Annotated in this window: 96 protein-coding genes and 1 pseudogene (2 of these 97 running past the window's edge); 76 read left to right on the top strand and 21 right to left on the bottom strand. The window is 65.8% G+C overall.

Annotated features, from left to right (window positions below; all coding sequences use genetic code 11):
• Together RDU24_RS03230 and RDU24_RS03225 are read left to right on the top strand one after the other, a co-directional pair.
• Window positions 1-946 carry the 3' portion of a DEAD/DEAH box helicase gene (locus RDU24_RS03230; RefSeq protein WP_308734298.1) on the top strand. The gene continues 1991 nt to the left of window position 1, outside the view, so only the last 946 of its 2937 coding nucleotides appear in the window; its start codon lies off the left edge, out of view; its stop codon occupies window positions 944-946.
• A gap of 220 nt (window positions 947-1166) precedes the next feature.
• Window positions 1167-2060 (top strand): DMT family transporter, encoded by an 894-nt coding sequence (locus RDU24_RS03225; RefSeq protein ID WP_308734297.1) that lies wholly within the window; start codon window positions 1167-1169, stop codon window positions 2058-2060.
• 10 nt (window positions 2061-2070) lie between these two features.
• Here the strand turns inward: RDU24_RS03225 and RDU24_RS03220 are convergent, their stop codons facing one another.
• On the bottom strand, window positions 2071-2379 hold the full coding sequence (locus RDU24_RS03220) for a hypothetical protein (RefSeq protein ID WP_308734296.1): 309 nt from the start codon (window positions 2377-2379) through the stop codon (window positions 2071-2073).
• Between the two features lie 200 nt (window positions 2380-2579).
• On the opposite strand from RDU24_RS03220, the gene dapF reads away from it, so the two are divergent.
• Complete coding sequence (dapF, locus tag RDU24_RS03215) at window positions 2580-3437, top strand: diaminopimelate epimerase (RefSeq protein WP_308734295.1); 858 nt, start codon at window positions 2580-2582, stop codon at window positions 3435-3437.
• Between the two features lie 10 nt (window positions 3438-3447).
• Here the strand turns inward: dapF and RDU24_RS03210 are convergent, their stop codons facing one another.
• Window positions 3448-7239: a PAS domain S-box protein gene (locus tag RDU24_RS03210; RefSeq protein ID WP_308734294.1), complete on the bottom strand. Its 3792-nt coding sequence runs from the start codon at window positions 7237-7239 to the stop codon at window positions 3448-3450.
• 101 nt (window positions 7240-7340) lie between these two features.
• Between RDU24_RS03210 and RDU24_RS03205 the strand changes: the two genes are divergently transcribed.
• From RDU24_RS03205 to RDU24_RS03115, 19 genes are all read left to right on the top strand, one after another.
• Window positions 7341-8243: a glycosyltransferase family 2 protein gene (locus RDU24_RS03205; RefSeq protein ID WP_308734293.1), complete on the top strand. Its 903-nt coding sequence runs from the start codon at window positions 7341-7343 to the stop codon at window positions 8241-8243.
• A gap of 27 nt (window positions 8244-8270) precedes the next feature.
• Window positions 8271-8813 carry a hypothetical protein gene (locus RDU24_RS03200; RefSeq protein WP_308734292.1) on the top strand — a complete coding sequence of 181 codons (543 nt, stop codon included), beginning with the start codon at window positions 8271-8273 and terminating at the stop codon, window positions 8811-8813.
• On the top strand, window positions 8810-9304 hold the full coding sequence (locus RDU24_RS03195; protein WP_308734291.1) for a hypothetical protein: 495 nt from the start codon (window positions 8810-8812) through the stop codon (window positions 9302-9304). The genes RDU24_RS03200 and RDU24_RS03195 overlap by 4 nt, the downstream gene beginning before the upstream one ends.
• A gap of 12 nt (window positions 9305-9316) precedes the next feature.
• On the top strand, window positions 9317-10135 hold the full coding sequence (locus tag RDU24_RS03190; RefSeq protein ID WP_308734290.1) for a hypothetical protein: 819 nt from the start codon (window positions 9317-9319) through the stop codon (window positions 10133-10135).
• 98 nt (window positions 10136-10233) lie between these two features.
• Window positions 10234-11901 carry a secretin N-terminal domain-containing protein gene (locus RDU24_RS03185; RefSeq protein ID WP_308734289.1) on the top strand — a complete coding sequence of 556 codons (1668 nt, stop codon included), beginning with the start codon at window positions 10234-10236 and terminating at the stop codon, window positions 11899-11901.
• A gap of 16 nt (window positions 11902-11917) precedes the next feature.
• Window positions 11918-14191, top strand: coding sequence for an STT3 domain-containing protein (locus RDU24_RS03180; protein WP_308734288.1), 2274 nt, complete (start codon window positions 11918-11920; stop codon window positions 14189-14191).
• Complete coding sequence (locus RDU24_RS03175; RefSeq protein WP_308734287.1) at window positions 14188-15372, top strand: DegT/DnrJ/EryC1/StrS family aminotransferase; 1185 nt, start codon at window positions 14188-14190, stop codon at window positions 15370-15372. The genes RDU24_RS03180 and RDU24_RS03175 overlap by 4 nt, the downstream gene beginning before the upstream one ends.
• Before the next feature lie 19 nt (window positions 15373-15391).
• On the top strand, window positions 15392-16273 hold the full coding sequence (locus RDU24_RS03170; protein ID WP_308734286.1) for a type II secretion system protein N: 882 nt from the start codon (window positions 15392-15394) through the stop codon (window positions 16271-16273).
• A gap of 123 nt (window positions 16274-16396) precedes the next feature.
• Window positions 16397-17239, top strand: coding sequence for a glycosyltransferase family 2 protein (locus RDU24_RS03165; protein ID WP_308734285.1), 843 nt, complete (start codon window positions 16397-16399; stop codon window positions 17237-17239).
• 14 nt (window positions 17240-17253) lie between these two features.
• The gene (gene galE, locus RDU24_RS03160; RefSeq protein WP_308734284.1) at window positions 17254-18267 is read left to right on the top strand and encodes a UDP-glucose 4-epimerase GalE; all 1014 of its coding nucleotides are present in this window, start codon (window positions 17254-17256) and stop codon (window positions 18265-18267) included.
• A gap of 84 nt (window positions 18268-18351) precedes the next feature.
• Window positions 18352-19440 carry a GDP-mannose 4,6-dehydratase gene (gmd, locus tag RDU24_RS03155; protein ID WP_308734283.1) on the top strand — a complete coding sequence of 363 codons (1089 nt, stop codon included), beginning with the start codon at window positions 18352-18354 and terminating at the stop codon, window positions 19438-19440.
• Between the two features lie 9 nt (window positions 19441-19449).
• Entirely contained in the window at window positions 19450-20412 is a 963-nt protein-coding gene (locus RDU24_RS03150; RefSeq protein WP_308734282.1) for a GDP-L-fucose synthase family protein, read from the top strand.
• The gene (locus tag RDU24_RS03145; protein ID WP_308734281.1) at window positions 20409-22235 is read left to right on the top strand and encodes a radical SAM protein; all 1827 of its coding nucleotides are present in this window, start codon (window positions 20409-20411) and stop codon (window positions 22233-22235) included. Before RDU24_RS03150 ends, RDU24_RS03145 begins: the two co-directional genes overlap by 4 nt.
• A complete protein-coding gene (locus tag RDU24_RS03140) occupies window positions 22232-22978 on the top strand; it encodes a hypothetical protein (protein WP_308734280.1) in 747 nt (248 codons plus the stop codon). Before RDU24_RS03145 ends, RDU24_RS03140 begins: the two co-directional genes overlap by 4 nt.
• A 1-nt stretch (window position 22979) precedes the next feature.
• Window positions 22980-23981 (top strand): hypothetical protein, encoded by a 1002-nt coding sequence (locus tag RDU24_RS03135; RefSeq protein WP_308734279.1) that lies wholly within the window; start codon window positions 22980-22982, stop codon window positions 23979-23981.
• A complete protein-coding gene (locus tag RDU24_RS03130) occupies window positions 23978-25201 on the top strand; it encodes a CDP-glycerol glycerophosphotransferase family protein (protein WP_308734278.1) in 1224 nt (407 codons plus the stop codon). Before RDU24_RS03135 ends, RDU24_RS03130 begins: the two co-directional genes overlap by 4 nt.
• Before the next feature lie 3 nt (window positions 25202-25204).
• Window positions 25205-28036, top strand: a complete 2832-nt coding sequence (locus tag RDU24_RS03125) for a PEP-utilizing enzyme (RefSeq protein WP_308734277.1) — start codon at window positions 25205-25207, stop codon at window positions 28034-28036.
• A gap of 25 nt (window positions 28037-28061) precedes the next feature.
• A complete protein-coding gene (locus RDU24_RS03120) occupies window positions 28062-28712 on the top strand; it encodes a gamma-glutamyl-gamma-aminobutyrate hydrolase family protein (RefSeq protein ID WP_308734276.1) in 651 nt (216 codons plus the stop codon).
• A complete protein-coding gene (locus tag RDU24_RS03115; protein WP_308734275.1) occupies window positions 28709-29494 on the top strand; it encodes a phosphocholine cytidylyltransferase family protein in 786 nt (261 codons plus the stop codon). Before RDU24_RS03120 ends, RDU24_RS03115 begins: the two co-directional genes overlap by 4 nt.
• 22 nt (window positions 29495-29516) lie before the next feature.
• Here RDU24_RS03115 and RDU24_RS03110 read toward each other — a convergent pair whose 3' ends face one another.
• Window positions 29517-31550, bottom strand: a complete 2034-nt coding sequence (locus RDU24_RS03110; RefSeq protein ID WP_308734274.1) for a tetratricopeptide repeat protein — start codon at window positions 31548-31550, stop codon at window positions 29517-29519.
• A gap of 266 nt (window positions 31551-31816) precedes the next feature.
• On the opposite strand from RDU24_RS03110, the gene RDU24_RS03105 reads away from it, so the two are divergent.
• The 24 genes and pseudogenes from RDU24_RS03105 to RDU24_RS02995 all read left to right on the top strand — a co-directional run bounded on the left by RDU24_RS03105 (window position 31817) and on the right by RDU24_RS02995 (window position 56108).
• Window positions 31817-32797, top strand: coding sequence for a glycosyltransferase family 2 protein (locus tag RDU24_RS03105; protein ID WP_308734273.1), 981 nt, complete (start codon window positions 31817-31819; stop codon window positions 32795-32797).
• Window positions 32798-32800: 3 nt separating this feature from the next.
• Window positions 32801-33628 (top strand): methyltransferase domain-containing protein, encoded by an 828-nt coding sequence (locus RDU24_RS03100; protein WP_308734272.1) that lies wholly within the window; start codon window positions 32801-32803, stop codon window positions 33626-33628.
• 2 nt (window positions 33629-33630) lie between these two features.
• Complete coding sequence (locus RDU24_RS03095; RefSeq protein WP_308734271.1) at window positions 33631-35202, top strand: B12-binding domain-containing radical SAM protein; 1572 nt, start codon at window positions 33631-33633, stop codon at window positions 35200-35202.
• A 90-nt stretch (window positions 35203-35292) separates the two neighbouring features.
• A complete protein-coding gene (locus RDU24_RS03090; RefSeq protein ID WP_308734270.1) occupies window positions 35293-35985 on the top strand; it encodes a PIG-L deacetylase family protein in 693 nt (230 codons plus the stop codon).
• A gap of 370 nt (window positions 35986-36355) precedes the next feature.
• Entirely contained in the window at window positions 36356-37345 is a 990-nt protein-coding gene (gene pseB, locus RDU24_RS03085; RefSeq protein WP_308734269.1) for a UDP-N-acetylglucosamine 4,6-dehydratase (inverting), read from the top strand.
• A 62-nt stretch (window positions 37346-37407) separates the two neighbouring features.
• Window positions 37408-38568, top strand: a complete 1161-nt coding sequence (locus RDU24_RS03080) for a DegT/DnrJ/EryC1/StrS family aminotransferase (RefSeq protein WP_308734268.1) — start codon at window positions 37408-37410, stop codon at window positions 38566-38568.
• A 66-nt stretch (window positions 38569-38634) separates the two neighbouring features.
• A pseudogene (locus RDU24_RS15940) lies at window positions 38635-38856 on the top strand (class I SAM-dependent methyltransferase); the annotation flags it as partial.
• Between the two features lie 247 nt (window positions 38857-39103).
• A complete protein-coding gene (locus tag RDU24_RS03075; RefSeq protein ID WP_308734267.1) occupies window positions 39104-39418 on the top strand; it encodes a hypothetical protein in 315 nt (104 codons plus the stop codon).
• An 85-nt stretch (window positions 39419-39503) separates the two neighbouring features.
• The gene (locus tag RDU24_RS03070) at window positions 39504-40415 is read left to right on the top strand and encodes a hypothetical protein (RefSeq protein WP_308734266.1); all 912 of its coding nucleotides are present in this window, start codon (window positions 39504-39506) and stop codon (window positions 40413-40415) included.
• Between the two features lie 7 nt (window positions 40416-40422).
• Window positions 40423-41376: an NAD-dependent epimerase/dehydratase family protein gene (locus RDU24_RS03065; protein WP_308734265.1), complete on the top strand. Its 954-nt coding sequence runs from the start codon at window positions 40423-40425 to the stop codon at window positions 41374-41376.
• 9 nt (window positions 41377-41385) lie between these two features.
• Window positions 41386-42138 (top strand): class I SAM-dependent DNA methyltransferase, encoded by a 753-nt coding sequence (locus RDU24_RS03060; protein WP_308734264.1) that lies wholly within the window; start codon window positions 41386-41388, stop codon window positions 42136-42138.
• The gene (locus RDU24_RS03055) at window positions 42135-43328 is read left to right on the top strand and encodes a glycosyltransferase (RefSeq protein ID WP_308734263.1); all 1194 of its coding nucleotides are present in this window, start codon (window positions 42135-42137) and stop codon (window positions 43326-43328) included. The genes RDU24_RS03060 and RDU24_RS03055 overlap by 4 nt, the downstream gene beginning before the upstream one ends.
• A complete protein-coding gene (locus RDU24_RS03050) occupies window positions 43325-43750 on the top strand; it encodes a hypothetical protein (RefSeq protein ID WP_308734262.1) in 426 nt (141 codons plus the stop codon). The genes RDU24_RS03055 and RDU24_RS03050 overlap by 4 nt, the downstream gene beginning before the upstream one ends.
• Entirely contained in the window at window positions 43743-44867 is a 1125-nt protein-coding gene (locus RDU24_RS03045) for a DegT/DnrJ/EryC1/StrS family aminotransferase (RefSeq protein ID WP_308734261.1), read from the top strand. The genes RDU24_RS03050 and RDU24_RS03045 overlap by 8 nt, the downstream gene beginning before the upstream one ends.
• 31 nt (window positions 44868-44898) lie before the next feature.
• Window positions 44899-45540, top strand: coding sequence for a formyltransferase family protein (locus RDU24_RS03040; RefSeq protein WP_308734260.1), 642 nt, complete (start codon window positions 44899-44901; stop codon window positions 45538-45540).
• Between the two features lie 28 nt (window positions 45541-45568).
• Window positions 45569-46996 carry a B12-binding domain-containing radical SAM protein gene (locus tag RDU24_RS03035; RefSeq protein ID WP_308734259.1) on the top strand — a complete coding sequence of 476 codons (1428 nt, stop codon included), beginning with the start codon at window positions 45569-45571 and terminating at the stop codon, window positions 46994-46996.
• A 53-nt stretch (window positions 46997-47049) separates the two neighbouring features.
• A complete protein-coding gene (locus RDU24_RS03030; protein ID WP_308734258.1) occupies window positions 47050-48366 on the top strand; it encodes an aminotransferase class III-fold pyridoxal phosphate-dependent enzyme in 1317 nt (438 codons plus the stop codon).
• A gap of 50 nt (window positions 48367-48416) precedes the next feature.
• Entirely contained in the window at window positions 48417-50093 is a 1677-nt protein-coding gene (locus tag RDU24_RS03025; RefSeq protein ID WP_308734257.1) for a B12-binding domain-containing radical SAM protein, read from the top strand.
• 23 nt (window positions 50094-50116) lie between these two features.
• Entirely contained in the window at window positions 50117-51211 is a 1095-nt protein-coding gene (locus RDU24_RS03020) for a PseG/SpsG family protein (RefSeq protein WP_308734256.1), read from the top strand.
• A complete protein-coding gene (locus RDU24_RS03015; RefSeq protein WP_308734255.1) occupies window positions 51189-52196 on the top strand; it encodes a GNAT family N-acetyltransferase in 1008 nt (335 codons plus the stop codon). Before RDU24_RS03020 ends, RDU24_RS03015 begins: the two co-directional genes overlap by 23 nt.
• 11 nt (window positions 52197-52207) lie before the next feature.
• Window positions 52208-52621, top strand: a complete 414-nt coding sequence (locus tag RDU24_RS03010; RefSeq protein ID WP_308734254.1) for a VOC family protein — start codon at window positions 52208-52210, stop codon at window positions 52619-52621.
• The gene (locus RDU24_RS03005) at window positions 52614-54215 is read left to right on the top strand and encodes a class I adenylate-forming enzyme family protein (protein ID WP_308734253.1); all 1602 of its coding nucleotides are present in this window, start codon (window positions 52614-52616) and stop codon (window positions 54213-54215) included. The genes RDU24_RS03010 and RDU24_RS03005 overlap by 8 nt, the downstream gene beginning before the upstream one ends.
• A 12-nt stretch (window positions 54216-54227) precedes the next feature.
• Window positions 54228-55310, top strand: coding sequence for a hypothetical protein (locus RDU24_RS03000; RefSeq protein ID WP_308734252.1), 1083 nt, complete (start codon window positions 54228-54230; stop codon window positions 55308-55310).
• A gap of 9 nt (window positions 55311-55319) precedes the next feature.
• Window positions 55320-56108: an inositol monophosphatase family protein gene (locus RDU24_RS02995; protein WP_308734251.1), complete on the top strand. Its 789-nt coding sequence runs from the start codon at window positions 55320-55322 to the stop codon at window positions 56106-56108.
• 25 nt (window positions 56109-56133) lie between these two features.
• Here RDU24_RS02995 and RDU24_RS02990 read toward each other — a convergent pair whose 3' ends face one another.
• Genes RDU24_RS02990 through RDU24_RS02975 form a run of 4 tightly spaced genes read right to left on the bottom strand, consistent with a single transcriptional unit; the run spans window position 56134 to window position 59864 of the window.
• Window positions 56134-57354: a class I SAM-dependent methyltransferase gene (locus tag RDU24_RS02990; protein ID WP_308734250.1), complete on the bottom strand. Its 1221-nt coding sequence runs from the start codon at window positions 57352-57354 to the stop codon at window positions 56134-56136.
• Window positions 57355-57383: 29 nt separating this feature from the next.
• Window positions 57384-58439 carry an N-acetylneuraminate synthase family protein gene (locus RDU24_RS02985; protein WP_308734249.1) on the bottom strand — a complete coding sequence of 352 codons (1056 nt, stop codon included), beginning with the start codon at window positions 58437-58439 and terminating at the stop codon, window positions 57384-57386.
• On the bottom strand, window positions 58436-58678 hold the full coding sequence (locus RDU24_RS02980) for an acyl carrier protein (RefSeq protein WP_308734248.1): 243 nt from the start codon (window positions 58676-58678) through the stop codon (window positions 58436-58438). The genes RDU24_RS02985 and RDU24_RS02980 overlap by 4 nt, the downstream gene beginning before the upstream one ends.
• On the bottom strand, window positions 58662-59864 hold the full coding sequence (locus RDU24_RS02975) for a class I SAM-dependent methyltransferase (protein ID WP_308734247.1): 1203 nt from the start codon (window positions 59862-59864) through the stop codon (window positions 58662-58664). The genes RDU24_RS02980 and RDU24_RS02975 overlap by 17 nt, the downstream gene beginning before the upstream one ends.
• Window positions 59865-60104: 240 nt before the next feature.
• Between RDU24_RS02975 and RDU24_RS02970 the strand changes: the two genes are divergently transcribed.
• Together RDU24_RS02970 and RDU24_RS02965 are read left to right on the top strand one after the other, a co-directional pair.
• Window positions 60105-61517, top strand: coding sequence for a B12-binding domain-containing radical SAM protein (locus RDU24_RS02970; RefSeq protein ID WP_308734246.1), 1413 nt, complete (start codon window positions 60105-60107; stop codon window positions 61515-61517).
• Between the two features lie 3 nt (window positions 61518-61520).
• Window positions 61521-63461: a hypothetical protein gene (locus tag RDU24_RS02965; protein WP_308734245.1), complete on the top strand. Its 1941-nt coding sequence runs from the start codon at window positions 61521-61523 to the stop codon at window positions 63459-63461.
• Here the strand turns inward: RDU24_RS02965 and pseF are convergent.
• Window positions 63442-64137, bottom strand: coding sequence for a pseudaminic acid cytidylyltransferase (gene pseF / locus RDU24_RS02960; RefSeq protein ID WP_308734244.1), 696 nt, complete (start codon window positions 64135-64137; stop codon window positions 63442-63444). The genes RDU24_RS02965 and pseF overlap by 20 nt on opposite strands.
• Before the next feature lie 346 nt (window positions 64138-64483).
• Between pseF and RDU24_RS02955 the strand changes: the two genes are divergently transcribed.
• The 17 genes from RDU24_RS02955 to RDU24_RS02875 all read left to right on the top strand — a co-directional run bounded on the left by RDU24_RS02955 (window position 64484) and on the right by RDU24_RS02875 (window position 85704).
• Window positions 64484-65095: a pseudaminic acid biosynthesis-associated methylase gene (locus tag RDU24_RS02955; protein ID WP_308734243.1), complete on the top strand. Its 612-nt coding sequence runs from the start codon at window positions 64484-64486 to the stop codon at window positions 65093-65095.
• Window positions 65096-65248: 153 nt separating this feature from the next.
• The gene (locus RDU24_RS02950; protein ID WP_308734242.1) at window positions 65249-65947 is read left to right on the top strand and encodes an acylneuraminate cytidylyltransferase family protein; all 699 of its coding nucleotides are present in this window, start codon (window positions 65249-65251) and stop codon (window positions 65945-65947) included.
• A gap of 260 nt (window positions 65948-66207) precedes the next feature.
• Window positions 66208-68499 (top strand): hypothetical protein, encoded by a 2292-nt coding sequence (locus RDU24_RS02945; protein ID WP_308734241.1) that lies wholly within the window; start codon window positions 66208-66210, stop codon window positions 68497-68499.
• A gap of 53 nt (window positions 68500-68552) precedes the next feature.
• The gene (locus RDU24_RS02940) at window positions 68553-69326 is read left to right on the top strand and encodes a transketolase (protein WP_308734240.1); all 774 of its coding nucleotides are present in this window, start codon (window positions 68553-68555) and stop codon (window positions 69324-69326) included.
• The gene (locus RDU24_RS02935) at window positions 69323-70213 is read left to right on the top strand and encodes a transketolase family protein (RefSeq protein WP_308734239.1); all 891 of its coding nucleotides are present in this window, start codon (window positions 69323-69325) and stop codon (window positions 70211-70213) included. Before RDU24_RS02940 ends, RDU24_RS02935 begins: the two co-directional genes overlap by 4 nt.
• Window positions 70203-71252 (top strand): NAD-dependent epimerase/dehydratase family protein, encoded by a 1050-nt coding sequence (locus RDU24_RS02930; RefSeq protein ID WP_308734238.1) that lies wholly within the window; start codon window positions 70203-70205, stop codon window positions 71250-71252. The genes RDU24_RS02935 and RDU24_RS02930 overlap by 11 nt, the downstream gene beginning before the upstream one ends.
• Window positions 71249-72175, top strand: coding sequence for a GDP-L-fucose synthase family protein (locus RDU24_RS02925; protein ID WP_308734237.1), 927 nt, complete (start codon window positions 71249-71251; stop codon window positions 72173-72175). Before RDU24_RS02930 ends, RDU24_RS02925 begins: the two co-directional genes overlap by 4 nt.
• Window positions 72176-72189: 14 nt before the next feature.
• Window positions 72190-73134 (top strand): hypothetical protein, encoded by a 945-nt coding sequence (locus tag RDU24_RS02920; protein WP_308734236.1) that lies wholly within the window; start codon window positions 72190-72192, stop codon window positions 73132-73134.
• Between the two features lie 5 nt (window positions 73135-73139).
• Window positions 73140-74954 (top strand): hypothetical protein, encoded by a 1815-nt coding sequence (locus RDU24_RS02915; protein ID WP_308734235.1) that lies wholly within the window; start codon window positions 73140-73142, stop codon window positions 74952-74954.
• Entirely contained in the window at window positions 74951-76330 is a 1380-nt protein-coding gene (locus tag RDU24_RS02910; protein WP_308734234.1) for a radical SAM protein, read from the top strand. The genes RDU24_RS02915 and RDU24_RS02910 overlap by 4 nt, the downstream gene beginning before the upstream one ends.
• Window positions 76331-76427: 97 nt before the next feature.
• Window positions 76428-77324, top strand: coding sequence for a radical SAM protein (locus RDU24_RS02905; protein WP_308734233.1), 897 nt, complete (start codon window positions 76428-76430; stop codon window positions 77322-77324).
• Window positions 77321-78526, top strand: coding sequence for a radical SAM protein (locus tag RDU24_RS02900; RefSeq protein WP_308734232.1), 1206 nt, complete (start codon window positions 77321-77323; stop codon window positions 78524-78526). The genes RDU24_RS02905 and RDU24_RS02900 overlap by 4 nt, the downstream gene beginning before the upstream one ends.
• Window positions 78527-78549: 23 nt before the next feature.
• Window positions 78550-79680: a glycosyltransferase family 2 protein gene (locus RDU24_RS02895; protein ID WP_308734231.1), complete on the top strand. Its 1131-nt coding sequence runs from the start codon at window positions 78550-78552 to the stop codon at window positions 79678-79680.
• Window positions 79680-80735, top strand: coding sequence for a class I SAM-dependent methyltransferase (locus RDU24_RS02890; protein WP_308734230.1), 1056 nt, complete (start codon window positions 79680-79682; stop codon window positions 80733-80735). The genes RDU24_RS02895 and RDU24_RS02890 overlap by 1 nt, the downstream gene beginning before the upstream one ends.
• 85 nt (window positions 80736-80820) lie before the next feature.
• Window positions 80821-82710 (top strand): B12-binding domain-containing radical SAM protein, encoded by a 1890-nt coding sequence (locus RDU24_RS02885; protein WP_308734229.1) that lies wholly within the window; start codon window positions 80821-80823, stop codon window positions 82708-82710.
• Window positions 82707-84503 carry a 6-hydroxymethylpterin diphosphokinase MptE-like protein gene (locus RDU24_RS02880; protein WP_308734228.1) on the top strand — a complete coding sequence of 599 codons (1797 nt, stop codon included), beginning with the start codon at window positions 82707-82709 and terminating at the stop codon, window positions 84501-84503. The genes RDU24_RS02885 and RDU24_RS02880 overlap by 4 nt, the downstream gene beginning before the upstream one ends.
• A gap of 76 nt (window positions 84504-84579) precedes the next feature.
• Entirely contained in the window at window positions 84580-85704 is a 1125-nt protein-coding gene (locus RDU24_RS02875) for a methyltransferase domain-containing protein (protein WP_308734227.1), read from the top strand.
• 87 nt (window positions 85705-85791) lie between these two features.
• Here RDU24_RS02875 and RDU24_RS02870 read toward each other — a convergent pair whose 3' ends face one another.
• The 3 genes from RDU24_RS02870 to RDU24_RS02860 form a co-directional block, all read right to left on the bottom strand.
• Window positions 85792-88059, bottom strand: a complete 2268-nt coding sequence (locus tag RDU24_RS02870; protein WP_308734226.1) for a sensor histidine kinase — start codon at window positions 88057-88059, stop codon at window positions 85792-85794.
• Window positions 88060-88083: 24 nt separating this feature from the next.
• The gene (locus RDU24_RS02865; protein WP_308734225.1) at window positions 88084-88662 is read right to left on the bottom strand and encodes a DUF4390 domain-containing protein; all 579 of its coding nucleotides are present in this window, start codon (window positions 88660-88662) and stop codon (window positions 88084-88086) included.
• Window positions 88663-88824: 162 nt separating this feature from the next.
• Window positions 88825-89562: a YggS family pyridoxal phosphate-dependent enzyme gene (locus RDU24_RS02860; RefSeq protein ID WP_308734224.1), complete on the bottom strand. Its 738-nt coding sequence runs from the start codon at window positions 89560-89562 to the stop codon at window positions 88825-88827.
• A 102-nt stretch (window positions 89563-89664) separates the two neighbouring features.
• Here RDU24_RS02860 and rlmN point away from each other — a divergent pair, with 102 nt between their 5' ends.
• The 5 genes from rlmN (at window position 89665) to RDU24_RS02835 (ending at window position 94144) form a co-directional block, all read left to right on the top strand.
• Window positions 89665-90777 carry a 23S rRNA (adenine(2503)-C(2))-methyltransferase RlmN gene (rlmN, locus tag RDU24_RS02855; protein ID WP_308734223.1) on the top strand — a complete coding sequence of 371 codons (1113 nt, stop codon included), beginning with the start codon at window positions 89665-89667 and terminating at the stop codon, window positions 90775-90777.
• Window positions 90778-90890: 113 nt separating this feature from the next.
• Entirely contained in the window at window positions 90891-91445 is a 555-nt protein-coding gene (locus tag RDU24_RS02850) for a pyruvoyl-dependent arginine decarboxylase (protein WP_308734222.1), read from the top strand.
• Between the two features lie 85 nt (window positions 91446-91530).
• Window positions 91531-92661, top strand: a complete 1131-nt coding sequence (locus tag RDU24_RS02845; protein ID WP_308734221.1) for a deoxyhypusine synthase family protein — start codon at window positions 91531-91533, stop codon at window positions 92659-92661.
• Window positions 92662-92668: 7 nt separating this feature from the next.
• A complete protein-coding gene (locus tag RDU24_RS02840; protein ID WP_308734220.1) occupies window positions 92669-93736 on the top strand; it encodes an agmatine deiminase family protein in 1068 nt (355 codons plus the stop codon).
• Between the two features lie 24 nt (window positions 93737-93760).
• Window positions 93761-94144, top strand: a complete 384-nt coding sequence (locus tag RDU24_RS02835; protein ID WP_308734219.1) for a nuclear transport factor 2 family protein — start codon at window positions 93761-93763, stop codon at window positions 94142-94144.
• 18 nt (window positions 94145-94162) lie between these two features.
• Here the strand turns inward: RDU24_RS02835 and RDU24_RS02830 are convergent, their stop codons facing one another.
• The 8 genes from RDU24_RS02830 to RDU24_RS02795 all read right to left on the bottom strand — a co-directional run bounded on the left by RDU24_RS02830 (window position 94163) and on the right by RDU24_RS02795 (window position 104955).
• Window positions 94163-95581 carry a sensor histidine kinase gene (locus tag RDU24_RS02830; protein WP_308734218.1) on the bottom strand — a complete coding sequence of 473 codons (1419 nt, stop codon included), beginning with the start codon at window positions 95579-95581 and terminating at the stop codon, window positions 94163-94165.
• Between the two features lie 12 nt (window positions 95582-95593).
• Entirely contained in the window at window positions 95594-96385 is a 792-nt protein-coding gene (locus RDU24_RS02825; RefSeq protein ID WP_308734217.1) for a hypothetical protein, read from the bottom strand.
• A 6-nt stretch (window positions 96386-96391) separates the two neighbouring features.
• Window positions 96392-96895: a rubredoxin-like domain-containing protein gene (locus tag RDU24_RS02820; RefSeq protein ID WP_308734216.1), complete on the bottom strand. Its 504-nt coding sequence runs from the start codon at window positions 96893-96895 to the stop codon at window positions 96392-96394.
• Window positions 96880-97293 carry a response regulator gene (locus tag RDU24_RS02815; protein ID WP_308734215.1) on the bottom strand — a complete coding sequence of 138 codons (414 nt, stop codon included), beginning with the start codon at window positions 97291-97293 and terminating at the stop codon, window positions 96880-96882. The genes RDU24_RS02820 and RDU24_RS02815 overlap by 16 nt, the downstream gene beginning before the upstream one ends.
• The gene (locus tag RDU24_RS02810) at window positions 97283-101479 is read right to left on the bottom strand and encodes a PAS domain S-box protein (RefSeq protein WP_308734214.1); all 4197 of its coding nucleotides are present in this window, start codon (window positions 101477-101479) and stop codon (window positions 97283-97285) included. Before RDU24_RS02810 ends, RDU24_RS02815 begins: the two co-directional genes overlap by 11 nt.
• A gap of 28 nt (window positions 101480-101507) precedes the next feature.
• Window positions 101508-101873, bottom strand: coding sequence for a response regulator (locus tag RDU24_RS02805; protein WP_308734213.1), 366 nt, complete (start codon window positions 101871-101873; stop codon window positions 101508-101510).
• A 139-nt stretch (window positions 101874-102012) separates the two neighbouring features.
• Complete coding sequence (locus tag RDU24_RS02800; protein ID WP_308734212.1) at window positions 102013-103461, bottom strand: sigma-54-dependent transcriptional regulator; 1449 nt, start codon at window positions 103459-103461, stop codon at window positions 102013-102015.
• Between the two features lie 300 nt (window positions 103462-103761).
• The gene (locus RDU24_RS02795; protein ID WP_308734211.1) at window positions 103762-104955 is read right to left on the bottom strand and encodes a glycosyltransferase family 9 protein; all 1194 of its coding nucleotides are present in this window, start codon (window positions 104953-104955) and stop codon (window positions 103762-103764) included.
• A gap of 35 nt (window positions 104956-104990) precedes the next feature.
• Here RDU24_RS02795 and RDU24_RS02790 point away from each other — a divergent pair, with 35 nt between their 5' ends.
• From RDU24_RS02790 to RDU24_RS02765, 6 genes are all read left to right on the top strand, one after another.
• Window positions 104991-106409, top strand: coding sequence for a B12-binding domain-containing radical SAM protein (locus RDU24_RS02790; RefSeq protein WP_308734210.1), 1419 nt, complete (start codon window positions 104991-104993; stop codon window positions 106407-106409).
• On the top strand, window positions 106409-107704 hold the full coding sequence (locus RDU24_RS02785) for a hypothetical protein (RefSeq protein WP_308734209.1): 1296 nt from the start codon (window positions 106409-106411) through the stop codon (window positions 107702-107704). Before RDU24_RS02790 ends, RDU24_RS02785 begins: the two co-directional genes overlap by 1 nt.
• Window positions 107705-107714: 10 nt before the next feature.
• Window positions 107715-109136, top strand: a complete 1422-nt coding sequence (locus RDU24_RS02780) for a B12-binding domain-containing radical SAM protein (protein WP_308734208.1) — start codon at window positions 107715-107717, stop codon at window positions 109134-109136.
• 37 nt (window positions 109137-109173) lie between these two features.
• The gene (locus RDU24_RS02775; protein ID WP_308734207.1) at window positions 109174-110037 is read left to right on the top strand and encodes a class I SAM-dependent methyltransferase; all 864 of its coding nucleotides are present in this window, start codon (window positions 109174-109176) and stop codon (window positions 110035-110037) included.
• Between the two features lie 269 nt (window positions 110038-110306).
• The gene (locus tag RDU24_RS02770) at window positions 110307-111404 is read left to right on the top strand and encodes an NAD-dependent epimerase/dehydratase family protein (RefSeq protein WP_308734206.1); all 1098 of its coding nucleotides are present in this window, start codon (window positions 110307-110309) and stop codon (window positions 111402-111404) included.
• An 86-nt stretch (window positions 111405-111490) separates the two neighbouring features.
• Window positions 111491-113023 carry a B12-binding domain-containing radical SAM protein gene (locus RDU24_RS02765; RefSeq protein WP_308734205.1) on the top strand — a complete coding sequence of 511 codons (1533 nt, stop codon included), beginning with the start codon at window positions 111491-111493 and terminating at the stop codon, window positions 113021-113023.
• Here the strand turns inward: RDU24_RS02765 and RDU24_RS02760 are convergent.
• Together RDU24_RS02760 and RDU24_RS02755 are read right to left on the bottom strand one after the other, a co-directional pair.
• Complete coding sequence (locus RDU24_RS02760; RefSeq protein WP_308734204.1) at window positions 113020-114105, bottom strand: hypothetical protein; 1086 nt, start codon at window positions 114103-114105, stop codon at window positions 113020-113022. The genes RDU24_RS02765 and RDU24_RS02760 overlap by 4 nt on opposite strands.
• A gap of 30 nt (window positions 114106-114135) precedes the next feature.
• Window positions 114136-114549, bottom strand: the final stretch of a protein-coding gene (locus RDU24_RS02755; protein ID WP_308734203.1) for an MBOAT family O-acyltransferase. The gene runs 945 nt beyond the window's last position; 414 of the gene's 1359 nt are visible here — the last part of the coding sequence; the start codon falls outside the window, past its right edge; its stop codon occupies window positions 114136-114138.

The raw sequence follows: 114549 nt of genomic DNA, 5'->3' as shown, positions 1-114549 counted from the left end.
CATGACCGACCGCAACGACCTGGGCGGCATCAGTACGCCCCTGCACCCGCAGACCGGCGGCGCGGCGGTGTTCATCTACGACGGCATGCCCGGCGGCGCGGGCCTGACGCGGGAGGCCTTCGGCCGGGCCGAGGAGCTGCTGGCGCGCACGCTCGACGTGGTGCGCACCTGCCCCTGCGAGCTGGGCTGCCCGTCCTGCGTGCACTCGCCCAAGTGCGGCTCCGGCAACCGGCCCATCGACAAGGCCGCCGCCGCGTTCCTGCTGCGCGAGCTGTCCAACGGCGCGCCCGGGCCAGACATCGCGCCCGACATCGCGCCCGAAATTTCCGGACCATCAGCCCAGGAGGCCACCATGCCCAAGGAAGGAGCCCTGCCGGGCATCGAGCTTAAAGGCGCGCCCGCCGTCATCATTCCCAAGCGCTTCGCCGTGGTGGACGTGGAGACGCGCCGCAGCGCGGCCGAGGTGGGCGGCTGGACCCGGCCCGACCTCATGGGCGTGTCCATCGCCGTGCTCTACGATTCCGGCTCGGATGAGTTCGTGGACTACCAGGAGCACGAAATCGCGCAGCTGGCCGAGCGCCTGAGGTCCTTCGACCTCGTGGTGGGGTTCAACATCCTTCGGTTTGACTACGCGGTGCTCGCCGGGATACACCCCTTCGCCTACGCGAGCCTGCCCACGCTGGACATGCTGGCCCACGTGCACCAGCGCCTGGGCTACCGGCTCAAGCTGGACAACCTGGCCCAGGCCACCCTGAACGTGGGCAAGAGCGCGGACGGCCTGCAGGCCCTGAAGTGGTGGGCCGAGGGCCGCCTGGACGAGATCGCCAAGTACTGCCGCCAGGACGTGGCCGTGACGCGCGACCTGTACCTCTACGGCCGCGAGAACAAGCACGTGCTGTTCTCCAATAAGGCCGGGCAGAAGGCGCGCCTGCCGGTCGGTTGGTAACGGAAAGAGTAGAGAGAATATGCTCCGCAGGCCAAAGGGCCTGAGGCCCTTTGGAATCCCCGTTCTGCGGCGTTGCCTGGATGGCTTTGCTCCCTGGCAACGCCGCAGGGCCGGGTTTCCAGGGTAACCCATTTCAGGATTCCAAAGGGGCTTGCCCCTTTGGTGGAGTGGGTTCGGGGGAGGCGGAGCCTCACCCGGACGCTCCGCACAAGGAAACGCAATGCAAGCACGAATGTTCAAGGCTGACGCCCTGCTCATGCTCACCGCCATCATCTGGGGCGCGGCCTTTGTGGCCCAGCGCCTGGGCATGGAGCACATCGGCCCGTTCACCTTCAACGGCATCCGGTTCGCCCTGGGCGCGCTGGCGCTCCAGCCGCTCATCTGGCGCATGCAGGCCACGCGCAGGCGGGAAGGAGGCGCTGGCGGCCAGGGGCTGGATTCGGCGCGGCTGATCCGCTTCGGCCTCTTGGCGGGCAGCGTGCTGTTCGCGGGCGCCGCGCTGCAGCAGGTGGGCATCGTGTACACCACGGCGGGCAAGGCCGGGTTCATCACGGGCCTGTACGTGGTCATGGTGCCGCTGTTCGGGCTGTTCTTGCGGCAGCGGTCCGGGGCGGGCACGTGGATCGGCGCGCTGGCGGCGGCGGTGGGGCTGTACCTGCTCTCGGTGAACGAGGACTTCACCATCGCCTACGGCGACGTGTTGGAGCTCATCGGCGCGGTGTTCTGGGCCGGGCATGTGCTGCTCATCGGGCGGCTCTCGCCGGGCATGGACGCCACCGACGCGGTGAAGCTGGCCTCGGCGCAGTTCGCGGTGTGCTCGCTCTTGAGCCTGGGCGTGGCCGCGGCCACAGAGCCCATGGCCCTGGCCGGGATCGGCGCGGCGGCGGTGCCGATCCTTTACGGCGGACTCATGAGCGTGGGCGTGGCCTACACGCTGCAGGTGGTGGCCCAGCGCGACGCCAACCCGGCCCACGCGGCCATCATCCTGAGCCTGGAGGCCGTGTTCGCGGCGGTGGCCGGGTATTTCGTCCTGGACGAGGTGCTTGCGCTGCGCGCGCTTGTCGGCTGCGGCCTGATGCTCGGCGGCATGCTCGTCTCGCAGCTCAGGCCGTAGGCGGCGCGCCCTAGTACAAGCCGGCGTTCTCCGGCCCGTCGATCTTGGCGCAGGTCTCGTCCATGTAGCGCACCATGTCCTCGTAGACCTTCTCGGTGGCGGCCTTGAACTTGTGCCAGCCGTCGTCCGGCGTGGCCTCTGCGGACATGATCTGGTCGCGCAGCTCGTCACGCTTGGCCTTCAGGAAATAGTACGTCTTTTCGAGCTCCATCCTGGCCTTTTCGCTCTTGGGCCTGGGCCGCGACGCGAGCTTTTCCATCTTCTCGTCGAAGTCCTTCAGCCTGATTTCCATCTCGCTCATGAACTGCTGCTTGACCATGGCCCACCCTCCGGCGGTTGCGGTGTTGTGGCGAAGTCGAACACGGGTTTCTGATGCATAAAAGATACGACAGATTTGTCGTCATGTCCATGCGCCGGAGAGAATCGTCGGGCTCTTGGCCGCAGGATCGTCTGGGGTCTTGACGAAGGGGGGGCGAATGCTTTCTATTCCGGGCACCACACAAGCTGGAGGATCCCCCGATGAGCATCATGTTCGGCGCGCGCGCGCCTTTTTACAAGCTACAGGGTTGCGGCAACGATTTCGTGGCCCTGGACAACCGCGTGCTGCGGCTGCCGGAATCCCTCATGGCCGAGTGGGCGCAGCGGATCTGTCCGCGGGCCTTCGGCGTGGGCGCGGACGGGCTGTTCTTTCTTGATCGCCCCGCAGCGGGCTCGGACGCGGACTACCGCTGGCATTTCTTCAACGCCGACGGCTCCCGCGCGGAAATGTGCGGCAACGCCAGCCGCTGCGCCGGTCGCCTGGCCTTTGCCCTGGGTCTGGCCGGGGAGCGCCAGCGCCTGGCCACGGACGCGGGCGTCGTCGCCATCCAGGTGCTGCCAGAGTCCGGTCAGGTGAAGGTGCAGCTGACCCGGCCCGAGGGCCTGGCCCTTGGCGCGCGCCTGAGCGTGCTGGACCGCGAGACCGAGGTGCACTTCGTGAACACGGGCGTGCCCCACGCGGTGATCTTCGTCGGCGACGTGCGCGAGGCGGACGTCGCGGCCCAGGGCCGCGCGGTGCGCTACCACGAGCACTTCGCCCCGGCAGGCGCCAACGTCAACTTCGCCCAGGTGCTCGACTCCGGCCGCGCCCTGGTGCGCACCTACGAGCGCGGCGTGGAGGGCGAGACCCTGGCCTGCGGCACGGGCGTGTCGGCGGTGCTGGTGGTGGCCAACGCCCTGGGCAAGACCGGCGCGCGCGTGGAGAACACCACCAGCGGCGGCGAGGTGTTGGTGACGAGTCTGGAGGATGGCAGCGTGTTCCTGCAGGGCGCCGCGGAGCTGACCTTCACCGGCGAGCTGAACATCCCGGCCCTGGGGCTGCCCCTGCCCGGCGCGTAGGGCGCACGGCCTATTTTTCGCCGAGGTTCTTGCGGGCCTCCCCGAGGGCCTCGCGGGTGGCCTCCAGCAGGCTGTCCAGAGTCTCCCGCAGGCCCGGCAGCAGCGCGGTCAGGCCGTCCTTGACGGCATCCTCCAGATTCTCGGCGGCGCGGCTGGCCGGGCCGGCCCCCACGCTGGCGCAGGAACTCTTGAGGGAGTGGGCGGTCAGGCGCAGGGCGGTCAGGTCGCCATGCTCCAGCGCCAGGGCGAGCTCCTGCCGCTTGGCGGGCAGCTCGGCCTGGAAAATGTCCAGCACCTCGTCAAAGAGCTCGCGGTGGCCGTTCAGCAGGTGCAGGGCGGCGGGCAGGTCCAGCAGCTCCAGCCTCGCCGCTGCGGGCTTTTCCGCTGGCTGCGCCTCGCCGCTGCCGCTCTGCCCCGCCAGGATGGCGGCCAGATCGCGAAAGCTCACGGGCTTGGGCACAAAGCCGTTCATGCCCGCCTCGGCGCACTGGTCGCGGAACGTGGCCAGGGCGTGGGCGGTCATGGCCAGCACGGGCGTGGCGCGATTCTTCTCCCCGGCCTCGCCGCTGCGCAATCTGCGCGTGGCCTCCAGGCCGTCCATCACGGGCATCTCCACGTCCATGAGCACCAGGTCGAACGCTTCCTCGCCGAGCGCCTGAAGGGCCAGCTGGCCGTTGGCGACGTGGCGGCTGGTGTGTCCAAGCCGCTTCAGGAAGGCGGTGGCGATGATCGTGTTGGCTGGGGTGTCCTCCACGAGGAGCACGTGCAGGGGCCGGGCCTGCGGCGTCTGCGGGCCCTTGGCCGGCGCCTGTGGCTCCGCCGGAGCGCTGCCCGGGGCAAAGGGCAGGGTGACGAAGAAGGTGCTGCCCTCGCCGGGTTCGCTCACCAGCCAGATGTCGCCGCCCATGAAGCGGACCAGCTGCCTGCAGATGGCCAGGCCGAGCCCGGTGCCGCCATACTTGCGCGAGGTGGAGCTGTCGGCCTGGGTGAAGTTTTCGAACACCAGGTGCTGCACCTCGGGGGGGATGCCGATGCCGGTGTCCCTGACGCGCAGCAGCAGCTGCACCCCGCCCATGAGCGCGCCGGAAGGGCTCTTGGCCCGGGGCGGAGAGTTCGGCCCGACCTTCTCCACGCGGATGTCGACCTCGCCCTCCTGGGTGAACTTGACGGCGTTGGCCGTCAGGTTGACGAGGATTTGGCGCAGGCGCTGCGGGTCGCCGCTGACATAGTCGGGCACGTCGCTTCCGATGGTGGCCGTGAGGGTGAGGCCCTTGCGCCCGGCCTCTACGGCCAGGTGCTCCACGGAGCTTTCCACGAGCTGGCGCAGGTCGAAGGGGACGCGCTCCAGGCTCAGGCTGCCGCTCTCCACGCGGGAGAGGTCGAGGATGTCGTTGACCAGGGCCAGCAGGGTGCGCCCGGACTCGCGCAGGGAGTTGAGGGCGCGGTTGCGATCCAGAGGCGAGTCGGCCATTTCGGCCAGCTCGGAGAAGCCCAGCACGGCGTTCAGCGGCGTGCGTATCTCGTGGCTCATCTTTGCCAGGAAGTCGCTCTTGGCGCGATTGGCCTTCTCGGCGGCCTCCTTGGCGGCGCGCAGCTCGCGCTCAAGCCGCACGCGCTCGGTGATGTCCGTGGCGATGGTGCAGATCTTGTCGGGCTCGCCGTTCTGGTCGCGCAGGGGGAACTTGGTGATGAGCAGGGTGACGACGCGCCCGCCGTTCATGGGAATGTCCGCGATCTTGGTCAGCGGCAGCCCGGCGGCCAGGATGTCCTTGTCCTCCTTGCGGGCGGTGGCCGAGAGCTCCGGCGGATAGACTTCCTCGAGGGTCTTGCCGAGGGCCTCGCTGGCCGGGCGGCCCCAGATTTCCTCAAGGCGCCTGCTGGCGACCAGGAAGCGGCCCTCGCGGTCGCGTATGGTGATGAGCGCCGGGGTGGTCTCGAGGATGCCGCGCAGATGCTCGCTGGTGATGCGCAGCTCTTCCTGGGCGCGCTTGATGGCGGTGATGTCGGTGAGGGTTTCCAGGCGCACCAGGCGTCCGTCGACCCAGCGGATGGCCTGCACGCGCACCAGCGTCCAGGTGTCGGTCGCTTCGTCGTGCTCCTCCCGCGTGTGCACGCCCAGGGGTTCGCCGTGCTCGTCCAGAAGCCGCTTGCGCGGGCATTTCTTGCACTGGGCCTCGCCGCCGCGCACGACCTCCCAGCAGCACCGCCCGACGATGTCGTGGTCTGCAAAGCTGTGGGCCGCCTTGTTGGCGAAAAGCACCACGTCGGTTTCGGCGTCGGCCACGAAGATGGCGTCGGCCTGGTTTTGCAGCACGCGCAGGAAGCGTTCGTTGGAGCGTTGCAGCATCAGCTCCATCTCGCGGCGCTTGGTGATGTCCGTGGAGAAGCCCTGCATGCCGATGATGTTGCCCGCTTCGTCGTAGAGCGCGCGCGCGGTGAGTTCGGTCCAGACGGTGGAACCGTCCCGGCGGAAGGCTTCATGCTCGAAGCGTGTGACGCGGCCTTCGGCGCGCAACAGGCGCAGCAACTCATCCCGTCGCCCCGGGTCGACATAGAGCTGGCGCCCGATGTCGCTGACCTCGGCCTGCATCTGCTCCAGCGAGTCGTAGCCGAACATCTTAAAGTGGGCGGCGTTGGCCTCCACGAAACGTCCCTCAACGGAACTTGAGAAGTACCCCTCGGCCGAATCCTCCAGGAACTGGCGCAGGCGCTGCTCCGAAGCGCGCAGCTTGGCGTCGGAGGCCTGCACGGCGTCGGCCATGGCGTTCACGGCGTCGGCCACCTGGTCCAGTTCGCCGCTGGCCTGGCTGTGGACGCGGGCCGACAGGTCGCCAGCCTCAAGCTCCCGGACGGTCTTGAGGATGCCGCCCACAGGCTTGAGGATGGACCTGGTGATGAGCGCCGCGGCCAGCAGGCTCAAGCTCGCAGCGGCCAGCAGCGCCAGGACGTTGCGCCGGGCGTTGGCGTCGGCCGGGGCGAAAGTGTTCGCCACCGGGATGCCCACGCGGACGAACAGCTCGCGTCCAGGCTGGGAGGAAAGGGGGCTGTAGGCGTAGATGCGCTCCACTCCGTCCTGGTCCACCTCCTTGAGGATTGTTTCGCCCTGGCGCACCCGGTTCAAAACTCCTCGCGAATCGGGAATATATTTTGCAAGGTCAGAGTTGTGCGCTGGGTAGTGGGCACGGATTTCCCCGGCTGCGTCCACGATGCACACGGCGGAATCCGGCGGCAGCGCAAGGGTCGCTGCCAGCCTGTGGAACCAGTCGAAGCTGGTGCTGATGCTCATGACGGCGACCAGCTTCCCGGCCTGGTCCAGCACCGGGCAGCCGAGCACCATGACCGGAAGCCCGGAGGCGCGGCCCAGGACGTACTCGGCCTGGGTGCAGCCGAGGGTGGTCAGCACGCTCTGGAACCAGAGCCTGTCCGCGGCGCTGAAGGGCTTGGCTCCCGGCACGGAGCTGGCGACCATGAGTCCCGTGGTGGTGTACAGGTTGCACACCGGATAGTCCGGGGAAGGGCTGACGATCGACTGCAGGAGCGAAGACATGGACGCATCGGCGGGGCGCTGCATTGCCGGAAGGCGGGACAACCCGTCGAGCATTTGGCGCCCCCCGGCGAGGATGAGTCGGCCCTGTCCGGCCAACTGGTCGGCGCGGGTTTGCACTTTTTGCACGGCCTCGGCGTGCAGATGTTCGCGGTAGTCGCTGTTTTGAAAAACCGCGGCGACGATGGCGGGCGCAAGACACAGCAGGACCAAAAGGACCAGGCGGAAGGTGAGGTTGTGATAGAAGGACGATCGCAAGTGAGCGCACCTCTGGGCGGAGCGCGTGCTCGCGCCCCTGGGGCGACGCATATCATTCTTGGCGCGGCGGCACAATGCCCCGCGGCGCCTGGAGCACGGTCATGAGCGCCGTTCTGCGCACGGCGCGCGCGCCGCGTCCGCTGGTGAGCGTCATCATTCCCTGCCATGACTACGCCCGTTTCCTGCCGCGTTGCCTGGACTCCCTGCTGGCCCAGCAGGTCGACCCGGCGGCGCTGGAAGTCATTTTTGTGGACGACGAAAGCAGCGACGGATCTCTCGACGTGGCGCGCACGCTTCTGGGCTGCATGCCCTTCGGTTCCTGGCAGGCCATCGCCCTCTCTCGGGTTGGGCGGCCCGGTCCGGTGCGCAACGCGGGCCTGGAGCTGGCCGGTGGCGAGCACCTGCTCTGCCTGGACCCGGACGACCAGCTCCTGCCGGGCTTCCTGTCGGGCTGCCTGGACGCCCTGGGCACGGCACAGGCGGAGGTCGCCTACACCGGCTATATCGAGGACAACGGCGTCGAGCGCCGCGAGGTGGAGCCGCCTGATTTCAGCCCTCTGCTGCTGTCCAACCAGAACTTTCTGCACACGGCCTCGCTCATGCGCCGCACCGTGTACGAACGGGGCGCCCGTTACCGCAGCGCAACCGGCTACGAGGATTGGGACTTCTGGGTTCAGGCGGCCCTGGCCGGGGCGCGCTTCACGCGGGTCAAGGGCCCGCGGTTGATTTACAACCTGCACCGGCAGGGCTATTTCCAGTCCGCGCTCAAGCACGACGGCGCGTCCAAGGCGCGGATTGTGCTGGACAACCCGGCCTTTTTCTCCCCCTGGACCCGGGCCTGGGCTCGGGGGCTCTTGCGCGGCGAGCGCTGGGCCGAGCCTTTCGGGCGCGGGCTCATCCCCATCCTGCGCGAGCAGACCGGCCTGCCCGGCCAGCCCGGGAGCTCAGCCGCCCCTGGACCGGCCAGCGGGAATCCTCTACCCTGTGTGTCCGCGCGCTCCTGATGCGCGCCAACCTTTTGACGAGATGAAATGAAGACCCAGGGCGCAACCAGCAACGGGCATCAATGCCTGCCGGAGACCGAGCACCGCCGCTACGGGCGCATCCTCATGGCCGTCACCCTGGCCGGGACGCTCTTCTGCGCCGGACAAGCCGTGCGTTGGTGGCAGGAGTACTCCCGGGCCGAGCGCATGGAGCGCGCCGTGCACGAGGTCTACGTGCGCGCCCTGGGCGCCGATCCTGGCAAGTCGCCCTACGGGCGGCTGCAGTTCGAGCTGGGCAAGCTCAGGGCCGAGGCCTCGCAGCGCCTGGACCTGGTGGAGCTTTTGGCGGCGCTCTCGCGGCGCGCGCCGGAGGGGGTGCGCATCCTCTCCGTGTCCATGGCCGGGCAGACCGGAGTGGTCGGCGGCACGGCCTCAAGCGTTCAGGACCTTGAGCGCTACCAGTCGGCCCTGGCCACCGAGGGCCTGTTCAACTTCTCCCTGAGTTCCAGCGAGGCAGCCCAGATCCCGGTGCGTTTTGAATTCTCCGTGAAGGCCCGCGACCGCGCGGCGCCGCCGAAGGTGGACCAATGACCTGGCAGCGGATGGCGCGCCTGACGCACCTCACGGCCTCGGCCCAGCGGCGCCTGTGGCGGATATTGGTGCTGGCCTGGGGCGTCGGCCTCATCGCGGCCTGGGCGGTGCTTTCGGCCTTTACCCGCGTGGCCGAGAAGGCGTATGAGGACGCGGGCCAGACCTACGTCGCCGTGGCCCCCCTGGCCGCGGAGATCATGGACCTGCGCAAGCGCCACATGGCCCTGGGCAACGCCGCCCCGCTGCAGGCCGCCGAGCAGGTGGCCCAGTCCGCGGGCATCGGGCCGGAGCGGCTGCGCATCCTGCCTCTGCCGGGCATCCAGGGGCCGGAACGGCTGAGCATGACCGCGCGGGGCTTGAACCTGCGCGAGCTGGTGGATGTTCTGCGCGACCTGCGCCTGCAGGCCGGGCTCTCCACAGAGTCTGGGCACATCTTTCTTCGGTCGAGCACGGACAAGCGCGTGGACCTGGAACTGGTCCTGGCGCACTAGGGCATGGCGCATATGAGCACTCAAGAAACACCGCCGGCCAACGCCGAAGCGTCTGTCCATGCGGGGCAGGAATGCCCGGAAGAGGGCGGCTCGCTCGCGCGGCGCATCCTGCGCGGGGCCGGTTTCGTGGCGCTGTGCGCGGGGTTTCTGGCCGGGCTGGTGCTCTACCTCCCCTGGGACACCATCTGGCACCTGGCGCTGAAGCGCTACGCCGCGACCCACCCGGAGCTGCGCATGACCTGGCAGAACGTGGACCGCGCGGCGATGCTCGGCTTCCGGGTCAACGGCTTGTCCGTCGAGGCGGCCGGCTGGAACGTTTCGCCCCGGATGCAGTGGGTGGACGTGCGCCTGAGCGTCACCCCGCGGCTGACCCTGCGGGTGGACAGCGGCGGGCGCGAGGCCCGGCTGGTCTATTTCGGCTCCGGGGCCTTCGACTGCCAGGGCCAGGTCAACTTGTCCTGCCTGGGCCGCCGCGACATCCAGGGCAGCGTGGACGTGCGCAGCGACGGAGTGTTCAAGCACGAGCAGCGCGTTCTGGAAAAAGGCTTCCTCGACCTGCGCGGGGTGTCGCTGACGCTGCCCGGCAGCCTGTGGCTGGGCGACGTGGCCCTGGCCCTGGAGTACCAGCCGGACAGCCTGCGCATCCGCTCCTTCACCCTGCGCGAGCCCGTGCAGGTGCGCGTCGAGGGCACCGTCGCCCTGCATCGGCAGAACCTGCTGGGCTCCCCCTACGCCGTCAGCGGCGAACTCATCCGAGGCCGCGAGGCCCTGCCCTTCACCAGCACGGGCAGCCTTGGCGATATTCTGGGCCAGGCCGCACTGCCCGAGTGAATTGCCCTTCGGCGCAAAACCGGATACTATTGAGCGTTTGACACGCACCTGAAGCCTTGGCCGCGCGGGACTGCCCGGTGGCCGCAGGGGGCAATCGCATGGCTCGCGCGCAAGCGCCTCGCACCTGTGGACTTATTGCCGCCCTTTTTTTCAGCCTTTTTTTCGGGCTGGGGCTTTCGCTCGCGCCAGAGGCCAAGGCCGAGGCCGCTGCCGGGGCCGCTGTCGGCGGCGGGGGGCTCCGGGTCGGGCTGGAGGGGGCGGCGTTCAAGGATTTTCTTTTGTTCATGGGCCAGTTTTCTGGCAAGAACCCGGTGTTCCGCCAGGACCAGCTGCCCGACGCCACGGTGACGCTCGTCTCCCGGCAGGGGGTGGACGCGGCCGAGTTGGCTGAGATGCAGGGTCTGGTGCTGGGGGTGGCGGGGCTAACGGCCATTGCGCGGGGCGAGCTGTTGTATCTGCTGCCCGAGCAGGGGCACCCGGCGCCGCCCCAGGGGCCGACGCAGATCTTGGCGCAGCGGCTCGGGCCGGGAGTGTCGCCGCGCCAGGGGGCCGGCGTGCTGGAGCGCGTGCGCTCCGACACCGGGCAGGTCGTCGCCGGGACGGGCCAGTGGCTGGTCCTGCGCGACCAGGCCGAGCGGGTGGCGCGCGCGCGCGCGGTGCTGACCGCCCTTGACGACGCGCCCGCGGGGTCCGAGCTTGAGCTGATGCCGCTGGGGCGTGTCGAGGCGCGCCTGGCCGCGCGCAAGCTGGACATGCATTTTCGGGGCTTGCCTGGCCCGGCGCCTGTCGTCCAGGCGCTGGAGTGGAGCAACTCCCTGCTCCTGGCCGGGAGCGTCGCGCAGCTCGACCAGGCCCGGCACCTGCTGGCCAGGGTGGACGCTGGCGGACGCGAGGCCCCGGGCCTCAAGGCCTTCCGCCTGCGCTACGCCAAGGCCGACAAGGTGGCCGCCGCCATCGGGGAACTGGCTGCCGCGGACAAGCGCCTGGGCGGTCTGCGCGTGAGCGTGGACGGCCAGGCTGGCGCGGTGGTGGTGCTGGCCGAACCGGAGTTCATGGCGCGGGTGGAGCGCCTGGTGGCGGACCTGGACCAGCCGAAGCCGCGTGTGTTGGTGGAGGCGCTGGTGCTGGAGCTTCCGGCGAGGTTTTCCGAGCGGGATGCGCTGCTGGCGGTGCTCCCCGCTCCTGGCGGCGGCGTTGCGGCGCTGGCCAATCCGCCCGTGGACGCGCCCGCCGGCGGGCGTGGCTTTGCCCTGGGGGCGGTGGGCGCGGGCCTGAGCCTGCGCGGGAACGCGGTGGGCAACGCCGCTTCCGGCTCGGCCTTGTTGGACGCGCTGGCCGCGCTGCTGGCGCAGGACCCCGAGGTGCGGGTGCTGGCCCGGCCCAGGGCGGCGGTGCCCGACGGAGGCGAAATGCGCCTCGGCATCACCCGGCCCGAGCCTGCGGCAGCGCCGGGCGCTGCCCAGGGGCCGGAGGCGGAACTCCAACGGCTGTCCTTTACTCCGCTGCAGGACGCCGACGGGACGCAGGTGCGCCTGCGCGTGAGCCTGGAGGAAGCGTCTTTGCCGGGGCGGCAGCAGGTGGCGGAGGTCCATCTGCCCGAGGGAGCGCTGCTGCTCCTCCAGTCCCAGGAGCTTGGCGCCGGGCAGGCGGCGGGGAAGAGCCAGGCTGGGCCAAGGCGGCTTGGCATCGTTCTTGTGACGACAGTGGTCCGTAACGCGCAGAGCGCACCCGGCGCGAGCCGGAGCTTGAGCGAATCAAAACCATAAGGCGGGCGGCAACGGCATGACGGCCTTTTCTCAGAAGTATGTCGAGGCGAGTGAATTTCTGGATGAGCGTCCAGTCTGGCGCGAGGACTGGAAATGGCTTCTGGCCGTTGCGGTTCTTGGCTACGCGGTGACGCTGGGCATCCGGTTCATGGACGCGGGCAACTGGTCGGGACCTGGCCTCTCGGCGGCCGGAGAGACCATCCTGGCCACCCACGATTCCTACGGCTGGCTGGCCGGAGCAAAGGGCGTGGGCTCCTTCGCGCCATATGGCCTGTCGTGGCTGGCGCGCAGCCTGAGCAACGTGTTCGGAACGCCGCTGTGGAAGATCGCCTTCTGGGCGCCAGCGTTTCTGGCCAGCTTCGTCGCCGTGGGCACGGCCCTTTGGGGCTGGCTCCTGGGCGGACGCCGGGCGGCCATCGCCGCCGGGCTCATCGGGGGGCTTGCTCCCGGCTTCTACTACCGCTCAAGGCTTGGCTACTTCGACACCGACCCGTTCACCCTGCTGATGCCCCTGCTGCTGGGCTTCATGCTGGCGCACCTGCTTTCGTTCTGCTGCAGGCGCAGCTGGAGAGCCACGGCTGAGGAGCGCCAGGAAGGCGAGCCGATCCCGGCAGCGCTGCCCTGGCTGGCCTTGGGGTACGGCCTGGTGGCGCGCGTGGCCCACTTCGCCCACGACGACATCCGCGCCATCGGCCTGGCGCTCTTCTGGGGGGCGGCCATCCTGGCTGCGGCCACAGGCCGCCCTGGGCGCAGGCTGGACGCGCTGAAGCTCCTGACCGTGTACGCCCTGGTGGCCTATGGCGGCATGCGTCTTTTCAGTTATAGCGTGTTTTCCTTGCCGCCGCGGGACATGCTTGTGCTGGCCGCCGCCATCGGCCTCGCCGCGGTCCTCTGGCGCAAGCCGGAACGGCTGCGGCCCCTGCTGGACCACCCTTGGGTCTGGCTGGCGCTGCTTCTTGTCGTGGCCGTGCTTGGCGGCATGTTCGAGTCTCTGGGGCCCTTCGCCGCGAAGGTCATGAACTACCTGAAGCCCGCTGCGGATGTCGGTCCCGCGGCCGCAAAGGCCGCCGGAGGGGTGGAGGCCGTGCAGGGTCCCATCTACCCCGGCATCACCCAGAGCATCCGCGAAGCCAAGAACGTGCTGGACTGGACGACCCTGTTCGCCGGGGTCTCGGTGACGCCCTGGCTGGGCGTGCTGGGCGGAATCGGGCTTCTGGCCGTCCTGGCGTTTCGCCCGGCCGCCTTGCTGCTGCTGCCGCTCACGGCCCTGGGTGTGGCCAGCCTGTTCATGGGCGTGCGCTTCGCCATGTTCGGCGGACCGTCCTTCGCTCTGGGCCTCGGGCTTGGGGTGCACTGGCTGGGCAAGGCCCTCCTGCGGCAAAGCGCCATCCGCGCGACGGCCCTGGTGCTGGTGCAGCTGCTCCTGGCCGCGGGCTGCCTCCTGGGCTATGTGGGACATTACCGCAACCTGGCGCCGACTCCGGTGCTGTCTCCCTTCCACATCGAGGGGCTGATGAAGCTGAAGACCCTGGCGCCCAAGGATGCCGCGGTCTGGACCTGGTGGGATTTCGGCTATGCCACCCAGTACTATGCCGAGCGCATGACCCCCATCGACGGCGGCCGCCACGCCGGACGCGACATTTATCCCACTGCCCTGGCCCTGATGACGTCCTCGCCACGGCAGGCGGCCCAGATCATCAACATGAGCGCCGGGCTGAACTATGACCCGGCGCGCCGCTGGGACAAGATGTCCGCTGCGGAGGTGCAGCAGACCCTGGCCGCGCTGGCGGTCTCGGACCAGCCCATGAAGCGGCCGCCCACCCAGTATCTGGTTGTCTGCTGGGAGGACATGAACCTGCTGCACTGGATGGGCTTCTATGGCACCTGGGACGTGGTTGCCGGGAAAGGCGTTCCCGCCAAGACCCAGGACGTCAGGGAAGCCTTCACCGTGGACCAGAACCGCGGCGTGATGGTCTTCCGTTCGGGCAGCATGCCCATCCCCGTCAAGAGCGTGGACCTGCTCGCGGACAATGCCAAGCGGCATGTGATCTTCCCGATCAATCCGGCAGCGCCGCATCTGATCATCAACGACGTGGCCAAGAGCGTGAAGCTCATGGACGACGTGGCCTACAACAGCATGGCCGTTCAGCTTCTCATCGGCGACCCCGGCCGGGCCGAGGTGGCGCAATACTTCAAACTCGTGCACGAGGGCTCCCCCCTGGTGCGCATCTACGAGGTCCTGCCCCCGGCCCAGGAGCCGCAGGGACAGGCGGAGGCCTTCACCCAATGAGCATCCCCTTCATCGACCTGAAGACCCAGTACCGCCGCGTGGCGGCTGAGGTGGAGAGCGGCATCCAGGCCGTGCTCCAGTCCGGCGCGTACATCAACGGGCCCGAGGTGGCCCGCCTTGAGGAGCGCCTGGCCGGGTATTGCGGCACGCGCTACGCCGTGGGCTGCGCCTCCGGCACCGACGCCCTCATGATGGCCCTCATGGCCCTGGGAGTCGGCCCCGGCGACGCGGTGTTCTGCCCGCCCTTCACCTTCATGGCCACGGCCGAGGTGGTGGCCCTTCTTGGCGCCACGCCGGTGTTCGTGGACGTGGACCCCACGACCTACAACATGGACCCGGCGCAGCTGGACAAGGCCGTGCGCGCGGTGCGCAAAGCCGACGCCTCGCTCTACCCGCTGCCCCTCCAGGCGACCGGGACCGCCGGACCGCTCACGCCCAAGGCCGTCATCCCGGTGGACCTGTTCGGCCTGCTGGCAGACTACGCCGCCATCCTGCCCGTGGCCGCAGAGCACGGGCTGTTCGTCATCGAGGACGCGGCCCAGGCCTTCGGCGCCACCAGCGAGTATTCCGGCGCCACGCGCCGGGCCTGTTCTTTCGGCCAGATCGCCTGCACCTCGTTCTTCCCGGCCAAGCCGCTGGGCTGCTACGGCGACGGCGGCATGTGCTTCACCGACGACCCCGAGCTGCTGGAACTCTTGCGGTCCATCCGCGTGCACGGCCAGGGCGCGGACAAGTACCAGAACGTGCGCCTGGGCATCACCGGGCGGCTGGACACCATGCAGGCCGCGGTGCTGCTGGCCAAGTTCGAGATCTTCGAGGACGAGGTGCGCCTGCGCCAGGAAGTGGCCGCGCGCTACGCCGAGCTGCTGGGCGGCCTGCCCGGCCTGACCCTGCCGGTGGTGCCGGGGGGCAACGTCTCGGTCTACGCCCAGTACAGCATCCAGGCGGAATCCGGCGCGCAGCGCCAGGAACTGCTGGAGCGCCTGGGCAAGGCCTCGGTGCCGTCGAGCATCTACTACCCGGTGCCGCTGCACTTGCAGCCGGCCTTCGCCAACCTGGGCTACAAGCCCGGCGCCATGCCCGTGAGCGAGGCCGTGGCCGGGCGCATCTTCAGCATCCCCATGCACCCCTACCTCACGGCGGAGGCGCAGCAAGAGATCGCCAAAGCCCTGGCAGGGTAGGGGCAGGCCCGGGGGGCTCATGCAGATCGTCTGGCGCACGCTGCCCAAGCTGGTCCTGCCCGCGGCCATCGGCCTGGGCGCGGCCTACCTGGTCACGAGCTTCGTGCCCCGGCCGGCGCCGAACCTGCGCCCGCCCGAGGAGCTGCGCGCCCAGGGCCAGGCCTACGGCGAGGAATCGCCCGTGCGCATCATCCTTGAGCGCAACGTGCTGCGGCTGGAGTCTTCGCTGTTCTACCCGTTGGGACAACCGCCCGCGCCCATCGTGGTGCCCGAGGCCGCGTCCGCGCCCGTTCCGCCGGCGAACGCCTCCGCGCCCACCCAGGCCGCCTTTGCCCAGGCCGACACCAGCGTGGCCCCGTCGTCCCTGTCCGGTTCGGTCCCGCCCGTTGCGGGCCTGCCTGCGGGGGGGGGCGCCGGGGCTCCGTTCATCAGCGCCTCCGCGCCGCTTTCGGGCGGTCCGAGCGTGCAGGGCCTGGCCGTGCGGCCTGAGTCGCCCATGCCGTCGCCAGCGCCAGGGCGCCAGGCCGAAGCTCCGGAGGCGAGCGCGGCCGCGAGCGTTCCGCCGATGGGGCCGACGGCGGCCCAGGGAGCCAAGGCCACGGCGGCCACAGCCCCGGCCCGGCCAGCGGCGAAGGCGCCTGTCGCAGCCCCTGCGGCGCGGCCCGCTCCGAGGCCGGGCCTGGACGGCTTCCGGCTTGTTGGCGTCATCGCGGGCGGCGAGCGGCCCCTGGCCATGCTGCAAGTGGACGGAGCGGCAGTGTCCCTGCGCCTGGGCCAGCAGGTTCGCGGCTGGACGCTCGTATCCGTGGAGCCCGCGCAGGTGCTGCTGCAGAACGGGGGAGACCAGCGCAGGCTGGAGCTTGGGGCTGCGGGCGCGGCGCACCGCGCCAAGGCGCCCTAAATCAAAGGCGCAGCACGGCCGATGAGGCTTGGAGGCCGGAGTTCCGCCCCGGCCCGATGCGCCCGGCCCGATACGCACGACCCCGGTCGAAACCCCTGACTGACCGCAGCCAAGGAGAGCCAAGTGTCCAGCCCCAAAGTCACCCTCCCCAAGGTAACCCTTGTCGTGCCGGTCTACAACCAGGCCCAGTACCTGCCCATCTGCCTAGATTCCATCTGGTTTCAGGATTACGACAACCTTGAGGTCATCCTGGTCAACGACGGGTCCACGGACGGCACTGCCCAGGCCATCGCCGACTTCGAGCGCGCGCTGGTGGACGACACGACCTCCTATGCCTCGTATTTCAACACCGAGACCAACGTCATCGAGCGTGTGGAACATCCGCGCTTTCCGCAGGCCGGGCGCGAGCTGCGGGTCATCCACCACGAGCGGAACAAGGGCCTGGCCCCGGCGCTGAACACCGGCTTCAGCGCGGCCACCGGCGAGTTCTGCACCTATGTTCCAGCCGACGACATCCTGCTGCCGTCCATGGTCACGGAAATGGTCGCCGCGCTCCAGGCCGGGGCGGACTTCGTCTACGCCGACATGGCCATCGTGGACGACGCGGGGCGCGTGGTGCGGCGCTTCGGCCTGCCGGACTACTCGTTCGAGCGCTGCTTCGGCGACTGGTACCTGTGCGGCGTGGCCAAGCTGTACCGCACCGAGCTGCACGCCCGCTTCGGCTATTACGACGAGGCCCTGCTGGCCCACGACCACGAACTGTTCCAGCGCTTCGCCGAGGGCGGGGCGCGTTTCACGCACATCCCCCGGGTGCTCATGAACGTGCGCGACCACGCCAAGCGCGAGGTGGACATCCACGCGCCCTCAAGCTGGAACCGCCTGCTGGAGGAGTCCAAGGTGCTGGTGCGGCGGGCGCGGGAGCATCTGGCCTCGGGCGTTCAAGTCAAGCGTCCGGCCCAACCGTGAACAGCGAGCGAGGCATGTCCGAAAACATCCTGGTTACCGGCGGCGCAGGCTACATCGGCAGCCACACCTGCAAGGTGCTGGCCCAGGCCGGATATTCGCCCGTCACCCTGGACAACCTGGTCTACGGCCATCCCTGGGCCGTGCGCTTCGGGCCGTTCGTGCAGGCCGACCTTCTGGACCGCGCAACCCTGGACCGCGCATTCGACGAGTACCGCCCCTCGGCGGTGCTGCATTTCGCGGCCTTCACCTACGTGGGCGAGTCCGTCACCGACCCCGGCAAGTATTACCGCAACAACGCCGCAGGCACCCTGACCCTGCTGGAAGCCATGCGCGACCACGGCTGCGGGCGCATGGTCTTCTCCAGTTCCTGCGCGGTGTACGGGCTGCCCCAGGCCTTGCCCTTGACAGAGGGCCACCCCCAGGCGCCCATGAATCCCTACGGAGTGAGCAAGGCCATGAGCGAGCGCATGATGGCCGACTTCGGTCTGGCCCATGGGCTCAGGTCCGTGTGCCTGCGCTATTTCAACGCCGCCGGGGCCGATCCCGAGGGCGGCCTGGGCGAGGACCACGACCCGGAGACGCACCTGATCCCGTTGGCCGTGGAGGCCGCGCTGGGCAAGCGCCCGCCGCTCCAGGTCTTCGGGTCCGACTATCACACGCCGGACGGCACGGCCGTGCGCGACTACGTGCACGTGCTGGACCTGGCCCAGGCCCATGTGGCCGCGCTGCGCTACCTGGAGTCGGGCGAGGCCAACGATGCCTCCCCGTGTTCGGCCTTCAACCTGGGGACGGGCCGGGGAGCCTCCGTGGCCGAGGTGCTGGCGGCGGTGGCGGCGGTGTCGGGCCGCGCGGTGCCGCACACCATGGGGCCGCGCCGCGCGGGCGATCCGCCCATGCTGGTGGCCCAGGCGGAGCTGGCGGAAAAGGTGCTTGGCTGGCGGCCCGCCTACACCGACGTGCTGGAGATCATCCGCACGGCCTGGGACTGGCACGCAACCGGCCGGGGAGCGGTGCTCCTTGACTCCTGACGCCATGAAACGCATGATTATGAATGCTTGGCGGCCACGCCCGGCAGCCAAACGGACGCACCGCAGCGCGGTGAGCGAGGGAATATGACGCCAAAGGTCGCACTCATCACCGGCATCACCGGCCAGGACGGGGCCTATCTGGCGGAGCTGCTGCTCTGCAAGGGCTACACCGTGCACGGCCTCAAACGGCGCAGCTCCCTGTTCAACACGGCCCGCATCGACCATCTGTACAAGGACCCGCACGAGTCCGAGCGCCGGTTCATCCTGCACCACGGCGACATGACCGACTCCATGAGCCTCTTGCGCATCATCCAGAAGGTCCAGCCTGACGAGATCTACAACCTGGCGGCCCAGAGCCATGTGGCCGTGTCCTTCGAGGAGCCGGAATACACCGCCAACTCCGACGCCCTGGGGACCCTGCGCGTGCTGGAGGCCATCCGCATCCTGGGCCTGGAGAAGAAGACCCGCTTCTACCAGGCCTCCACCAGCGAGCTCTACGGCCTGGTGCGCGAAACCCCGCAGACCGAGGCCACCCCCTTCTATCCGCGCAGCCCGTACGCCGTGGCCAAGCTTTACGCCTACTGGATCACCGTGAACTACCGCGAAGCCTACGGGTTGTATGCCTGCAACGGCATCCTCTTCAACCACGAGTCCCCGGTGCGCGGCGAGACCTTCGTCACCCGCAAGATCACCCGCGCCCTGGCCCGCATCAAGCTGGGCGTGCAGGACCGCCTGTACCTGGGCAACCTCTCGGCCAAGCGCGACTGGGGCCACGCACGCGACTACGTGGAGGCCATGTGGCTCATGCTGCAGCAGGACGCGCCGGACGATTTCGTCATCGCCTCGGGCCAGCAGCGGAGCGTGCGCGACTTCGTCGACGCGGCGGCCAAGGAGCTGGACCTGGAGCTGTCCTGGAGCGGCGAGGGGCTTGAGGAGAAGGCCCATGACGCCGCCGGGGTCTGCCGCGTGGCCGTGGACCCGCGCTACTTCCGGCCCACCGAGGTGGACTCCCTCTTGGGCGACGGCGCCAAGGCCCGCGAGCGCCTGGGCTGGACCCCGCGCACCAGCTTCGGCGAGCTTGTGGCGGAGATGGCAAGCCAGGATTTGAACGAGGCACGCCGCGACGCGCTGGTGAAGAAGCACGGGTACACCGTCTGCCAGAACAACGAGTAGGGACGGCTGATGCGCAAGGACAGCAGAATCTACGTGGCGGGACACCGGGGCCTGGCCGGCTCGGCCCTGGCGCGCGCGCTTGCGGCGGCGGGCTACGCCAATGTCCTCACCCGCACCCACGCCGAGCTTGACCTCACGGACCAGGCCGCGGTGCGCGCCTTCTTCCAGGCCGAGCGGCCGGACCACGTGTTCCTGGCCGCGGCCAGGGTCGGCGGCATCCACGCCAACAGCACCTACCCGGCCCAGTTCATCCGCGACAACCTGGCCATCCAGACCAACGTCATCCACGAGGCCTGGGCCGCCGGGGTGGACCGCCTGCTGTTCCTCGGGTCCAGCTGCATCTACCCGCGCCACTGCCCCCAGCCCATGCGCGAGGAGCATTTGCTCACCGGCCCGCTGGAGCCCACCAACCGGGCCTACGCAGTGGCCAAGATCGCGGGCATCGAGATGTGCGCCAGCTACAACCGCCAGTACGGCACGCGGTTTTTGGCGGCCATGCCGACGAACCTCTATGGCCCCGGCGACACCTACGACCTGGAGAACTCCCACGTCATCCCGGCCATCATCCGCAAGATGCACGAGGCCAAGGCGCGCGGGGATGCGGAGGTCGTGATCTGGGGCACAGGGGACGCCCGGCGCGAGTTCCTGTTCAGCGACGACATGGCCGGGGCCTGCGTCATGCTCATGGGACTCCCGCAGGAAACCTTTGGTGCGCTGCTTGGCCAGGGCGGACTGCCGTTGATCAACGTGGGCAGCGGCGAGGAGATGAGCGTTTCAGACATGGCGCGCGTGGTGGCGGAAGTCGTTGGCTTCCGGGGGGGATTTGCGTACGACTCCTCCCGGCCAGACGGCACTCCCAAGAAGGTGCTCGACGCCTCGCGCATATTCGCGCTGGGCTGGCGGCCCCGCGTGGCCCTGCGCGAGGGCATCGCCGCAGCGTATCAGGATTTTTTGAGCAGGTACGGGGCATGAGCGGCGTCCTCGGTTCCGACGCCCTCTTTCATCCCCCCGGGGAGCTCTCGCGAAGCGGCGTGCTCGACGTGGGGCTCAAGTGCGCCCACTCCTGCCGCTTCTGCTACTACAGCTTCATGGCCGAGGCGGCCTCCGGGGGCAAAGGCCAGCCCTCCGGTCAGCATGCCGCCCTGCGCCACGCCAGTTTCCGCTCCACCGAAGACAGCTTGCGCATCATCGACCTCATGGCCGGACACGGCCTCATCAATTTCGACATCACCGGCGGCGAGCCCACCATGCACAAGGGCCTGCCGGACATGGTGCGCCGCGCGCGGGAGCGAGGCATGAGCGTGCGCGTCATCACCCTGGGGCAGTTCCTGATGCAGCCCGGCGGCGGGCGGGAGCGCCTGCTGGACGCCCTGCTTGAGGCCGGGACCACGGACTTCCTGTTCTCGCTGCATTCGTCCACGGAGGAAGGCTTCCACGCGGCCACCCGGGGCTCGCTTAAGAAGGTCCTGGCGGCCATGGACGCCCTGGACGGGCTCGGGTTCCAGTACAGCGCCAACACGGTGATCCACGCGGGCAACGTGGCCGAGCTGCCGGACATCGCCAGGCTCTCCGCCGCGCGCGGGGTGTACCACCACAATTTCATCGTCTTCAACGCCTACTACCGCTGGGATTCCCCCGCGAGCATCGCCGGGCTGCAGGCCGGCTACCCGGACATCAAGGGGCCGCTTGAGCGCGCCGTGGAGATTCTTTCCGCCGCCGGGGTGGCCGTGACCATCCGCTACCTGCCCCTGTGCGCCGCGCCGGAGCTTGTGCGGCACATCGTGGGCGTGGTGGGCGTGCACCACGACCCGCATGAGTGGATGAACCGGGCGGGAAACTCTGACCGCGAGCCGGAATATTGCGCCGAGCCGTTGCCCGTGCCCGTGGACGCTCCGCGACATATTTATGCCCTGAAGCGCGGCGAGCGGCGGCTGGATTTCGGCGCCGACGGGAATGTGGACATCGTGGCCGAGCGCGGCGACGCCTTCAAGGTCTTTCCGGCGCTCTGCCGGAACTGCGCGGCCATGGACTACTGCGACGGGCTGGACCCCAAGTACATCCTGCTGCACGGCCTTTCCGGCCTGGCGCCCTTTGCGGACATGCCGGGCAGCTTGCCGCTCACGGCCTCGCGCAGGGCCTACCTGCCGGCGTTTCTGCTCAAGCGCGAGCCCCTGGCCGACATGCGGGGAGCCGTCGCGGGCGTCCTGCAGGGTTTTGCACCAGGCCAGGCGGTCTATCCTTATGCCTCCGGTCCCTTGCTGGAGAGGCCAAACACCTACCAGTTTGCCCAGTGCACCGGGCCGGGGTTTCTGGAAGCTTGGCGTGACAGCCGCCGAAGGGCCCTGGCCGCCCTGGGGCCGGAGCAGGCACCGGAGCGGGTAGCGGAAGACATATCGTCGGCCATCATCCTTCCGGGCGAGTCCGGCGTGTTGTTTGCCGCCCTGCGGCGGGGACTGGCGCGAAATGACGGATCCGAGGCCCTGGAACTGCTCGACCGGTTGGTGCAGCGCTTCGAGGTGACCAAGCGTGTCTACGGGAGCTACGCCGCCGACTGCCGCGCCGCGGACAAGGGCGACTATCTGCGCCTGGATCGTTATGTCGCGTTCGGCGTGCTGCTGCAGGAGGCCTACGTGAAGACCTCCTGCCTTAGCTATCTGAACGCGCTGCTCAAGCTGCTCGACACCGTGTGCGCGCGTGCCGCTTCCGTGCCTGAGTCGTGGCGCGGGAAGGCGGCCTGGCTCCTGGGGCGCGAAGCCGACTTCGTGGCGGCGCTTGAACACGGGGGGGATAAATGAGTGGCGTGGTGCTGTTGGCCGCGCCCAACACGCGGGCCCAGTATTATGCGCAGGCTCTGGCCGAGGCGGGTTTAAACCTGCGCGGAGCGGTGCTCATGGGTGATGCCGCGCGGCATGGTGAACCTCGTGCTGAAGGGCCGCCCCCATGGCCGGACGCGCCGCTGTTTTTTGCGGATTTGCGTATTCCCTTGGCTGCTACCTGCGCGCAGATTGCGGACGAGGTGGTGCATGCGCAGGTGACGAGCGTAAATTGCCCGGAGGTCGTGTCCGCCCTCGCCTCCCTCAACCCCGCATTGGTGGTGTACGCAGGTTACGGGGGGCAGATAGTCGGCCAGGAGGTGCTGGGGCTTGGAGTGCCTCTGTTGCACCTGCACGCGGGCAGGCTGCCGGAGTACAGGGGCAGCACCACGATCTATTACAGCATATTGCTGGAGGGGGCCTGCGCGGTGAGCGCAATCCTGCTCTCGGCAGGCATAGACTTGGGGCCGATAGTGGCCAGGCGCGATTACCCGGCGCCCCTGCCTGGGGTGGACGTGGACAAATGCTACGACAATGCCATTCGCGCTGACCTGCTTGTGCGCTGCCTGGAGCAGTGGCTGCGGACAGGGCGGTTTGACGAAGAGGCGCAGACCCCAGGCGCGGGGCGCACCTACTATATCATCCACCCCGTTCTGAAACGTGTTGCCCTGGATTCGCTCCGTGGGGATCCTCCTCGGGCGGCGAGTCCAGATGAAGGACGGTAACATGGCACGCGATGATTTTTACGGGAATCAGTGCAACCAGACGGTGTCATTCCTTGAGTTCGGCCAGATTGACCTGGGCGCGGGCAAAAAGACCATCTGGGATTTTCGCCTGCACCAGAAGGCCTACGATTGGTTCATGCTTGGCCGCTACTCCAACGACCTTTTGGCCTACCGGGCAATGAGCCGCGACTTGGGCCAGGTTCCTCTGGAGAAGATATTCGGGCATTTCGACGAGGAAGTACACCATCCCATGGATGGGGTGACCAGCGTGGCCCAGATGTGTGCTCTGGCCGCTGCCGAGGGGCGCTCTTTTCTGGAGTTCGGGCAGACGCTCTACGGCTGCATCGATGCCATGAGTTTTGTCCAAAAGCTGTGTGCCCAGTTGGGGATCAGCGGCCTGGAAGTGCCACTGGAGCAGGTCAGCTGGTTCGGGGCGGACCTCTCCGCCATGTTCAACGAGTTGGCCGAGGTTATGCATCCGGGGCTGCACGTGGAGGCAAGGGCGGATTTGGGAAAGCTGCCGGACCAGGTCGACGTTCGTTTCGCCAAAGGCATCACCTTGCATTACGCGGTGCGTGAGCCGGATGAGCTCTTCAACATCATGGGCGGCGCCAAGTGCGCGCTTTTTGATTACTCTATTTCCCTGCATGGGCGGCAGCAAGCGACAGTGGGGACGGGCAAGACACTCTGCTACCTCGGCGTGGAGGAGTTCCTGGAGGAGCGGCGGCGCCTTGGGGTACCGCTTCTGGTCAGGAGATCGTCACGCCACCAGGCGGATCTGAACCGGGTCTGGCTGGACTGCCTATACGGCGAGGCTGAGATCTGCGCGCGTTATGTGTCGCTCGAGGCCGAGGTTCGGGCGGCCCTGCGCGAGAAGCTTTCCAGTGTGGCCACGGCCAAGCGGTTTATAGGGCCGGAGGGCCGCGCGGAGTGGATGCCGGTGGAGGACTACCTCGCGGCACTGCCTAAAAACACCGGGGAGGCGGGCGGAGGCGTGAAATGAGTCAGGCTTCGGCCTTTGCCGACGAAGCGGAGCTGCTGGCTGGCATCAGGCGCGTCATGGAGCACGACCGGGCCAGCGGCCGCAAGGTCGTGGCTTTGCACCTGTGCTCCGCCGGGCAGGCGCAGTTCCATCTGCCGGTCATCGAGGAGCTTTCCCGGCGTGGACTGCCCCTGGCCCTGTACCTGGCTCTGGACTATCCCATGCCGGAGGTGGCGGAGGCTCTGGGGATCGGCCTTGAGCGCTGCTTCCCGGCCACTGCGGCGCACACGCTGTCTACCATGGATCTGTTCCTGGAAAGCGAAATCTACGGGCGTGGCCCGACCCAGGCCATCAAGGTCTTTGTCGGGCACGGTCAGCCGAACAAGTTCACCAACTGGTCCGAGGAGAATCTACAGGCTTTTGATGTGTATTTCCTGTACGGGCAGCTGGAACGCGAGATGTTCGAGGTCATCCAGCAGAGCAAGCCCGAGAGCAGCGGGCACATTCGGCTCATGGACATCGGCTATCCCAAGCTGGACGCCCAGATGCGCGGCGACTACGACAGGGTGGAGGTGTTGCGCGGCCTCGGGCTCGACCCGGAGCTCAAAACGGTCATCTACGCCCCGGCCTGGGATCCGGGCTGCTCCCTGCGCACCAGTGGGCTTGCCATTGCGCGGACGTTGCTGGACCTGGGGGATGTGAACGTCATCGTAAAACTGCACCCGGTGAGCATGGAACCGAAAAAAAGCCCATATTTCGAGTTCTACACCGGCGGCATCTGCTGGGAGGACGAGTTCAAGGTCTTCAAGGACCACCCGCGCTTCGCCTTTGCCCGGCAGCAGCTGGTAAACCCCCTGCTGGTGGCCAGCGACGCCCTGCTGACGGATTTCAGCGGTGTTGCCTTGGAGTTCATGCTGCTGGACAGGCCAGTGCTGTATATGGATTGTCCCGAGTTCTACGAAAAGACGCAAAAGGAGTGGGGCAACGACGCGGACATGGCCAAGAACGACGACAGGTTCAACGCCGGGCGAAACTACGGCACGGTGGTATCCGGAGTGGCGGAGCTGCCCGGAGCCGTGCGCCGTGCCCTGGCCCGGCCGGAGGAGCTGTCCGCCCGGCGACGGGAGTTCATCGCCCGCTTCCTGTACAATCCGGGCAACGGGGCGCAGACCTTCGTGGACGCCGTTGAGGAACTCCTCGGCCTGAATCCGTCCGTTCCAGATCCAACGGAAAAGGGCTGAACCATGCGCATCGCCTACGTCTTCGTCATCGCCGACCTGCTGCACTTCGGGCACCTCCAGCTGCTGGAGGCGGCCAAGTCCGTGGCGGACGTGCTGGTTTGCGGCGTGCTCACGGACGAGGCCGTGGCGGCGTTCCAGGCACAGCCCATCTCCAGCTATGCAGAGCGCTCGGCGGTGGTACAGGCGGTCAGGTTCGTGGATGAGGTGGTGCCACAGGACAGCCAGGACCCGGTCAACAATGTCCGCGCGCTACGTCAGCGCTTTCCCGAGGCCGAGATCGTGTTCGTGCACGGCGACCAATGGGCCCGCGTGCCCGGTGTGGACGCGCTGAAGGCCATGGGCGTGGGCGTCCTGGCCCAGAAGTTTTACGACAAGCTGAGCAATGAGCGCATTGTGCAGAAGACTGTGGAAGGCGCCCTCGGAGCAGGCTCGGCGCTGGATACCTTCACCACAGGCTTCGCCACCCGCAACTTCAAGGTCTTCCGCAAGCGCCCGCCGCAGGTGGTGCTGGCCTCCAAGGCCAAGACCCTGCAAGCCCTGAAGCCTCTGCTCTCCGCCTCACGTATCGAGAAGACGTATGTCTTCACCGTAGCCAACTGGGGCCAGTACTCGGCGGACATTCTGCGTGATATCCGGCGCGAGTTTCCGACCGGCCGCGTGGTAGTGCGCAGTTCCTGCCAAGCGGAGGACTCCAGGCTCACCTCCAATGCCGGGCGCTTCCGCTCGGTGCTTGGTGTCTCCCCGCGCAAAGCGGCCGACCTGCGCCGGGCGATCTCAAGTGTCGTCGAATCGTACGGGGAGTCTGCCTGCGCCCTGGTCCAGGACCAAGTGCTGGTGCAGCAGCAGACCGAGTCTTTACAGGTCTGCGGGGTGATTCTGACCGCCGAGCTCAAGACCAACGCGCCCTACTACATCATCAATTACGATGATACCGGCAGCGCGGACGCGGTGACCTCGGGTACCTGCGGGAAGCTGCTGAAAATTTTCCGGACCACCCCGGCCTCGGCCCTGGAGTCGCCGTGGGACAAGGTCCTCGCTGCGGTACGCGAGATCGAGGAGATCGTGACGGAGTACCACCTGGATATCGAGTTTGCGGTGGACGGGCGTGGCGAGGTGGTGGTGTTCCAGGTGCGGCCCCTGGCCGCGAACATCGGCCTGGAGATGCCCGGTGAGAAGGACGTGGAGATTCTGGTCAAGGGCGCGGAGCGGCACTATCGCAAGCTCAAGGCCAACACGAACCTGTCCCCAGGCGAGCGGCCGGTCTTCAGCGACATGCTGTTCTGGAACCCGGCGGAATTGATAGGCCACAGCCCGTCGCCACTGGCGAGTTCCCTGTTCAAGCGACTCATCATGGACAAGGCCTGGAACCAGGGGCTTCTGGCCCTCGGCTATCCCAGCGTGTTCCCGCACCCGCTCATGGAACGCTTCCTGTACAAGCCGTACATCAACGTCAACACGGCCTTTCGCGCTCTGGTGCCGACCTGTGTGCCCGAACGGTTCCGCCAGCGGCTGCAAGAGTATTTCCTTGCCAAACTCATGGCCAACCCTTCCCTGCACGACAAGGCTGAATTCGAGATCATGTTCAGCTGTCATGACTTCCAGGTGCCGAAGCGCCTGCGCGAGTTGGAGGAGCATGGCTTCATCCGCGGCGAGGTGCAGGAACTGGAGCAGGTCCTTGCGGGATTTACCGCGCGGCTTTTGCGGCGCGCGGACGATATCCGCAAGACCCTGGCCGACCAGGTGGGCGAACTGGAGCGCTTCAACGCGCTGCCCCTTGAGGCTCACCTAGAGCGGATGCGCGGCGAACGCAGCCTCTATGGGGTCAGCGAGATGCTTGAGCAGTGCGAACGGCACGGCACCGTGCCTTTCTCCACCGCCGCGCGCCTGGCCTTCATCGCCGGGGCCTTCATGCGCAGCCTCGCCACGGCGGGGGTCATCTCGCAGGAGGAGCGGGAGCTGGTCATGAATACCTTCTCCAGCGTGGCCACCCAGATGGCCGAGGATACGCAGCTGGCCGCCAGCGGGCGTATGCCCTTTGCCGACTATCTGGAAAAGTACGGGCACCTGCGCGCAGGCACCTACGACATTACGCGCAGGCGCTATGCCGAGATCGTGACCCCTGAGACCTTGGGCCAGCCTCAGGAGCCGCGTTGCGTGGAACTCCCCGCGGAGTTGCGTAGGCGCATCGACAAGGCGGCGCGTTCCTCGGCCCTTGGCCTCTCCTTCGAGGCCCTGCACTCCTTTGCGGGAACCTTTATACATGCTCGAGAATACTACAAGTTCGTGTTTACAAGAACACTGAGCAACGCCCTTGAGGTTATCAAGGCGGCAGGGGCTCTCCAAGGTTTCGCCCCGGCGGACCTTGCGCACATGGACTTGGAGACGGCCTTCACCCTGTTCAGCCAGCGCCCAGAGGTGCTGGCCCAGCGCGTGGAGGTGGCCCGTGCCAGCCAGGAACGCTACGCGGTCCTGGCCTTGCCGCCGCTCATCTTCAGCGAGGCGGATTTTCGGGTACAGCGCTTCATGGCGGCGAAGCCCAACTTCATTACCACTCGCATGGTAGCCGGACCGGTAGTAGTGCTGGAGAACGGCGCGGGGGCCATGGACTTGGCCGGGAAAATCGTCTTCATCGAGAACGCCGACCCCGGCTATCATTGGATCTTTGCGCGCGGCATCGGGGGGCTGGTGACCAAGTATGGCGGCGCGGCCTCGCACATGGCCATCTGCTGTGCCGAGTTCGACATTCCGGCGGCCATCGGATGCGGCGAGTTGTACGACAGGCTGCGGCTGCATGAAACTGTGCGGCTGAACTGCCGCAACCACACCCTGAACTGAGCCCGGATACGGCAAAGGCGCGACCATGTTGGGAGTGACGCAGCGAGTGGTCCAGGTGCCGGGAAGGGGCACGCGGGATTGCCTGAACCAGGCCTGGGGGGTGTTTTTTCGCGCCTGCAACTTGCGCTACCTGCCCCTGCCCACGCTCCTGGACGAGCCTGCGGAGTACGTCGCTCGGGCCGGAATCCGGGGCATCGTGCTGAGCGGCGGAAACGATGTGCCGGGGTGCTGCCCGCCTGGCGTTTCCGGGGATTACGCCCCGGACCGCGACCGTCTGGAGGCGGAGTTGACGGCCCTGTGTCGGGCGTCCAGGCGTCCCATTCTGGGGGTGTGCCGGGGCATGCAGATGCTGAACCTGTTCTGCGGTGGCCGGGTGCGCCTTCTGGAAGGCCACGCCGGGACAGCGCATCCGTTGCGGATGCTGCCAGGCAGTGTCGGGCTGGGTCTGCCGGACGCGCTGGAGGTTGCCTCCCACCACCGCTACGGCCTTCTTCCCGAGGACCTTGGCGAGGGGTTGCTGCCCTTGGCCCTGGCAGAGGATGGCAGCGTGGAGGCCTTTCGGCACGCCTCGCTGCCCCTGGCCGGGCTCATGTGGCACCCGGAGCGGGCCGACGAGCCGCAACCCTGGGCCGTGTCGCTGTTCCAGGCGTTTTTCGGCGTGGAGAAGCGGGCATGAGCAGCGTGGACATACGGGCCATAGTGCTGGTGGCGGGCCTGGGTACGAGGCTGCGCCCGCTCACCGACGACAGGCCCAAATGTCTGGTGGAATTGGAAGGGCGGCCCATGCTCGAGATACAACTCGACGTGCTGCGCGGCCAGGGGATCCAGGATGTGGTCCTTGCAGCAGGCTACCGCGCGGAGGCTTTGCGCCCGCTTGGCCTACCCATGTGCGTCAACTCCCGCTTCGCGGACACCAACATGGTCTGGACCCTGCTTGCCGCGCGCGAGGCGCTCGAGGGCGAGGTGCTGCTGTGCTATGGCGACATCGTGTATTCGCCTGCGGTGCTGCGGGCGGTGCTGGACTGTCCCCATGACATTTGCGTGGCGGTTGACCTCGACTGGCTCGACTATTGGAGACGGCGCGGCGAGGACCCGCTGCTCGACGCGGAGACGCTGCGCCTGGAAGCGGGGCGCATCGTGGAGATCGGGCAGAAGCCGAAAAGCGTTGACGAGATCGAGGGCCAGTTCGTGGGGCTTATGAAGTTTTCCGGCGTCGGCGTGCGCACCCTGAACGCGGTGCTGGAAAAGGCCCAGGATGCTGGCGTGGTCTTCGGCAGGCCGCTGGAAAAGGCCTATACCACGGACTTGTTGAGCGAACTCATCGCGCAGGACCATGCGGTGCACCCTGCCTTCATCCGAGGCCAGTGGGTGGAGGTAGACACCCTCGGTGACCACGGCCTAGACATCACCCGCAGCAGGGTGCGGGCCATCCTCCATGAACTGGAGAAAAGCAGCTGAACCCGCACGCGACCTCGCAAGGTCATTTCGCGGCGTCAGCTTCCTCAAGCCGCGCCAGGTGCTCCTGCGCCGCCCGCCAGTGGGGCGAGTCCTTTGGCTCGGCCAGGAAAAGCGCCAGCGCCATCTGCGCCTGTCCCAGCTGCATGTAGACTTGCCCTCGCTTGTGGCGCAGGCCGTGGTGCTCCGGCGCCCGGGCCGCCAGCGCGTCCAGCATGGCCAGGGATTCCTCGTTGCGGGCCTGATAGCGCAGCACGTCGGACAGGGTGAGGTAATAGTCCAGGCAGTCCGGGTCCCGCAGGAGGGCCTGGCGGAAGCACTCTTCCCCGGCCCGCAGCTCCTTGGCGCGCACGTACATGCCACCCAGCCACTCCCAGTCGTCCGCGCTGAAAAAGCGGAATTCTTCCAGCGCGGCCGTCCGCTTCACAAGACCCACCCTGTCCCGGTCACGGAGGGTGGCCTGGAGGCGGAACAGCGCTGCCAGCCAGGACTCCATGCGGGCCAGCGGCTCGCCGCCATCACCGGGGCAGGCGTCATGGCGGGCGGCGGCAACCACAATGCAGGTGAGGAACATCCGCTCCTCCATGAGCCCTGCCGCCCGGCAGAGTTCAAACTCTTCTGCTGCCCCCGCCACGTCGCCCACGCGCCAGCGCAGCGCCGCCCTGCGCAACGGCGGGTTGCGGTCCGGCGTCATGGCGTCCCGGCGCTCCAGCAGCTCCAGGGCCAAGTGTGGATTATCTTCGATCAGTGCTCGATCAACGGGATCCTCGTTAGTGTCCCGGACGAGCAGGGCGTTTGCGGGCAAGGGGATGCCCAGCAGGGCCTTGTCCAGGGCCGCGCACAGGGGTTCAAACCCGAAACCGGCCATGAACCGCGCGCAAGCGTCCGTGTAGGGCTTGCGTCCCTCGCGAGCCAGCAGGGCGAGCTGGGTGGCGAAGTCCGGGAAGTCGCCCACGGTAAAGGTTCGGCCCAGGGCGTTATGGTCCACGCGCCAAGCCATGAGGCCCAGGTCCGGCACCAGCACCGGCAGGCCGTACTCCGCTCCCATGAGCTGGATGCCCGACGACCCGTAGTGGTTGCTGTAGGGCAGGGCCAGGCAGGCCGTGCGCGGGCTCGCCAGCGTCGCCTCGAACAGGCTCTGGGCGACGTAGCCGAAGCGGGCGAAAAGCCGCCCCTGGACATTAAGCTCCGCCAGCAGGGCGTCGGTCTCCGGGTCTGTTTCGGGGTCCGGCACGCGTTGGCCAAGCACCACCAGGCGCAGTTCCGTATCGGTTGCTGCGGCGCGAAGTATCCAGAGGTTGTTCTTGCGTCGGTCGAACTTTCCCAGCAGCGGTAGAACGGGCCGCTGGTCCCGGTCCAAAAAGGCGCACAGGGCTTCAAGCTCGGCCTGCCCGCCGTCGGTCTGCTTCGTCGAGGTGGCCGGCTCCCGCTCCTGCAGGAACTCCCGATAGGGGTCGGGCAGCAGGTGCAGATACTGCTCTTCGGGATCGCGTGCGCGCACGTGCAACTCGTCGATGGAAAGCACCCCGCGGAAGCCCTGCCGGTGGCCGAGCAGGGCGTTCAGCCGCCGCGTGTAAAGCTCGGGCAGGCCGGTGTGCACCTCGCGGTGGCCAAAGGTCACCACAGGCCACACCGGGCCAGGTAGACTCAGCTGCGGGTCGCAGCAAGCGTCGGTCTCGAAGAAAAGGCGATCGCCGTTGAGCAGCAACACCTGCGCGCCAGGATAGCGGGAGAAGATTGCCGCCAGCAGTTCCCGCCAGTGCAGATCGAAGAGCACCAGTGCCTCTCCTGGCGTGAAGCCCGAGGCCTCGTCGAAAGCGGCCACTCCGAGTTCAGCCGGGTGCTCCAGGCGGACCCGCGGTTCCTGGGCGAAGGCGCGGGCAAAGCTCCCCTCGGGCTGGGCCAGGCCCAGATGCACCACATCAAGCCCTCGCGCCAGCGCCCAGCGGGTGAAGTTGGCGGCGTAGGAGGGGAAATGACCGTAGTTCAAAAAGTTGACGAGGACCAGAGGCCCTTGCAGAGACTGACTGCCTTGCGGGGAGCGGGTTGGGTGGTTCATGGGATGCATTCCTGTTGGTTGCCGGGGGACGGCTGACGAGTGCCGCTTCGCCTTGGGTGGAAAGTGGCATATTCGTGCCCATCGGGCAAGGCTGCACAGCTAAGCACGCATGCAATTTGAAAAACAGCTTGATAAGGCGCACAAGGCCGAATAAGCATGGTCATCCCCTGGAGCTGGCGAACAGGGCCTTGCGGCGCGAAGATTGCAATTCTGTTCTCGATGGGTCTGGACGGACCCGGATCAGCATCGGCCGGAGCGGAACGCATATGCCAGAAATCTCGGTCATCATCCCGACCTACAAGCGGCCGCAATCTCTCGTGGAAACCCTTGAGAGCCTGCGGCAACAGACGTTCGGCGACTTCGAGGTGTTGGTGGTGGACAACGCCGCCGACCCGGAGACGCAGGTCGCTGCGGAGTCCTTCGCCAAGCGTTCCCCCTTCTCCGTGCGCTGTCTGAGCCATCCGTACGGGGGCAGCAGCGGCGCGCGCAATCATGGCGTCCTGAACGCGAGGGCCGAGCTTCTTGTCTTCACGGATGACGACGTGAGCCCCGCTCCGGGATGGCTCGCCGAGTACCGGCGGCGCTTTCAGGAGAATCCGGACATGCTCGTGTCCGGCGGGCGCGTGGTGCCATTGTGGGAAGCCCCGCCAGAGCCCTGGCTTCTCGACTACATCTCCGGCACTTGGTACTTCGGGCCATACGCCCTCATGGACCAGGGGCCTGAATTCTTCACCGGGCCTGATGTGTGGTTTTTCAGTTGCAACATGGCCATCCGCTCCAAGGTGTTTTCGTGGACCGGATTCCACCCCGAAATGTACGGGGGGAAAACCGTGGGGGACGGCGAGTCCGGCCTGTTCGCGGACATCGCCACGGCTGGCGGGTGCATTGGCTACTCGCCCGAGGCAGAAGTAAACCACCGGATTCATAAGGGGCGCATGACTCCGGCCTATCTGCGCAAGTGGGCCTGGCACCTTGGCGGTTGCCTCATGTTTCAGAAATGGCGGGGCCGCCGGCGCACCCTGGGCGCGCTGTGCGCCGAGGCGCTTGGCATCGTGCGCGACTTCGGCGGGAGCTGGCTGCGGGCCGCCCTGACGCCGGAAGGTGTTGACCGCGAGCGTATCGACCTGGGCTGCCGAGCCGAAGAGGGGCGCTGCCGCGTGGCCTATGTTTATTGGATGTTACGCCGTGATCCGCAGGTGATCGAGGCTCTGGATATGGACCATTTTGCCGTACTTTCCAAGGAATAACCCATGAGCATGCCCCGCCCCTGGACCAAGGAATACATCGAACGTCGCCAGGACGTGCTGTGCCGGATCATCCGCGACCCGGCCGTGCTGGCTGATTTCGCCGTCCGGCGGCCCCTGCCTGCGGGCCATGGCGCGGGCCTGGACGAGCGCTGCATCGAATACCCCTGGATGCTCTCGCGCCTGAAGTCCGGCCCGGAGCGCCTGCTTGACGCCGGCTCGGCCCTGAACCACCCGTGGTTGCTGGAGCTTCCGGTGTTCGCAGGCAAGGGCATGCACATCCTGACCCTGGCTCCCGAGGGCCACTGCGCCTGGCAGGCTGGCATTTCCTACATCTTCGCCGACCTGCGCGACATCCCCATGCGTGACGGCTTTTACACGCGCATCGCCTGCATTTCCACCCTGGAGCATGTGGGCTTCGACAACAGCGTCTACGCGGGCGAGGCGCACCGCCAGAGCGGCTTGCGGGACGAGTATAAGCGGGCTCTGACGGAGCTGAAGCGCGTACTGGCCCCCGGCGGTGAGCTGCTGCTGACGCTGCCTTTCGGTCGCTACGAGAACTTGGTCCTGGCCCAGCAGTTCGATTCTACGCTGCTGGCGGAGCTCGTCGAGAGCTTTGGCCCGGCCGAGGTGGAGAAGACGTTCTATCGCTATGGCCTGGACGGCTGGCAACTGTCCGACGAGGCCGCCTGCGCCGAGGCGCGCTACGCCCGCTGGGCTATCGATTGTTTCCTGAACCCCGGCGGCTATGACCTGGCCGCTGCGCCCGTGGACGCGGACTTGGCCCCGGCGGCGCGGGCCGTGGCCTGCCTGCGCCTGGTGAAGGGGGCCTGAGCATGACGGGATCGGGCAAGGCCTCTGCGGGCGCAAGCGTGAAGGTCCTGTTGGCGGGAATCTACGACACCAACACCCTCTCTCTGGCGCCACAGGTGCTGAAGGCCTACGCGGAACAGTTTGACTACGCCCTCCCTGTGGCCGTCGATACCCGCGAGTATTCGCTGTTCCGCCACAGCGCGCGGGATATCGCGGCCGAGCTGAACGACCAGGGGGCGGATGTCATCGGTCTGAGCGTCTACATCTGGAATTACTCGCTCATCCTGGAACTCGTGCCTCTGCTGCAAGGCCGCGTCATGCTGGGCGGACCGCAGGTGACGAGCATTGAGCGGCAGCTTCTTGAGCGCATGCCAAATGTGGAGCTCATTGTCACCGGCGAGGGTGAGTTGGTGTTCGTAGAGTTGCTGCGAGCCTTTTGCGGCGAGATTCCGCTGCACACGGTGCCGGGCATAACCACCCCCCTGTTCCAGAACCCGCCGCCTGCGGCCCTGGACCTGTCCACTCTGCCATTGATGTACGGCGACATGCTGGACCGGCATCCCGGCTTGAGCTGGATCTCGTTCCAGGCTTCGCGCGGTTGCCCCTTCGGCTGCCGCTACTGCTGCTGGGGCGGCTCGCGCAAGCTTCGGCTATCGCCCCTGGCCAGCGTCCTGGCCGAGCTTGAGGCCATTCTCCGGCACGAGTCCATCACCTCCATCTACTTCTGCGATTCGGACATCCTGCTGGACCAGGAGCGGGCCCTGGCTATCCTGGAGTTCATTATCGCGCGCAGGCCTGGGCTGGACGTGCGCTTCGAGTTCAACGCCGAGCACCTGAGCGATCCCATCTTGGAGTGCATCGAACGTCTGCCTGCCATGGAGATCAACTTCGGCCTGCAGACCGTGAACCCCGCAGCTCTTGAGAACATCGGCCGAAAGTTCCGGCGCGGAATTTTCGAGGCCAACTTCGCCAAGGCGGCGGACCGCTTCGGCGAGCGCATCACCATGGACCTCATTTATGGACTGCCGGGTGACGACTACGCCGGATTCAAGGCCTCCATGGATTACGCGCTCTCCCTGGGGACCGTCAGGCGCATATTGACCAACCCTCTGCTTGTGTTGCCAGGCTCGGAGTTCCATAAAAACGCCGAGAGCTATGGTTTCAAGCTGCGCGGTCCGGACAGCTTCGTGGTGGACTCTTGCGCCACCTTCTCAGGAGAGGACATGGAGTCGGCGCGCAAGCTCTCCTTCTGGGTGGCGGTGTTCTTTTTCAACACGGCCCTGCGCGACGCGCTGCTTGCTGTAGCCCAGCGGCAGGACCGAAAGGTGTCGGACGTACTGCTGGCATTCGTTGACACGCTTCCCGAAGATTTCGTTCCTGCGCGGCATCCGGACATGGTGCCCGGCGCACGCGAGGACTTTGCCCGGCGCAATGCCGCGCTGGGCGCGATCATCGGCCGCTACCCGGAACTCGTGGAACTCTTCCGCGCTCGCCTCGGCGACGGTGAATTGCTGGACTGTTATGAGGACAAGTTCACGGAGCAGTTCCGCAAGGTCCAGGGGTTCATCTCGCGCGACGAAAACGGGAGTGCATGAGCCAAGACCGGCTGAACCTGGCGCGACTTGGACCGGAGGGCGGCGGCGCAGGGTGAATGCACAACATTTCTGGGCATGGGAGGAAGAGCGATGGAACACAAACGCATTCTAGTCGTTGTGGCGCACCCCGATGACGAAACCCTGGGCTGTGGAGCCACTCTGCGTCGGTTTACGTCCGAGGGCAGCGAGGCCAGGGTCCTAGTTCTCTCTGAAGGACTCACCGCCAGAGATCCGGATGCTCCCTCCGAGACCAGGAAAGAGTTGCAGGACAACTGCCGCAGGGCTTGCGAGCGCCTTGGCGCACCTGGGCCGGTGCTTTGCGGGCTGCCCGACAACCGCCTGGACACCGTGCCCCTGCTGGCCCTGGTGCAGACCGTCGAGGCTCAGGTGGAGGCCTTTGACCCGCAACTCATCCTGACGCACCACATCGGAGATTTGAATCTGGACCACGCCCTGACCCACCGGGCCGTGCTCACTGCCACGCGCCCCATGTCCGGCAGGGGAGTGGCGGAACTCTGGGCCTTTGAAACCCCCTCCTCCACTGAATGGGCCTTTGGCACTGCCCAGCCCTTCACCCCGAACGTCTTCGTGGACGTTGCGCAGACCCTGGACGACAAGCTCGCGGCCATGTCCTGCTACGATACCGAGGCCAGGGAGTATCCGCATCCGCGCTCAGCCAGAGCCCTGCGCGCCCGTGCCGAGTCCTGGGGGAGCGTGTCCGGGCTTGAGGCTGCGGAAGCCTTCATGCTGGTGCGGCGGTTGCTTGGACAAAGCAAGGGCTAAGTCAAAGCCCTTCTGGCCCTGCTCGATATTGCTCCCCCAAGGTCTCGATCGCCCTCCTGCCGACGGTCTCGGCCCCTGGCCGACGAAGTCGTGGTGGCGTGTCCGGTCGGCCACCTGACGCCGACTGTCCATTCGGTGAGTGAATGTTGTCTTGCTTTTGCCCCACAATTTTTGCACGATCACCGCAAATTGCTCCGCGAGAAGACGTGGTCGCCCCTCCGGTTCTCCAGCGGGACCCCAGAGCCGGGAGAAAGCCAGGGAGCGCTTGTTCAGGGGTTAGCGCGAAATATGCATGTGATGCGTTGACCACACTTGGCGGGGAAAATTCTTCTCATGTCAATGCACGTTCTCACCACCCGAGGGACTCAGAATGTTTAATGACAAAGTGATTTTGATTACTGGGGGAACCGGTTCTTTCGGCAAGGCCTGCACCCAGGCCCTGCTTACCCAGTACAAGCCGCGAAAAGTCATTGTCTTCAGCCGGGATGAGTTCAAGCAGTTTGAGATGGCCAAGCGCTTCTCCACGGAGAAACATCCGAACTTGCGCTATTTTCTGGGGGACGTGCGCGACAAGGATCGCTTGCACCGCGCCTTTAATGGGGTGGATTACGTGATCCACGCGGCGGCGATCAAGCAGGTGCCCGCAGCGGAGTACAATCCCATCGAGGCCGTGCGGACCAACATCATGGGCGCGGCCAATGTCATTGAGGCCGCCACCGACCAGGGCGTGAAACGGGTCGTGGCCTTGAGCACGGACAAGGCCGTGTCGCCGGTGAACCTTTACGGCGCCACCAAACTCTGCTCGGACAAGCTCATGGTCGCGGGCAATGTCTATTCCTCGGACACGCGTTTTTCTGTGGTCCGCTACGGCAACGTCATGGGGAGCCGGGGCAGCGTCATCCCTCTGTTCCTCAGCCGCCGGGAAACTGGCGTGCTGCCGGTGACGGACCCGGACATGACGCGTTTTTGGATCACGCTGGAGGACTCCGTGGCCTTTGTGCTGAAAGCCTTTGCGCGCATGGGCGGGGGGGAGATCTTTGTGCCGAAATTGCCCAGCACCCGCATCGGCGATCTGGTCAAGGCCATCGCGCCGGAGTGCGAGATGCGGATCATCGGGGTGCGGCCTGGAGAGAAAATTCATGAGGCCCTCATCATGAGTGATGAGAACCGGAACACCCTGGAATGTGACGACTGTTACATGGTGCTCTCCCCCTTCTCCACTTGGCGCAGCCCGGACGCCTCTCCCCCCGGAGCTCCGGTATCCCTTGACTTTGAGTACAATTCCAAGACGAATCCCTGGGTCCTCAGCGTGGAGGAATTGCGCGAGGCCATCGCCAACCTTGATCCTGAAGGGTTGTAGGCGGCGCTGCACGGCTGTTGCGCACGGGAGTCCGAGTTGGCGTCACGCGGAGGAGTATTACGGTGGACAAGCCCCTGCCCGGCAAGATGATCCCCTACGCCCGCCACGATGTTGACGAGCGTGACATCGAGGCCGTGGCCCAGGTCCTGCGCTCCGGCTGGCTGACCACAGGCCCCGCTGTGGCGCAGTTCGAGCGCGCTGTGGGCGACCGAGTGGGCTCGGCGGAGGCTGTGGCCGTCAGCAGCGGCACCGCTGCCCTGCACTGCGCCTTGAGCGCCTTGAATCTTGGCCCCGGCGACGAGGTCATCGTTCCGCCCCTGACCTTTGTGGCCACGGCCAGCACCGTTCTCCACGCCGGTGGCGTCCCGGTGTTTGCGGATGTGCTACCTGGCACCCTGCTTCTTGACCCGGCCTGCGTGGAGCGCGCCCTGACGCCCGCCACCAGGGCCGTCATCACCGTGGATTACGCCGGACAGCCCAGCCACTACGACCAACTGCGCGAGCTCACCCGCGCGTGCGGCATCATGCTGCTGGCTGATGCCTGCCACGCTCTTGGGGCCGAGGACGCGGGCCGCAAGGTCGGTTCGCTTGCGGACATCACCCTGTTCAGCTTTCATCCGGCCAAGCACATCACCAGCGGCGAAGGCGGCATGGCTACATTGCATGATCCTGATCTGGCGGCTGTCATGCGCCGCTTCCGCAACCACGGCATCGATGCGGATCTGCACAACCGGGCCGAGGCCAAGACCTGGCGCTACGCCGTCACGGACCTCGGACTGAACTACCGCCTGACAGACTTCCAGTGCGCCCTTGGGTTGTCGCAGCTTTCGCGGCTGGATGAATTTCTGGCGGACCGGCGCGAAGTGGCGCTCGCCTACGACAAGGCCTTTGCCGGGCATTCCCTGGTACGCCCCCTGGAGGTCCGCCCGGAGACGCTGCACGCCTATCACCTCTATGTGGTGCGCGTGGATTTCGCCGCAGCGGGGTTAGACAAGGAAACCGTCTACCGGCGGTTGCTGGATGCTGGCATCGGTGTGAACGTGCACTACGTGCCCGTCCACCTGCACCCCTACTACCGCCAGCGTTTCAAGACCTCGGAGGGGCTGTGCCCCGTGGCCGAGCGCGCTTATGAGGACATTTTTTCCCTGCCCATGTTCCCGGGGTTGTCCACGGCGGACGTGGCCCGGGTGGTGGAACAGCTGGACAGGGCGCTCATGCCGTGAGGCCTGGCCGGCCCGCCGCGGGGGGGGGCTGGTCGATTCCCCGTGGCGCAGAGGAGTGGACGACTCATGGAACTGCTCAACGTTGGCTGCGGAGACAACGCCCGCGAGGGCTGGGTCAACCTTGACCTGAACCCTGGCGCCGCCGGGGTGCTGGCCTGCGACGTCAGCCAGGGCCTGCCCTTTGACTCGGCCGTGTTCGACGCGGTGTATTGCTCCCACGTGCTGGAACACCTGCCCAAGGCCGAGGCCCCGGCCCTGGTGGCGGAATGCTTGCGCGTTCTTAGGCCCGGCGGCATCGCCCGGTTCGTGGTGCCGGACCTGGAGGCCATCGTGCGGCTGTACCTGCGGAGCCTGGACAGGGCCCTCCTGGGCGACGCCCAGGCCGAGGCCGAGTACGATTGGATGATGTTGGAGCTATTTGACCAGACCGTGCGCGAGGTCTCCGGTGGGCAGATGCGCAAGCACTGGGAGCAGGTGCCCCTGCCTGCGGAATCCTTCGTGGTGGAGCGCGTGGGCGGAGAGCTCACCGGTTTTTTTGGAGCGTTTGCGCCGGGGCGAGATTCCGCCACAGCCTCCCGCGCCTCCGGGCAGCACACGCGACGAGTCCGACCTGCTGGCCATCGGCCGCTTCCGCCGCGGCGGCGAGGTGCACCACTGGATGTACGACCGCCTGAGCCTGGGGCGGCTGCTCGGCGCGGCGGGTTTTGCCGGGGTATGCGTGTGCGCGGCGCACGAGTCGGCCATACCGGACTTTGCCCGCCACCACCTGGATGTGACGCTGGATGGGCGCGTGCGCAAGCCAGACTCCCTGTTCATGGAGGGGGTGCGACCCCTGGCGGGGCAGCCATGAGACGTCCGGCAGCTGGTATGAATATTGCTGCCGTTTGAAGGCAGAAGGTTCCTGATACCTGTCAACGAAGTAGTGCAAGGAACATATGGACACGAACAGCCCGAGACCCGTCCGCCACTATGTCAGCGTCTGCTCCCAGGCCTACGTGGCGCACCTGCTGGCCCAGCAGTCGGCCCTGCGCGCTCTGGAGCCCGCGGGGGGGGGCTGCCACGTGCTGTGCATGGACAGCGTGATCCTGGGCATCTTGAACAAGTTGGCCCTGCCGGGCGTTCGGCCCACGCTTGTGGACGATTTCGAGGACGCGCCGCTTTTGGCCTGCAAGGCCGGGCGCACCCAGGCCGAATACTGCTGGACCGCAAAGCCCCGGTTCCTGCTCCACGTGTTGGCTCAGAACCCCGACGTGGCCGAGGCCGTGTACTTGGACGCGGATTTGTTCCCCTTCGCCGACCTGGACCCGCTGTGGGCGCAACTGGCCGAGGCGGAAGTGCTGCTTTTTCCCCACCGCTTTCCGGAGCGGCTCATGTATCTGGAGCCCATCGCCGGTCGCTACAACGCGGGCATGGTGGGCGTGCGCAACACCTCGGCCGCCCGGGAGGCCCTGGCCTGGTGGGCCGAACGCTGCCTGGAATGGTGCTTCTACCAGCCCGAGGACGGCAAGTTGGGCGACCAGAAGTACCTGGAGCATTTCCCCGAGCGGTTCAGCGGCGTGGCGGACTGCCAGGACGAGGGCATCGACGTGGCGCCCTGGAACATCGATCGCTACGCCCCCGTGGAACGCGGCGGCGCGGTCTGGCTTGCAGGCCGGGTGCCCTTGCGCCTCTATCATTTTCACCAGTATACGTTGCTTGGGGGAGGAGGCTACCGCGCGGTTTCCGATCCCGTTTACACAATCACTCCCGAAGTGCGCCGTTTGATTTACGGCCCCTTTACGGCAGCCTTGACCAGCGCCCTGGCGCTGATCCGCGAGGTTGCCCCGGAGTTCACCCAGGTCTCCTAGGAGAGCGATGCAACGGTTAGCAAGCGCCCTTTCGGGCGCAAGAATTCTCGTCACAGGGGCCGATGGCTTCGTGGGCGCCAACCTGATCAAGGCCCTGCTGGACGGCGGTGTTGGTGTGGACGCGTTGGTCAGCGGTGGCGGACCGCTCAAACGCCTGGGATCCTTTATGGGTCGCCCGGGGCTGAACATCGTTACCTGGGACCTTATGCAGAATCCCATGAGCCTAGTGGAGGACAAGGGCTACGACCTGGTGTTCCATCTGGCGGCCGTCATGCCCGGGCGTCCTGAGGCCAACGATCCGCGCGCCATCACCGCGGTGAACGTCACCGCCACGCTGGAGCTGGCCCAGGCCCTGTCCAGGCGCGGTGGGCTCATGGTCTTCGCCAGCTCCTTCTCCGAGTACTCCAGCAAGCCCGACCCCATTTCCGAGGAGACCCTGCCCCTGCCCACCAACCTTTACGGCTGGACCAAGGCGGCTGCAGTGCTGGGCCTTCGCTCCATGAACATCCCCAACGCTTGGACCGTGGCTCGGCTGTTCGGCATCTTCGGTCCCTTCGAGGCCCCGCAGCGGCTGCTGCCATACGTCTACGGCCAGCTCACCCAGGGCCGTGAGGCCCGGCTCACCAGCGGCGAGCAGGTGCGCGATTTCCTGTTCGTCGAGGACGCAGTGGAGGCGGTATTGGCCACAGCCTTGCGCGCCCAGGCCAGGGGGCGCGACTTCAACATCGGCACGGGCATCGGTCTGCGGGTGCGCGACGTGGTGACCATGGCCGGGGAGCAGCTGGGCCGTCCGGAGCTGCTGCGCTTCGGGGCCGTGGGCAGCATTTCCGCCGCGCCGGATTACGCCGTGGCCGACAACCGCCGGGTCACCAGCGAGCTTGATTGGCATCCCCGTGTGGACGCACGCGAGGGCGTGGAACGGACCCTGGCCTGGCTGGCCGGGGCCAACGTCAGAACTTAGGGGCGCCCGGTGTTCGACGCTTATGCCAGATATTACGACGCCTTCTACCAGGGCAAGGACTATGCCTCCGAGGCAGCCTTCGTCCTCTCGCGCCTTGCCGCCCACGGCCGCGAGCCGGTTTCGCTCCTCGATCTTGGCTGCGGCACGGGCAGGCATTGCCTGGAGTTTGCGGCCCGGGGCGCCGAGGTCGTGGGGGTCGACATCTCGTCGCGCATGATCGCCGAAGCCTCGGCCCGCAAACCCGCTGGTCAGGCGGTGCGGTTCCGCCTGGGCGATGCGCGCAACGTGCGCCTGGAGCGTCGCTTCGATGCCGTGGTGTCCCTGTTCCATGTCGTGAGCTACCAAACAACAAATCAAGACCTCTCCCAGGTATTTGCCACCGCTGCGGAGCACCTGGAGGCCGGCGGACTGTTCCTGTTCGATTTCTGGCACGGCGCGGGCGTGTTGAGCGACCCGCCCACCCGGCGCGAGCGCTCCCTGAGATACCAGGGCGCGGCCATCGAACGCATCGCCACGCCGGAGGTGGACGCCGGCGCCAACGTGGTCAGCGTACGCTACGCCATAACGGTGGAGGACGAGGCCAGCGGCCAGTCGGAATGCTTTGAGGAGCTGCACCGCATGCGCTACCTGTTCTGGCCCGAAATCATGGCCCTGGCGGAGGCCGTCGGCTTCGAGCCTCTGGAGTGCCGTCCCTGGATGCGGGACCGCGACCTGGGGCTGAACGACTGGTATGCCTACGCCCTGCTGCGGAGGCGGCCATGAGCCCCGCCGCCAGGTCTCCCTTCCGCCGTGTCGGGCTGGTGCTGGCCCACCCCTGGGCGCGCATCTCCACCGCGCCGCAGATGACGGCCCAGTATCTTGCCTCGCAAGGCTACGAGGTGGACGTGTTTGTGGATCAGAATGCGGACATGGAGGGTATGGGCATCAACCTGCCCGAGATGCCCCACCCTCGCGCGTTGCTGCGCGTGTGCCCCCAGGGCGGCGAGGCTCCCCCCGCGACCCTGGACGACGGCACGCCCCTGCCCAGGGAGCACTGGCGCTTTGTGGAGCGTTACGGAGCGGAGGAAAACCGCTACGACTGGCTCATCGGTTTCGATCCCGGCGGTTTGACCCGCGCGGCGGCCTTGGCCGAGCGTTGGCGCATCCCCTTCGTCTACCATTCGCTTGAGATCGACGACGCGGACCACCCGAACAAGCCTCTGGAGCGTCGCCTGACCGCCGCCGCGCTGTTCAGCCTCAGCCAGGACCGGCTGCGCGCGGACCTGCTGGCGCGGCTGAACCAGGTGGACCCGGCGAGCGTGCATGTCTCCATCAACAGCACCATCGGCCCGGTGCTGCCGGAGCACAAACGCTATTTTCACGAGCGCTTTCCCATCGGGAACCGGCGCGTGGTGCTGGCCATCGGCACTCTGCTGCCCTTCGGCGGCATCCGGGGCTTCATCGAAACCAAGCCCCTGTGGCCCGAGGAATATGCCCTGGTTTTCCACGGCTGGCTACCGGACCCGGACTTCAAGCGTTACGTGGAAGACGCCGTGCGTGGCAACGACAGCATGTTCCTGTCCACGGGCATTGTGGCGTTGGACGAAAAGTTCGATCTGTTCCAGTCTGCGGACGTGGGCCTGGTATTCTTCGAGCCGAGCGACGTGAACCATGCCAATGCCGGGGCCTCGGCGGGGAAGTTTTTCGACTTCATGCGCTGCGGGGTGCCCTGCGTGGGTGACGACAAGCCCGGCATGCGCGAACTGCTCACGGACCAGAAGCTTGGCGTGGCCATCAAGGACTATGCCCAGTTGCCAGGCGCCCTGGCCAATATTTCCGCGCGCCGTGACGAATTGCGCGAGCGCTGCCTGGAGCTGTTCCCGTCCTTCGAATTCTCGCGCGTCTATGAACCGATTCTGGCCATGACCGAGGCGCGCGTCTTCGGCGCGGTCATGAGTGGAGCAGCGGCATGATCGAGCACATCGTCAGCAACGGGACCATCCTCGCCATCCACATCCGCCCCGAACCGGGACCCGAGGGCATCCGCTTCTTCACGCCTGATGACAGCGCCCTGCAGTGTGGCGAGATCATCCGGCCAGCAGGTTTCGTCATCCCCTCCCATGCCCACGCTCCGCTTGAACGGCGCGTCAGCGTCACCCAGGAGGTGCTCGTCTTCCACAGGGGCCGGGTGTGTGCTGACTTTTTCGACGAGGACGGCGCCAAGGTGTGCAGCCGGGAAATGCTGCCCGGCGACGTGCTCTGCCTGGTAAGCGGAGGCCACGGGTTCACCATGCTGGAGGCCGCGCACATCTTTGAAGTCAAGCAGGGGCCGTACCTGGGCGAACACGAGAAGCGCCGCTTCGAACCGGCGGAAGGGGAGGGTGAAGGTGGCTGAGAGCTTCATCCCCGTCAGCACGCCGAGGCTTGACGGCAACGAGAAGCGCTACCTGGCTGAGTGCATCGACACGGGCTGGATCTCCTCGGAGGGGCCCTTTGTGCGCCGCTTCGAGGAAGGTTTCGCCCGGAGCGTTGACCGCGCCAGCGGCGTGGCCGTCTGCAACGGCACAGCCGCCCTGGAGGTGGCCGTGCAGGCCCTAGGCCTCGGGCCGGGCGACGAGGTCATCCTGCCGTCCTTCACCATCATTTCCTGCGTCGGGGCCATCCTGCGCGCCGGGGCCACGCCAGTGGCGGCCGAGAGCGACCCGCGCACCTGGAACATGGACGTCACGAGCCTTGAGGCGCTGGTGACCGACCGCACCCGGGCCATCATGGTGGTGCATACCTACGGGCTGCCCGTGGACATGGACCCGGTGCTCGACCTGGCGCGGCGGCGCGGGCTTTTCATCATCGAGGACGCGGCCGAGGCCCATGGCCTGACCTACAAGGGGCGTCCCTGCGGCAGCTTCGGCGACATGAGCTGCTTCAGCTTCTACCCGAACAAGCTCATCACCACGGGCGAGGGCGGCATGGTGCTGGCGGACGACCCGACCCTGGCAGAGCGCGCCCGCAGCCTGCGCAACCTCTGCTTCCAGCCGCAGCAGCGCTTCGTGCATGAGGAACTGGGCTCCAACTTCCGCATGACCAACCTCCAGGCGGCGGTGGGCTTGGCCCAGCTCGAGCGCCGGGAGGAATTTCTGGCGCAAAAGCGGGCCGTGGGCGCCAGATACCAAGAGTTGCTGGCGGGTTTGCCCGGAGTGCGCCTGCCGGTGGCAAAAACAGATACGGCCGAGAACGCCTATTGGGTGTTCGGCCTGGTTCTGGAGCCGGAGCACCCGCTGGACGCGCCTGCGGCCATGGCCGGGCTGGCGGAGCGGGGCATCGGCACGCGCCCGTTCTTCTTCCCCATGCACGAGCAGCCGGTGCTGCGCCGCCTGGGGCTCTTTGCCGGACAAAACCTGCCCGTGGCGGAGATGCTCGCCCGGCGCGGCTTCTACATTCCGTGCAGCGTGGGGCTGGGCGAGGCGGAACTTCAGCGCGTGGCCGAGGCCTGCCGCGCCGTGCTGGGCGGCTGATGCCCGTGGGGCCGGAACAGTGGGGGGGCACATGCGCATAGGATTCTTGTACGACCCGGCCAACGACTGGCTCGCGCAGCACTTCCCGCGGGAGGCCTTTGCCGGGCGTTTCGCCGGGCGCTACAGCTTTGAGGAACATCGAGACCCGGACCGGGTGGAGGGCTGCGCGGTGGTGTTTCTGCTGGGCTGCACCCGGCTGGTGCCGCAGAGCTTTTTGCAGCGCAACGGGTTGACGCTTGTGGTGCATGAGAGCGCTCTGCCCGAGGGGCGGGGCTTTGCTCCGGTGCAGTGGCAAGTGCTGGAGGGCCGGTCGGAGATTCCGCTCTGTCTTATCGAGGCCGTGCCCGAGGCCGACGCCGGGGACATCCTGGCCACGGGCGTTCTGCGTCTGGATGGCAGTGAGCTTTATGATGAGATGCGCGCCAAGCAGGCGGCGGCCACCTTCGAGCTTGTGCAGGGTTTTCTGGAGCGTTATCCGGAGTTGCAGCGCATCCCCCAGGCCGGTGAACCGAGCAGGTATGCCCGGCGCACCCCAGCGGATTCGGAGCTGTGCGTGGACAAGACCCTGCGCGAGCAGTTCAACCTGCTGCGCATCGGCAACAATGAGGCCTGGCCATCCTTTTTCGTGCTGAACGGCCACAAGTACATCCTGACCATCAGGAAAGCCAAATGACGGACCGCATTACAACGGGGGCATCACAATGAAGAGAATCCTTCTGCTGAATGCGCCCGGACCGGAATTCCTGAAATTCGAGGAGAGCCACATCCCGCTGGCGCCCCTGTATATCGCTTCGTCGCTGCGGCAGCACGGCTACGAGGTGCGCTACATCGACGTCCACAATGAGGAAATCCTCATGGAGCGGGCCGGCACGGCCTTTGATCTCGAGGCCTATTTCACCGGTTCCCTGAGCGAGAGGCTCAGCGCCTGGGCGCCAGATTTCGTCTGCATGTTCGTGCACTTCAGCGGCCGTTTCCGGCCCGCGGTGAAGCTGGCCACGCTTCTCAAGGCAGCCATGCCTGGCCTGCCCATCATCACCGGCGGCATCCACCCCACCATGTTCGCGGTGGACATCATGCAGGACATGTCCTGCTTCGACTACATCATGAAGGGCGAGGCCGAGGCCTCCCTGGTGGAATTCTTTGCAGCCTACTTTGAGGGCAAGGGCAGCTTCGCCGACGTGGATGGACTGGTCTACCGTGACGCTTCCGGCCAGGTGGTCGGGAACAAGAAGGCGAAGTTCATCGAGGATCTGGACGCGCTGCCCTTCCCCGCCTACGATATGGTGAACGTGAAGGATTACAGCTACGACACGTCCAAGTGGCAGAACCCGCGCAACCTCGACTTCGACATGACATACCACCTCATCACTTCGCGCTCGTGCCCCATCGGCTGCGTGTTCTGCTCGCTGTTCATGGTCCACGGCAACCGCTTCCGCCCGCGCTCGCCCAAGAACACGGTGGACGAAATCGAACACCTCTACCGCGACTACGGGCAGAGCTACTTTTCCATCATGGACGACAATTTCACCATGAACAAACGGCGCGCTGTGGAGATCGCCAACGAAATCGTGCGCCGCAACCTCGTCATCCAGTTCGACATGCCCCACGGGATGTTTCTGGAGACCGTGGACGAGGAACTGGTGGATGCTCTCGTCCGGGCTGGCTGGATCAGGGCCTCCGTGGCAGTGGAAACCGGTTCGGACGCGCTTCGCCGGACCATGGGCAAGAAGCTGACCTCGGAGCAGATTTACCGCGCCTTTGATATTTTCAAGAAGTATGAACACCTGCGCATCAACGGCTGCTTTGTGCTGGGCATGCCCCAGGAAACGCGCGAAACCTTGGGCGAGACCTTTGAGATGATTAAGCGCCTGGAGCTCAAGAACTTGGCGTTGCATGTGGCCACGCCATTTCCGGGCACGCCGCTGTATGACTACTGCGTGGCGCACAACTGCTTCTCGCGCAAGGTTCCGCAGGACAAGCTCTACTACTGCGAGGACTTCTACTGGTACTCAAAGACGCCGCTCATCAAGCCCTTCGCCCTGGAGGTGGAGGATATCATCGAGTTCCGCACCATGGTCTACAGCTACGTCCATAGTCAGGACAAGGGTCGTATCGCCTACCGCGACTAGGTGCTCCGGGGACGCAGCAAGGGCGGCAACGCCGAAGGAATGGGAGCAAGCCAATGTCTCAGCAGGACGAGATCAAGAACAGTTACCTCGGCAGTGACATGCCGAACTCCTTTGACTGCTACGAACGGGCCGAGGCTGCGCTGGCCGGGCCGTCCACTTTCAGCAAGGGGCCGGGGCAGTTCGCCTACGGCATCACGCCCTTCAGCCTGGACCACGGCCAGGGGCCGCTGGTCTGGGACGTGGATGGGCATAGCTACATCGACTACATCCTGGGACTTGGGTCCAATATCCTGGGCTATGGCGACGGGGCCTTTCTTGCGAGCGTCCAGGCCCAGCTGGTCAAGGGCATCGCCTTCTCGCTGACTACCGGCCTGGAGATAGAGGTGGCCGAGCTTTTGCGCGAGTATATCCCCTGCGCGGAGCTGGTGCGCTTCGGTAAGAACGGCAGTGATGTCACCTCTGCGGCTGTGCGGCTGGCGCGCTATGTCACTGGTCGGGATGTGATCTTGTTCTGCGGCTATCACGGTTGGCAGAATTGGTATGCGGCCAAGACTTCCATGTCCGGGGGCATTCCGGAATGCGAAAAGGCCAACTCGGTGCGTTTCGCCTTCAACGACCTGCCCGCCCTGGAGGAGCAGTTCGCCCTGCACCACGGCCAGGTGGCCTGTGTGATAATGGAGGCCATCTACAAGGTGGACCCGGGGGCGGAATACCTGCGAGCGGTCAAGAAACTATGCGCCAAGAACGGCTGCCTACTGATTTTCGACGAAGTCATCACCGGCTTCCGCTGCCCCAGCGGCAGCGTACAGAAGATGCATGGCGTCACCCCGGACCTGGCCTGCTTCAGCAAGGCTCTGGGCAACGGGTTCCCCGTATCCGCCCTGGTCGGGCGGCGGGAGATAATGCGTTCCTGCGAGAAGATTTATTTCACCCTGACCAACGCGGGCGAGGCCGTGAGCCTGGCGGCCGCCCGGCATGTGCTCCAGCGCTACCTGGCCGAGGACTGCCCCGGGCGCATCTCGGCCGTGGGCGCCCGGCTCTATGAGGGCGTTCAGAAGATACTTGCGGAGAGCAACGTGGCCTTTGCGGAGGTGCAGGGCTTTGCCTGGCGCAATGTTTTGGCCTTCCGGGGGCAGGGCGAGGTCGAGGCCAATGTCTACCGAACCCTGTGGATGCAGGAAACTGCCCGGCGCGGTGTGCTCAACGGCGGATACCATTTCTTGTCCCTGGCCCACGACGAGCAAACCGTGGCCAGGACGCTCTCCATCTACAAGGAGGTCTTTGATCTCCTTGCGGGTGTCTCGTCGATGGAGGACGCGCGTCAGCTGCTCAAGTGCCCACTGTCGGCGTTGGCCGCGCGGGACGTGTGAACCAGCGAGTCAACGCGGGCCATGTACCAGAAGTCCGTACGGGAGGATCAATGAAGATCAAAAGAGCCCTGTTCGTCAGTCTGCCGACGTTCCATCCCGAGGACTACGACTACGCTTTCGCTAAGCGCCGTGCCATCCCTCTTTACCCTCCCATCGCTCCGGCCCTGCTGGCGGCGAGCACGCGGCAGCTCTTTTCCGCAGAACTTGAAAACAGGATATTCGATTACGACTTCGAGGTCGTGAAGGGGCTGCTGGCATCGCGGCAGAAACTCGGACCCATCGAGGATCTGCTCGTGCCGGTGCTGCAAGAGTTTAAGCCGGACGTGGTGAACATCAGCTTCAATTTCGGCCTGTCCACGGAGCATGTGCTGGGCATCACGGAGAAGATCCGCGCCGTCATGCCCGACGTCGTCATCTGCGCCGGGGGCAACCACGCCACTTTGTACTACGAGGACATCATGCGCTACGTGAAGCGCATTGACTACATCGTGCGCTACGAGGGCGACCGTACCATGGCGGAGTTCTACGAGCATCTTGAGGGAGCTCGCTTGCTCAGCGATGTTTCCGGCCTGTGCTACCGCGATGGCGAGGCCATCGTGTGCAACGAGTATGCAGCCTATCCCACGGACCTGGACACTTTGCCTCTCCCGGCCTGGGAGCTCACGTCCTTCGACACCTATCATACCTTCGGGCGCATTGGCTCAGTGTTCAACTACGGCGATCCGAACCTGCCGACCTACACCATGTATACCTCGCGCGGGTGCGGCGGGAACTGCAAGTTCTGCACGTCCAAGGCCTTCAACGGCGCCAAGGTGCGCTTCCGCAGCGCCGATTCCATGCTGGCGGAGATCGAGGAGGCCTACCACCGTTACGGCATCAAGCAGTTTGAGATCCTGGACGATGACTTCACCTACAACCGTGCCCGCGTCATTGAGTTCGCGGAGAAGCTGGCCGCTCGCAAGTACGACATCAAGTGGAACCTGCTGAACGGCATCCGGCTCATCACCCTGGACGACGAGGTGGTGGGGAAGATGATCGACTCGGGCCTCCGGCTCATCAGCGTGGGCATTGAGGCTTGCCACCCGGAGATCATGCGCAAGATCCGCAAGCAGCTGACCGTGGAAATACTCTACGAGAAGATGGCCCTGCTGAACCGGTACCCGGAGCTCTACGTCAAGGGCAACTTCATCTTCGGCTTCCCCTACGAGACCTGGGAGCACATTGAGGAAACAGCGCGGGTGGCCAGGGAGCTGACCCTTGACTGGTACATCTTCTCCATCTTCACCCCGCTGCCGAACACGCCGCTGTTCAAGGAGATCCAGGAGCGCATTCCAGACTTCAGCTCCAAGTACCTGCTCAACGAGTTCAAGCTCGACGTGTATGAGATGTCCGGAACCCAACGCAAACATTACGACTACCTCAAGGAGCTGAGCGGCATCACCCTGCATGAGATGACAGCCTACATCACCCAGCGCAATCTGGAGCTGAACTTCGTTCGCAACAAGAACCTGCAGGGCCGTGATGTGGCCCGCGCAGTGCGCGACTTCGAGGGCGTGGTGACCTTCATCAAGCCCGACCACGCCATCGCGCACTACTGCCTGGCGCAAGGCTACGCGAGCCTTGACCAGGCGGAAAAGAGCCGGGAACACGCGGACGCTTTCCGGCGCATCTGCGCGGAGGACGCCACTTGGCTGGCCTCGGCCCGGGAATTGGGGCTCACGGTCTGAGCCGGGCCAGGATGGAGAGGGGCATGCGCGTCTGTCTGCGTTGCGACGCCGGGCCGGGCTACGGCTTTGGCCACCTCATGCGTTGCGTGGCGTTGGCCCAGGCCTTGCGCCGCTGGGGTGAGCCGCCAGCCACCTTCCTGGTGCGTCGGCTGGGCGTTGAGGAAGTCTACGCACGCCTCGTGACGGCGGACGGCTTCGTCCTCCAGTTCCTGGGTGACGACGAGCCTGGGCTTTCTTTTGATCCGAGCCGCTTCGTGACACCAGCACTGCCGGGCCTGTTCGTGTACGACAACTACGATGTGACACCGGAGCAGATGGATACTTTTGCCCAGGCTGGTTTTTACGTGGCCGCAATCGACGACCTCGCGGACAGGCGCTTCAACGTCCGCCTTGTGTTGAATCAGAATCTCGGCGCCGCAGGGTTGGTCTACAATGCGCCGGGCGCGGTCTTGCTGTTGGGGCCTCGCTTCGCCCTGTTGCGCGAGGCGTATCTGAAGCCCCGGTCTGGAGGATGTCTGGAGCAGGCTCCCCGTCTGTTTATGAGTTTCGGTGGGGGCGATGTGTTCGAGAGGGTGCGGCGACTGGTGGAGATGTTCCCCCGTTTGGATCCGGCCCTGCCCTGCCCGGTTGCGGTCGATCTGGCCCTGCCGGACGATCCGGCCCAGACCGCCCGGTATCGCGAGGCCGTGGCGGGCTGCGTGAACTTTCGGTTCCGCTTCGTGGTGGGAAAGCTAGACTTGGCCGAGGTGATGTCCAGCGCCAGCGTGGCCCTCACCGCTGGGGGCAGCAGCGTGTTCGAGCTGGCCATGCTGGGGGTGGCGCAGCTGGTGGTCATCATCGACGCCAACCAGCGCGTGACTGCCGAGCGTGTGGAGACCGCCGGGCTGGGCCACCTGCTGGGCGAGGCTGCGGACATCGGTTTCGAAGAATTCTCCGCCGCCCTGCTGCGCCTGCTGGTTGACGCCCCCGTTCGTCGGGCCATGGCCGCAAGGGCGCGCGCGCTCATGGACGGCCAGGGTGCGAACCGCGCCGCCGCCGTGCTCTGCGCCATCTGGCGGGGCGAAGACTGGACGCAACACGCGCAAGGAGATGATGATGGATATTCGCGCATTTCGTGAGGGCGACGAGGAGGGGATTCTGGCCCTGGACCGCGCGGTGGAGGAGCATCCCTGGAACCGGCGTGACTTGGCCAACTGGCGCTGGAAGTATCGGGGCGGCAATCCCGCCGGTGACGCCATCATGTACGTGGCTGAGCACGAAGGGCGGATAGTGGCCCACTTCGCTGGGCTGCCCATGCGCTATGTCGTGGGCGGCGAGCCTGCGCGGGGTTCGCATTCGTTGGCCATGATGGTCCTGCCCCAGTGGCAAAACCGGGGGCTCATCAAATTCGTGGCGGACAAGGTGCTGGCCGACATCTCCGCGGCTGGCTGGGCCTTCACCTACGGCTATCCCAACCAGAACGCCCACGCCCTGCACACCCGGCTCCTGGGATACGAGGACGTGGGCATGCAGCGGCTTTGGCAGCGATCTCTGGATGGCCAGGAGATGGACTTGTCAATCATGTCTGCGTCCGCCACGCCGGGACTCGATTTCCGCGCCTTGTCCGTCTTCGGCCCCGAGGCCGACGCCCTGTTCGCCCGCGTGCTGTCGGCCAAGGATGGTCCGGCCCCGGGAGCCGTGGTGGTGCGCGACGCGGCCTTCCTCAACTGGCGCTACATGGCCAGGCCGGACGTGCGTTACCTTGCCCATGGCGTGTTCCGGGGAGAGGAGCTGGCGGGCTACTGCGTGCTCAAGCTCTACAGATGGGAAGACACCCTGTTCGGCCATTTCGTGGACCTCTTCGCCGTGCCTGGGGACGTCGAGGCCGGACGTCTGCTGCTCGGCGGCGGCCTGCGCGAGCTGCATGGCCACGGGTGCGGCTTGGTCAATCTGTGGATGCAGGGTTCGTTGTTTTTTCAGAACCTCTTGCGTGAGCATGGCTTCGCGGAGGTGTCCAGCCGCCCGCTCATCTGCCGCTTTGGCAAGACCAGCGAGCGTCTGCGCCCCAGCTTGACGCCCGAGAAATGGTACTTCACTATGGGCGACACCCTGGAAATCTACTAGGAGAACAGCCGATGCGGATGCGCCTGGAGCACGTGGGCATTGTGGTGAAGGACGTCGACGCGGCCCGTGCGTACTACGCGGACCTCTATGGCTGCGTGCCGTTGACCCCGGTGGTTGACGAGCCCGCCCATGAGGTGCGGGTACAGCTGTTGGACGCCGGACATGGGTCTATGCCAAGCATTGAACTGGTGGAGCCTGTGGGCGAGACCTCCCGGGTGGCGGCGTTCCTGAAGAAGACCGGAGGTGGCCTGCACCACTTGGCCTACGCCGTGGCCGACCTGGACGCAGCCTTGACGCACCTCAAGTCCAAGGGGGCTATGCCCCTGGGGGCGCCGGTTCCCGGGGCCGCGCACAAGGTGCGCACCGCCTGGCTGTTCACACCGGGCCGCGAACTCATTGAACTCATCGAGTTGCCAGATGCGTAATGACGAGCAGGATGCCGGGCGCGGCGGCTGGCAAGACGGCGACCTGCGCCACATGGCGGAAGCCGTGGCCGCCTGCGCGACCATGGCCGAGGTCCTGGGCCAGACGGCTCGCGCCTTCCCCGCGCGGACCTTTCTTGTCTGCGGTGCGGAGCAGTACAGTTACGCGGCTTTCGACGTCTTGGTGAACCGCTGCTGCCGCTACCTGGAGAGCCTGGGCGTCCAGCCGGGGGACGTTGTCTCGGCGGTGTTGCGCAACTCCGTGGACTACCTCCTTGTGTACTTCGCCTGCCTGCGGCGCGGCGCTGTGCTCAATCCCTTTCCCGCGCATTTGAACGCCGCGGAGGTGCTGGACAAAGCGGCTGTCCTTTCCCCCCGGGTGCTCTTCTGCCACAAGTCCCACGCCAGGGACCTGGCCGCCGCGCCGGTTCCGGTGGTGAACTTGGACGCCCTGGAGGGCGGGTTCGTGAACGCGCTGGCCGCCCATGCCGACGCTCCCTTCGCCACACCGTCCGTGGCTCCGGACTCCACGGCTGTGATGTATTATTCCTCCGGCACCACCGGCAGCCCCAAGATCATCGAATACACCCACGCCGCGCAGATCGCCGGGCAGGCGTCCATGCTCCGGGGGGGCTTCACCCGTCCGGGCGGGGTTCACCTGTGCGTTCTGCCTCTGGGCCACACTGCGGCTTTGCGCTACACCATCAAACCTTGCGTCTGCACTGGCTCCACCGTGGTACTGCACGAATCCTTTTGGAAGGTGCGCAACCATTTCTGGGAGGCGCTGGCCACGCACCGGGTGAATTTTGTTGAGGTGGTGCCCTCCATTCTCATCGCCATTTTAAACACCCCGTACCCGGATTTCCGACCGGAGCAGGCGGACTCCCTCGACTGCATCGGTTGCGGCTCGTCGACCTTGCCTGTGGGACTGCAGGACGCTTTCGAAGCCCGCTTCGGCGTGAAGGTAATCAACCTCTACGGCCTGTCTGAGACCGGGGGCACGCACTTCGATGATCCCCGGCGCCCTGGGCGCACCACGGGCAACATCGGCCGCCCCTTTGACGTGGTGGACGCCAAGGTCTTTGCCGACAACGGCGAGGAGGCGGCGCCGGGCGAGGTGGGGCAGATCGGCGTGCGCGGGCCAACGCTGCTCAAAACCTATCACGGAGCGCCGGAAATGTTCGCAGCCTGCTTCCGGAAAGGCTATTTCATGACCGGAGACCTCGGCTTTGTGGATGCGGACGGGCTTTGGCACTATGCGGACAGGCTCAAGGACCTCATCATCAAGGGCGGGGTGAACCTCGTGCCCTCGCAGATAGACGAGGTGCTTTACACCCATCCTGCGGTGGAGGAAGTGGCCACCCTGGGCAAGCCGGACCCGTTGTGGGGCGAGGTTGTGAAGTGTTTTGTGGTGCTGAAGCAGGGGCGCGCGGCGGACGCAGCGGAGCTGATTGCCCTGTGCCGCGAGCGGCTGGGCGACTTCAAGGCCCCGTCGCAGATCGAATTCGTGGAGAGCCTGCCCAAGGGCCCCTCCGGCAAGATTTTGAAGCGTCAGTTGCGCGAGCAGGAGCTCCTGAGCGCCGTGCGCCAGGGGTGAAGGAGGCGGGGCGTGGGCAAGTCGGGCAGGGTGCTGATCTTCGGCGCGGGCGCCATTGGCAGGGGCTACCTCGGGCCGTTGCTCGCGCGCCAAGGCTTTGAGGTCCACTTCGTGGACGTGGCCCCTGGCCTGGTGGAGCAGTTGCGCGGGCGCAGCTCCTATCTGGCGACCATCACCGGCGCGCAGGGCTATGAGCGCCTGGAGGTGCCCCTGGGTGGGGCGCATCTGCTGAGCGAGGCGCCGGACGCGGCGGACTTCGACCTAGTCTTCTGCTGCGTGGGGCCGAACAACTGCTTTGACCTGGCCGAGCGCTTCAAATCGGCCCGGGCGGTCATCTGTTGCGAGAATGACTCCTCGCTGGTGTTGCGGCTGCGCGAGCTGTCCGGCAACGAGCGCATCTATTTCGGCATCCCCGACGTCATCACCTCGAACACCGCGCCGGAAGAGCTTCTGCGCGAGGATCCACTCATGACCGTAAGCGAGCGGGGTCATCTGGTGCTGGAGGCCGGAGACTACGACCTGCCAGCAGAGATCAGCCAGGTGAGCGCCGAGGAGTTGCACATGCACTGGATGTGCAAGTTCTTCATCCACAACGCGCCACATGCCGTCACCGCGTATCTGGGCTGGCTCAGGCGTTGCGTCTACATTCACGAGGCCATGGCCGATCCGGACATTGCTCGGGTGGTAACGGGGTCGATCCAGGAGATTTCGGCCGGGGTGGTCCGGGCTGGCTACGCCACCCGGGAGTTTGCCAGCATGTACATGCACAAGGAGCTGGGGCGGTTCCGCAACCCGCTGCTCTTCGACCCCATCCGCAGGGTGGCCCGGCAGCCCATCCGCAAGTTGGATAAGGACAACCGGCTGGTGCTGGGCTTGCGCCTAGCCCTGTTCGATGGACCGCTGCCCGAGTTCACGGCCATGGGCGTGAAGGCGGCCCTGGAATACGACGAGCCCAAGGACGAGGAAGCCGTGTATCTCAAAACCTTGCGCCAGAGCATCGGCGACCGCGAGGTTCTGCGCCAAGTTGCCGGCATTCCCGCCTTTGACCCATTGGGGCAGTATATCATCGACCGCGACATCTCCACATTCTTCTAGGGGGAGGCCATGCTCGACAAGTATCTCGAAGTCGCTATCCGGGCCGTTCGCAAGAGCGGCGTGGTGCTCACCGAATATCATGACAAGCTCCACGATTTCAGGATGAAGAACTCGAACCTGCGCGACCTCGTCACCGAGGTGGACATCCTCTCGGAGAAGAGCATCAAGAAGGTCATCTGGGAGAGTTTTCCCAACCATTCCATCGTGGCCGAGGAAGGGGCGGCGGACCAGCGCGACCCGGCCCTGGTCTGGCACGTGGACCCCCTGGACGGCACGGTGAACTACAGCCAGGGCATTCCCCTGTGCGCTGTGTCCGTGGGGCTGGAGGAAAACGGCCGGATGCAGGCCTGCGCCATCTACAACCCCTTTGCCGAGGAGCTGTTCTTCGCCACGCGTGGCCGGGGAAGTTTCCTGAACGGCGCCCCCATCCACGTGTCCGGCAAGGACAGTTTCCAGAACGGGCTCTACGTGGGCGCGTTTTCGTCCTCGGCCTCAGCCAACCGCGACAGTGAGTACATGGCCTTTGGAGCGGTGAACAACCGTTCGCGTGGGGCCTTGCGCATCGGCTCGGCGGCCGTGGCCCTGGCCTATCTGGCTTGCGGGCGCATTGACGGCTTCTGGGCCAGGGGACTCTTCTCCTGGGATCTCGCGGCGGGCATACTGCTGGTGCAGGAGGCGGGCGGGCAGGTCGGCGGAGCGGGCGGGCAGGACTTTACCTTTGACCAACCGCTGCTCATCGCCTCCAACGGCGGTGTGCATGCCGATCTGCGTGGCATCCTGGCCGAGAACTTGACCTAGTTGGTCGGCCGGATAGGCTGGTCGGCTAGGCCGCGGGGCCAGCCGGGGCGCAGGGGTACAGTGAGAGCACTTCGGAGGGCAGGCCTAGTTCCCTGATGCGCTGGCAGATTTCGCGTGCGTACATGGACGCCACCACGATGAGTTCCGGCGGGTCGGCCTGGGCCTGGGCCGGAGAGATCACTGGCACGTCGAGTTCTAGGTATTCCAGCTCTATTTTAGCTGGGTCGGAGTCGATGATCATGTCGATGGCTTCTGGAGGCACGCCGTACAGGCGCATGGCCGCAGAGCCGAAGCTCCCCGCGCCCCAGAGGGCCAAGCGACCCTTGCGTCGCAACACTGAGGAAGTGCTTTGACGTACCCGTTCCACGGTCTCCTCCAATTTCCGACCGAACCGCTGCGCGGCCGGGCCGAAGTTCGGCTCGTCGAGCGCCAGCGAGCCCATGGCGCTGGCCGCCAGGATTAGATTGGCCGGGGTGCGCTCGGAGTCGAGCACGCGAAGCCCCTCCTGGCTCATGACCTCGCCCAGGGATTGCGCGCTGAAGCCATGCAGGTGCTGCAGCGAGAACACCTCGGGCAGGCCGTTCTCCAGATGGTAGAGCACGTTGGGTGTTTCCAGAATCAGGCGGCCGCCCGGTCGCAGCAGTCGGATGAGTTCGCGTGTGAGGCTGGCCGGGTCGGGCACATGCTCGATGAAATGTCGTGCCAGGACCACGTCGAAGCGGGCCTCCTCGGCCAGGTAGTCGTCGCACCGGAAAAAGCGGCGGTCCACGGGCACGCCGTGCCGCCGGGCGATGTCCGCGCCTGGGCTGGGGTCGCAGCCGCGTACCGTGTAGCCTTCGCGGCCAAGGTGGTGCAGCACGTAGCCGTCGTGGCAGGCCACCTCCAACACGCTTTTCCCCGGCAGGGGGTGCCTCTCGGCATGAGCCCGGAACCATGCCAGGAAGGCGTCGTCGCGGCTGGGGCAGATGCCGCTTTCCAGAGCCGAGGGGTAGGTGTGGTGGCGGGAGTAGAGCTCGTCCAGCGTGTCCGCGTCCGGTCTGGAAGCGAGAAAGCAGTGTCGGCAAGCCTCGCAGGCCCGCACGTCGAATGCCATGCCGAGTTGGTCGGCAGTGAGGCTTTGCCGAATATCATCCTTGACCGCCTTGGGCAGGGGCGAGGTGAAGTACGGGAACCAGTCCCTGTGAAGCAGCAGCAACGTCCCGGACGATCCGCACAGGGGACAGGCCTTTGTGGCGGACGTGAGCATTGCTATGACACCCTCCTGGCCTGGGGCGGTTAGGCCAGCATGTCCCAGGCGATGATGGTTTCCGCCGGGATGTCGCAGGCAGCCTTGCGGCCCTCCACGAGCCTGAAGTCATTGGTGGGGATGCCGGTGCCGGGTCTGGCAAATTTGATGCTTTCCAGGATCACGGGCTGGCCTTTGGCGATGTCCACGCGGCTGACCACGCTGCGGCGGATCATGAGGCGCGAATCCATTTCGTTGGGGGAGATGACGCGGTGTCGGCTGCCTAGGGCTTCTTCGGTCTCACGCACGGCCTGGGCCATCAGGATCATGTCCTTGGGCTCCAGGGCGAAGGGGTGGTCCGGGCCGTGGAAGGTGCGGTCAAGGGTGATGTGCTTTTCGATCATGCAGGCGCCCAGGGCCACGGCGGCCACGGCGCAGGCGATGCCTGTCGTGTGGTCGGAGAAGCCGGCTGGAACGTTGAATGTTTCTGCCAGGGTTTCGATGTTGCGAAGGTTCGTCTCGGCAGGGCGCGGAGGGTAGCACGACACGCAGTGCAAGAGTGCCACCTCGTCCTGGCCCTCGGCCTCCAGCATGCGCATGGTCTCGTCGATCTCGCTCATGTAGGCCATGCCGGTGGACACTATCATGGGCTTTTTCAGCGGCGTGAGCTTCTTCAGCAGGTGGTGGTAGTGCAGGTCGATGGAGGCGATCTTGAGCACCGGCAGGCCGAACTGCTCAAGGAACAGGGCGTCCTCCAGCCTGTGGATGGCCGAGAAGGGTATGAGCCCGCTCGCTCGGGCGTATTCGAACATCTCTCCGAACCAGTCGCGCGGCATGAGTATCTTGTCGCGGGCCACCTCCCACCAGGGGCGCAGGCCGTACAGGTGATCAAGCTTCACATCCGCAGTGGTCACATGCGAGCTGAAGGCCTCTTTGGCGTCGTAGATCTGAAATTTTACGGCGTCGAACCCGGCCTCTGCGCAGGCGTCGATGAGGCCGCGCACCACGCCCTTGTCCAGGTTGTGGTTGGAGCCCACCTCGCCGATAAGGAAACACTTCTGGCCGCGTCCGACCAGCCTGTTCTCGATGGGGAATACGTGCTTCATGGCTTGCCCTTCTGCTCGACGAGCCTGACGACATCGCCGATGGTTTGAATGCCCATCACCACTTCGAAGTCCATCTCGATGTTGAACCGCATACCCACGGCCATGGTGAGGTTTAGGTGCGCCAGAGAGTCCCATCCTTCCACGTCCTCGGGCCCCCATTCCTCGCGGAATTCGCCCCCGGCCTGGGGAAAGACCTCGCGCAGGATGGCCGTAAGCGCGTCGTTAGCTTCTGGTGTCATTTCCATCTTCTGTGCCAGGCGCCGGGTAGTGGCGAGTGGCCGGGTAAAAAGTGATCAGGTCGAAGTCGCGTCCGGAGTATTGCAAGAGCTGCTCCAGAATCTCGGACTGGTACGTATAGGAGGAGACGATGAGGACGTCAAATTCGAACTCGGCCAGGCGGGCGGGCGCGGACACCATGAAGGGGCCTAGGCGCAGCCCGTGTTTTTTGGGGTCGTTGTCGAACACCGCGCACACGCGCGGCAGGTCCGCGGGCTCCATGAGCGAGAGCAGGCCGGTGGTGTGGCCGCTGGCCCCGAAGATGGCCAGCCGGGCGTTTTGCCCTCGCAGGCGGGCGAAGGTGGCGCGCACGTCATCCATTCGTGCGGCATGGCGCTCCAGCATGCTCGCCAGATCGATCTCGGCCAGGTTGACGTCGGCGTGGTCCGTTTTGGCTGGCGCCTTGCCGCATAGGACCCGCAGTACGTCGCCATCCTCCACGGCCAGAAGGCGCAGGCCGTGTCGTTCCAGAAGCCGCGCCAACGACTTGGTGGTGAAGTGCGAGACGTGCTCATGGTGCAGGGCGCCGATCTCCCCGAGAGCCAGGATGTGCCGGGCGTTTGGCACCTCCAGGGCCAGCAGGCCGGTGTCGATGAGCACGGCGCAGATCTGTTCCACCAGGGCGTGGGGGTCGGCCATGTGCTCCAACAGGTGCCTGACCACTACCAGGTCGAAGGTCTTCGCGGGGTAGCTGGAGGCGGCAAAAAACTCCTGGCGCGTATCGATGCCGAATCGCTCCCGGGCGATGGCGCTTGCCGGGTTGGGGTCGCAGCCGCGTACCTGCCAGCCCTTGGCCTGAAAGAGCGAAAGCAGGTAGCCGTCGAAGCTGCCGATTTCGAGCACGACGCCAGATTGGGGCAGGCTTGGGGCAAGAAAGGCCATGAAGTCGAGCATGGGCTGGGCGCCGATGCCCGAGAGGGCCGGGCAGGGCGCGGCGTATTGCTCCTGGGAGTACCAAATGTCCTGGATATCTGGCGGGAGGTTGTCCTCCTTCATTAGGTGCTGGCAGGTAGGGCACAGATGCAGCACAAGGTCGAAGGAGAGAGCAGCCTCGGGGCAGTCCGGCGGCAGCACGCCAAGAAAGAGGGGATACCCCTTGAGGCTCAGCGCGCCTTGTGTCGGGCCGTGGCAAACGTTGCAGAAGTGCATGGAGCGTACTATCCTTGCTTGTCGTTGTTGAGATTGCTTGTACCGCATGGGGCTTGCGCCCGTCCAGGCGAAACCGGGCATCCGTCCCGCGGCGTGGGCTCGGCGTCGCACAGGCCGAACCCCAGCCGCAATCCGTGGTCGGCGTTGCATGATTATTGCTTGTGACTATTCGACGCCTTTAGGCCTCCCTGGGCCCGGAACGTGTTCGCAAATATAGCCAGTGGAAGGAGCGTATGAGTCATGAATGTGCTGTTGATCAATATTTCCCTGCGCCCGAAGTCCAAGATCAAGCTCTTTCCCGTGGGCCTGGCGAGCATCGCCACGGCCATGCACCATGCGGGCATAGCCTTCGACCTATTGGACCTTGACGCCCACCGGCCCTCCGAGGCTGAGGTCGAGGCGGCAATCGCCGCCAGGCCCTATGACGTGGTCTGCATGGGCTGCGTGGTGACGGGATACCGACACGTGAAGCACCTGTGCGCGCTGGTGAAGCGCCTGCACCCCAGGGCCAGGATCGTTGTGGGCAATACAGTGGCCTCGTCCATCTCCGGGCATCTGCTGGCCAACACCCAGGCGGACTATCTGGTCATCTCCGAAGGAGACGAGACCATCGTGGAACTGCTGCACGCCCTGCGCGATGGCGGCGACCCGGCGCAGGTGAAGGGCCTGCGCTTCCTGCGCGACGGTAAGATGCTGTGCACCCCAGACAGGCCGCCCATTGAGGATCTCGACTCCCTGCCCTGGATCAAGCACGATCTGTTCGACATCGACCTGTACATTGGGAACACGCGCGACCAAGTGGACGAATCCATACCCATCCCCCGCGATGAGGCCAGAATGCTGTACATCAGCACCTCGCGCGGGTGCATCGCCAAATGCACGTTCTGCTACCACGCCTTCAAGAGCAAGCCCTACCGGGTGCGCTCCCCCAAGTCCATCGTGGCAGAGATTGAACACCTGGTGGACGTCTACGGGGCCAACCTCATCGCGTTTTCAGACGATCTGACGTTCTTCAACAAGGCCCAAACCCGTGCTTTTGTTGAGGCTGTACGTCAGTCAAGCCGGAAATTTTACTGGGAGGCCAACTGCCGGGCCACGCTCTTCGACATGGATGAGGACCAGGGCCTCATCGAGGACATGGTGGACGCCGGTTGCATGCGCGTGGGCTACTCGCTGGAGTCCAGTTCCCCGGAGATTCTGAAGGCCATGAACAAGAACATCACGCCCGAGGCCTTCACCCACCAGACCAGGCTGTTCAAGAAAGTTGGCATGCCAGTGTTCACCAGCCTGGTGTTCGGTTTCCCCCAGGAGACGCCGGAGACCATCGCCCGCACCTTTGACCTGTGCATCGAGAACCGCGTCTACCCGTCCATCGGCTACCTGCTGCCCCAGCCCGGCTCGGTGATGTACGACTACGCCCGGAACCACGGTTTCATCCCAGATGAGGAGGAATATCTTATGAACATCGGGGACAGGCAGGACCTTTACGTCAACATGACCAGCATGACCAACGAGGAATTTCAGCGCCACGTGCTCGAGGGGGCTAGGCGCTGCAACGAGGCCCTGGGCCTGGGGCTCGAAAAGACCCTCATCAAGACGCAATACTACCGCGCAAAGGTAACCCCTTCGCAGAGCGCGGCGGAGGTGAAGTAACGTATGCTCCTCATCGATGTCATTGACGGCCCGGCCGACCTGGACGCTCTTGCGGCCCACGACACCTTCGCAGGGGGCGCCCTGGAAGGGCGACGCCTGATCGTTACCTCCCACGCCGGGGCAGCGGCCTGCCGCGAGCGCGGCCTGGCTTTTGATTACTTTGAAAAGTATAAAAGCTTCGGTGATGTCAGTAAGAACAATCAGACGACTAAACGTTTGGCCACGGGCTGGATGCGCGATGCCGAGGCCCAGGAGATCTACCCCTGGCTGATCAACTATCACGGTGTGCCCGTGGGGTATTGCCTGGAGATGGTCTTCTCGCACGTGATCTGCGGTGCCGAGAGCGCTCTGCGCATTTCGAGGCGTCTGCTGGAGGTGGAGCAGCCCGCTCTGGTGCGCTTTGGCCCCGCTGCAGAGCCCGAGGGCGATTTCTGGTGCGGAATCTTCGTCAATCCCACGCGCCGGGCCCTGGAAGCCGCCGCGCGCCAGATGGGCATCGAAGTGCAGGTCCTTGGACCGGCGCAAGCTCCAAGCTCAGGGCAGAAGCCGCCGCTGACCTGGACAGCGCCAGTCCCGGACGCCTCCCTGGGCGGGCAGGAGCGCCTGGACGAGCTTGCGGAGCGTGTGCTGTTCTTCGGCCAGGGGCGGCACGCAGAACTCCTGGGCAGCATGTTCCGCCTTGCCCAGCATGAGCACCCGGACCTGATGCTTTATGCCACGATGGACATGAACGATTCTGTCCGCGCGCGGCTCCTTGGGCTTGGGAGCAAACTGTTCGACCCCTACTTGTGCCTTGAGCCGCGAGCCGCCCAAGAAGTGGCGGATCTGGTGGAAACCGCCAGGAACACACGAGAGCGCTTTTTTAGACGGCTGGCCCAATTCTTCGCAACCGCGGGGGACATGGGCGATGCGCTTTGGCCTCTTGTGCGTTTTCAATACGACTGGTTTCTGGACCAGGGTCTTCCGCAAGTGCTGGGGCGGGTCCTGACTGCGCTGCACACCCTGCGGCGCATGCGGACAAGGCTTGTCCTGACCATGGCGGATTCGACGATATTCGACAACTGCTGGATATATTCGGCAAGATCGCTGGGCATTCCCGCCATGTGCATCCTGCACGGGACATTGTACCAGCAGCCGGATCCCGACTATTGGGCCGACGGTCATTCCGACACCTGCACGGTGTGGGGGCCGCTCACGCAGCGCTGGCACACCACCTGTACCGGCAGCCCGGAGAAACGCTTCCCCATGGCGGGGCATCCGCAATTCGATGACCTGCTGGAACGTTTCGCCGCTGCGGAGACCGCGCAGCACGCTGCCCGCCTGAAGCTCGACCCCAAGCGGCCGGTCATTGGCCTCCTGCTCTGCATGGTGGGGGGCGGCATGGACCAGATGATAACCCACCCCGAGATGCTCCTTGAGGCGCTGTACAAGGGCTTTGAGAAGGTGCCGGGCTGCCAGGTGCTGATCCGTGCCCATCCGGTGACCAACATGGAGCCAGTTCGCGCTGTCGCCGCCCGCCACCGGGTGACCACGGTCATCGGGTCGGAGCTTGAAGTCATGCCTTTCCTGAAACTTTGCGACGTGGTGCTGAGCCAGCCCACAACGGTGATCCACGAGGCCATGCTGGTGGGTATCCCGGTGATCTTCTGCGCGGTGCAGCTGTCGGAGATGCTGCAATGGTGGCGAAGCGTCGCGGAAGTGTTCGCGCTGGACGACCCTGCCGATCTGCCCGGAATGGTCGCCTCGGTGCTGCCGGGCGGCGACATGCGCGAGGCCGTGCTGGCACGCCAGCGGGATTTCACCGAGCAGATGTTGGGCCCCCTGGATGGAAAGGCCTGTGAGCGCATTCTCGATGTAGTTGAAGATGTGGCTCTGCCTCGCTCGGACGCGAGGCCCATGGCCTCGGCGGCATCGTCTGGATATTTCAGCCAGCGCCCGGGGTGAGACAGCGGAACATGAGTTCCGCCCTGGTCCAGTCTTCAGGCGTATCGATGTCCTGCACGAGATGGCGGGGAATGCGCACCGGCACGGCGTCGGACGAGAAGATGCGGCCCTCGCTCCGGTATTTCACAACGTCGACCCAGTAGAACTGCCCGGCGTCGTGATAGACTTCGGGCAGATCCTGCGACCGGCTGCCATGATATTCCGGCCAGACCATGGACAGCCGTTGGCGCTCGTCAAGGCGCAGCGCACGGAAGACAGGCGAGGGGAATGTCGTTACCGAGAAGGCCGAGGTCGCCCGCTGCTCCTTGAGCAGGGCCAGCCCCCGGAGCAGGGCCTCGGGCTGGAGCAGCGGGGCCGAGGCGTAGATGCAGCATGCATAGTCCGGCACGCGGGACTCCGTGTCCACCCAGCCAAGCGCGTGCAGAAAGACGGAATCGGTGCTGGCGAAGTCGTCGGCCAGCTCTGCGGGCCTCAGGAAGGGCGCCTCGGCGCCCAGGCCGGTGGCCACCTCGGCGATGGCCGGGGAGTCGGTGGAGACGATGATGCGGTCAAACAGGCCGCATGCCCGCGCGGCCGCGATGGAGTAAGCGATGAGGGGCTTGCCCGCGAAGGGCTTGATGTTCTTGCCGGGGATTCGTTTGCTGCCGCCCCTGGCGGGTATGATCGCGATGTTCATGGATCTGCCTCTCGGGACTTGCCCAGGCCGCCGTGCATGGAGCTCGCGAACCGTATCCGGGGCAGTGTCGGCTTGTTCTATACGCGAACGGATTTCTTGCGGTCAAGGGAAGGCATCGAGTCAGGCCGTGGTCGGCCGGTATCCTTTGCCGGCACCGATACCGCTTGATAATCCACATGTGCTGGGATAGCCTGAGTAGCGGATATTAACTAAGTTTCGATTGTCTTATGTGTGGATATGACAAGTTTTTTGTTGGCAGGATGGCTTGTACGAGTTTTGAATTATTTGCCCAAGGCGCTGGGGTCGGTCGTGATCGGGTCTGTGTCCTTGCAGAGGAACATAGCGAATGTACAAAACGAAGCAGGACGAGTTTTGGGCGGGCAAGTTCAGAGACGACTACATCGACCGCAGTCAGGATCTCTATCCCATCGCACTGTATGTGTATTCGCAAATTATGGGAAAGGTCCCAGGCATCCGGACCATCCTGGAACTCGCGGCCAATATCGGCATCAAACTTGAGGCCATGCACGCGTTGCTGCCCTGGGTCACGGCGGACGCCGTGGAGATCAACGCCAAGGCTGTCAAGGCCCTCCGGGCCAGGCCGTTCATACAGGACGTGTTCCACGGGTCGGTCCTGGACTACGTCCCGGCCAAGACCTACGACCTGGTGATGACCAGCGGGCTGATGATCCATCTCGCGCCTGAGTTCCTGCCCCAGGTGTACGACACCATGGTGCAGGCCTCCGCAAAGTATCTGCTCGTCATTGAGTACTACAATCCCGATCCTGTCGAGGTGCCCTACCGGGGGCATTCCGGCGTGCTTTTCAAGCGGGATTTCGCTGGCGAACTCATGGACCGCCACCCCGGCGTGGAACTGGTCGACAACGGCTTCTTCTACAGGCGCGACAAGAACTTTCCCGGAGGCGACAACTTTTGGTTTTTGCTCAAGAAGAGCTGAGGCTGCAGGTCACGGCAACGCTGCTGCGAGGCCGCCATTGGTGCCGTTCTTGCAAAGAATCGCTCAAGGATTGAAGGCTGGCCCTGAGGCTGTCCGGCGCGCTCGAACTGACGTGCAGAGGCTTGCCTGCCGCTGGTGAGAAGGAGGAAGGAAATGGAGCCGCACATTCCTCACGGAATGCATGACATCTTGGCCGTAATCCCTGCCCGCGGCGGCTCCAAGGGCATCTTGCGCAAGAACATCACCCTGCTCGGCGGCAAACCGCTCATCGCCTACAGCATCGAGGTCGCGCTCAAAAGCCGCCACATCACAAGGATCGTGGTCTCCACCGAGGATGAGGAGATCGCCGAGGTCGCGCGCGCCTATGGGGCCGAGGTCCCTTTCCTGCGCCCTGCGGAATTGGCCCAGGATCACTCTGACCTGGGTGACAGCCTGAAGTACACCAAGGCGCGCCTGGCGGAGAGCGGCTACATGCCCCAGGGCGTCGTGCACCTCTCGCCCACATCGCCGTTTCGCAACCCCAGGTTAGTGGACTTCATGATCGGCAAGTTGTTCGAGGGGTACCAGCACATCATCACGGCCCGCGCTATTCCAGCCACGCAGCGGGGCTACCGGGTGCTTGACGCGGTGACAGGCCTGACCCATGCCGTGTCCACGCAGCAGCTTCCCTGCAGCCGCACCTGCCGGCCCTACGGCGTGCTCACCGGGGATAGGCTGACCCCAGCGTACCGTGGCACCTACGTCCACTACCTCGACGATCCTGTGATGCTCATTGACATTGATACCCATGAAGACTTGCGGCTGGCCCAAATGATAGTGGGTTGCGGACTCTTCGATTTTGGAGCCGTATGAAGGTCGTCATTCCCGTCGCATGTGTCTCCGAGTCGGAGGAGCTTCTAGCCATGAGGCCCTTCCCGGGCGGCTGTCTGGCTGGGGAGCTTGCCAGGACGGCTTGCGCCCTGCCTGGAGCCGTGGTCCACGTGCACGTTCGGGATGAGCGGCTCGGGGCCGTGCTGGAGTCGCAGGGACTCCCGGTATTTTTTGCCGGTCCGGTCGCTGCCGCCTCTGGACTGGAGCCCAACGCCCTGCTTCCCCTGGGGGGGGCGGCCGCCTTGGCCGATCTGATCCAGGCCGGACTGCTGCGAGCCGAGGAGCCTGTGGTGCTGGCCGACTGGCGCTTCCCCCTGCTCCAGGGCAAGACGCTGGCGAAGGCCTGGGAGTTCGCCTGCGGCCCTGGGCCTGAGGTCGGGACCAGCATGCAGTTGGTGCGCGATCACCCGGTCCAGCATAATGTGCCCTATCGCATCGTGGGCGTGGACCTGCTGGTGTTCCCCGATGCGGAGGCGTCCCACGGGGCCTGCGGCCTCAGCCGGCCTTTCCCTTTCGAATGGAAGCGTTACCGCCTGCCGCCAAGCGGGGCGGAAATGTTCGTCATGGCTCGCGGTGAACGTTCGCCCCAGTTATTCCCTCATCCCGTGATCGGCCCGGGCGATGCCGTCCCCGGAGCGCTGTGCCGTGTCCTGCTGAGGCCGGACCAGGAGCATGCGCGGCTTGTGCTTCCGGCGCCAGCCAGCGCGAGGAAGTCATGCAAGGCCCTGCCCGCCAGCCTTTCCCCTTCTGCCGTGCCGGTGGACCTCTGCCAGGCGGACGGCATGGTCAGGTGCTCTGTGGACGCGACCAGCCTGCCTCTGGGGGCGGTGCTGCGCCTGTGGCCGGTGCGCGGCTCCCTCGCCGGGGAAGGGTGCGCATTCCCGCTTCATGGGCGTCAGGCCGACGCCAGCCCACTGGTATTCGAGGTCCCCAACGCCGTGGATGCTGACGCGGTGGTGGTATGTGTTCTGGCGGATGGCGGGGATGAGTGCGATTTCTTCGAACCCGCAGAGTTAGGCGAGAGCCTCTGGGACATTGAGGTCAAGACCATGCAGCGCCTGTGCAAGCTCACAGGCAAGCCCCTCTGCAACCGCCAGGACTTTCCTGAACTTTTAGAACCATCAGGCGCGCTGGCGGCTGGCCGTGCCTCCGCGCTCATGGGTGTCCGGCCATGCGATGCGGTCGCCAGGCTCGACCTCGGAGGCCCGGACATGGTCAAGATTAGCGGGGAAATGGAGTACCATGCCGTCCTGGCGGACCTCGGCGTAGCGGTCCAAGGATCAGAGCGCTGCGCAGGTTTTTTGGCGCAGGAGGGTGTCGCCTCGAGCGCTCCGTGCGCCCCGGCGGGGGGCCCTTGCAAGGCCCAGTGGATCTTCCGCAGCGCCTGGGATGGGGTGCGACTCGACCTGGAAGCCTTGGCTGCAGATGTGGCCCAGTTCTCCATACGGCCCACACCGGAACTTGAAGCTGAAATCCGTAGCGCGTTTGACCTCGTGGACGCCAGTCTTGAGGAGGCGTTGTGGCGGCATGGGCTTCTTGACACCTTGTCCGGCCGCCAGACCGAAGCGCGCAAGCACGACCTGAGCCTGGGGCCCACTATCGGGCAGGCCATGGGCAACCTGTACGCCCTCAGGCAGGCCAGCCGCGAGGTGGCCTTGGCCTTCCAGCGGATCCTGACTGCCGCGGAGAACCGGAAGCAGGGCGCATTCAGGCCTGCCCAAAGGACGGTGGTCGGGCCGTTGCCGACATTGCCGACGCGCGTCCTGACCTCGGATGGGGTGTCGCGCCTGTATCTTTCGGCCTATGAGGTGGACTTAAGCGGAGGGCTGTTCATCAAGGACTTGCGTAACGGCGGCCTGGAGCCTTTTGCGCAGGGGCATGCGTACTCCGGGCTGTGGTTTGACGCTGGACAGAAGCTTCTTTACGCCGCCCAGTATGCTGAGGGCCATGTCGTGGCACCCGGGTTGGACATCTACGATTCCCAAGGCGTGCTGGTGGAGCGCATCCCGTTCGTGCTTGAAGGGGGACGGCAGCGTTATCTGCCCTGCTGCCTGCATGGGGATGCCACCCGTCTGTTCTTTATCGACATCCTCACGCAATCCATTGTTTGTTTGCGAAAAAAGGACATGGCGGAGTTGGAGGTAGTGCATAACGAAACCACGCCGTTTGTTTCCGATTTCCGCGTTTGCGATGGCACGCTCTATAGCAGCATGCGATTTCAGCATCTCCTGGGACGTTCACCCCTGGATGGTGGCGAGCAATTCTATGCCTCGGGTATCGATCTCGTTTTCCCCTACGCGCTGGATATTCACGACGCCACAAAAACAGTGTACGTCGTGACCTGTGAGCATGAGCCTCTGGCACAGGAACGGCAGGAGCACTGGTTGAAGCAAACGGACATGGACTTCTGCACCACTGGAACATTCAGTCTGGGGCAGAAGCGCGTGCAGAACATCCACATTATGCAGGGCACCGGTGTGCTGGCCCTGCTTGACTATCATGATGGTCTGGAACTCTACGAGCTCGGCGGTTGACCCCGTGCCGCCAGCCCACTTGAATAGCGCACTCCCATGCGGAAGGACTTGCCATGCCTGAAGTGATCCGCCATATGAAGCGCGCCATCCTTCGGGCAGCCGCAAACGCTGGCGAGGGCCATGTGCCCAGCGCCTTCTCCGTGCTGGACATCCTGTGGGTGCTCTACAGCCAGGTGCTGCGTCACGACCCCGCCAACCCCGGCTGGGAGGAGCGCGACCGCTTCGTCTTGAGCAAGGGCCACGCCTCCCTGGCGCTGTACGCCGTGCTGGCAAGGCAGGGCTATTTTCCGGAGGCCGAGCTTGAGCGCTTCGGCTCCTTTGGGGCCATGCTGGGCGGGCATCCATGCCGCCTCAAGGTGCCCGGGGTGGAGTGTTCCGCCGGGTCCCTGGGCCACGGCCTGCCCATGGCCGTTGGGCTGGCCCTGGGCCTGCGCCTGCGCGGGATGCCCGGGCGCGTGTTCGCGCTCATCGGCGACGGCGAGGCCAACGAGGGCTCGGTATGGGAGGCCTTGCTGCTGGCCGCGCACCACAGGCTCACCAACCTTTGCGTCATCGTGGATGTGAACCATTCCACGGACCGGGCGCTGGATCTTGGCGACCTGCCGGGCAAGTTCGCGGCCTTTGGCTTCAACGCGCAGTGCGTGGACGGCCACGACCACCAGGCCCTGCGCGAGGCCTTGAGCCAGGAGCCCGGCGACTGGCCCCTGGCCCTGCTGGCCCAGACCGTCAAGGGCCGGGGCTGCAGCGACATGGAGAACAACCCCGCCTGGCACCACCGCGCCCCCAAGGAACAGGAGCTTTGCGCCATGCTTCAGGAGTTGGCATGAACATGCGCCAGGCCTTTGCCGGGACCGTGCTGGAACTGTTGGCCGAGGACGAGCGCCTGGCCGTGCTGCTCTGCGACATCGGGGTCTGGGGCTTCCGCCAGGGCTTCGCCGATCATCCGGGCCGGGTGCTGAACATTGGCATTCTGGAGCAGGCCACCATGGGCGTAGCCGCGGGCATGTCAGCCGCAGGGCTCGTCCCGGTGGTGCACAGCATCGCGCCGTTCATCGTGGAGCGCGCCTTCGAGCAGCTCAAGATCGACTTCTGCTACCAGGGCCTGGGCGGCAACTTCGTCAGCGTGGGCGCCTCGCACGACTACGCGGCGCTCGGCTGCACGCACCATTGCCCCGGCGACGTGGGCGCGCTCAAGAACCTGCCCGGCATGGAGATCGTGCTGCCGGGCTGCGGCGAGGAGTTCGCCAGCCTGTTCCGTCAGGCCTACGCCAACGGCCACCCCACCTATTTTCGCCTGAGCGAGACGGGCAATGGCGCCACACAGCCCGTGGAGTTCGGGCGGATGCTTGTGCTGCGCCGCGGCGGCAAGGCCACGGTTCTGGCCCTTGGCCCCATGCTCGAACCCGCCCTGGCCGCCTGCGAGGGCCAGGACGTGACCCTGCTCTATGCCACCACGGTGGTGCCCTTCGACGCCGCGACCCTGGCGGCCAACTGCCCCTCGGGCAAGGTGCTGCTCTGCGAGCCCTACTTCGGCGGGGCCCTGGCGCCGGACATCCTGAAGGCTCTGTACCCCAGGCCCGTGCTGGTTGACTTCGCCGGGCAGGATACGGATTTTTCGCGCAATTACGGCAAGGCCCGGGAGCATGACGCGATCCTGGGTCTTGACGCCGACGGCATCAGGCAGCGTCTCGTGAGGCTCATCCATGCGCAGTGACACGTCGGAGCGGCTGGCCCGGTGCATCCTGGACGGCGCCCTGCCCGTGGGCGTTCGGGTGGGGCTTGCGCGCCTGGCGGGCAAGAGGGTGCTCTTGACCGGGGCCAGCGGGCTCATCGGCCAGTGGCTTTTGGCCAGCCTGCCAGAAGACCCGGCGACGCGCCCGGCGGAAGTGACGGTTGTTACGCGTAGCCGACCGACGGGATATTTCGCGCTCCTGGCAGAACGCAAGGGCGCGCGCATTCTCTCTGGCGACCTGGGGGACGCAGACTTCCGCCGCATACTGCCTGCGGCCGACCATGTCGTCCACGCCGCGGGCTACGGCCAGCCTGGAAAATTTTTGGCCGACCCCTTGGGCACCATGGCGCTCAACGTGTGTGCCAGCCTGGACCTGCTCTCTCGCCTGGCGCCCGGCGGGGGGTTCCTCTATCTCAGCACCTCGGAGGTCTACTCCGGCCTGCCGCCCGGAGAGCACGTGGAGACCCAGATCGGCACCACCAACACGGACCATCCCCGGGCCAGCTACATCGACGCCAAGCGCGCGGGCGAGGTCATCTGCCACGCCGCCTCGGCCTCGGGCAAGCGCGCCCGCGCAGCCCGCGTGGCCCTGGCCTACGGGCCGGGGGTGCGCCTGGACGACGCCCGGGTGCTCAACACCTTCATCCTGCGCGGACTTTCCGGCTCCGTGACCCTGGCCGACCACGGCCACGCCCTGCGGACTTACTGCTACGTCGCGGACACCATCGAAATCCTCTGGCGCATCCTGCTGGACGGGGAGCAGGTGGTGTACAATGTGGGCGGCATTTCGCGCACCACCATTGCTGACCTGGCGAGAAGCATCGGGCAGCTCACCGGCGCGCCCGTCATCTTCCCGCAGACCGAGGCCACGCTCACGGGCTCCCCCGGCGAGGTCAGCTTAAGCCTTGCGCGGCTGCGCCAGGATTTCGGCAAGACGGATTTCGTCCCGCTCGCTGCGGGGCTTGAGCGCACCATCGAATGGCTTCGCATGCTCACGGCTGCGGAGAAGGGAGACGCATGAAGACAGACCTGCTCGTCACCGGCGCCGCCGGTCTGGTGGGACATGCCCTGCGGCAGCGGAACCTCTCGGACACGGAGTTTGTCACCCGCGAGCACGCGGACCTGACGGAGTTTGGGTCCACCAGCACCATGTTCTCCCTGCTCAAGCCCCGGCGCGTCATTCACCTGGCAGCGGTGGTGGGCGGCCTGGGCGGAAACATGATCCATTCGGGCGAATACTTCCGCAACAACATCATGATGAATTTGAACGTGCTGGAGGCCGCGCGCCTAGCCGGTGTGGAGAAACTCATCTCCTTCATGTCCACCTGCGTGTTCCCAGACCGTTGCCAGTATCCGCTGAACGAGGCCCATCTGCACAACGGCCCGCCGCACCCCAGCAACTTCGGCTACGCCTACGCCAAGCGCATGCTTGAGGTGCAAAGCGCCGCCTACCGCAACGAGTGGAACTGCAACTACATCGTGGCCATTCCCACCAACATTTACGGCCCCAACGACAACTTCAGCCTCACCGACGGCCATGTCATCCCCTCTCTCATCCACCGCTGCCACCTGGCCAAGCAGCGTGGCGAGGACCTGGTGCTCTGGGGCAGCGGCAAGCCCCTGCGGGAGTTCATCCTCTCCGACGACGTGGCCCGGCTCACGCTGTGGCTGCTCGACAACTACAACGAGGACCAGCCCATCATCCTGTCTAGCGGCATCGAGGTCAGCATCATGGAGCTGGCTGAAACCCTCGCGGACGTGATGGAGTTCAAGGGTCGCCTGATTTTTGACACCACCAAGCCCGACGGCCAGCTGCGCAAGCCCTCGGACACGGCCAAGCTCAAGCGCTACCTGCCGGATTTTGAGTTTACCCCCCTGCGCCAGGGACTGGAGCAGACCGTGGAGTGGTTTTTGTCGAATTACCCGAAGGTGCGCGGAGCATGAGTGGCGGCAAAGAAATGACAGGGGACAAAGAAGTGACCGGCGTGTTCGACTGCGGCCCGGCGGAATTCGCCCAGGCCTTCGGCGAAACGATCCCGGCCCATGTGGCCGAGCGCGTGGCCGCCTACGGCATCCGCTGCCGACGCATGCCCCTGGCCGAGCGCGACGGCTGGCTGCGCAAGATCGCGGCCACGCTGTTGGAAGCCCAGCTGTCCAAGGCCGGAGAGCGCCGCCTGGGCGATTGGGAGAACGGCTGGCAGGAGAACCTGGACCGCTTTCTGGCAACGCCCTGCGCGCAGTCGCTGGTGCCAGGCTACTTCGGCAAGTACGACGCCCTGCGCCTGAACGGCGAACTGGTGGCCCCGGCCAGCCCGGACTGCGAGCGCAACATGCTGGCCGCCCTGGAGGACTGGCTGTTCGACGCCTGGCTGGCAGAAGCGCCAGCGGTCTATGAGTTCGGCTGCGGCACCGGCCACAACCTGGAGCGCGTGCGCCGGGTGAACCCAGTGGCCAGGCTCTACGGTTGCGACTGGGCGGGCTCCTCCAACAGGCTGGTTGCGGCCATCGGGGAGAGCGGGCTGCTGGGCCAGGTGGAGGCCAGGCGCTTCAATATCTTCGAGCCGGACACAGCCATGCGCCTGGAGCCGGGCGCGGCGGTGTACACAGTGGCTTCGCTGGAGCAGGTTGGGGAGGGCTTCCGGCCCTTCCTCGACTATCTGCAGGACAACCGGCCCTCGGTGTGTGTGCACATAGAGCCCGTCGGCGAGCTCCTCGACCCGGAGCGGCTGCTGGATTACTTGAGCCTGCGCTATTTCGAGAAGCGCGGCTACCTGAGCGGTTTCCTGCTGGAGCTCAGGCGGCGCGAGGCTCTGGGCCAGGTGGAGATTCTGAAGGCCCAGCGGACCAACGTGGGCAGCCTGTACATCGAGGGCTACTCCGCCGTGGTCTGGAGACCCCGGTAGCGCGCATGGAGATACTAAAAGCCATCCGCCTTCGCCTGGACGCCCTGGCCGCCGATCTGAAGGGGCGCAGGGTGGGTGTGTATCCAGCGGACTACGGCCGTTTCGCTGGAAATATCGGCGAGTTGCTGGCGGGATTCGACGTGGCGGGGCTGCACCACCCTGATCCGGACGTGAACCGGCAGGGTCTGCCGTACCTGGGAGACGTGCACGAGTTTTTGGACAGCGTGGACGTCATCCTGTGCTGGGGCGTGGACGCCGCCGCCACCGACCTGCTGTACCAGGCCCACCAACGCACCCCGCCCCCGCGTGTGATCAACGTGCTGGACACGGCCTCCGACGCCTGCATCCTGGGAGCCCGTCGCGCCTTGCGCTTCGCGGACCTGGCGGAGCCGGGCGAGGCGGACTTGGCCTTCATGTCGGAGCTGGGACTGGATCTGGAGGCCCTGCGGCTTAGCTTTGCGCAGGGCTGGCCTGAGCCGGTGCGCGAGCTGGCCCGGAATGCCGAGGTGCAGGCCCTTTCGCCGGAGTTCGCGGAGGTGTTTTCTGGCTTTGAGGCCCAACTGCTGGAGCACCGCACGGCCCTGTGTGCCTGCCCCTGTTGCGGGCGCGCGCTGGTGTCGGACCAGGCTTTTCTGTTGCGCCAGCCAGAGTTGCACTTCGTCACCGCGCACCGTTTCGTTTGCCCCGAGCACGAGGAATTTTACCTCTTCAAGACCCTGCCGATCCTGGTGGGCCTGTATCTGCCCGCGCGCGAGGCGTTCCTGAATGCACGCCCGCTTGAAGAATCCATGCGCTACATGTTTTTCGAGTCCGCGCAGCTCGCCAGGCTCATCGAGCGCTTCAAGCTCCTCTGCCTGCGCTCCTGGGGAGAGGTGGAACGCTATTCGGCTCCGCAGGCTCCCGGCAAGAAGCCTCTGGCCCTTCTGGGCAACTACAAAAACCTGGGGCACCAGATCCGCAACGAGCTGGCCGGCATCCAGGCCGTGCTGGCCGCTGGCGTTGGCGAAGTTTTTCAGGGCGCCCTGGTGACCCTGAGCGACCTGTTGGACATGGCCGCGTTGTTCCCCGAGCTGCCGCCCCTGCGCCGCCTGACCGGACTGGACGAGGCGCGCCTCACCGACCAGGCTTTCCGGCTGCCCCTTGAGGAAAACCTGCTGCCAGTTATGCTCCACTACGGTGGGGATTTTCAGGAGGCCTTGGCCCGTCGCGTCCTCGCGCTGGCGGCCAGCCGCGCCAGCCAGCGTGCCCGGGAACTGGCCCAGGCCTGCGCCCAGGCCCGGCTGAGCCTGTGGATCACCCTGCGCTCCACCCGCGCCTGGACCTCGCAGAACGCCGGGTTCGTCGACCTGCTGACGCGGCTGCACCGGGAGTATCCGGATCTGGTGGTGGTGTTCGACGGCCTTGAGAACGAGCGGGAGCGCATGAGGGAGATCACGTCCGCCTTGCCTCCGGCTTTGCCCTGGCTAGACGCCCTGGGGCTTGGTGTCTCGGACACGATCCACCTGGCCGCGCATGTGACCCTGCACATTTCGCCCCTGGGCAGCGGAGCGACGTTCCTCGGCATTGCCAACGTGCCGGGCGTGTTCCATGGCGGGAGCGACATCATGGACGCCTACCTGCTGCCTGCGGGGCCTGGGAATGTGGCCTCGCTCCCGCGTGAGAACCCAGCATTGAACCTGTCGGTGTCCGCCGTGGCCGAGGACTGGTCGGTGGAGATGCACGTGCGGCACTATGAACTTGACGTGGACGAACTGTATGCCGCGGTGCTGGCCGTTCTGGCGCGGTTGGGCTTTGCCTCGCCTGCGGAGGAGGGCGCATGAATCTCAAACACCTGGATTGGGAACATGCGCTGTACCGGCAGGTCGTGGAAACCGGTGTGCTGGGCGTGCCACAGGCGGCGAGCTTGCGTGGCGAACTGGAGTCCCTGGACGCTAGGCGTGTGCTGCTCTACGGCGTCAACCAAGGCACGGGTGCCGCGGTCCGTCTGGCCCTGGGCGCGATGGTCACGGGCTATGTGAACTCCGACACCCTGTTCAAGGGCCAGGAGGTCGACTGTGACGCCGTTGTGCTGGCGGTTTCCCCCAGGCACTACGCGGCTGTGTTGAACCGTCTGGAAGACACGCTTGACCTGGGCCGACGTCCGGTGCTGACGCTGTTTGACCACGAGCCGGAAACCTCACTGGAGACCATGAGGGGCGCCACGGGCAAGCGCGTGCGCCCTTGCCATTTCGAGGACATGTTCATCAATCACGCCGGGGAGGTGTTTCCCGGCTGCCTTACCTGGAGCGATCCAGCCAAGCGCATCGGCCACCTGGGCGATGCGGACCTCATGCAACGTCTGCAGGACTTCGACATACGTACCTGCCAGTGCGAGCCCTGGAGCTTCAATTCCATATTCCGCCCGGCGGTGGCCGGAGAGGCCGTTTGCATCAGGACGCTGAACATCGAGCTGTCGCTGTTCTGCAATTCGCGTTGCGCCATGTGCTGCGTGCACGCGCCCGAGTACACGGCGGAGTTCAAACAGCCGGACTATTCCCTGTATCCGGAGATCATCGCCCTGGTGAAGCGGCTGCGGCCCGCCAGCATTTATCTCCAGGGGGGCGAGTTGCTGGTTCAGGAGCGCATCTTCGAACTGTGCGCCGCCTTGCGGGAAGCTTCTCCACAGACGGCGCTTGCGCTCGTCACCAACGGGAACGTGCCTGGGAAGCTGGCCGACAGGGCCGTTTGCGCGTTTGATTCCATGGTGGTCAGCCTTTACGGGCACACCCCGCAGACGTATAAGGTGCTGACCGGGCTGAACGTCGAACGTGCCCACGCCTTCTCTCGGCGCGTGGCGGCCATCGCGCCGGAGAAGCTGACCCTGAAGTATCTGGCCACGCCCGTGAACATCCATGAGGCGTCGCTCTTTCTTGATTGGGCCATCAGGGTCGGGCCCCGGGGCATACAGATCATCGACGCGGATTCGAGCGACTATGTGCGCTTCACCCGCCCAAGACGCGGCCCAGGCTTCGACCCGCGCCGCAACCCCCTGCACGACCTGTACTGGGAGCGCATCTTCACCCGCAGCATCCGCGACCTGGAGCGTGTCGCGAGCGCGCGCAGGGACGAGATGGCGGCCCTGGGCCTTGACCTCACGGTCTGCGGCGGTGTTTTCGACATGATCGGCGTGGACGCCAGTCTGTGGAGAGCCTCTTGAGCATCAAACTTGCAAAGACATCTCATTGCCATCGCGGTAAAGTCGAAATCGCCGGGGCGCTCGTCATCCAGGCCCGGCGCAGTCAGGAGGCTGTTTCATGATTGCCCTGTCCGAGATGCAGATCATCCAGATCGACGTGACCAACGCCTGCATGAACCGCTGCTCCAACTGCACGCGCTTCACCGGCCACCACCGCAAGCCGTTCTTCATGGACATGGAGACCTTCCGCCGCGCGGTGGATTCCCTCGTCGACTTCCCCGGCATGGTCGGCATGATCGGCGGGGAGCCGCTCTTGCACCCGCAGTTCGCGGAGATGGCCGAGTACCTCGCTTCGAGGATCACCGACAAGAAGCGCCGAGGCCTGTGGTCCACGGTGCCCAAGGCACAGGGCGAAAAGTACGGAACCCTCATCCGCGAGGTGTACGGCAACTTCTATTTCAACGACCACAGCGTCGACCAGATTCTGCACCAGCCCCTGCTGGTGGCGGCGGAGGAGGTCGTGGCCGACAAGGACGAGATGTGGCGGCTCATCGACGACTGCTGGATCCAGAAGTACTGGTCGGCCTCCATCACGCCCAAGGGCGCGTTTTTTTGCGAGGTGGCGGCCAGCTTCGACATGCTTTTCGACGGTCCCGGCGGCTGGCCGGTGGAGCCCGGCTGGTGGAAGCGCGTGCCTGCGGACTTTGACGAGCAGAAGAGGCGCGCCTGCCCGAGGTGCGGCTGCGCCATCCCGCTCAAGCGCAGGCCCAGCGCCCAGGAGATCGACGACGTGAGCCCCGGCAACCTGGAGGCCCTCCTGGCCATCCGCTCGCCCAAGGCCCAGCGCGGCCGCGTGGAGATCTACGGCGGCGGCCTGGCCGAGGACTGGAACCCCGGCCCCAACTGGTACATGAGCGAAGTGGAGCGCGAGACCGAGCTTGAGTATCGCGAGAAGATCGCCGAACGCCTGGCGGCGGAAGAAACCAACGGCGCGTGCGCCGGGAGCGCCAAATGAGCACAAGCATCCAGAAGACGACCAGACGCGTGCTGACCAAGAGGGGCGTGATCTGGCTGGGCCAGACCTGCAACCTGCGCTGCCGCTTCTGCTATTTCCAGACGCGCATCGAGGCCAAGGACCACCCCGAGCATCCGTTCATGAGCCTCGACAAGGCCAAGAGCATCTTCGACATCCTGCGCAACCACTACGGCAACAACGCCATTGACATCCAGGGCGGCGAGCCGACAATTTTCCCCGGCATTGAGGAACTGTGCAGCCACAGCGCCAAGATCGGGCTCCTGCCCACGCTCATCACCAACGCCCTTGTGCTGGCCAAGCGCGACGCCTGCCAGCGGCTCAAGGACTCCGGCGTGCGCGACCTGCTCGTCAGCGTGCACGGCCTGGGCGCCAACTACGACGACGTGGTGGGCGTGCCCGGCGCGCACAAGCTGCAGATGCAGGCGCTGGACAACTGCGTGGCCATCGGCATGCCGGTGCGCTTCAACTGCGTGCTCACCAAGTCCTCCCTGCCGCACCTGGCCGACGTGGCCCGGCTTGCCGTCAGCGTGGGCGCGCGCGCGGTGAACTTCATCGCCTTCAACCCCTTCGAGGACCAGCAGAAGGGCGAGCGGTCGCTGGACGACGTGGCCGCCTACTCCGAGGTCGCCCCGCCGCTCCTGGCCGCCATGGACGTGTTGCGCGGCGCGGACATCGAGGTCAACGTGCGCTACTTCCCGCTGTGCCAGGTGCCGGAAGACTACCGCCAGCACCTCTACAATTTCCAGCAGCTGCCCTACGACCTGCACGAATGGGACTACGCCTCCTGGTCGTTCACGGACATGAAGCCCCAGCGCATGCGCGAGGGCGGGCTCTCGCCGCTCATCAGCCTGCGCGAGGCCAACTTCCGCTCGCCCATGTACAAGAGCTGGCCAAACTACCTTGCCGACCCCGCCATCAGCGTGGACGACGAGTACCGCCACAGCGCGCTCATCCGTTCGCGCGAGCACTGCGGCTACCGCGAGACCCCGGCCTGCGCGGCCTGCGGCATGCGTCAGATTTGCGACGGGTTCCACGGCGACTACGCCGCCTTCTTCGGCACCGATGAGGCCCAGGCCATCGCCTCGGCCGCCGTGGTGCCCGGTCCGATTGTCGACCCGCGCCACTACATCAACGCGCAGCGCAAGGTCGTCGAGCCCGAAGACGCCGCCTGGGCGCTGTAACGGTACAGCCAGGGAGAACCCGCATGTCCATCCACGACCTCATCGCCAGGCGCGCCAAGCCTGCGCCGGACCAGCAGCCCGTGGCCCTGCCGCAAGCGCTGCTGGACCAGCGCCTGGACCGCGCCAGGATGCTGAAGCCCAAGGTGAGCTTCATCGTCACCAGCTACAACTACGAGAAGTACATCGTGGAGTGCCTGCGCTCGGTGACGCGGCAAACCTACGACAACTGGGAATGCATCGTGGTGGACGACGTTTCCACCGACGGCACCGTTGCCGCCGTGCGCGCCTTCGTGGACAGCCCGGAGTCCGGCGGGCGTTTTCAGCTCATCCAGCGCGCCGAGAACGGCGGCCAGATGGAAGCCTTCCGCGACGGGCTGAAGCTCGCCACGGGCGCCTTCGTGTGCATGCTCGACGCCGATGACGTGCTGCTGGAGGACTTCCTCGAGGCGCACATGCGCGCGCACCTGTCCGTGGCCACCGTGGCCTTCACCAGCTCCAACCAGTACCAGATCAACGCGCACGGCGAGATCATCGGCGGCCAGCACATGGACCACCAGTCCAAGGGCCACTACCGCCACGTGCAGAAGACCAGCTTCCAGAACGGCCTGTGGATCTGGGCCACCAGCTCCAGCATGGTCTTCCGCCGCAGCACGGTGGAGCTCATCATGCCGCTGGACGGCACCACGTTCCGCATCTGCGCGGACTACTACATCGCGCATTTCTGCCACTTGATCGGCGACAGCCTGCTCATCCCCACCATCCACGGCTGCTACCGCCGCCACGGGGGCAACAACTTCGGCACCAACCCGGTGCTGGGCAACATCAACAGCGTGGGCAACCTGGACAAGCACCCGCCCCACGACCTGTTCCGCTGGACCATGATCCGGCACGTGCTGGACAACTTCGACATGTTCTATCCAATTTTCATGGGCACGGGATTGGTCAAGTTCCTGCTGCGGCTGGTGAAGCTTTCCGAGCTGCCCGGCCTCGCGGCCGCGTACCCCCGGGCCTTCCCGAAACCGCTCTGGCGTTACTGGCGCTTGGTCATGGAGCAGTGGCGCATGAAGCGCTACACGCCCATGAGCGTGAAGTTCAAGATCCTGCCCGATCCGCTGGCCCAGGCGGCGGGCATGGTTCACTGCAAGGAGCAATGATGCAGCGTTTGCTCATTTGGGGCACCGGCGGCCAAGCCGGAATGATCATGTCCCAGTTCCCCCACGCCACGCACGATGTCGTGGCCTTCGTGGACAACAACTCCGCCCGGCAGGGCAGCCAGTTTCACGGCAAGCCGGTCATCAGCCCGGAGGCCGCGGCAGCGCTCTCTCCCGGCGCGGACTTTGACCAAATCGCTATCGCCAGCGCCTTCTTCGCCGAGATCCGCCAGCAGGCGCTGAGCCTGGGCATCCCGGCGGAGCGCATCGCGCCTGCGCCCACCCTCTGCTTCGCCTGCTGCGCTCATCTGCTGACGGCCGGGCAGCTGGCCGAGTTGAGCGCGGTTCCTTGGTGGCATCACCGTTTTGAAATATTGCCGGGCGTGGTGACTCCCGGCGTGGTAGCCTACAAACCCTGGCTGCTGGGGCACTCCCTGGTGGCGGATTTGAAAGGCCAGCGCGCTCTGGATATCGGCGCCTGGGACGGCCCCTACACCCTGGAGATGGCGCGCCGCGGCGCCTCCGTCACCGGCTTCGACATCCAGCCGGCCACGCATTCCGGCTTCGACGCCATGCGCCGGGTGAACAACCTGGACGCGGGCCACATCTGCGCCAACGTCTACAACCTGAACCCGGAGGAACACGGTACCTTTGATCTGGTGACCTTCTTCGGGGTCTACTACCACCTGAAGGATCCGCTGTTGGCCCTGTCCAACATCAACCGTGTGCTGAACCCAGGCGGCCTGCTGCTGGTTGAGGGCGCGATCCTGGAGGGCGCACCCCAGGTGGACGCCTACTGGGCCGGACGTGAGGACGTCATCGAGCGTGTGCGCGACATCCCCATGGGATATTTCGTTCGGGGCGAGTATGAACGGGAGTGGAGCAACTGGTGGGTGCCCAACCTGGCCTGCCTGCGCCACTGGGTTGAGAGCAGCGGGTTCAAGCCATTGGAAGCCAGCCTGGTGGAACTGGGCAGGCGGGGCTACGTGGTCGCGCAAAAGATTTCCGAGGTCCCCCTGGAGCACATCGTGCTGCCTCCGGCTTTGGCGGGACGGTAGGCAGAGGCTGGGACAGGACGGCCATGAGCCCGGAAGCGGTGTTTTGCCGGTGGGCTGGACAATTAATCAGCGAGGACAAGCAGGCATGAAGATCCTTCTCGTCGCACCCCCCTATGCGTTGCTCAGCAATTACTACTTCCCCGTTGGCATCGCCTATGTCTCCTCCATGCTCAAGAAGCACGGCTTCCAGGTGGTTTGCCACAACAACGCGCTGGAGAAGGACTGGCAGGGCGCCTTCAGACGGGTGCTGGCGGAGGAGAGGCCGGATGTCCTGGGGGTGGGCGCGCTCACGCCGTCCTTCAAGTTCGTTAGCTGGATGTTCCAGACGGCCAAGGAAATGCTGCCGAACGTGACCACTGTGGTGGGTGGGGGCGTTCTGGGCAGCGAGCCGGACATGTTCTACCAGATCGGGGCGGACGTCGGCGTTGTCGGCGAGGGCGAGGCCGCTGCGGTGGACCTCATGCGCACGCTGGAACAAGGTGGCGACCTTGGCCAAGTGAAGGGCATCATCTATCGCGACGCCGAGGGGAAGTCCGTACGGACCGCGCCCCGGCCCTTCATCGAAGACCTGGATGAGGTTCCGATCCCCGACTACGAGGGTTTCAACTTCGACATCTGCTACAAGAACGTGGGCACGCATGACATGATCTCCAGCCGCGGCTGCCCGTTCCACTGCACGTTCTGCTACAGCGCGCTGGGGCGCGGCAAGCACCGGGCCCACTCCATCGACTATGTCATCCGCGAGATCAAGTACCTGATGGACCGCTTTGGCGTGAACTGCGTCGGCCTTATGGACGAGGTGTTCGCCCTGCGCAAGGAGCGCATCCTTGAGTTCTGCGACAAGGTGGCGCCCCTGAAGATCACCTGGTACGCCCAGATGCGCTGCTCCGTGGTGGACGCGGAGCTTTTGGCGCGCATGCGCGAGACGGGCTGCTGCACCGTGTTCTACGGTCTGGAAAGCATGTCTCCGGTGGTCTTGAAGAGCATGAACAAGAAGCTCAAGCCCTCAGAGATCGAGCATGCCTTGGAGTTGACCTTCCAGAGCGGCATGGACTCCTTCGGCAACTTCATCTTCGGCGACCCGGCGGAAACCACGGAGACCGCCTGGGAAACCCTCGATTGGTGGGTGAAGCACCGCAAATATTTTGTGAACCTCGGCAAGATCGACTGTTGGCCGGGAACGAACATCTTCCATGAATCGGTGCGGCGCGGCATCGTGCGGAACAAGATCGGGTTCATCAAGGCCGGCTGCCCCCTCATCAACATGACCCACATGCCTGAAGCCGAGTTCATGGACATGCTCAAGCGCGTGTGGGTGATGCATGAGGGATTGCTCTGGCCCGGGCGTCTGCTGGCGGCGGGCGTCGAGCCCGACTGCTCCGCCATGGCTCGTTGCCAGTGCCCCAATTGCGGGGCCGAGACCGAGTTCGCGAACATGGAGTCGCGGGCCATGCATGGCGACCGCATGGCGCACCGGCTGCCGTGCTCCAGCTGTGGCAGGAGCTACGACATCCCCTTGCGTCTGCCCCCGGTGAAGCACAACGCCGAGGTGCTGTCGCTCTTCGCGCAGGCGCTGGAGCATCGCGCTGCCGGTCGGCTCAACGAGGCCCTCGACCGACTGAACGTGTTGTTTGAGATCAGCCGCCAGCACACGGTGGTGGTCATCCTGTTGGCCAGCCTGCACTTGGCCCTTGGTTATCCGGACCGTGCCAAGGAGACGATACGGGTGGCTATGAAGTTCAGCCCCGCCGCGCCCTACATGCACGACTGGGCCGCCCTGTGCTATGAACTGGACGGCGATCCGCGCATGGCCCGCATTTTCGAAGACCAGGCCCGGCTGCTGCGCGAATGCCGCGAGCCCGCCTTGAACGCCGCGAGCCGAATGCAGCTTGATCCCATGGAGCACCTGTACCTGAGCATATTCCCCGGCGGAGTGGGCGAAGCCGTCGTGGGTGAACGACAGGGTGGGCAATGACCACGAAGGTCCTCTTTTCCGTTCTGCGCGAGCTCGGCGTGCTCTTCGAGGCGCCCGGCGCGGGCGAGATAGACGAACTGCCGCCCTACGGCCCCTCGGCACCGGGCCTGGACCACGCCTTTGACGCGCACACTCCGCTGTGGGCCTTTGAGCACCCGTACTACGTCTATCCCTTTGCCCACGAGGGCCTGAAGCCAGTCTACGAGATCCTGCCGCCCGACCTGGGGGTGGAGCAGGTGCTGGCCAAGACCAGGCTGGTGGTCTTCCTTGGCGCGGCCGACACCCCGGTCTTCCGCCGCTGCCTGGAGCAGGCCGACGCGTTCCTGCTGATCCTTGAGCCCGACGCCCGGCGCCTGGCCCAGTTCGCCGCCAGGGTGCCCGCGGCCAGGCTGGCCAAGCGCGCGCTCATCCTGCTGGGCGAGCCGGACGGCTTTTTGCCGCCGGTGTCGCAGCTGCTGCCGCCGGAGCTCTTCAGCCTGGGGTTCCCGGTGTTCTACGGCCTGCCGGAGCTGGCTGGAACCGCCGAGGCCGCGCGGCTGGTGGAACTGGTGGAGGTGCTGTTCTACCGCCACCGCGTGTACCACCTGAGCGGCCAGGGCAACGTCTTCAGCATGCCCATCCGGCCCCTGACGCGCGGCCTGTTCTTCGACCAGCAGCACCACTCCTACGTCAACGCCGCAGAATGCCTGCGCTGGCCGGACATCCAGCCCCTGCGCAAGGCCTTCCAGGGCGAGACCGCCGTGCTGGTGGCCGCCGGGCCGGACCTGCCGGGGCGCATGGACTACCTGCGCTCTGTGCGCGACCGCGCCCTCGTCATCGCCGTGAACAACGCGCTCAAGCCCATGCTGGCCGCCGGGGTGCGGCCGCACTTCGTGGTGGCCAACGACACCTCCGTGCACACCGGGCGTTCCTGGGAGGGCCTGGAGCACCTGGCCGACGTGTCCCTGGTGGGCCACTGCCTGACGGACCTGGGCGGGGCGGTGTTCGGGCGCAAGTACCTGTTCGGCAACTACCTGCCGGAACTCTTCGGCCGCAGGCCCGACTTGCGGCTGCACGGCTCGGTCATCACCACGGCGTTCTCGCTGGCGCGCTACATGGGCTGCGCGCGCTGCGTGTTCGTGGGGGCGCAGCTCTGCTCGCCGGACCCCTGGAAGCTCAGCTACTCGCGCGGGAGCATCCACGAAGCCGAATCCGAGGAACAGCGCCCGCTCACCAACGCCTGGCCGCAGCTGGTGCCCGTGACCACCCTGGACGGCAGCACGCGCTACACAACGCTGAATTTCTTGGATGCGGCCCACTGGCTGCGCGACGAGATCCGCGCCTCGGCCATCCCCTGCGCCAGCGTCACCGGGGAGAGCATCATCAGCGGCGCCGGGGTGGAGTACATCCCCGACTGCCCGGTGGAGGACACCGGCAGGCTGGGTCGCAGGCTGGGCCGCGTGGCCGCTGCGCGGGCGTCGGAGAGTCCGCGCGAGCCCGTGCTGGCGCACCTGCGGCGCGACCTCGCGGTGTGGGAGTCCGTGGGCGTTGGGGTGGAGGGCATCCTGGCTCGCGAGGGAGCGGACTTCATGGCCGCAGCCTTCCAAGCCCTGGACCAGTTCGACCAGGGCAACGTGACCTATCTTGTGCAGCGCTTCGAGAACTTCGACAACCAGCGCTTCCACGCGGCTGTGTTCCGGTCGGACGAGGAGAGCGAGAAGGTCTGGGGCATGCGCTACTATCTGGAGCATGTGCTGCGCATGGCCCGGCACTTTGACGCCGTGCTGAGAGAACAGCTGTCGCGCCTGGGCTGAGGATGTGGAGCGAGAGCAAGAAACGTTGCGCCACTCAGGGCAGCAATAGCAAAACAACGACATTGGGGGAATGATGATGGTCGATGATAAAGTGCTGTCGAAAGATGAGATTCTTGAGCTTGTCGCGTCACGTACCTGGTACCACAGGTACGAGGTATCTCCTGGTGTCATGACGCCGGGGCGGATGCCCATCGACGCCAAGATGCTCCTTGACTATTACGGACTCCCTCAGGACCTGACGGGCAAGCGCGTGCTTGAGATCGGCGCCTGGGACGGGGCATATACCTTCGAGATCGAAAGACGCGGAGCCAGCGTCACCGCCATGGACATCCAGAACAAGGACCGCACCGGCTTCGCCGTGGCGCACAGGATCAACAACTCAAAGGCCAAGCACATCCAGTGCGACGTAACGTACCTGAACCCGAAGGATCACGGGAAGTACGACATCGTCATGTTTCTCGGCGTCTACTACCACATTCTGCATCCGCTTCTGGCCTTCCAGAACATCTACAACGTCCTGAACGACGAAGGGACCGTCTTTTATAGCGGGCATATCCTGGAGTACAGCTACAATATCGACGGGCTCATGGCCAAGCACAAGCCCGAGCTCATGGCCATAGTGGACAAGATTCCACTGACGCTGTTCTCCCGTGGCTGCCACGCGAATGTATGGAGCAACTGGTACATCCCGAACCTGCTGTGCCTGAACGACTGGCTCGCCACAGCGGGCTTCAAGGTCTTCAAGCAGCAGGTGCACGAAGAGGGCTCCACCATGGCCGGGGCGGCCAAAAAGATCACGAACTTCAAGCTTGCCCCGGACTGGGACGCCAACCGCTGGTATGACTTGTCCAGCCACAAGGAGGACATGAAGGGCTACAAGAGGATATTGTTCTTCGGCGCTGGAGGCCGTCTGGAGGGCCTCCAGGAGGAACTGCGGCAATCTGTTCCGGCGGGCGCCATCGTCGGCGTTGCGGACAACGACCCGGCCAAGTGGGGCAAGACCATTGCGGGATACCCCATCGTGAATCCCAAGGACATTCCCGCCCTCAAGCCCGACCTCGTTATCATCGTCTCGACCTTTGCCGTTGAGATCTTCGAGGCCCTGGACAAGCTTCAGGGCGAAACCGGGCTCTTCTTCGAAATGGTGAACGTTGACGCCAACAGGCTGCTCGACACGTCCTGCGGGCGCGAAGTCTACTAGCCTAATCCGTCTGAGTGAAATGTCGGCAATCGGGCCGGGGTGTGCGGGGCATGTGTCCCGGAACCCCGGCCTGAGTCGTTTCGGGCCCTACCCCAGCGGCAGCTCCACTACGAACACCGAGCCCTTGGGCTTTGCCGCCTCCACGCGCACCACGCCCTTGTGGTCGGTGACGATGGAGCGCACGATGGTGAGCCCCAGGCCCGTGCCGGACTTCTTGCGCGAGTAGTACGGCTCGAACATGCGCGCGCGCTCCTCCTGGGTGAAGCCCGGCCCGTTGTCGGCCACGGACACCCGCACCCGCCCGCCCCCGAGCAGCTCGGAGCACACGTCCACGGTGCCGTCCTCGCGGCCTTCCAGGGCCTCGGCGGCGTTGGTCAGGAGGTTCATGAAGACCTTGCGCATGCCCTCGGCGTCGAAGGGGAAGCTCGGCAGCGCCGGGTCCGCCGTGAGCGTCCAGGCGATGTCGCGGTGGGCCGTGGCGAAGGTGCCCACCACCTCTTCCAGCAGCGGGCCGAGGTCGGCCACGAGCATCTCCGGCTCCGGCAGCTTGGCGTAGCTTGAGAATTCCGCCACCAGCTGCTGCAGGCGCTCCACCTCGCGCACGATGAGCTGGCCGCAGTCGTTGAAGGCCGGGTCCGCGTTCAGCGGGCCGAACTTGCGCAGCAGGCGCTGGGCCGAGAGCTTGATGGGCGTCAGCGGGTTCTTGATCTCGTGCGCGATTCTTTGGGCCACCTCGCGCCAGGCGGCCAGGCGCTGCATTTTCTCAAGCTCGGTGATGTCCTCGAACACGGCCACCAGGCCCGTGCCTTCGGCCTGGCCGGCCGGGCCACCCTGGGCAGTGGGGCCGGCCAGGCCGCCATGGCCCGACGACAGCCCCACAACGTTGACCAGGAAGCGGGCGCTGCGGCCCTGCAGGGGCAGGTCGATCTGCCGGGTCCACTGGGCCGCGGGGTTCCGGGTGATCTGCACCAGCGCCTCTTTCAAGAGGTCCGAGAAATCGCCCTGCACCAGATGCTGGGCCTTGAGCCCAAGGATCTGCTCGGCGCGGATGCCGAGCATGGCCTCCGCAGCCTTGTTCACGGTGCCGATGCGCCCGAACGCGTCCGTGGAGACGACGCCGGAGGTGATGTTGTCGAGCACGGCCTCGATGTAGCGGCCGCGGCGCTCCAGCTCCTCGTACTGCTGGGCCATGCGCTCGTTGGCGCTCATGAGGCGGGTCTGCCCGGCCTCCAGGTCCTCGGCCATGCGGTTGAAGGAGCGCACCAGGGAGCCGAGCTCGTCGTCGCCCGCGTCGTCCAGGCGCACGGAAAGGTCGCCCTTGGCGATGCGCTCGGTGCCGAGCGCCATGGCCTGCACCGGGGCGCTGATCTCCTTGGCCAGGCGGAAGCCGAACCAGGACGCCCCGAGCACGATCAACAGGCTCATGACGCCAAGGGTCAGGTAGAGGTTCATCTTCCAGGGGTACTTGAGCTTGCGGAGCTTCTTGTACTCGTCCAGGCCGCGCACCACCTGGTCGAGCTTGTACATGAGCCCGCTGCCGATGCTCTCGCCCACCACCAGGAAGCCGGTTTTGCCGTCGTCCACGGGCAGGATGCCGACGATGAGGTCGTTGCCCGCGCTTGAGAGCACCACCGACACATAGTGCGGCGCCTTCTTCAGCCCCTCCATGTCGATCTTGCCCCGGGCCTCGCCCCAGACACGGTCGAAGACCTGCGGGGGGTGCTTGTTCTGGTCGCGGCCCTCCGGGGTGATGACCCCGATGACGGCCAGGCCGTACTCGCGCTGCGAGTCCGCCAAGTGGGCGTCCATGCTCTTGCCGCCCCAGGTCAGGTGGTTGCTGGCTATCTGGGCCAAAACCTCGCGGCCGCGCTGCTCCACCCGGGCCTGGGCCGACTGGTAGAAGGCCCGCCCGATTTCGAGCGACTGCTCCATGGAGTCTTCCACCTGGGTCTTGAACCAGTAGTCCACGCTGGTTTGCACGAACTTGGCCGAGACGTAGAACATGAGCGCCACCGGCACCAGCGACAGGAAGATGAAGGCCAGCACCAGGCGCGAGCGCAGACGCGAGCCGAGCACGTTGCGGCGGCGCTCCAGCACGAGCTTGACCCCGTTTCTGGCCACAACGAAGAGCACCACCAGAAGCAGGATGAAATTGAGGTTGAACAGGCCGAGGAAGAGGTAGGAGTTGACGCCGAGCAGCTTCAGCTCCACCCAGGTGAGCACCACGATGAGCAGCACGCCGATGAGGGCGATGGCCACCTCGCGCTTGCGCCTGGCCCGCTCTCTCGCCTCGGGCGAGAGGAGATGATAGGGCGTCGCGGAATCCTTGGTCGGCGACCCGGGGTCCTGGTCCATGCTCGGCATCCGTCCCGCCCGGTCCTAGTACTTGAAGTGCAGCTGGTAGGAGGCCGACGGGGCAACGTCCCAGGTCCAGAAGAGCAGGGTGCGCCTGAACCAGTTGGGGATGTCCGTCTGCTGCAGCCGGATGTCCAGCGTCAGGGTGTATTCCTTGTCGCGCTCAAGCATGGTCCACGAGCCCAGGCCCAGGGTCAGCCCGCCCCAGCCCGCAACGAGCAGGTCTTGCAGGTTGGCGTTTCTGAGCGGGGCCTCGCGGCCAGGCAGCGAGAGCGTGTATTCCTTGGTCAGGGCGTCGAACTTCAGGCGGCTTGTGCTCTCGGCCTCGGTCAGGTGGGGGCTGCCGAACAGGCCGCTCTTCCGGTTGAGCTTGGCCTTGCAGGTCAGGGCCATGGTGACGCCGCTCTGCAGGCTCTCGGTCAGTTCGGCCACGCCGTCCACGGACACGCCGAAGCGGGCCATGAGGCTGCCGGCCTTGTTGTCCACCACGAGGTTTGAGAGCACCAGGGACTGCGCAGCCGCCACGGAGGTCCACAGGACCAGGGTGGTCGCCAGGAGCATGGCCGTTGCTGCGGCCTTGGGCGTGCGGCGGGTGCGGTGCATGGGCGGCGGCGTCCAGGGTCAGAAGTTGGCGCTTGGGCGGTTGCGTGTCGCGCCTGCGCACTTCGCCGAATAGCACCGGCTGTTGCGTTGCGCAAGGGCGGGCGTGGGTCGCCCGGAGCAAACCGCAGAATGTTCGGCCGCCGCGCATGCCGGAGAAAGCCGTCAGGACTTCGGCGGACGCGCCCCGAAGATGGACGTGCCCACGCGGATGATCGTCGCGCCTTCCTCGATGGCGGCCTCGAAGTCGCCTGTCATGCCCATGGACAGGTGCGGCAGCGGCACGCCCAGCCTGGCCTGGAGCCCGTCGCGCAGCTCGCGCAGGTACTCGAAGGCCGGCCCGGCCTCCTCGGGGGAGTCGAACACCGGCGGCAGGCACATGAGCCCCTGCAGGTCCAGGCCGACGCCGTCCTTGCGCAGGGAAAGCACGGTCTCGGCCAGGGCGGGCAGCTCGGCCTCGTCCACGCCGGCCTTCTGCTCCTCGCCCATGTTGACCTCGATGAGCACGCTCTGCAGCACGCCCTGGGCCTGGGCGCGGCGGGCCAGCTCCATGGCCAGCTTCTCGCTGTCCACGCTGTGCACCAGCACGAAGCGCCCGGCCACCTGCCTGGCCTTCTTGGTCTGCAGCCCGCCCACGAAGTGCCACAGGATGTCCTGGCCCACCAGCTCGTCCTGCTTGGCCAGCGCCTCCTGCACGTACGACTCGCCGAAGTCGCGCTGGCCCGCCTCCACCAGCGCCAGGATGTCGCTGGCCGGGTGGAACTTGCTCACCGCCACCAGGCGCACGCTCTCGGGGTCGCGCCCCGAGCGCTGACAGGCCGCCGCCACGCGGGCCTTGACCTTCGCCAGGTTGGCCGCGAGCTTCTGGGCGCGGGCCGGATTGATCTTGATCTGTGCTGCCATGGGCCGACACCTACGCCAAAAAGCCCCCACAGGGAAGAGCCTGGGCCGGGGGCGTTCCAGCGCCCTTGTGCATTGGGAGCGGTGCTGGTACATGCTTTGACGATGAGTGACGCCGCACAAAACCCGTCCAAAGTGGACCTCCTGAACCTGACGCGCTCGGAGCTTGAGGCGTTCGTGGTGGAGGACATGCGCCAGCCGCGCTTCCGCGCGGACCAGCTCTGGCACTGGCTGTGGCAGCGGGGCGTGCGGGATTTCGCGGCCATGACCAACCTCTCTAAGGACCTGAAGGCGAAGCTGGCCGAACGGGCGCACATGCCCCGCCCGGTGGTCGAGGTGGCGCGCACCAGCCGCGACGGCACCATCAAGCTGCTCCTGAGCCTTGCCGACGGCGAAAAGATCGAGACGGTGCTCATCCCCATGGGCCAGCACTACACCCAGTGCCTGAGCACCCAGGTGGGCTGCGCCATGGCCTGCTCCTTCTGCTCCACCGGGGAGCTGGGCCTCACGCGGAACATGAGCATGAGCGAGATCCTGGGCCAGATACTGGTGGGGCGCGAGCACCTGGCGAGAGCCGGGCTGCCGTTGGTGCGCAACCTCGTGTTCATGGGCATGGGCGAGCCGCTCATGAACCTGACGGAGCTGCTGCGCAGCCTGGAGACGCTGGGCAGCGCGGAGGGCATCTCCATCGCCTCGCGCCGGGCCACGGTGTCGAGCGTGGGCATTCCGTCGGCCCTCAAGATTCTGGGCGATTCCGGCCTGGCCGTGCCCGCCATCAGCCTGCACGCGCCCACCCAGGAGCTGCGCGAGAAGCTCATGCCCAAGGCCGCGCGCGTGCCGCTGGACGAGCTCCTGGGCGCGCTGGACCGCTATCCGCTGAAGTCGCGCGAGCGCGTGACGTACGAGTACATCATGCTCGGCGGGGTCAACGACTCGCTGGCGCACGCCAAGCAACTGGTGAAGCTGCTGGGCCAGCGCCGCTGCAAGGTCAACCTCATCGGCTACAACCCGCCGCCGCCGGAGGTGAGCCCGAACCCGCCCTACCGAGCGCCGGAACCGGGCGTGGTGCTGGCCTTCGAGGAATATCTGCGCAGCAAGCGCATCACCACGTTCATCCGGCGCAGCATGGGCCAGGACATCGCCGCGGCGTGCGGCCAGTTGAAGCTGTTGGCGGGGCCAGCGGAAGGGGTGGAGCAGGGCGACGGCGGCGCGGCCTGAAAAAAGAGCTTGCCAGGACCGCCCCGATTTAATAGTAGCCAGCCCTTCCAAAAAAATATATGCCGTCTTTCGTCGGGACACCGACGCTATCACCAGCCCAGGAGGGTCACCACATGGCCAATTATCCCATGGTTCCCACCCGCGCCTTCTTCACCAAAGGCGTGGGCGTCCACAAAAACAAGCTGCAATCCTTCGAGTTGGCGCTCCGCGAGGCCGGCATCGAGAAACAGAATCTTGTTTACGTGTCCAGCATCTACCCGCCCAACTGCGAGTTGGTGAGCCTGGAGGAGGGCGTCAAGGCCCTGCACCCCGGCCAGATCACCTTCTGCGTCATGGCGCGCAACCAGACCAACGAGAAAGGTCGTCTGGTGGGCAGCGCTTGCGGCATGGCCATTCCGGCCGACAAGCAGCACTACGGCTACATCTCCGAGCACCACAGCTTCGGCGAGGAGGAGAAGGAGCTGGGCGACTTCGCCGAGGACCTGGCCTCCACCATGCTGGCGACCACGCTCGGCGTCGATTTCGATCCCGAGATCGGCTACGACGAGCGCCGCGAGGTGTACCTCATGAGCGGCAAGATCATCGACTCCATCTCCGCCCCGATCTCCGCCATCGGCACCTCCAACATGTGGACCACCACCGTGTCCGCGGTCGTCTTCATCTTTTAAGACGGCCCGCCCAACAGAACCACGTCCAGGGCCTCCCGCCTCCTTGAAAACAGGGGGCGGGGGGCTTTAGGCACAAGGAAATCCCATGGCCATCAAGCGCACCCTGCACGACGGCGTCAAGGACCGGCTCACCCCTCTCACCACGCTCGACCCCGACAAGATCGGCGACTTCGACGAGCTTCTGACCGCCATGGGCCGCACCGCTTTCGGCGGCCGCAGCCTGGGCGAGGCGCTGGACGTGCTCCAGGCCATGGTGGAGGATCCGGACTGCGTTGTGGTGGGCACCTTCTCCGGCGCCATGACCGTGGCCAAGCAGAGCAAACTGCTGATCAAGATGATCGACGAGGGCTGGCTCGACGTGGTGGTCTCCACCGGCGCGCTCATGGCCCACGGCTTCATCGAGTCCATCGGGCTCAAGCATTTCAAGTACGAACCCGCGCGCATGAACGACAAGGACCTGTTCGAGGCCGGGTACAACCGCGTCTACGACACGCTCGAGCCCGAGGCCAACTTCGCCCAGGCCGAGCTGGTGGTCCGCGAGGTCATGCACCAGCTCATGGACGTGGACAAGGTCACGCACCTGTCCTCCGAGCTCATCTGCAAGGCCATCGGCAAGCACCTGAGCGAGAAGTACAACGGCCCCGGCATCCTGAAGAGCGCCTATAAGAAGGGCGTGCCGGTCTACATCCCGGCCTTCACGGACTCCGAGCTGGCGCTCGACGTGGCCTGCTCCATCCTGGCGAAGGACTTCGGCCACCTGCTGGGCGAGAAAGGCCCCGAGGCCCTGCCCTTCCAGTTCAACCCCTTCCTCGACCTCTTCAGCTATTCCAAGAAGATGTACGGGGCCAAGAAGATGGCCATCTTCACCATCGGCGGGGGCGTGCCGCGCAACTGGGCGCAGCAGATCGGCCCGTTCTTCGACGTCATGAGCGACCGCCTGGAGCGCGACCTGCCCGAGCGCCGCTTCACCTACGCCATCCGCATCTGCCCGGAGCCCGTGCACTGGGGCGGCCTGTCCGGCTGCACCTACCAGGAGGGCATCTCCTGGGGCAAGTTCGTGCCCCCGGCCGAGGGCGGCCAGTTCGCGGAGGTCCACGCCGACGCCACCATGGCCTGGCCCATTCTCATCAAGGGCCTGCAGGACCGCCTGGCCAAGAAGGCCAAGAAGCCCGCCACCAAGAAGCCTGCGGCCAAGAAGCCCGCCGCCAAGAAGTAGGCCGGCCATGAGCGCGGCTTTAAGCGCTGTTCAAGGGGCAGTCCGCCTGCCGGCGGAGTGGGAGCCCCACGCCGCCACCTGGATCACCTGGCCGCAGAACCCGCGCGACTGGCCGGGCAAGTTTCAGCCCATGCCCTGGGCCTTCGCCGAGATCATCCGCAAAATCGCGGGCGCCGAGAGCGGCGAGCGCGTGCGCGTGCTCGTGGGCTCTGCCGAGGTGCTGCACCGCGCCAGCAGGCAGCTCGCCAAGGCCCACGTGGACCTCTCTCGTGTGGACTTCCTCGTCATCCCCACGGACCGCGGCTGGATGCGCGACTGCGGCCCCTGCTTCGTGGAGCGAAACGCCGAGCTCGCCATCGCGGGCTTCGGGTTCGACGCCTGGAGCAAGTACCCGGAGTTCGAGCTGGACGCCGAGGTCCCGGCCACAGTGGCGCGCCTCACCGGCCTGCCGCTCGAGCCCGTGGTCTACAAGGGCCGCCAGGTGGTCTTCGAGGGCGGGGCGCTGGACATCAACGGGCGCGGCACCCTCGTCACCACCGAGGAATGCTGCCTGCACCCCGACATCCAGGTGCGCAACCCCGGCTTCAGCCACGCCGACTACGAGGCCGTGTTCGCAGAGAGCCTCGGCATCACCAACACCATCTGGCTGGCGAACGGCATCAAAGGCGACGACACCCACGGCCATGTGGACGACTTCTGCCGCTTCGTGAACCCGACGACGCTGGTGCTTTGCGAGGAGAAGGACTCAGGCGACCCGAACCACGCCATCCTTGAGGAGAACCGCGAGCTGCTGGAGGCGGCCAGGCTTCAGGACGGCTCGCGGCCCGATGTCGTCCGCCTGCCCATGCCCGCGCCGCTCTATTTCGACGGCCTGCGCCTGCCGGCCAGCTACGCCAACTTCCTCATCACCGACGCTGCCGTGCTGGTGCCCACCTTCAATGACGTGAACGACCGCGTGGCGCTGGGCATCCTGTCCGAGTGCTTCGACCGTCCGGTGGTGGGCATCCACGCCGTGGACCTGGTCTGGGGCCTGGGCACCATCCACTGCCTGACCCGGCAGGAGCCCGCAGCCTAGAACCCGCCGCTGCAGGAGGCCGCCATGCAGTCCCTCGAAGCTGAAGTGTTGGAGTTCATCGCCCGGCTGAACGCCTGCTGGACCGAAGGCGATCCTGAGGAGCTGCGCGAGTTTTTTCACCAGGACATGGTTGCGGTGACGCCTGTGGAGCGTGAGCCGCGCGTGGGGCGGGAGGCCTGCGTGGCGGGCTGGGCCGGGTTCGCCCGCAACGCGAAGATCCGGTCCTGGGTTGAGCGCGGGCACACGGTGCGGTTTTTCGGCGATGCCGCGGTGGTGACGTATTTCTATGAATTGCGCTGCCGCATGGGCGGGGCGGAACTGACCCTGGACGGCCGGGACCTGTTCTTCCTGGTGCGCGAGAACGGCCGCTGGTGGGCCGTGGCCGACCAGTTTTCGGCGTTTCCCTAGACCCGGTTCAAGCCCCTCCTACTCTTCCTCCTCCAGCGGCAGCACGATGTAGAAGTTGTTGCCCATCTCGTGCGCCTCGTAGCCGGTCAGGCCGCCGTGCAGCTCCACCACCTGGTTCACAAAGGCCAGGCCGTGGCCCGTGCCGTGCTCGCGCTGGGTGGACAGGGAGCGGAAGCCCGGCTGGAACAGCCCCTCGCGCTCGCTCTCCGGCACGGGGGTCCCGGTGGTGAAGACGTTGAGCTTCACGCCCTTGCGCCCCGGCCCGAAGGCATCGGGCAGGAGCTCCCAGCCATAGGCCATGAACTTGAGCGGCAGCCCGTCCGGGCCGGTGATGGTGCGCGTGTACTTCACCGCGTTGGAGAACAGGTTGGCGTACACCTGGGCGATGAGCCCCAGGTCGGCCATGAGGTGCACGGGCTCGTCCGGGATGCCGCCCATGGACAGGTCGATGGCGATGCCCCGGTCCTCCAAGCGCGGACGGTAGCGCTCCACCTGCGGGGCCACGATCTGCTTGAACAGGTTCACGCGGCGCTTCTCCAGCACGTAGCGGCCCTCCTGAAAGTGCCGCCGCCGCAGCAGGGTTTCCAGGAACAGGCTGGTCTGGGCGTAGTGGCTGCTGATCTCCGCGTACTGGTCGGACAGCCGTGCCTGGAGGAAGTTGAGGTTGGCGGTGAAGTCGGCCGGGGTTTCCGGCGGGGCCTCTGCCACGCAGCGGGCCAGTGCGCCGATGGAGGCGTTCAGGCGGTTGAAGAAGAGCTTGAAGACCATGTTCGGCACGATGACGTTGTGGCCGATGTCTTCCACCAGGTTCTGGATGAACGACAGGTGCTCGCGGCTTTTGGACCGGGCCATGCGGGTGTGCAGCTGGAAGCCGATGCGCCCTGCGAATTTCTCGAAGTAGAGCTGCGTGTGGCGCGACAACCCGGCCCCGCCCACCACCTCAAGCCAGCCCATGACGTTGTCGGGCAGGCTGTAGCCCAGGATGTCGGTGGTGTCCTTGCGGCCGTAGATCGGGGCGTAGAAGTTGGTTCCGCGCACAGCGGCCCTTGGCGGCGGTTCCGATTCGGGCAGCACGTCGGGCATGCGCAGGCAGCGCGCCAGCTTCCAGGCGCTCGGCCCGGTGCGCAGATACAGGCGGCAGTCCTGGTCGAAAAAGAGCATGGGCAGTTGCACGCAGAGGCTCAGGAAGTCGCGCCGCGTGTCGAACTCCTGGGCCAGTTCGAAGAACACGGTGAGCATGCGCAGCTGGTCCGGGCTGAAGGCGTAGGTTTCAGAGTCCTCAAGCTTCTGGAGCACGCGCCGGGTCACGGCCTCGCTGCGTACGGGGTCGTTCTCCAGACACTGGGCCGGGTCCGGCGGCAGGAGCGGCCTGGAAACGGTCTTCTGGTCCGGCTCCAGCCTCTCGTCCGTGTGCGTCGGTCTGTCCTCGCTCCTCATTATTCCCTCGGGTCAGGCTAGTGCAGGCCGGACCGTTGAAGCGCCCAGAACCACCCGTTCAACATCCAATCCTGGCACGGCCTCCCCACCGGGGGCCATGTCCCAAATCCAGTTCTCGCCCGTGAGCCCGACATCCACCCCGAAGAGCAGGTCGGCCTCGTATTCCACTTCGCCCTGGCGCAGTCCTCGCTCGATCACGTCCGTGACCAGGCAGGCAGGGCAGGGCAGGGCCGCCAGTCCTTGCAGGTGCTGGCGCACAAGCGCCGCCGCAAGCCCCGCGCGTTGTTCCTCGCCCCACTCCGGCGGCAGCGCGTCCAGGGCGAACAGCGGCAGCTGCGACAGCAGGTTGGCCGAATACGCGAAGTCCACCCCGGGCAGGCCCGCCGCAAGTTCTGCCAGCACATCCGCCAGCGGCTGTGTCCCGGCCTCGGGCAGCCTGTCCAGGCATCCCGTGAGGTCGGCCTGCAAGATCTGCACGTTGCCCAGGCGGTTCGCCCGGGCGCGCACTTCTGGTACAAAGGCCATATCGGCCAGAACCACTGTTTGAAACAGGGCTGAAAGTTCGTCAAGTGGCACATCGAGCAACAGGCCCGGGCCAAGCACCAGGGCCGTGCGTCGCGAGCCCTCCGGGCAGGCCCGCGCAGCGGACAGCGCAAGCCCGCGACAGCGCGCGAGATGCGGCTCCCAGGCGGCGCTGTGGCGCTTGTGCCGCGCCCAGATGGCCACCTGCTGGGCCAGGTGCCCGTGCGGGTCGCCCTGGCCGCGCAGGCGCGCGGCGGCGTATTTGACGGCCTCAGCCAGCATGAACGTCTAGGCCTCCACCTCGCTGAACTTTTCCGGCACGGCGTGGCACACGGGGCAGCGCTCCGGGGCATCGCCCGCGTGCACGTGCCCGCAGATGACGCACACGTGGTAGCGCACCGGGGCCGATTCCCGGCCGGACAGGCCGGGCAGGCCCAGGTGGCTTTCCACGGCCCGGGCCATCTGGGTCAAGAGCGAGCCCGCGGCCTTGTCGCCCATCTGCTCGGAGGCCAGGGTCCAGTCCAGCGCGCTCACGGCAAGCTCGCGGGCCTCCTGCAGCGCCAGGGCCAGGTTCTCGGCGCTTGAGCCGATGCGCCCGCGCAGGAAGGTCAGGCTCTTCTTGGCCTGCACCTCCTGGGCCTCTGCCAGGGCGCGCAGGGCTTTCGCCGCTTGGGCATGGCCGTCCTGGGCGGCCTTCTGGGCGCGCACGCGGTTGCGGGCCGAGGCCAGGGACTGGTGCAGAAAGGCCAGGGCCAAGGGCTCCAGGGGGGGCGGGGTCAGGTCCGTGGGCATGAAAGCTCCTTCAGGGGGTATGAGGTTCGTGAGATGAGGGCCCGCTTGACGGCTTTGAGGATTTCGGCCTTGGTGAAGGGCTTGCGCAGGATGTCGTACGCGCCCAGCTTGGTGGCCATGCCCAGGTAGGCCTCCGGTTCAAGGCGTCCGCCGCCGGACATGACCAGCGCGCCGACGCCCGGCGTGAGCAGCCGGAGCTTCAGCAGCACCTCGAAGCCGTCCACCTCGGGCATGACCACGTCGGTGATGACAAGGTCCGGGGTGTCGGTCTGCAGGCGTTCCACGGCCTGGCGTCCGCCTGCGGCCGGGATGGCGACGTAGCCGTTGGATTCCAAGATGCGGCAGACCATTTCGCGCACATCCGCGTCGTCGTCAACGACCAAGATTCTATGTGGCATCCGGTCCCCCCCTGGAGTTTGCGAGCGCCTGGCGGATGACTCCGGCCAGCTCGTCCGTGGAGAAGGGCTTGGGCAGAAGCCAGGCCTCGCCCAGAGCCTGCAGGCGATCAGGGGGGATGACCATGCTGAAGCCTGTGCACAAGACGATGGGCATATCCGGGCGGGCCTCGCGCAGGCGCGTGGCCAGCTGGACGCCGGTGAGCCGGGGCATGCTCTGGTCGGTAAGCACGAGGTCAAAGGACTGCGGGCTGGACAGGAAATCCTTGAGCGCGGCCTCGGGCTGGCTGCGGGTGGACACCTGGTAGCCCAGGGGCTCCAGGGTCAGGCGCATCAGGTCCAGCAGGTCGGTTTCGTCATCCACCAGCAGGATGCGCTCGCTGCCCTTGGTGTTGCGCTGGCTGTGCGCTGGCTCCTGCGCGTGGCCGCCTTGCGCGGTGGGCAGCAGCACGGTGAGCCGTGCCCCTTGCCCCGGCTCGCTGCGGGCGAAGACGGCGCCGCCGAGGCTGGAGACGATGCCGTGCACCACGGCCAGGCCAAGCCCGGTGCCCTCGCCGGAGTCCTTGGTGGTGAAAAAGGGGTCGAAGATGCGCCCCATGATGTTCGGCGCGATGCCGGCCCCGGAGTCCTCGACCGTCAGGGACAGATACTCTCCAGTCTGAAGGCTGTGCTCCGGGGACGGGGAGTCCTCGTCCAGGCGCACCACCCGCGTCGCCACGCGGATGCCTCCACCGTCCTTCATGGCCTGGGCGGCATTGGTGCACAGGTTCATGACGATCTGGTGGACCTGCGAAGGGTCGGCCAGGATGAAGCAGCCCTTGGCCTCAAGCTCGGCCCGGATCTCGATGTCCTTGGGCAGGGAGGCCTCCATGAGCCGGAGCGCCTCGTTGACGACCTGGTCGGGGTCCAGGGCGCGCTGTTCGCGGTCGGAGCGGCGGCCGAAGGTCAGGATCTGGCGCACCAGCTCCTTGGCGCGGCTGCTGGCCTTGAGCACGCGCATGAGGCTGCCCTTGGCCCGGCTGGAGGCCGGGATGTCGTCCAGGGCCAGCTCGGTAAAGCCCATGATGGAGGCCAGGATGTTGTTGAAGTCATGTGCGATGCCCCCGGCCAGCGTGCCCAGGGCTTCCATCTTCTGGGCCTGCCAGAGCTGGCGCTCGAGCAAGCGCTTTTCGGTGACGTCGCGGCACACGGCCACGAAGCTGCTGATCTCTCCGCTGGGGTTGCGCGTGGCAGAGACGGTGAACTCCACCTCCACGGTCTGGCCGTGCGGCTGGGTGAGGGAGCTGTTGCCGCGCCACACGCCGCCGTCTTCTCCCTGGCGGGGTTGAGAATCCTGGTGCCGCAGGATGATGGGCAGGACCTCGTTCATGAACAGGCCGGAGTCCTTGACCTTGTCGCCGCTCAGGCCGGTCATGCGCTCCAGCGCCGGATTGGTGTAGGTGATGGCGCCGCTCCTGTCGGTGATGAGCAAGCCCTCGGCGGCGTGCTCGATGGCCCGGTGCAGGCGCCTCAAGTCCAGCTCGGCGAGCTTGCGGGCGGTGATGTCCATGCCCACGCTCTGGTAGGCCGTGATGTTGCCGTCCGCGTCGAACAAGGCGCGGTCGGTCCAGTTGAGCCAGCCTATCCGGCCCCCGGGCAGGAAGACCCTTTGCTCGGCCATGATGACAGGGGCCTCCGGGGTAAGGGAGGCGAAGCGGGCCAGCAGGGCTGGGCGGTCCTCCTCGGGCACGTGTTCGAGCAGGCAGGTGTTCAGAAGCTGCTCGGCCGTGCGGCCGAAGGTGGAGCACAAGATCTTGTTCACGTAGGTGATGATGCCGCCGGGCAGGAACCGGCAGATGAGGGCCGGAGAGTCTTCGGCCAGGGTGCGGAACTTCTCTTCGCTCTGGGCCAGGGCCTCCTCGGCCAGGTGCAGGTCGGTGACGTCGGTGGCGATGCAGATGATGCCGCTGAGCGTGCCCGAGGCGTCGTGCTGGGGCAGTTTGTGGGTGATGTAGCGGCGCGTGCCCTGTGGCGTGGCGACCACCTCCATGATGTTCATCTTGGCCCGCCCGCTTTGGATGACCTCCATGTCGTCGCGGTGGAACTTGGTCGCCAATTCCGCCGGGAAGACCTGGTCGAGCGGCACGCCGAGGATGGACTCGTCCAGGCCCAGGGTCTTGAACCAGGCCTCGTTGGCGCGCAGGATGCGGTTGTCCAGGCTCTTGAAGAAGATGAGCGCCGGGACGCCGTTCAGGAGGGTCATGTTCTCGCGGTTCTGCGTCTTCAGCGCCTTTTCGGCCTCTCTGCGCTCGGTGATGTCCAGGCCGAAGGCGATGAGTCCGGTGATCTCGCCGCCCTGGCGGAGCACGCTGTTCTGCCAGGAGATGAGCCTCGCCTCGCCGCTGCTGGTTCTCAGGGTGGACTCGTTTTGCAGGGGGATGTTCGAGTCGCCGTCCATGATGCGCCGGAAGCGGGCGGTGATGGCCGAAGCCTGGCTGGGCGGGTACATGCTGCTGATCCAGTCCTGCCCGAGCATCTCGCCGCGGGCGCGCCCGATAAGCTTCTCCGCGGCGGCGTTGAAGGCCGTCACCCGGCCCGCCCTGTCCAGGCCGACGATCAGGGTGCTGGCGCCTTCCAGCAGGCTTTCGGCATAGTCTTTTGCCTGGCGGATGGCGTCGGCGTCGCGGCGGGCCTTCAGCACGCGCCACAGGCCGGAGAGGAAGAGCTGCAACTGCCGGGCGTCGGTTTCGTCGTAGGGCTCGGGCTTGTCGCCCACGCCGAACATGGCCAAGGACCGCCCGTTCTCCACCAGGGGCACGCCCATGTGCCGCGCGATGGGGGCGTGCCCTTCGGGCAGGGGGCGGCGGCCGGGGTGAGCGGCATAGTCGTTGACGATGGAAGGGACGCCGTCGCGCAGGCAGTTGGCCCACAGCCCGGCCCGGCTGAGGGTGAAGGTCGCGTCGGCGTGCATATCCGGCAGCAGCGTGCAACGCTCTCTTGCTGTTTTGGACCAGACGGCGCGGCCTCGGTCCTCCACCTCTCCATCGCCCTTTTCCTCGACGAAGATGAGGTAGCCGTTGCTGCTTCCGGTGAGGCGCACGCCCTGCTCCAGCGCGAACTCGACGAGCTCCTCGGTGCTGGCGGTGCCCATGTGGGCCAGCGTGAACAGGGCCTGCAAGCGGTCTTCCGTCAGGCACTGGGCCGCGAGAGCCCGGTCGCGCTCGGCCACGGTAAGCATGAGCCTGCGGTTCACGCGCAGCAGCGAAACGTAGCGCCAGGCAAGAAGCGCTGCGCTGAGCACCACGGCCAGGACACCCATGGTCCACAGCGCGACGCTGGTGAAGTGGGGCGTGGCGGGCGCGGGGTGCCACTTCCGGTAGAGTTCGCGGAAGTCCGGTGTGTCGCGGAAGTCCTCCAGCCCCTTGTCCAGCTGCGCGAGCAGTTGAGGCATGTCCCTGTTCACGGCCATGGCCTGCCCCACCTCGTACAGGGGCAGCGCGCTGCCTTGGAGCTTGTGCTCCACCCCTGCCGCCTGGGCGGCCTGCCGAACCACCGGCGCAAGATGGATCAGGGCGTCGGACTGGCCGGAGAGCACCTCGAAGATGGCCTCGGCCAGGGTCTGGGTGAGCCGGATGTGCAGTTCCACCCGGCCCATGAGGTGATCTTCGGGGATGGTGCCCGCCACCAGCGCCAGGCGCTTGCCATCCAGGCTTGCCAGGGTCTCCAGCGGCGGCGACCCGGAGCGGAAGAAGATGTGCACGGGCAGGATATCGAAGGGCCTGGTGAAGCCCATGGCGCGTTCCCGAGCCGGGCTGGCGTCCAAGCCCGGTATGACGTGAACCTTGCCCTGGCGCAGCAGCCGCTCGGCATCGGCCACGGAGGCCGTGGGCAGCACGCGCAACGCGTAGCCGGAATTCTCCGCGACGCGCCGCAGAATCTCGATGGCGAAGCCGCCGGGCTGTCCGTCGGCGGCGGGAGCGTAGAAGGGCGGAAGGTTGGCCGGGGCCGCGGCGAGCAGTTCTTTCTGCTGGCGGGCCTTGGAGGCGGCCAGGGCCGTGTCGAGAGGGGGGGTCGGCAGGCCGCTGAGAAACAGAAGGGCGAGGCAGAGGCGCAGGATCATGCCGCTGGACAGGCCGCCAAGTGCCGGACGCTCTGCGCCGACAGGGCAGGTCCGGGCCATGCTTGTGGCCAGAGGCGGGTCGCTTGGCATGAGGCGCTCCGCACGGGGGCCAGCCGCGCTATTTTACGGCCCTGTTGATGTAGTCCTCGAGCATGGCCCGCTCCACCGGCTTGGCCATGAACCAGGTGGCCCCGATCTTGAGCAGTTCGGCGATGTCATTGACGCCGATGAAGGCGGACATGATGACGATGGGCATCTTGGCGTGGCGTTCGCTCTCGCGGATGGCGCGGATGAGCGCCGTGCCGTCCATGCCCGGCATCATGATGTCGGTAATGAGCATGTCGAAGTGGTTCTCCGCGCAGATGGCTTCCCAGGCGTGGCGCCCGTGGGGGCTCACAAAGGGGCAGTGGCCCATGCGTTCAACAACCGTGGCCACGAACTTCTGTGACAGGGCGTCGTCTTCGGCGATGAGAATCTTGGCCATGAGCACTCTCCTCGAAAGCTGGGGCGGTTCTATCCCGCCGCAGAGGTTCAGGTAATCAAGAAGCGTTCCATAATGAGCCGAGGTGCTAACGTGTTCTTATGGTTAATCTTCTTTGGCGTCCATGGTCGTGCCGTGTTCGCTATTCCGGAATAACCGGAATCCTGGTCTTCCTGCGGCTGGCTTTGAGCAGCCCGTGCTTTGCCAGCAGCTCGTACAGTCTGGCCGATTTGAGGCCAGAGAGCCGCGCGGCCTGGGCGGCATCGCCGTCAACCTGTTGCAAAAGAGCAGAGAAATAGGCGTATTCCGCCTTGTCCAGCAACTGCGCCCGGTGCTCGCGCCAGGGCCGGAACTCCGCAAGCTGTCCGTCGGCCTGGTCCGCCGCTTGCCCCTGCCCCGCTTCGGCCCGATCAGTCACGCTGCGGCGCATGAGCCGAACGCGCAGGTCAAGGGGCAGGTGCTGGGGAAGGAGAACCGGATCATCATGCGCTGAAACCAGACTCATGTCCACAGTTTGTAAAAGTTCGCGTACATTTCCCGGCCAGTCGTGCGTAGCGAGCATTTCCAGGAATTCTGGGCTGGCCTCGCGCACGGTCCCGCCAAAACGCTCGGCAGCCTTGGCCAGATGGGCCTCCACCAAGGCCTGGATGTCGCCCTCGCGCTGGCGCAGGGGGGGCAGTTCGATGCGGAAGGCGCGCAGACGGTAGAGCAGATCCTCGCGGAATTCGCCGCGCCGGACCATGGCCGAGAGGTCGCGGTTGGTGGCGGCCACAAGACGGAAGTCGCTTTTGATTTCCGTCTCGCCGCCCAGGGGCCGGAAACGGCGTTCCTGGAGCACGCGCAGGAATTTCACCTGCAGGGGCAGGGGCAGCTCGCCGACCTCGTCCAGGAAAAGGGTGCCCCCGTCGGCCTGGGCGATGAGCCCGGTCTGGCGGCGGTCGGCCCCGGTGAAGGAGCCGCGCTCGTGTCCGAAGAGCTCGCTCTCGGCCAGGTTGCCGGGCAGGGTGGTGCAATCCACCACCACGAAGCGGTTGGCGGCGCGCGGTCCGCTCTGGTGAATGGCCTGGGCGAAGACCTCCTTGCCGGTGCCGGTCTCCCCGCTGATGAACACGTCGACGCGGCTGGCGGCGGCCATGGCTGCGCGGGCCAGGCAGGCGGCCATTTTGGGGCTGGTGCCCACGATGCCGGACCCGGCGGCCAGGGTTGGCGATCTGCGCCGCCGTTTTTCGTCGCGGAAGGCCAGGGCGCGCAGCAGCGGCAGCACCATGCGGTCGACGGAGGTGGGCTTCTCGATGTAGTCCCAGGCCCCGCAGCGCAGAGCCAGCTCCGCGCCGTCCGGGTCGCCCTGGCCGGTGATGATGATGACCTCGGGTGCGCTCTTGCCGGCGCGGATCTCCTCCAGGGCGTTGATGCCCGAGCCGTCGGGCAGGCGCACGTCCATGTAGACCAGGTCCGGCTCCTCGCGCGCCAGGATGCGCCGGGCTTCGGCCAGGGTGCCTGTGCACAGGGCCGTGTGGCCGCGCCTGCTTACGGCGTCCGCCAGCAACTCGCGGATGAGCTCGTCGTCGTCCACCACCAGGATTTTGGCCACGTCTGCCCCCGATCAAAACGACTGAAATTCTGGAATAGCCGGAAATATTCTGGTCGGAGCGTAGCACGGGCAGCTGGATTTGGCTAGGAAAAAGGTGGGAAACGCGCGCAATTCGTTGCAATACAAGAAGTTGTTTGAGTGGTTCCAAATTGGAATGAATATTGATAGAGGAGTGGCGTGCGCCGGGCGGCAACGTTCCCGGCGGCCGCGTCGGTTGGACCGGCGTGTCTGCCGGGCAGGTGGGGGGCCTGCCCGGCTCCTTTTTTTTGTGCCCGGCGACTGGCGGGACTGCGGCGGGAGCTAGTTGGCTTGCGGCGGGGTTTGCTTCAGGGTGTCCCCGAAGCGCCTGGCGATGGACTCGAGGGCCTGGCCCACGCTGACGCCCAACTGGCAGTGCAGCGTGCCGCGCCAGCAGAAGGTCCGCTTGCCGTGCTCGGCGTTGATGCAGGGCGAGCACGGGATGTCCGCGAACATGACGAGGTGGTCCGGCCCGGTGGGGCCATAGAGCACCGGAGTCTCCGGCCCGAAGAAGGACACTGTGCGCGCGCCCGCCGCCACCGCGAGATGCAGCGGGCCGGAGTCGTTGGTGATGACCAGCGAGGACAGTCCACATAATCCCACCAGCTCATCCAGGCTGAGCGCTCCCACCAGGTTCCGCCCCGTCGCTCCGGCTTCTTCGGCCAGGGCCCAGGCTTGGCTGGTGTAGTCCGTCTCCGCTTTCGACCCCACAAAAACCGCAGGCAGTCCGTAGGTCTCGCACAACTTGGCGCTGAGTTCGGCGAACCGCTCCCGCGGCCAGCGTCGCTCCACCGCGAGCTCGCCCGCGTTCACGTTGATCAGAATGTATGTGCCCGGCTTAAGGCCCAGCCGCGAAAGCACGTTACGCGCCTGGCCTTGGCAGTGTTCCAGCCCCAGCAATTCGGAACCCCTTGGGGCGCTGTCCGGCGCCACGCCAAAGGGCTCCAGCATGGACAGAAAGTTGCTCGAGACGTGCCAGTAGACGTTGAAGGCGATGGGGTAATTGTGGATGTTGCCGCGCCACACGCCGGGGGAGTGGTAGCCCACGCGCATGGGCGCGCGAGCGAAGAAGCTCAGGATGGCTGAAGCCTTGGTGTAGAACTCCATGTCGAAGATGATGTCGGGCCCGAGACGGAAGGCGCGGTGCAGGCAGCGCAGATACGCCCAGACGGCCGAGGCCAGGCTGCCGCCAAGATCCACAAATTCAACCCGGTCGATGCCGGGGAGCATTTTGACAACGCCCTTGTTGGCGGATAGGGTCATGAGGATGATTTCCGCGCCAGGAAACGTCTCGCGGGTTTTCTTGAAGAGCGGCGCGGCGAGCACCAGGCTGCCGATGCCCCAGAACTTGACCAGCAGCACCCGGCGGACGTTTTGCGTCGGCACCGGGCCTGCGGGTAGCAGCCACGCAAGACAGCCGAGGACGCTGCACGCGATGCCGCCGCAGAGCCGCTCGACGGCCTGCAGGGTTTTCATTTTCACGGCCTTGCGGCCTTTCGGAGGTGCCCCCGTTGCCGTCTTCTCCACTTGTGCTCCTGCTGAACCCTCCGGGCAAGGGCGCCATCATCCGCGACTATTTCTGCAGCAAGACCTCGCGCACGGGGTACTTGTTCGCCCCCATCGCGTTGCTCCACGCCGGGGCGGTCTTCGCCGCGGGCGGGTTCCGGGTCCAGGCCCTGGACTCCATCGCTCTCGGACTCTCCGAGGACGAATGCCTTAAACGCATCGCCAGCCTGAGGCCGGATGTCGTCTTTTCCCTGGTTGGCGCTGTATCCGTAGCAGGAGACAGAGTTTTTCTCAACGCTTTGGTTGCCCGGTTCCCAGGCGTGGTGGTCATGGGCTGCGGCGACGTGCTGCTGGAGGGCGCGGAGGCCTGGGTGGAGCAGGGCACCCTAAACGCGGCGGTGCTGGATTTCTCCCTCGCCTCAATGGCTGACTTTGCCCGCGGTGCTCCGGGGCCGCTGCCCGGCATCACGGGCCGCTTCGGCGACCAGATCCTGTCAGCGCCGGTGCCGAGGGAACAGCGCGTGGCCGTGGGCCTGCCCCCCCACGAGCTGTTTCTGGACTACGGCTACCGCTACCCCTTTGCCCGCCGCCGCCCCTTCGCGGGCGTGCTCACCGACTTCGGCTGTCCGTTCTCCTGCAGCTTCTGCGTCATGTCCGGGCTTGTCTACCACCGGCGGCCCATGGACGAGGTGGCGGCCGAGATTCGCCACCTGAACGCCCTGGGCGTGCGCGAGTTCATGCTCTGGGATCAGACCTTCGCGGCGAAGCGGGAGTGGGCGCTGGAATTTCTGGACGTGCTGCCGGACGCCCACACGAGCCAGGGCATGGGCTGGACCTGCTTCACCAGGCCCGACCGCCTCGACGCGGACCTGGCGCGGCGCATGGCCTTGAAGGGGTGCCATACGGCCATCATGGGCGTGGAGACGGCCAAGCCAGAGACCCTGCTGGCCATGCGCAAGGGATTCACCCCGCAGCAGGCCAGGGAGGCCTTTGCGGCCTGCCACGCCGCGGGCATTTCTACTGTGGCCACCATCATCGTGGGTCTGCCCGGCGAAAGCCCGGCGGACGTGGAGAACACCATGCGCCTGATTCTCGAGATGGACCCCGACTACCTCTCGGTGCACACTGCGGTGCCCCGTGCGGGCACGGGCCTGCGCGAGGGCATGTCCGCCAGCGGGCTTGTGCCGGAAGGCTGCGAGGCCATGGACCAGAGCGGCGAGGAATGCGTGCTCGCCAGCGACAGCATGTCCGCCGAGGAGATTCTGCGCCTGCGCCGGTCCTGCAACCGCCGCTTCTACGCCCGGCCGAGCTATCTGGCGCGAACTGCGCTGCGTCTGCTCTCCCGCCCGCAACTCTTGCTGGATCAGGTGCGCCAGGGGCTGACCCTGCTCAGGCGAAACCGCCAGGCAGGGAGGACGTCCTGATGGCCGCCGCGCATCCGCTGATGCCGGGTCCGGGCGCTGCCCGCCTCGCTGGTTTTGTCGGGGTCGCGTGCTGCGTGGCAACGGCGGCGGCACTGCTGGCCCTGCCTCCAGAGATACAGCCGGATACTGCATCCTACCTTGGCCATTCCCCGGAGCGCGCTCCTCTGTACCCCTACTTTCTCGACCTGTTCAGGGCGCTGTTTGGCGAGGGCATGGCGATCTGGGTGGCCCGCCTGCAGACGGCCAGCCTTGTGGCCGCCAGTGTTTTCTTTGCGTCGCGCGTTGGTCGCGCCCTGGACCTGAGCCTGCCCTGGCGCTGCCTGCTTTTTCTGATGCTGTCCCTGCCGGGACTCAAGTTCGCGGCGGTGCTTCTCACAGAGCCCCTTGGCTTCACCCTGCTCATCGTTTTCTGGGCGCTCCTGGCGGAGGATGTCCTGCTTGGTCGCAGCCGCCGCGTCTGGCTGTGTCTGCTGTGTGGCCTGGGACTTCTGTTGCGTCCGCAGTTGTTGTTCCTGCCGGTGTTCCTGGGCCTCTTTCTGCTGGGTCGCACGGTTTGCCGTCGCGACAGGGCCAGCCTTGCCAGCCTGGCGCTCCTGGCTCTGGTCATGATAGGGACTGTGGCCCTGCGCGGGGCCGACAACCAGATGCGTTACGACACCTTCTCCACGGCCTCCTCGGGGGGCATCCACCTGCTGTCCAGCCTGCTCTACATCTCCGACCCGGCAGACGCCGCCGCCATCCGCGAGCCCGCCGCCCGGGAGCTGTTCCTTGCCGCCTTCGCCAAGGCCGAGGCCCGGCAACTCACACGCGCCCATTGGGACAAGAGCCGCTCGCACTTCGACGTGGCAATGGAGGGCCTTGTCTTTGAAGTGGTCCGTCCGACGCTTGGGGAATTTGTCGGCCCTGAGGCAGGTGGAGGATCAGCGGGTCAGGCCTTGCGACAGGATAGGCTTGCCATGTCCGCAGCCGTGCCCCTGCTCAATCATATGCCCGTCCGGTTCCTCGGGCTGCTGGCCCGCAAGGCCTACGATGGCCAGCCCTTCTATTACGCCCTGGTGCTCATCACAGGGGCGCTGGCCCTGGCCTTCAGCTTGGGCACCGGGTCGCGTTCGGCGCAGCTGTATGCCCTGGCGGCGCTGCATTCCTGCCTGAGCTACGGCGTCATCCTGCTTGCCGGGGTCTATTCCTTGCGCTACATCCTGCCAGCCGAGGCGATCCTGCTGGCCCTGGCCGTGGCCGTGGGAGGGTCGCTTCTTGGTCCGCTGAAGGCCCAGGTCCGTGGCGAGAAGGTCTAGGAGGGATTTATTGGCGCGGCTGTTGTTCCTGCAAAATCATGAGGCCGAGTATCTCGGGCCCATGTACATCTCCGCCGAGCTGCGCCGGGCCGGGCACGAATGCCGTCTGGCCGTGGGCAGCAGCCTGGAGGAGTTCGCGCCCGTCATCGAGGCGTTCCAGCCCCAGGCCGTCGGCTTCTCCATCATGACCGGGGGCCACGTGTGGGCTCTGGACATGGCCGCCAAGGTCAAGGCCGCCTATGGCCTGACGACCCTCATGGGCGGGCCGCACCCCACCTTCTTTCCCGATGTCGCGGCGCATCCGGCCCTGGACGCCGCTCTGCGCGGCGAGGGCGAGGCCGCCACGGTCGAGATCATGGACCGGCTGGCCGCGGGAAAGGACCTCCAGGGCATCCCCAACGTGCTCTGCCGGGTGGATGGCAAGGTGCTGGAAACTCCCGTGCGCCCCCTGGTGGACGACCTGGACGAGATCGCCTTTGCCGACCGCGAGCTTTACGAGGTGCTGGGCTCCCGGCGCGACACCCGCGTGCAGCGCGTGCTCACCGCGCGCGGCTGCCCCTTCGACTGCGCCTTCTGCTTCCAGGGCTCCATGCGCAAGCTCTACGCTGGCAAGGGCCGCATGCTGCGCGTGCGCAGCGCCGAGAAGGTCATCGAGGAGTGCCTCATGCTCAAGCGCGAGCGCGGGGCGCAGGTCATCTACTTCGCAGACGACTGCTTCGGAGTGGACCGCAAGTGGCTGTACCCGTTCCTGGAGGCGTACAAGGCCCAGGTCAGCCTGCCCTTCGTCTGCCTGGCGCGGGCCGACGTTGTCGCCCGGGACGAGGACTACGCCCGCCGCCTGGCCGAGGCCGGGTGCGAGTCGGTGTTCTTCGGCATCGAGACGGGCAGCGAGCGCCTGCGCAACGAGGTCCTGAACAAGCGCCTGTCCGACGCGGACATATTGGTGACGGCGCGCCGCCTGCACGAGGCGGGGATACGCTTCCGCACCTACAACATCCTTGGCCTGCCGGGGGAGACCCTGGACGATGCGCTCAGCACCGTGGAGATGAACATCCGCATAAAGGCGGACTACCCCTGGTGCTCCATCTTCGCGCCGTATCCCGGCACGCCGCTGGCCGCCCTGGCCATCCGACAGGGCATGCTGCCGGGGACCTTCTCGGTGGACGACATGAGCGAGAGCTTTTTTGTCGAGTCCACCCTGAACATGCCCCATGTGCGCGAGATGCAGAACCTGCAGAAGTTTTTCCAGACGGCGGTGCTCTGGCCCTGGACCCTGCCGCTCATCAGACGGCTTATCCGCCTGCGGCCCAACGTGCTCTTTCAGCTCTGGTTCGGCTTCGTCTACTTCCTCTTGTACCTGAAGAGCGAGCGGCGCAGCTTCTGGAAAACCCTGCGCTTCGCCCTGGCCAACGCCCGGCATGTGCTTAAGTGAGGCGGCCGTGACGCGGATGGCGAGCCGGAACTGCCCCTTGTGCGAACGGGCCGCCGAGCCCTGGTTCGAGCGCGAGGGCCTGCTGCGCGCACGCTGTGGCGCTTGCGGCGCGGTGTTCATCGACCCGCAGCCCGATGACGAGGCCCTGCGCGCCATCTACGGCGAGGACTACCACATCGGCACCGGCGATCCCCGGCAGGATGCGGCCATAGTGGAGATGAAGCGCCACGGCGCCCGGCTCACGCTTGAGATCCTGAAGCGCCACGTCGCGCCGGGAGCCAGGCTGTTCGAGCTCGGCTGCGGGCGCGGGCATTTCCTTGCCGAGGCCCAGGCCGCGGGCTTCGACGTGTTTGGCGCGGACATCGCCCCGGACTCCGTGGCCGCTGCCGCTGCCCTGGTGGGGCCGGGCCGGGTGCGCTGCGGCGTGCCCGAGGAACTGGAGCTGGCCGAGGCGGGCTTTGACGCCTGCGTGCTGCTGGATGTCATCGAGCACATGCGCGACCCGCTGGACACGCTCTCGCGCTTGCGGCGCAGCCTGCGCCCCGGCGGCAAGCTGCTCATGGTCACGCCCAGCCTGGACAGTCTCTCGGCCCGGCTGCTGGGCTCGCGCTGGGTGGAGTTCAAGGGCGAGCACCTGTTCTGCTTCACCGCGCGCGCCATGCGGACCGCGCTCTCCCGCACCGGGTTCAGTGTTCGCGAGCTTGGCGGGGCGAAGAAGGCGCTTTCACCGGAGTATGTGCTGCTTCATTTCGTGCGCTTTCCGCTGCCGGGCCTGGGCTGGGCTGCGCGCGCGGCCCTGGGCCTGCTGCCCGAGGCCTTGCTGCGTCGCCGGTTCGTTGTCCCGGCCGGAGGCATGTTCGTTGTGGCGGAAAGGGGTGGAGCCGGAAAGTCAGCGACTTAGGCATCGTCTAGAGTCATTAGGTATATCTTCTTTGACGAGTTTAGAGACGTGGGCTAGGGTTCGGCCACGTCCATCATGGGAGTGGAAGGTAGTGGTCGGCAAAGCATTACACCTGTCCTGTCGGTGTGTTATTGGCATGCCCCGGATTGTCTGAGACAAGGTTTTTTTTCTGTTGCCGCGGGTGACTGGTGGAGAAGGCGTGGAACGCATACACGGCCCTCTTGTAATGATGGCTTGATATCTGCAAATGGACTCAATGGATATATAAGATGGATATGGTTACATTGGCAGAGATCGCTCGGGACTCGAAGCAAGGTGGAATATGTGTTGTCACGGGTAACGCGGGTTTTGTTGGCGGTCACCTAACGCATGCGTTGCTGGAAAGCGGGTACGGCGTTGTAGGCATTGATGATCTTTCGTCAGGAAACGTGAAGAACGTCCATCGGTTCCAAGGGAACCCGCAATTTCGCTTCGTGCATGGATCTGTCTTGGACGAAGATCTCATGCGTAGAGTCTTCAAGCGGGTAAGCCCGCTGCAAGCGGTATTTCACTTGGCCGCCATTGTGAGTGTTCCCTATTCTGTCAGCCATGCGGTGGAAACCAACCTCGTCAACTTCGAATCTACGTGTCTCCTGCTTGATTTGGCACGGCGGTCTGGGGCCGCCCGGTTTGTATTCGCCGGTTCCGCCGCCGAATATGGTGCGGAGTTGCGCTTGCCGATCCAAGAGCAGTACGCGAGTGAAGTTACTAGGCAGTTGAGCCCTTACGGGCAGTCAAAATTTCGCGCTTCTCGCCTTGTGTCCGAGGACCCCATCGGAGTAGCCCTTCGCATTTTTAACATTTACGGACCAAGACAGGATCCGTCGAGCCCCTACAGTGGGGTCATTTCGCGGTTTATTTCGCAGGCTCTCGATGGAGAACCGCTTACTATCTTTGGTGACGGCTCTCAGTCGAGGGACTTCATTTTCATTCAGGACGTTGTGAAGGCGTATTTTTCTGCCGCTGGCCTGATGGAGATGCCCGCTTTGCCTGCGGGCATCTACAACCTCGGCTCTGGTCAGAGCGTGAGCATTCTGGACTTGGCAAGACAGGTGTTGAATATGGTCGACAATGGGCACGATGCTCTGAAGAGCGCCGTTTGCATCAACGCAGACAGCGGCGCTTCCCCATATGTACAGCATTGCCCATCTCGCCCGGGGGACATTGAACATTCTGTCGCGGACATCCGTAAGATAATTGACCATGGTTGCTGGCAAGTTGAGACCGACCTGCGCACCGGGTTGGGGCGCACCATCGATTGGTTTCGCAGATCGAGGGCTGTGAATGACCCCGGCGGATCCGCGAGAGTCGCCGATACGATCCGGTAAGCATCAAGCCTGTGTCGCCTGTGTGAGCGATGAACAACGATGGTGAGGTGTTCTTGGCCACCCTGTCCTGTCTACGGAGATAGACCATGCCTTCGCCGACCTCGCCTTCACCCTTCGTCCTGCTCATCGAGCCCGACCACCACTGCGGCCTGTCGCCTTTCCCCTGGGGCATCCTGGCCGTTGGCAGCTACCTCAAGGGGCAAGCCATCTCCGTGGCCCTGGTCAACGCCAGCTATCTGGACGAGGCCGCCTTCGAGGCCGAGCTGTCCCGACTGCTCCCCCAGGCCACGCTGCTCGGAGTGTCCTGCTTCTCCACTGATGCGGACTGGGTGCTTGGGCTGCTGGCCCGGGTCAAAAAGCTTCGGCCCGAATTGCCGGTTCTTCTGGGCGGCCCCCACCCGACGCTTCTGCCGGAGCAGACCGCTCGTCACCCGATGGTGGACTATGTGGTTCGCGGCCCGGGCGAGGTGGCCTGCGCGGACTTGGCCCGTCTCCTTGACGAGTGCTCAAGCCCGAGCGCGGACGCCCCGGAGCGCCTGGCGGCCATTCCTGGCCTGCTTTGGCGCGATTCGGCTGGCGCGGTGCAGAGCAACCCCCCGGCCGGCGCGCCCCCGGAGGTCCCCACCGACTATACCCTTTTGCCCGACGCCAAGCAGCGGCATCTTCCGAAGTATATGGAAATCCTCGCCGGGCGCGGCTGCTCATTTGCCTGCGCCTTCTGCTACAACGCCGTCTGCGGGCACAAGTGGGCGGGCAAGTCGGCCCAGGCCCTGGCGGATGAGGTGGAGGGCATCGTGCTCCGCTTCGACCCGCAGGTCATCTACTTCCGCGACGAGAACTTCTTCCACTCCAGGGAGCGGGTGCTGGCGTTCATCAGCGAGTACCGCCGGCGCGGCTTCCGTTTCCAGTGGGACGCCACCTGTCGCGCCAACTACTTCACCAAGGGCTATATCAACCCGGAGCTGTTGCGGGAACTGGAATCCATCAACTGCCGCAGGATGAAGTTCGGCATGGAGTCCGGCTCGCCCAGGGTGCTCAAGCTGCTGCACAAGGGCATCCGCGTGGAGCAGATACTGCACGTGGCCAAAACCTTGGCCGGGTCGAGCATCATCGGCAACTATTCGTTTTTGATGGGCGTGCCCGGTGAAACCAGGAGCGAATACGAGGCCACCCTCGGGCTCATCCGCACCATCCTCGACCATGACCCGGTGGCCGAGATCATCGGGCCGCAGTACTACCGCGTGTATCCCGGCGGCGAGCTCTACGACGAGGTTGTGGGGCATTGGGGCTTTCGCCAACCGGAGAGTTTCGAGCAGTGGGCCGAGTGCGTGCGTGGAGATTTTTTCGGCCTGAACAAGGCTCAGGATTACCGCTGGATCGACGGCAGCCCGGACCTGCCACGACGGGCCGACTTTCTGGTTCTTCTGGCCCGCAAGCCTTTGCGGCAGCTTTTGCATCCGCTCAAGGTCGCCGCGTTGCCCTTCGCCCTGCTGGCGCGCCTGCGCCTGCGCCTGGGGTTCTATGCAGGCCTCTGGGACGTGCGTCTGGCTGCGTGGATGTTCGGAAAGTATGTCTCTGCGGTGTATCTGCCGAAGAGTAAGGCCGGGCTGGTGGGCTAGGGACGTTTAGCTTGGCTTTCGTCTGCGCTTAGATGTCGTACTAATTCTTTCGCGATGAGTGATATGCCGACGGGGTTCAAATGGCCTCGTCCTGGTAATGTATTATTAAATCCGCACGGGAACTTTTTGTGCTCGCGGAAATGTTCGGCAAAGGGCTTGGTCATGTCAATAAGCTTGATGCCGTTTAGTTGGCAGCGTTGTGCGAAACGTGTGACGTGAGCAGTTTCTGGATTATTGAAGGAAATTATGCCCGACCCATTGACGTTGGCAACGCTAGGCACTCCGGGGGAATAGATGAAGAGGACGCGTCCGGATGTGACTGCCGCCATGCGCTCCAACAGGTAGTCCCAGGCGCGGTCATAGTCTCCGGGCGGAGTCGAAAGCAGTGTGCTTTGTTGATCCGCCGCCGCGCGTGTCCCATTGGAAGGCAGAAGCCTTAAGCTGTTGTCGGCCGTTCGAGAGTAGAGGGTCTGGAGGAAGTTGAGTCTATACTCGTAAAGAAAGTTCCTCAACCTGAGTGAGGATTCTCTTGGAGGGCATTCGCGCTGCTGGAATGCAAAGTTGTTTCCGTCCCTCTGGAAGATGCTTCTGCACGCCACCTGCTCTCCAGGGATGGTGTCTCCTATTGTTCCAAGCACTATGACGTGAAGTGGCTTGTCCCAGAGTGCCTTGGAATAGACTGGAATCTTGAAGTAGTAGTCCGCAATTGAGTCTGCGAAGCGGCCAACGCACAGACTTTTATAAGGCAGTCCCGCTTTATGCGCATGTCTGTTGAAGGACGCGTCTAGCTTCTCCTCGTCGTCGACTTGCAGGGCCTCCACGAAGGAATCTCCCCAGAACACGACGGAAAGGTCCCGTTTAGCGGAAAATGCTCCCTGCCCCTTGAGCCCATGAGGGCCGACTTGCGTCGTTCCCCATCCCTCTGAATGGTAACGGAGGGTTGTGCCGGGTTTGTAGACGTACTCGGATAAGTCCGCATCAAAGACCAGAGGGGGGATGGTGTTGCCAAACGTCAGCCCCATGAACTGCGCCAGTACGCAGGAGAGCAGGAAGCCGAGCAGGAAGTGTTGCTTTGATGGCATGGACAGGAGACCTCGCGAAGGCGCCAGATGTTAGAACCGCGCGTACAGAAACGGGGTGAAGCCTTCTGACGCGAAGAGGATGGCTAGCCATGCCAGGCTAAAGAGCACCGCCGGGGCGTACCAGCGCCCGCCCCTGAGCATCAGCAGATCCTCCTGCCCCAGCCCGCGCAGGCCGTGCGCCAGCACCGTCAGCGCCAGCGCAACCCAGACGAACGGGTGTATCCAGTGCACCGGCCCGCCAGCAAAAAGCGCGGCCACGATGCGCCGGGCGTGGCCCAGGTCGTCGGCGCGGAAGGGAATCCAGCACAGGCCCGCGAACAGTGTCGCCCCGGCCCACGCCAGCGCCGCGCTGAAGCCGGAATGGCCACGCCGCCCGCGCCATTCCCGCCACAGGCGGTGCGCGCAGAGCCCCAGGCCGTGCAGAGCGCCCCAGAGCACGAAAGT

The organism is Humidesulfovibrio sp. (genome assembly GCF_031082295.1).
Lineage (GTDB): Bacteria > Desulfobacterota > Desulfovibrionia > Desulfovibrionales > Desulfovibrionaceae > Humidesulfovibrio.
The sequence above is the reverse complement of the archived record's forward strand: the minus strand, read 5'-3'. Positions and strand labels throughout refer to the sequence as shown.

What these genes read in the sequence shown, in the direction of transcription:
- RDU24_RS02990 (WP_308734250.1), bottom strand. Translation starts at nt 57,354, where the DNA reads ATGCTCACGTCCGCCACAAAGGCCTGTCCCCTGTGCGGATCGTCCGGG.
- RDU24_RS03030 (WP_308734258.1), top strand. Translation starts at nt 47,050, where the DNA reads ATGTCTCAGCAGGACGAGATCAAGAACAGTTACCTCGGCAGTGACATG.
- dapF (WP_308734295.1), top strand. Translation starts at nt 2,580, where the DNA reads ATGAGCATCATGTTCGGCGCGCGCGCGCCTTTTTACAAGCTACAGGGT.
- RDU24_RS02970 (WP_308734246.1), top strand. Translation starts at nt 60,105, where the DNA reads ATGAATGTGCTGTTGATCAATATTTCCCTGCGCCCGAAGTCCAAGATC.
- RDU24_RS02935 (WP_308734239.1), top strand. Translation starts at nt 69,323, where the DNA reads ATGAACATGCGCCAGGCCTTTGCCGGGACCGTGCTGGAACTGTTGGCC.
- RDU24_RS03050 (WP_308734262.1), top strand. Translation starts at nt 43,325, where the DNA reads ATGATCGAGCACATCGTCAGCAACGGGACCATCCTCGCCATCCACATC.
- RDU24_RS02940 (WP_308734240.1), top strand. Translation starts at nt 68,553, where the DNA reads ATGCCTGAAGTGATCCGCCATATGAAGCGCGCCATCCTTCGGGCAGCC.
- RDU24_RS02880 (WP_308734228.1), top strand. Translation starts at nt 82,707, where the DNA reads ATGACCACGAAGGTCCTCTTTTCCGTTCTGCGCGAGCTCGGCGTGCTC.
- RDU24_RS02975 (WP_308734247.1), bottom strand. Translation starts at nt 59,864, where the DNA reads ATGCACTTCTGCAACGTTTGCCACGGCCCGACACAAGGCGCGCTGAGC.
- RDU24_RS02890 (WP_308734230.1), top strand. Translation starts at nt 79,680, where the DNA reads ATGCAGCGTTTGCTCATTTGGGGCACCGGCGGCCAAGCCGGAATGATC.
- RDU24_RS02950 (WP_308734242.1), top strand. Translation starts at nt 65,249, where the DNA reads ATGGAGCCGCACATTCCTCACGGAATGCATGACATCTTGGCCGTAATC.
- RDU24_RS02830 (WP_308734218.1), bottom strand. Translation starts at nt 95,581, where the DNA reads ATGAGGAGCGAGGACAGACCGACGCACACGGACGAGAGGCTGGAGCCG.
- RDU24_RS03190 (WP_308734290.1), top strand. Translation starts at nt 9,317, where the DNA reads ATGAGCACTCAAGAAACACCGCCGGCCAACGCCGAAGCGTCTGTCCAT.
- RDU24_RS02910 (WP_308734234.1), top strand. Translation starts at nt 74,951, where the DNA reads ATGAATCTCAAACACCTGGATTGGGAACATGCGCTGTACCGGCAGGTC.
- RDU24_RS03020 (WP_308734256.1), top strand. Translation starts at nt 50,117, where the DNA reads ATGCGCGTCTGTCTGCGTTGCGACGCCGGGCCGGGCTACGGCTTTGGC.
- RDU24_RS03205 (WP_308734293.1), top strand. Translation starts at nt 7,341, where the DNA reads ATGAGCGCCGTTCTGCGCACGGCGCGCGCGCCGCGTCCGCTGGTGAGC.
- RDU24_RS02895 (WP_308734231.1), top strand. Translation starts at nt 78,550, where the DNA reads ATGTCCATCCACGACCTCATCGCCAGGCGCGCCAAGCCTGCGCCGGAC.
- RDU24_RS03180 (WP_308734288.1), top strand. Translation starts at nt 11,918, where the DNA reads ATGACGGCCTTTTCTCAGAAGTATGTCGAGGCGAGTGAATTTCTGGAT.
- RDU24_RS02850 (WP_308734222.1), top strand. Translation starts at nt 90,891, where the DNA reads ATGGCCAATTATCCCATGGTTCCCACCCGCGCCTTCTTCACCAAAGGC.
- RDU24_RS03200 (WP_308734292.1), top strand. Translation starts at nt 8,271, where the DNA reads ATGAAGACCCAGGGCGCAACCAGCAACGGGCATCAATGCCTGCCGGAG.
- RDU24_RS02785 (WP_308734209.1), top strand. Translation starts at nt 106,409, where the DNA reads ATGGCCGCCGCGCATCCGCTGATGCCGGGTCCGGGCGCTGCCCGCCTC.
- RDU24_RS02915 (WP_308734235.1), top strand. Translation starts at nt 73,140, where the DNA reads ATGGAGATACTAAAAGCCATCCGCCTTCGCCTGGACGCCCTGGCCGCC.
- RDU24_RS02860 (WP_308734224.1), bottom strand. Translation starts at nt 89,562, where the DNA reads ATGGCAGCACAGATCAAGATCAATCCGGCCCGCGCCCAGAAGCTCGCG.
- RDU24_RS03185 (WP_308734289.1), top strand. Translation starts at nt 10,234, where the DNA reads ATGGCTCGCGCGCAAGCGCCTCGCACCTGTGGACTTATTGCCGCCCTT.
- RDU24_RS02955 (WP_308734243.1), top strand. Translation starts at nt 64,484, where the DNA reads ATGTACAAAACGAAGCAGGACGAGTTTTGGGCGGGCAAGTTCAGAGAC.
- RDU24_RS02865 (WP_308734225.1), bottom strand. Translation starts at nt 88,662, where the DNA reads ATGCACCGCACCCGCCGCACGCCCAAGGCCGCAGCAACGGCCATGCTC.
- galE (WP_308734284.1), top strand. Translation starts at nt 17,254, where the DNA reads ATGTCCGAAAACATCCTGGTTACCGGCGGCGCAGGCTACATCGGCAGC.
- RDU24_RS02805 (WP_308734213.1), bottom strand. Translation starts at nt 101,873, where the DNA reads ATGGCCAAGATTCTCATCGCCGAAGACGACGCCCTGTCACAGAAGTTC.
- pseB (WP_308734269.1), top strand. Translation starts at nt 36,356, where the DNA reads ATGTTTAATGACAAAGTGATTTTGATTACTGGGGGAACCGGTTCTTTC.
- RDU24_RS02825 (WP_308734217.1), bottom strand. Translation starts at nt 96,385, where the DNA reads ATGCTGGCTGAGGCCGTCAAATACGCCGCCGCGCGCCTGCGCGGCCAG.
- RDU24_RS02965 (WP_308734245.1), top strand. Translation starts at nt 61,521, where the DNA reads ATGCTCCTCATCGATGTCATTGACGGCCCGGCCGACCTGGACGCTCTT.
- RDU24_RS02810 (WP_308734214.1), bottom strand. Translation starts at nt 101,479, where the DNA reads ATGCCAAGCGACCCGCCTCTGGCCACAAGCATGGCCCGGACCTGCCCT.
- RDU24_RS03095 (WP_308734271.1), top strand. Translation starts at nt 33,631, where the DNA reads ATGACGGGATCGGGCAAGGCCTCTGCGGGCGCAAGCGTGAAGGTCCTG.
- RDU24_RS03225 (WP_308734297.1), top strand. Translation starts at nt 1,167, where the DNA reads ATGCAAGCACGAATGTTCAAGGCTGACGCCCTGCTCATGCTCACCGCC.
- RDU24_RS02920 (WP_308734236.1), top strand. Translation starts at nt 72,190, where the DNA reads ATGACAGGGGACAAAGAAGTGACCGGCGTGTTCGACTGCGGCCCGGCG.
- RDU24_RS03130 (WP_308734278.1), top strand. Translation starts at nt 23,978, where the DNA reads ATGAGTCAGGCTTCGGCCTTTGCCGACGAAGCGGAGCTGCTGGCTGGC.
- RDU24_RS02840 (WP_308734220.1), top strand. Translation starts at nt 92,669, where the DNA reads ATGAGCGCGGCTTTAAGCGCTGTTCAAGGGGCAGTCCGCCTGCCGGCG.
- RDU24_RS03125 (WP_308734277.1), top strand. Translation starts at nt 25,205, where the DNA reads ATGCGCATCGCCTACGTCTTCGTCATCGCCGACCTGCTGCACTTCGGG.
- RDU24_RS03110 (WP_308734274.1), bottom strand. Translation starts at nt 31,550, where the DNA reads ATGAACCACCCAACCCGCTCCCCGCAAGGCAGTCAGTCTCTGCAAGGG.
- RDU24_RS03035 (WP_308734259.1), top strand. Translation starts at nt 45,569, where the DNA reads ATGAAGAGAATCCTTCTGCTGAATGCGCCCGGACCGGAATTCCTGAAA.
- RDU24_RS02765 (WP_308734205.1), top strand. Translation starts at nt 111,491, where the DNA reads ATGCCTTCGCCGACCTCGCCTTCACCCTTCGTCCTGCTCATCGAGCCC.
- RDU24_RS03195 (WP_308734291.1), top strand. Translation starts at nt 8,810, where the DNA reads ATGACCTGGCAGCGGATGGCGCGCCTGACGCACCTCACGGCCTCGGCC.
- RDU24_RS03090 (WP_308734270.1), top strand. Translation starts at nt 35,293, where the DNA reads ATGGAACACAAACGCATTCTAGTCGTTGTGGCGCACCCCGATGACGAA.
- RDU24_RS02980 (WP_308734248.1), bottom strand. Translation starts at nt 58,678, where the DNA reads ATGACACCAGAAGCTAACGACGCGCTTACGGCCATCCTGCGCGAGGTC.
- RDU24_RS03140 (WP_308734280.1), top strand. Translation starts at nt 22,232, where the DNA reads ATGAGTGGCGTGGTGCTGTTGGCCGCGCCCAACACGCGGGCCCAGTAT.
- RDU24_RS03025 (WP_308734257.1), top strand. Translation starts at nt 48,417, where the DNA reads ATGAAGATCAAAAGAGCCCTGTTCGTCAGTCTGCCGACGTTCCATCCC.
- RDU24_RS03065 (WP_308734265.1), top strand. Translation starts at nt 40,423, where the DNA reads ATGCAACGGTTAGCAAGCGCCCTTTCGGGCGCAAGAATTCTCGTCACA.
- RDU24_RS02905 (WP_308734233.1), top strand. Translation starts at nt 76,428, where the DNA reads ATGATTGCCCTGTCCGAGATGCAGATCATCCAGATCGACGTGACCAAC.
- RDU24_RS02995 (WP_308734251.1), top strand. Translation starts at nt 55,320, where the DNA reads ATGCTCGACAAGTATCTCGAAGTCGCTATCCGGGCCGTTCGCAAGAGC.
- RDU24_RS02815 (WP_308734215.1), bottom strand. Translation starts at nt 97,293, where the DNA reads ATGCCACATAGAATCTTGGTCGTTGACGACGACGCGGATGTGCGCGAA.
- RDU24_RS02900 (WP_308734232.1), top strand. Translation starts at nt 77,321, where the DNA reads ATGAGCACAAGCATCCAGAAGACGACCAGACGCGTGCTGACCAAGAGG.
- RDU24_RS02820 (WP_308734216.1), bottom strand. Translation starts at nt 96,895, where the DNA reads ATGCCCACGGACCTGACCCCGCCCCCCCTGGAGCCCTTGGCCCTGGCC.
- RDU24_RS03100 (WP_308734272.1), top strand. Translation starts at nt 32,801, where the DNA reads ATGAGCATGCCCCGCCCCTGGACCAAGGAATACATCGAACGTCGCCAG.
- RDU24_RS03175 (WP_308734287.1), top strand. Translation starts at nt 14,188, where the DNA reads ATGAGCATCCCCTTCATCGACCTGAAGACCCAGTACCGCCGCGTGGCG.
- rlmN (WP_308734223.1), top strand. Translation starts at nt 89,665, where the DNA reads ATGAGTGACGCCGCACAAAACCCGTCCAAAGTGGACCTCCTGAACCTG.
- RDU24_RS03005 (WP_308734253.1), top strand. Translation starts at nt 52,614, where the DNA reads ATGCGTAATGACGAGCAGGATGCCGGGCGCGGCGGCTGGCAAGACGGC.
- pseF (WP_308734244.1), bottom strand. Translation starts at nt 64,137, where the DNA reads ATGAACATCGCGATCATACCCGCCAGGGGCGGCAGCAAACGAATCCCC.
- RDU24_RS02845 (WP_308734221.1), top strand. Translation starts at nt 91,531, where the DNA reads ATGGCCATCAAGCGCACCCTGCACGACGGCGTCAAGGACCGGCTCACC.
- RDU24_RS02985 (WP_308734249.1), bottom strand. Translation starts at nt 58,439, where the DNA reads ATGAAGCACGTATTCCCCATCGAGAACAGGCTGGTCGGACGCGGCCAG.
- RDU24_RS03135 (WP_308734279.1), top strand. Translation starts at nt 22,980, where the DNA reads ATGGCACGCGATGATTTTTACGGGAATCAGTGCAACCAGACGGTGTCA.
- RDU24_RS03055 (WP_308734263.1), top strand. Translation starts at nt 42,135, where the DNA reads ATGAGCCCCGCCGCCAGGTCTCCCTTCCGCCGTGTCGGGCTGGTGCTG.
- RDU24_RS02795 (WP_308734211.1), bottom strand. Translation starts at nt 104,955, where the DNA reads ATGAAAACCCTGCAGGCCGTCGAGCGGCTCTGCGGCGGCATCGCGTGC.
- RDU24_RS03015 (WP_308734255.1), top strand. Translation starts at nt 51,189, where the DNA reads ATGGATATTCGCGCATTTCGTGAGGGCGACGAGGAGGGGATTCTGGCC.
- RDU24_RS03105 (WP_308734273.1), top strand. Translation starts at nt 31,817, where the DNA reads ATGCCAGAAATCTCGGTCATCATCCCGACCTACAAGCGGCCGCAATCT.
- RDU24_RS03115 (WP_308734275.1), top strand. Translation starts at nt 28,709, where the DNA reads ATGAGCAGCGTGGACATACGGGCCATAGTGCTGGTGGCGGGCCTGGGT.
- RDU24_RS03145 (WP_308734281.1), top strand. Translation starts at nt 20,409, where the DNA reads ATGAGCGGCGTCCTCGGTTCCGACGCCCTCTTTCATCCCCCCGGGGAG.
- gmd (WP_308734283.1), top strand. Translation starts at nt 18,352, where the DNA reads ATGACGCCAAAGGTCGCACTCATCACCGGCATCACCGGCCAGGACGGG.
- RDU24_RS03070 (WP_308734266.1), top strand. Translation starts at nt 39,504, where the DNA reads ATGGACACGAACAGCCCGAGACCCGTCCGCCACTATGTCAGCGTCTGC.
- RDU24_RS02835 (WP_308734219.1), top strand. Translation starts at nt 93,761, where the DNA reads ATGCAGTCCCTCGAAGCTGAAGTGTTGGAGTTCATCGCCCGGCTGAAC.
- RDU24_RS02885 (WP_308734229.1), top strand. Translation starts at nt 80,821, where the DNA reads ATGAAGATCCTTCTCGTCGCACCCCCCTATGCGTTGCTCAGCAATTAC.
- RDU24_RS03170 (WP_308734286.1), top strand. Translation starts at nt 15,392, where the DNA reads ATGCAGATCGTCTGGCGCACGCTGCCCAAGCTGGTCCTGCCCGCGGCC.
- RDU24_RS02875 (WP_308734227.1), top strand. Translation starts at nt 84,580, where the DNA reads ATGGTCGATGATAAAGTGCTGTCGAAAGATGAGATTCTTGAGCTTGTC.
- RDU24_RS02770 (WP_308734206.1), top strand. Translation starts at nt 110,307, where the DNA reads ATGGATATGGTTACATTGGCAGAGATCGCTCGGGACTCGAAGCAAGGT.
- RDU24_RS03040 (WP_308734260.1), top strand. Translation starts at nt 44,899, where the DNA reads ATGCGCATAGGATTCTTGTACGACCCGGCCAACGACTGGCTCGCGCAG.
- RDU24_RS03120 (WP_308734276.1), top strand. Translation starts at nt 28,062, where the DNA reads ATGTTGGGAGTGACGCAGCGAGTGGTCCAGGTGCCGGGAAGGGGCACG.
- RDU24_RS03220 (WP_308734296.1), bottom strand. Translation starts at nt 2,379, where the DNA reads ATGGTCAAGCAGCAGTTCATGAGCGAGATGGAAATCAGGCTGAAGGAC.
- RDU24_RS02870 (WP_308734226.1), bottom strand. Translation starts at nt 88,059, where the DNA reads ATGGACCAGGACCCCGGGTCGCCGACCAAGGATTCCGCGACGCCCTAT.
- RDU24_RS02925 (WP_308734237.1), top strand. Translation starts at nt 71,249, where the DNA reads ATGAAGACAGACCTGCTCGTCACCGGCGCCGCCGGTCTGGTGGGACAT.
- RDU24_RS03150 (WP_308734282.1), top strand. Translation starts at nt 19,450, where the DNA reads ATGCGCAAGGACAGCAGAATCTACGTGGCGGGACACCGGGGCCTGGCC.
- RDU24_RS02930 (WP_308734238.1), top strand. Translation starts at nt 70,203, where the DNA reads ATGCGCAGTGACACGTCGGAGCGGCTGGCCCGGTGCATCCTGGACGGC.
- RDU24_RS02760 (WP_308734204.1), bottom strand. Translation starts at nt 114,105, where the DNA reads ATGCCATCAAAGCAACACTTCCTGCTCGGCTTCCTGCTCTCCTGCGTA.
- RDU24_RS03010 (WP_308734254.1), top strand. Translation starts at nt 52,208, where the DNA reads ATGCGGATGCGCCTGGAGCACGTGGGCATTGTGGTGAAGGACGTCGAC.